We start from the raw sequence: 115,343 nt of genomic DNA on the forward strand, positions 1-115,343 counted from the left end.
CCGGCAACACGGTTACTCAGTTGCCGTCGCCCTGTGAACCCTGGCTTTCGGCTAAATTATGCCGCTGCGCGATGCCATCGGTGTTCATGAGCACGATTCGAGCCGCCAGTGACGCGTTCCCGACGCGGCACTGGCTTTCGCGGCGTCCATGCCGCTCACTCGATGCTCACGCCCACCGCTGCATAATTTTTACGCCGAATAACACCCAAACCCCACTTACATCCCGACATTATTTGTGACTCAGAAATAGCCACCAAGTAGAGATCACCTAATATTGCCGTGCGCGGGAGAGCGCGGCTTTCACGTTATTGGCCGCAGCCTCAATCTCTGGATTATCCGCAACTTGCGCCGTGCCGGTGCGCCACCAGGATTCATAACCATGCGTCATAGTCTTCGGCAGCACCTTGATATCAAGCAGCACTGGCCCTGCATGCTGGCGTGATTCCGTCAGCGCCTGCCTGAGCGAGGCTTCATCATGCACCCGCCACGCTTTGCAGCCGTAACTTTCCGCGTTCTTGGCGAAATCAACCGGAATGAGCGCACCGCGCAACTGCCCCGACTCCACATCACGGTAGCGGTTTTCCGTACAGAAGCTGCCCATTCCCTGACTCATTTGCAGGTTGTTGATACAACCAAAACCCGCGTTGTCGAACAGCAGTACAGTGATTTTGATACCTTCTTGTACCGCCGTTTGCAGTTCGGTGTGAAGCATCAGATAGGAACCGTCACCAAGCATCGCGTAAACAGGCTGCTGCGGTGCCGCAAGACGTGCGCCAATCGCCGCCGCAATCTCGTATCCCATGCAGGAGTAGCCATATTCCAGATGATAGCTGTCCGGCGTTTTCACCTGCCACACGCGCTGTAAATCACCCGGCAGGGAGCCCGCCGCGCCAACCACAATCGCATTATCCTCCAGCTCCTCATTCAGTATGCCAAGCACCCGCGTTTGCGTCAGGTGGGTATTCAGCATCTGACGGTATTCATCCAGCTTGTCTTCCAGACCATCCACCACTTCTGGCACCAGTTCCCCCTTATCCTGTACCGTAAACAGCCGCTGTAGCTCGTCGTTCCATTCCGCACGCGCCTGTTCGATAGCCTGCTGCCAGCCACTACGATACGACGCCATCGCCAGCCGCTCTGCCAGCGCCACCAGCCCGATGTGCGCGTCAGCAATCAAGGGCTGCGCGTCCAGTTTGAGCGCATCAAATTCGGCAACGTTGAGTAATAGAAATTCGACCTCTGGGTTCTGAAACAGTGACTTGGAACCCGTGGTAAAGTCGGTTAAACGTGTTCCGACACCGATAATCAGATCCGCTTCTTGCGCCAGCCGATTTGCCGCCAGTCCGCCCGTAACACCAATGCCACCACAGTTCAGCGGGTGCGATGAAACCACTGCCCCCTTGCCCGCCTGGGTTTCACCAAACGGAATCGCAAACTGTTCAGCAAACTGCGCTAGCGCATTATGGGCACCAGAATAACGAACGCCCCCACCGCAAATCAGCATCGGGCGGCGTTTTCTCGCAATCAGCGCAGCAGCAGCATCCAGACGTGCCGCATCCGGCGGACGCCGTTCGAGGTGGTGGACACGCTTGCGGAAAAACGATGCAGGATAGTCCCAGACTTCTGCCTGTACATCCTGTGGTAAACACAACGTTACCGCGCCGGTGTCTGCCGGATCGGTCAGCACGCGCATGGCGTTAATCAGTGCACTCATCAGTTGTTCAGGGCGATTAATACGATCCCAATAGCGAGAAACCGGTTTAAAGCAGTCATTGGTACTAATAGACAGATCGTGGTACTGCTCGACCTGCTGCAACACAGGGTCCGGCTGGCGGCAGGCGAAGAGATCGCCGGGGAGAAGCAGCACGGGAATGCGGTTGGCGGTGGCGGTCGCCGCAGCGGTCACCATATTCGCCGCTCCTGGCCCTACAGAAGAAGTCACCGCATAGATTTTCCGCCGTTTGTGTTGTTTAGCAAACCCAACGGCAATGTGTGCCATTCCCTGCTCATTGCACCCCTGATGTACGGTAAGGCGGTTCGCTTCCTGCTCTAATGCCTGACCGATGCCTAGCACATTACCGTGACCAAAAATGGTCATGACGCCCTGCACAAAAGGGGATTCTTCACCGTCTACGCTGATGTATTGCTGATTGAGAAACCTGACCAGCGCTTGCGCCATGGTGATGCGACACGTATCCATTGATCTACTCCTTAAATAAGGATCTGATTTCTATAATGAACTATGTATATTCAGCGAGCATTTCGTGCGCGAAAATTTAGCCATTCTTATGCTACGTTGTAGCACGCGCCCGACTCAGGGCGCTCAATCGCCGCAGCCCTGAGAACCCAGGCTTATGGCGATAAATTATGCCGCTACGCGGGTCCTTCGGTATGTGTCACCGTCATCCGAACCGCCAGTGACGCGGTCCCTCCGCGGCACTGGCTTTCGCGACATCCTTGTCGCTCTTTCGGCGGTGCACCTACCTCAGCATAATTTTTGACGCCGGAAGAGCACAACCAGTGCACTCTATTCATCACCCGTTAGCGGTCAAATCCTCACTCCAGCGTGGGCATGACGAAGCTGCTGGTGTGGTGTTCCAGACGGACGCTGGCGGGCCAGCGGCTGGTGACGGTTTTCATGCGGGTGTAGAAGCGCACACCGTCATTGCCGTGGACATTCAGCGGCCCAAAAATGGAGCGCTTCCAGCCGCCGAAGCTGTGGAACGCCATTGGCACCGGAATCGGTACGTTCACGCCAACCATACCCGCCTGCACCTCTTCACAGAACTGTCGCGCCGTTTCGCCATCGCGGGTAAAGATCGCCGTGCCGTTACCGTATTCATGGTTGTTAATCAGCGTCACCGCCGTCTGATAATCCGGCACGCGTACAACGGATAGCACCGGACCAAAAATTTCTTCCTGATAGATTTTCATCTCCGGCGTGACGTTATCGAACAGCGTCGGTCCGATAAAGTAGCCTTGCGGGTGCCCCTGCACGGACAGCGTGCGGCCATCAATACGCAGCGTCGCCCCTTGATCGACACCACTTTGAATATAGTCGGAAATTTTCGCCCGATGTGGCGCACTGATCACCGGCCCCATTTCATTTTCCTGCCCATCCACCAAGCCCGGCCCGACGCGCATCGCTTTGATCTGCGCGCTCAGGCGCTGATGCAGCGCCTCTGCCGTGTCATCCCCCACCGCCACCACTACCGACAGCGCCATGCAGCGTTCCCCCGCCGCACCAAACGCCGCGCCCATAATCGCGCTGGCAGCCATATCCATGTCGGCATCTGGCATCAGAATGCAGTGGTTTTTCGCCCCGCCCAGCGCCTGACAGCGTTTGCCGTGCGCCGATGCAGTCTGATAGATATATTCCGCCACTGGCGTTGATCCCACAAAGCTCACCGCCTGCACGCGCGGATCGGTCAACAACACATCCACCGCTTCTTTGTCGCCCTGAACGACGTTAAACACGCCATCCGGCAGGCCTGCTTCTTTCAACAATTGTGCTAACAGCAGCGAGAGCGACGGATCTTTTTCTGACGGCTTAAGCACAAACGTATTACCCGTCGCCAGCGCAATCGGGAACATCCACATGGGCACCATCGCCGGGAAATTAAACGGCGTAATCCCGACGCACACGCCGAGCGGCTGCATGAGCGAGTGACTATCCACACCGGTGCCAACATTTGCCGAATGTTCCCCTTTTTGCAGATGCGGAATACCGCAGGCAAACTCAACAACTTCCAGCCCGCGTGTCACCTCGCCCACGGCATCGGAATAAACCTTGCCATGCTCTTGTGAAATCAGCCGAGCCAGCGTATCCATGCGCTCTTCCAGCAGCGCCTTGAAGCGAAATAAAACGCGCGCACGGCGTAGCGGAGAGTGTTTTGACCACGCAGGAAATGCCGCCGCCGCGCTGGCAATGGCCTGCTCGACTTCCGCCTTATCAGACATCACAACCTGGCGAATCTGCTCGCCCGTCGCCGGGTTATACACCGCAGCGTAGCGCTGGCTGCTGCTGGAGACAATCGCCCCCTGAATGAAGCTAGATACGGTTTCCATGTTTACACCTTTGTGGGTTTTGAGGAGACAAACGGCTGATATCGAATTACAGTATATGAAATGAATATTCCATTTAATGAAAAAATAAAATAAATGTTGATTATTGTGATCCGCTGCGAATTTTTAGGTAAACTTGAATATGGCTGTCCATAAAGACAGGCGAGCAGCCTCTGAAAATAGCCGGATTCCTAAAAGGTGTGCCGTCAGAAATGTCGTACAGATAAAACAGCCGTATACAGAAATGAATTTTCTGTTCCGTTTCAGGTGCGGCCATGGAAGGTATGACGGAGGCCGAGCAGAATTGTGATATGAGACTTTGGGAGATAACCCGATATGCCCATGGCAACCAGCCTGAGAGAGTTACAGGAACAGATCCGCGAGCGTTATGATTCGCTTAGCAAGCGGCTACAGCAGGTCGCGCATTATGTGCTGGATAATACCAACAGTATCGCGTTCGATACCGTCGCAACGATCGCCGAACGCGCGGATGTTCCTCCCTCAACGTTAATTCGCTTCGCCAACGCCTTTGATTTCAGCGGGTTCAACGAAATGAAACAACTGTTCCGTATGAATCTGGTAGAGGAAACGGCCAGCTATACTGACCGCGCGCGGCTGTTTCGTGCGATGGAAGCCGATGCGGTGCCAGAAACGCCGTTGGATATTCTGCATGAATTTGCCCGCTCAAATGCACAGGCAATGCAACAGCTGGCAGCACGAACTCCGCAAGAGGATCTGCAAAAAGCCGTTGATCTGCTGGCGCAGGCAGGCACGATCTATATCGTGGGACTACGGCGCTCGTTCAGCGTTGCCACTTACCTCACCTATGCGCTCAGCCATCTGGAAAGCAGTGCGATTCTGGTAAACGGCCTGGGAGGTATGTTTCGCGAACAGCTTAGCCGAGTTAACTCACGCGATGTGGTGGTCTCTATCAGCTTCTCACCCTATTCACAGGAAACCGTGATGGTTAGCGAGATGGCAGCAAAAGCTGGCGCGCGGCAAATCGTGATTACCGACAGCCAGATCAGCCCACTGGCAACGCTCAGCGACGTTTGTTTTGTGGTGAAGGAAGCGCAGGTTGATGCGTTCCGCTCACAGTCTGCCACACTGTGTCTGGTGCAATCATTGATGGTATCGCTCGCCTACCGGCAGGGAAACGGCGCGGAACAGAGCGAAAAGCAGCAGCGTGGCTAGACGAGCCATTTAGTTAGCCGGATCAATAAGTAAGGAGACCCATTTTATGCTTCAAGTCATCGCGCAGGATTTTATTAAGCCAGAGAGCATTGAGGCAGTCATGCCGCTGTACCGAGAATTAGTAGAGAAAACGCGACAAGAGCCGCTGTGCATATCCTATGCGCTTTTTATCAATCAGAAAGATCCGGGGCATTTCACCTTTATCGAAACCTGGCCGGATAGAGCCGCACTAGACATTCACTGCCAGACTGAACACTTCCAGCGTCTGGTTCCTATGATAAATAGCCACCAGCGTGCCGAGTGCACGTTTCTATTGATGGACCCGTTTGACGGCACGACCTCCTCGCTTTAATCCATCCGATTTTAGGTCGCTTGGCGGCCTAAATATCGTCGTAATTCCGCGTTATTCTGCTTTCTTTGACGCCAATTTTTAATTCATTTTTTTTGAATTAAAATCTCAATTTTTTCTTATTTCACATTATTCACAACCGGATAACATACAAAAACCTTCTGACAAATGGCGATTTAACGATTAAGTCAGCAGGAAAATGAATATCAAACAAATTAAATAATTTGATAATCATTCTAATGATTCTGCTTATGCCTTCTTATTCTGGCAACAGCCGCAAAGGATAAAGAGTGCATCGGTAGATATCGGCTCTCATTCAGGAGGAATCGATGTTTAAACTAAAACAGGTGGTCGCATTTACGGCGCTGATGGCAACGGCAGCGACCAGCTATGCGGCAGTAGAAGCCGATAAACGCCCAATTAACGAGCTTTATCAAAACGCGTTACGGGAAGGCGGTATTGTGACCGTCTACGCGGGCGGTGACACCCCGGGTCAGCAGGATGGCATCAAACAGGCATTTGAGAAACGCTTTCCGGGCATGAAACTCAACGTCATTGTGGACTACAGTAAATTCCACGATGCCCGTATTGATAACCAGTTAGAAACCAATACGCTCGTGCCAGATGTGGTACAGCTACAAACCTTGCAAGATTACCCGCGCTGGAAGAAAGAAGGCGTGCTGCTGAGTTACAAACCTATTGGCTGGGACAAAGTGTACCCAGCGTTTAAAGATAAAGACGGTGCCTGGACCGGCGTGTTTGTCGATGCGTTCAGCAACGTAGTCAATACCAAGCTGATTGCCGAAAATGCCTGGCCGACAGAAGCGAATGATTACCTGCGTCCCGATCTGAAAGGCAGCATTGTCTTGACCTACCCGAACGATGACGACGCCGTACTGTTCTGGTTCAAGCAGGTCGTGGATAAATACGGCTGGGAGTATGTTGCTAAATTCAAAGAACAGAATCCGGTTTACGTGCGTGGTACGCAGGCTCCCGCAGATGATGTGGAAAGCGGTAAATCTGCGGCGACATTCTCAACCGACGGCGCACTGGCTCCCGATCAGAATGCCAATTCCCGTTTTGTTCTGCCTAAAAGCGATCCGTTCGTCTCTTGGGCACAACGTGCAGCCATTTTCAAACAGGCTAAACACCCGGAAAGCGCCAAGCTGTACCTGAGCTGGCTGCTGGATAAAGAAACGCAGAGCAATGTCTGGTATATGTGGTCGGTTCGTACTGACGTAGCACCGCCCGCTGGCTATAAACCTATCTGGGAATATAAAAATACGAGTCCACAAGCCTTTGCCGATTTCATGAGCGATCGGGCGGCGGTAGAATCGTTCCGTGCTCAGATCGGCCTGTATCTCGGCGAGGTGAAAGGTGAGCCGTCTCCGGGCAACCTGGGACTGCACCCAAAAGAAGCATTGCCGCATTAATACGCGATTGTGGTCTGATTTATCACACTCGCAAGCAGTTCGATTGACGCCACAAAAAACCGTGGAATAAACAAGATAAAGCCCTTATCTCCCTCTCTATGGCATAAGGGCTTTTCTATATCACCGCGGAAAAATAACCACATATCAAGCGACTATCTTATCCACTCAGGCCACTTCGGTTCGGCGGCGACCTTTATTTTTTGCCCGATAGAGCGCCATATCCGCCGCTTTTAACCAGTCAATGTACTGCCCCATATCCGGCGAAATTTCCGCAATGCCAACACTGACAAAAACCGCCAGCTGAGGAGTCTGGTTGAGGAACTTCAACGATAGGCTTTCTCGAATACGATTCACCGCATCCAGCGCGTCCCCTGCACGGGTTTGCGGTAAAATAACGGCAAACTCATCCCCACCGAATCGCCCAATCACATCCGTTTCCCGAAAACCGGACGTTAATTCACGTGCCAGCAGCAATATCGCCTGATCGCCGACGTTATGCCCATAGTTATCGTTAAACGCTTTAAAATGATCGATATCGAACAGAATCAACGTCGCCGTCCGCTTATAACGCTGACAAATGTCATACTCATGTTTCAGCAGGTGTTCCCAATGGTGGCGGTTATAGAGGTTGGTCATACCGTCATGAATGCTGACTTCCATCAGCATACGTTTGTGTTCCGCCAGTTTCAACGCGGTAGTGTAGGTCACATAGCCCAGAGAAATCGGGTAGATCAGCAACATAGGCAGACAGGCATAAAGCTGTATCGGCGTCGTCTCCAGTGAGACAGGTACGGCAAATAGCGCAAGAACCAATACGCTGGTGACACACTGTAATACAATGCCCTGAACAAATAGCTTGATACCACCGCCAGCCGTGCCGTTCATTCCAACCATCGCAACAATCAGCGCGCTGGGCAAAAGGTTTACGCCCATAAACCCTATCCAGATGCCGCCAAATACCACATCAATCAATAGATTGCGTTTCTCGCGCCGCATAGGGTCACGAGACCGTCGGGATAACATGTAAGCCAGATGAGGCCAGGCAAAAACATTGAGAAAGAGTAGTCCCCATAATATCACCGGCGTAGGCTTGGTCATCAGCACCGAGGATATAAAGAGAGAACACAATATCGTACCGGCAATACGTGGAATGTAGACACGCTGGGAAAAGCGTAACCCTGAGCGACGTACATCTACCGTCAAAAACGTCGGCGGCGAGGCTGACATAACGACCCCCATGCGGTTCACTAACAAATAGCGAGAAAGAACATTATGGCTGAAAGCATGTCAGCAACAGTGAGTAGTTTTTACATTCATTTTGTTACATAACGAACGGGTGTCGTAATGGCTAAACAGAGTAACACGAATGTTAATCCACGGTGGTCTTACCCGTGAGATTCAGCCTGTACCATTCATTCCGCAGGTGTCTCTACCACGATAGCCGGCGTGATTAAGATGGGGAGGGATGTAACCGGTTGATATGAATAGTCAGAAACATGATTTCATCGGTAGTCAGTTGGCAGGCGTAATTCTTTTCCACATAGTCATACACTTTCATTGCGCAGGCATAGGCTCGCGGCATCAGCTCAGTAATCCCTTGATAGATAGAGTCGTCGCCGTGGCTTACCGTTTCCCGATTTAATAAACGCAAAGCGAAGAACTTAAGGTGCGTAACCAAACGCTGATAATTAAGGGAGTGTTCATCAAAAGTGATATGCAAATCGTACTTTAGGATGGTCAAAATATCTTTAATGATACCCGCACTTTGCATCGTGCTCTGCATATCGCTGTTATTCGCCGCATTCGCCAGATGCAGCGCAATAAACCCCGCTTCATCCTCCGGTAAATCGATATCCAGTCTGGCGCGAATCAACTCCAGTGCCTCAAGCCCAACGGCAAATTCACCGCGATAGAACTGGCGAATATCCCACAACATCAGATTTTTTATCGTCTGCCCTTTCTTATAGCGCTGAATAGCGAAGTTGATGTGGTCACTTAATGCCAGAAACAGCGTGTCCTGCACATCAAGCCGCAGCGTTTTTTGCGCCAGCGTAATAATCTGCTGCGTTACCGTCAGACAGTCAGGAGGAATGTCCGCCAGCAGTTGTGACAGCACATCAGCCATACCGTCGCTTTTCTTCACAAACTGACTTTCAATGCGATGCGGATCGACAGGGTCACCGACCTTTTTGCCAAAACCGACACCTTTGCCAATGGCCACAATTTCACGTCGATCATCTGCCAGCACCAGCACGGCGTTATTGCTCAGTATTTTTTCAATGATCATCGCACCAGCCGCCCTGTCTGACAGGAAGGCACGTAGGCCTCCCCTGCCGTTTAGCGCCTCGACCATGGTATTGCCGAGGCATATTTTGTTATCATTTACACGTCTGAGCTATCCAGCCCATTGTTTTTAATAATATCAGCATACCAGTATGCGCTTTTTTTACGGATACGCCGCAAATCTTTCAGATCGAACTCTTCGCGGTTAACGTAAATAAAACCATAGCGTTTCGAACATCCCTGATGAGTAGAAATGAGATCCAACGCCGACCACGGTGTATAGCCGAAGACCTCGACACCATCGGTAATCGCAAGCTGAATTTGCTCAATGTGGCGTTGTAGATAATCAATACGATAATCATCATGAATTTCGCCACTCTCATCGAGTTTATCAAACGCACCCAACCCATTTTCCGTGATGATTAGGGGTAAATGATAACGATCGTGTAGTTCACGCAAGGTATTGCGGAAGCCGATGGGATCGATTTCCCAACCAAAGGCATTTTTCTGCAAAAATGGATTGCTTGCGCCACGATGCACGCCTTCTTCACCCGATTTCAGATGCTGGTCACCACCGCGAGCGATCTCATCTGAACCGTCGCCTTTACTGGCTTCAACTGTTTGCGATGTGTAGTAATTAAACGCGATAAAATCAGGTTTGGCCGATGCAAGAATATCCATATCACCGGGCAAAATTTCCGGCGTATACCCTTTTTCTTCCATATAGCGCCAGGCCGCCGTATTGTAACGCCCGTATACCGCCATATCCAGATACAGCCAGTTGCGGATCGCGTTATAGTTGAATGCCGCCATCACATCTTCGGGCTTCGGTGAAGCGGGATAAATCAACGCGATATTGGGTGCCGGGCCAATTTTCGCACCGGGCACTTTTTCATGCAGTGCATTCATCGCTTTTGCCTGTGCCACCAGCATGTTGTGGTTCTGCTGATAGAGATTCTGCTTCGGATTCTCCAGCGTAGGATCTAACGTACCTAATGCAGAACCGTGCAAAATCATCATGTTCTGCTCATTGATGGTCAACCAGTACTTCACCTTGTCGCCATACTCATCAAACAACACGTTAGCAAAACGCTCAAATGCATCCACTGTCTCACGGTTGTACCACCCCCCTTTTTCTTGTAGCGCCTGCGGCAGGTCGAAATGGTACATGGTGACGATCGGCACAATACCGTAATGCAGCAACTCGTCGATAAGGTTGTGATAAAACGCAATGCCCGCTGGATTTAGCTTGCCGTTGCCGTCAGGAATGATGCGGCTCCAGGCGATAGAAAAGCGGTAAGTTTTGAAACCGATCTCGGCAAACAGTGCGACATCTTCCTTGTAACGGTGGTAATGGTCGCTGGCGACGTTAAAATCCGTTGTACCTTCAGGATAAGATGTTCGGGCATCAATCACTGACGGCCCTTTGCCGTCTTCATTCCATGCTCCTTCAACCTGATAAGCCGATGTCGCCGCGCCCCACAAAAAACCTTCTGGGAAACGTTTAAGATGACGGTATTTCACAGTTTTTCTCCTTTTCTCAACGAGATAATGTCAGCAAAACATTACTGATGTTACGGGTGGCACGCGACCGGGCTGGATTTAGGTAAAAAAAAACCTGATACGAACATGTTTACACAACATGTGTCGTATCAGGTTTCGCTCGGGCCTTAGCCCGATCACGTCCTTATTATCGGGTTATATCCGCTAACTGCGGTAGACTCAAACCACGGTCGGGCGATCTGTGATGAACATCACCGATAATCACCTCATCCGACTATGATTTGTCTCCTGCCTCTCTATTCCCTGAAATGTAAACTCACCGCCCATCATCAACGTCCCGCGCACCATTGAGTCTGACGAGCCGCTTCAACAGCCTCAGCAACTTCACGCCATCTGGCGACCCCAGTCCTGTACAGGCATCCCACCCTTCAGAAGCGACAAATGCCCCATTATTTCCCCGCACGATATCCTTGCAGCTATTACGATTGCGATAAAGCAACGGGGGAATAAATAGCGATACCGACTCGGTCAACGCGAGCATACGCGCGAGTAAACCAGCCCACAGCGGCGCAACCGCACTGGTTCCGCCAACCACACCTTCCCGTCCGTTGACTTCAACCAGATAGCCCGTTTCGGGATCGGCATTGCCGCTGACATCGGGGACACCACGGTATTGCAGGGAGTGCTGGCCACCATATTTATCGACCAGAGACAGCCCTAACTGCCAACTGGGCAATGCGAAGTATTGGCTAGTGCCACCGCCCGTGGCACTACCATCTCGGCTGTGCCACGCGATTTCCTCCTGCATTTTTTGCAATCGCGTACCACCACAGGCTAAAACATAGGGGCTGGACGCAGGAAAGTTCACATGCACGCCATGCGGTTCACCATCACTCGCCCCTTGATCGCCAGAAGCTACGCATACCGTAATGCCTAATGCCGCCGCCGTTTGAAAAGCCTGATTAAACACCTGTAATGCTTGCGCCGTCCATTTCGACTCGCTGCCACCCCAGCTAATCGAAATCACCGACGGTGCATTTCTCTCATCATGGATTGCGGCATTGATCGCTTCTAAAAACCCTGCATCAGTATTCGGGGCAAAGTACACCACTATTTTAGCGGCTGGTGCCAGCGTACCCGCAATTTCGATATCCATCTGTACTTCAATATCAATGGGGTTCACTTCTTTGTCGCCATCTGACGATGTAGGGGCATTCGCAGCACCACCGACACAAACATCGACAATCTGCGGTGGGTTAACGCCCATGCGTTTAAAATAGTGATTCAACTGCGGTAAGTGATATCCGCCCCCCAGTTCAATAATGCCGATACACTGCCCTGCCCCGTCATGTTCTGGAAAATGATAATGCTCTGCCAGTTCTAGCGGCGTGTAACCTGACGGACGTTTTGCCACATTAGAGAACGCATCATTCACATGCAGGCAGCAATTCGTTGCCAGACGGTCATCAAGACCGAGTACGGCAATCACGACGCCCTGTAGATATTCCGGCAGATAAATCCCTCCCGCTCTCCCACGAAATGTTCCCTGTTTGTGATCATATCGGGCTAAGCTAACGCGAAACGCTTGCTCCATCTGCCCCACGGTCCCCGTTAAAAAGACGGTACGGCTGGCAGGATGTTCACGTTCGATAGATAACCGATAATGGCGTGCAAACGCGCGGACATGTTCCATATCGGCCTCATCAGCGCTGAATTTTCTGGCATAACTGGCTCTCGACAGCGGCCTGTTGGCGTTGATCCCGCCAAATTGCGGATCGATACTATCGTGCAATTCGGTGTAATATTCATCATCTGGCATAGTAAAACGCAGCACCAGCATGACTCTGACGTTTTCATTAACATTACAGCGTTCGCGGTACGCTGCATCAGCGATATGTCCGCGCTCGCTCCCTTTCAATAATTGATAAGTCATCGTCTTCTCCCCCACTCAGCTACTTGCCGTCTGGTTCAATTTGACTCAATGCCGCATAAATCTGGCGTTTGTCGTTCTGTGACAGATGCTCAACATTAATAGAAGAAAGAAAAGCGTCCTCTTGCTGAGGCGCAAAATGCCCGCCATCCGAGAGGTAACGTTTAATGCTGACCAAGAGTTGGTCGTCAATCGTGAGTAACGCGGGTCTGATCGTGTCGTTCAACGAAAGGGGCGTCCAGCCGTTCTCCGGTGTCGCAAGCCAGTCCGCCATGTAGCGATACTGAATGGCTTTGCTGGCATTCATTAATGAAGTAAAAAACAGCTGTGTACTCTGAGGGAATAAACCAACGGCAACAGATTGCTCTTGCACCTTACTCAGAATACGTTCCTCTTGCTTCAGATCCTCAACGGGTAGATGTTGACGAGCCTTATACCCCGCAACATCTTTCATGAGCACCATTCTCTCCTGAATCAATTGATAAATACCAAGAGAGCTATCCTGCACGGCAGCATGCAGAGGGAGACACCAGGCAGAACTCATTACTAATGAAATAACAGCGGAAATAGGCAAATTCATCGGGTTGCACTCTCCTGTTAGCCTTACCATGAAGATCTATGGCTAGGTTTTTATTTCGCCACTACGGCAGGAGATAATAGATTTCGCGATATGAATCTTCCATGACGTAAATATTTCAACCATTACTCACAGGAAACACTTTTTCCTAAAAATTGCCCAGCCTATCGCGATATCCGCCATTAAATCGCTACATTACAAGCAGCTAATGAATCAACGCTCTGAGGCTCTACCTTCGATTTCTGATGATTAAGATACAAACAATAACCAAATGAAATAGTTCAAATTGGTTATTAAATGGTGATATTGCTCTGTAAAGCAAAGATGCACAAAAAAACCCGCCGTGGCATTCGGCCATGGCGGGCTTGATTAACGCTAAACGAACGGAGAGCGATTAGTTATCGGTATCGGTCACGTTATACAATGGATTACGGCGTTGCAGCATCTGACCACCATCACGCGTCAGCGGTACCCAACCGACAGATCCACGTTTCACCGTTGGTTCAGTAAACAGTAGATCAAACGGTATAGAGACGTAGAAACCTTTAGTAAAGCTCCCTTCACCGTATTCCGCGGCGCTAACGTTGGTTTTGGTGGCAAAGGCACCCGCAACAATCCCGCTGTCAAAGCGGCGAGACAGATCGATCGTCACCCCTTTATCTCCAGCCAGATAACGACCTACGCTAACCTTCGCTACCGCACCTTCCACGAACGGCAGTTCCCAGTACGCGGTCAGATGACCCGTCACCACATCGTAGTCGGCCATTCTCATGATGTCGTTCCAGTCACGCTGTTTGACATAGTTCACATCCATACCCAGCGCCCAGCTCTTACCGAACGGACGATATAGCACTTCAGACCCAACTCCCGCATACATCATTTCCAGATAGCCGCCGTAGACCTGGGTATACCAGTCCTGCGCCGGGTTATCCCTGCGGGTCAATTGCAGATTAGTCAACATAAGATCCGAAGAGGTGACGTATTCACGTACCCAGGTTCTGACACGCGGCAGCGCTGCACCATCTGCAGGAGGGGTTTTATAGTTAAACTTATCGTAGTTATCCACCAAGTTCAGCGTTGCGGTCCCCCCCACGCTCCAGTGATCGCTTAAGCGGTAATCGACGTTACCTTTCAGCGCAATCTGGTACATATAGAAGGATTCTGGGCCACCAAAAGACTGCGTCAGCGTCGGATCTAATGAATACGTCAGACGATCGGGTGCCGCAAGAAGCACCTGCTGACCACGCGCGTCGGATACGGGTTCTTTGCGATGTGTTTCAGGTTCCGGTTGGCCGAGTGGAGTGGCAGCCTGCTTCACCTGATGGAAGGCCTTGGCATCCACCTCCGTACTGGCAATAGGCAAACGCTGGCTGCGCTGCACAAGGTGGTATTCATCAATACTGCCCGGTACATGGTTCGCTAACACCGTAGCGGCACGCTGTGTGGCCTCTTCACTGCTACGATATTTTGTCTGTTCGGCAACAATCGTGACCTGTTTTTGGTCCGCGTAGATATCAGCGTCCTTAAAGCCCGCCTTATCGTTCAGCTCTTTCGAAACGAGCTGCCAGTTGGTGCCTTTACTATCCTGCACGGGTGCGTACACCGGTGGCGCATCATCTAAGTAGTTTGGCTTCAGGCTGTTAAAGTTGGTACGTAGGGTAAAGCCCCACATCAGAGTATTACCACGCTGCCACGAGAGCGTAGTATCCAGGTTATTGCCAACACGGTAAACCGCACCGATGTTGAAGGGAGAATCCTGCTTGATAGTACCAGCAAATTCACGACTGTAGTCATTACCGTCGTACTCAAGTTTTAAGCGCAACGGGTCCCACGGCGTCTGATATTCGATACCGCCAAACAACGCAGCGGGGCCGTGGAAAAAGTTTTCAAACTCAAACTGTCCTCCGCCTGCTTTAAAACCACTACTACGCTGGCAGAAACTGGCTTTAAATGAACAAGCAGGGTTTTTAATATTGCCGCTCTCAGCCATATTGCCCCAGCCCATCCCTAGCGTGAAATCAAATGGCCCAAAACGTTTACTGGCCACCAGATATTCACTATCAAATAGCCCTGTACCTGCAATATCACGCAGTCCCACGGAAACCTGCGGCAACCAGTAACTTTCTTGCCACAATCTCGCTTTTATATCAAACCCTTTATCTTTTTGGGTTTGGTCACCACTAAAAGCGGTACTGCCGCTGTATGGCCGTGTACGCGTATCGGTATAACGCACCGTGGTTTCCAGCCAGTCAAAGAGCTGGAGCGAGATGGAGTAGCGTCGGTATTCTTCGTTATCACGGTAATTAAGGCTAAACTCGCCCGTTTCCGCCATACGTGCCGTAGGCATCTGTAACAGACCTGTGCCACCGAAATCAGACTGCGATACCCCCGCAGGCTGAAAGCGCAGATTCGGGTTCGTCGCAGTGCGGTTGCTTTCACTTTCCGCCGCCATCACCTGCGCACTCAAAATGCCGCCAATCGCCAACGACAGACAGCTTAGTTTAACGTTTCTGTTCTTGGTCATTCGAGTGGGGTCCGGTTAGCAAGGTAGTCAGCAAGCTGATCGTTAAGTGATGACATATCCTGAGGTAAAACAGAGGGATCAAAACCGATAAACAGCATTTCGCCCGCGGCAGGCTCACTATGCTGACGGTTCCACAGCGCTAGCGGTACTTTGCGCCACTGGCCATTGCCCCCAATCAGATAGCCGTAACTATTATCTGCTCCTGCAAGCAACCGTCGCCCAGCGAGATAATCCTCGAGCGACCATCCGGCATGTAGCGCTACTTTCCCTGACGTTTCCAGTTCGCCTACATCGGCGGAGGTATTGACCAGACCGATCAGAGAGAGTCTGTCATCATGGGGCGCGATATACAGCGCATACTCCCCCACCAAAGGACGGTTATTTTCGATATAAACACGCACACGGTCAGGATCTAAATCTGTGTGGATACGGCCCGCTACATTAATCGGGCTAATAGCCTTTCTCAACAGCCAGGCGGAAATGGCCAAATCACCATCACCTGAATTACGCCAGCGCGTTTCCAGTTCAGCCAGTTTTTGCAACAAAGCGTCACCCTGTGCCCGAACGTTCTGCGTCGTAGCGAAATCGGAAATAAACGCCGTTCGCCAGTTGATGTTCTGTGGCCAAGGAACCTGTTCGTAAAATTTTTCAAGACGCGTACCGTCTTCCAGTTTAACAACGGCAATCGTCTGTTGAGGCGATTTCACCGTCAGTTGTGCAGACGTCGCGACGCCAGAAACGAGCAGCAACAAAGTTGTGATGCGATTAAGTGCCAACATTGCAGCCCCTTATTGTGAGTAGGGTTTTAATACGGTGAATGCAACCAATGCCATATCCGGCCCCATATACTGCTGGCTCTGAACGACACTTCCGTTAGTCGGATCAAGCCAGTAACTATTGGTATAAGAAGCATTCAAGGCAGGGACGGTGACCTGTTCATCAAAGCGCAACAATTCGCGCGCGGTATCCAGAATTTTTACCGTCTCTTTGCCACGAACCTGAAAAACGGACGTCATGTCATAACCACCGCGAAAAACCTGAGCCCACTCAACCCGGCTTTTCCACGTCATGGGTGTCGATGCTTTCAATAGGCCTAACGTCAGAGGATCATATTGCAGGTTATCCACATAGGTAATGTCTTCACCAAATCCTTGCGTCTTCACTACACGACCATGTTGGGTCACGACCATATTTTTATCAGCCCCGATCCATTTCAGCTGATTCTGCTCAGCAAAAGCGAGTACAACAAACGCCTGAGGCGCTTTACCCACTTTCAGATAGGCAGATGCATATGGCCTATCTGCAACCTGCCTAGCCGTCACATGGGTATCATCCTGTCCGATAAAAGCCAGTTTAAAAGTTTTCCCCACCTGTTCCATATTTTGCGAACAACCGGTCAAAAGAATTGAGAAAAAAGGGATAACAATCAGCGCTTTCATTTTTGCTATTCGTTTTATTCTTATCATGCGATGAAGTTCTCGTTGAACAGCGTAGCCCAGAAAAAGAAAGGCCACCGAAGTGGCCTTGGGATTAGCGAGACATCAGGTCCCAGTAGTTGTTGTCGCAGTATTGCTATCGTCATTGCTGGCAACAGCAACAGCAACACCCACAGCAACAGCAGCAGCGACACCCACCGCAACCAGTGCGGTGGTGCCAGCCGCAGCGCCAGCCGCAGCTGCGGCACCAGCCGCAGCACCAGCACCAGCACCAGCACCAACAGTACTAGTCGCGCCAGTAGCCGCGCCACCAACAGCAGCATACACGTTTGACGACATGGCCAGGACAGCGACCAGCGTGATTAACGTTTTCTTCATTACGATTTCCTTTTAAACATGAAGTACTTCAGGGTGGGGTACCGTCAAAAAGACCATACCCCGTCCTTCATTCCAGTCAGCACGGTGGCAAATATACTATTGTGCCTTAGCATGACCGTTACCGGGTTCCTCCCAGCAATGAGTTACAGTTCAATGGCGCTGAAACTCTTTACGATACAAGCATCGTTGATAAAGTAACACGCTCGGATAATCAAGGCCAAAGCGCAAAACTACCACTCAATTTTTGCAATACCGTTAAAAATAGCAAGATCCCAATGTAATAAACAGCAATGATCTCGGTAAAAACGCAGATTTCTTTAATGAAATTTACAGTATTTCAGAAAAAAATCATAGATATCTTAACGATATCAATAGACTGCTTCACCAATATAAAAAACGCCAGATATTTCCTAATCTGGCGTTTTATTAACAGACTGCATTACTTAATGCATAAAACGATTATTCCAGCCATTCGGTATGGAATACGCCTTCTTTATCCGTACGCTTATAGGTATGCGCACCGAAATAGTCGCGCTGAGCCTGAATCAGGTTAGCAGGTAGCACGGCAGAACGGTAGCTGTCGTAATAAGCGATCGCCGCGGAGAACGTTGGTGTCGGGATACCTTGCTGAACGGCGTAAGATACCACATCGCGCAGTGCTTGCTGATACTCGTCTGCCACTTTCTTAAAGTAAGGTGCCAACAACAGGTTAGCAATATCTGCTTTCTGATCGTATGCGTCGGTAATTTTTTGCAGGAACTGTGCGCGAATGATGCAACCTGCGCGGAAGATCTTGGCGATTTCACCGTAGTTCAGATCCCAGTGATTCTCATCTGATGCCGCTTTAAGCTGTGAGAAACCCTGAGCATAAGAAACGATTTTACCCAAGTATAACGCGCGGCGCACTTTCTCAACGAACTCGGCTTGATCACCACCGAATGGCTGAGCCGTCGGGCCTGTCAGCACTTTAGATGCCGCAACACGCTGATCTTTCAGGGAGGAAAGGTAACGGGCAAAAACAGATTCAGTAATCAGAGACAGCGGTTCGCCCAGATCCAAAGAACTTTGGCTGGTCCATTTACCGGTACCTTTGTTAGCCGCTTCATCCAGAATCACGTCAACCAGGTACTTACCTTCTTCGTCTTTTTTCTTGAAGATATCGGCTGTGATTTCAATCAGGTAGCTGCTTAGCTCGCCTTTGTTCCACTCAGAGAACGTCGCAGCCAGCTCATCGTTGTCCAGATTCAGTGCCTGCTTAAGCAACGCGTAAGCTTCGGCAATAAGCTGCATGTCACCGTATTCGATGCCGTTATGCACCATCTTGACATAATGACCAGCACCATCTGCGCCAATGTAGGTCACACAGGCTTCGCCGTCTGCACGTGCAGCAATCTGTTCCAGAATCGGCGCAACCAGTTCATAAGCTTCTTTTTGACCGCCCGGCATGATAGAAGGCCCTTTCAGTGCGCCCTCTTCCCCACCGGATACGCCTGTGCCGATGAAGTTAAACCCTTCAGCGGACAGCTCGCGGTTACGGCGAATAGTATCTTTATAGAAGGTATTACCACCATCGATCAGAATATCGCCTTTTTCCAGGTAAGGTTTCAGCGATTCAATCGTTTTATCGGTTGCTTCACCAGCCTTCACCATCAGCAGAATACGGCGGGGTTTTTCCAAGGATTCGACAAACGCTTCAACGGTGTAAGAAGGCACCAGTTTTTTGCCTGGATTTTCCGCGATAACTTCATCGGTTTTATCGGAAGAACGGTTAAAGATGGAAACGCTATAGCCACGGCTCTCAATGTTCAGCGCCAGATTGCGCCCCATTACCGCCATACCAACAACGCCAATTTGCTGTTTGGACATTAAAGCAACTCCTGTCTGAAGGATAACCTGCCTGCAACGGCGACAACGCCTCGCATTGCGACCTCGCAAGCAATTTAAAAACAGGGCAACATGGTAACTCAGCTTTGCGCGAGTGGGTAGTGATTGGTTTGATAGCGAAAGCCCACCTAATCGGAACATATGGCGGGGAAAAGAAAAAACCGCAGAACGATTCAACGATCTGCGGTTTTGCAGCAAGTTACCACCCGATATTACTTTTTCAGCAGCGCCTTAATACTTTCTTTAAATTCGGCGCCAAACTCCGGATTGCGTAATCCATAGGACACAAATGCCTGTGCGTAGCCTAATTTACGGCCACAGTTAAAGTTTTTGCCCGACATCTGTACAGCATCAACTTGTTGAGTCGCAATCATATCGGCAATCACATCCGTTAACTGAATACGTCCCCATGCGCCGGGTTCGGCTTTATCCAATAAAGGCCAAGCATCGGCGGTTAAGACATAGCGCCCTACTGCGGAAAGGTCAGACCCTGTTTCGGACGGTGCCTCAGGCTTTTCAATCATTGACGTAATCGCGGCCGCGTCGCCCGGGTTCACCAGCGGTTTTTCACAATCAACCACAGAATATTCAGGCAACACCTCATAAGGTCGATGTTTCACCAGCACCTGGCTGCGCCCAGTTTCTTCGAAGCGGGAAATCAACAGCGCCAGGTTTTCCTTCGTCTGATCGGCCGTGCTTTCATCTAGCACGACATCGGGCAACACCACCACAAACGGATTATCCCCAATGATTGGGCGAGCACAGGAGACCGCATGCCCTAATCCCAGCGTTTCCCCCTGACGAACGTTCATTATCGTCACGCCTTTCGGACAAATAGACTGCACTTCAGCCAACAACTGGCGCTTGGCACGTTCCTCCAGCAAAGATTCAAGCTCAAAAGAGGTATCGAAATGATTTTCTATCGCATTTTTAGACGCATGCGTCACCAGAACAATTTCTTTAATCCCCGCCCTCACGCACTCGTTGACGATCTTCTCGATCACAGGGCGATCAACCAGCGGCAACATTTCCTTAGGGATGGCCTTGGTCACCGGTAACAAATTCATCCCTAAACCTGCTACAGGGATAATCGCTTTCAATGATGTCATGGATTGACTCTCTTCAATCTGATGGTTTTTATTTAAATGCTATTTTGATCGAACCGATCATTTTCACTTCGTAGCCTAATACCACCCGCCACGCATGACTCTAAGATTACACCCAATCAGCCACAAAGCGATCTCAGGTATCTGACTTTTTCTGATTCTGACGCCGAAAGAAATTTTTGTAGAGTAACGTGATACACTAGAGTCGTGATCTAGAGATAATTTTTATAGCATAAGGGTAGATTGATGAAAGGGATCGTATTAGCGGGAGGAAGCGGTACACGTCTGTATCCTATTACTCGCGGAGTTTCTAAGCAGTTATTGCCTATCTATGATAAACCGATGGTTTACTATCCGATCTCCGTTCTCATGCTCGCAGGCATCCGTGAAATATTGATTATCACCACGCCTGAAGATATGCCAGCATTTCAGCGCCTTCTAGGTGACGGCAGCCGTTTTGGTATTGAACTTAGCTACGCGATTCAACCTAGTCCAGATGGGTTAGCTCAAGCCTTTATCATTGGTGAAGAATTTATCAATGGGGAACGCTGTGCGCTGGTACTTGGCGATAATATCTATTTCGGGCAAAGCTTTGGCAAAAAACTTGAGTCCGTAGCAGCAAAAGAAGAAGGTGCGACGATTTTCGGTTATCAAGTTACCGATGCTGAGCGCTTTGGCGTTGTCGAGTTTGATCAAGATTTCAGAGCACTATCGATAGAAGAAAAACCGGTAAAACCTAAGTCAAACTGGGCCGTCACTGGACTCTACTTCTATGATAAGAATGTTGTGGAGATGGCGAAACAAGTCAAACCCTCCCACCGCGGTGAGTTAGAAATCACTACACTGAACCAAATGTATCTTGAACAAGGCACATTGAATGTTGAGCTGTTGGGAAGAGGTTTCGCCTGGTTAGATACGGGCACGCACGATAGCCTGATTGAGGCGTCACAATTTATTCATACTATAGAGAAACGCCAAGGGTTTAAAGTCGCATGCTTGGAAGAGATTGCATTCCGCAAAGGCTGGCTGTCTAAACAGCAAGTTGCTGACGAAGCAAAAGTAATGAGCAAAACGTCCTATGGGCAATATTTAACCCAACTCATCTCAGAAAAATAATATGCAAATCATTGATACCGCTGTTTACGGCGCAAAAATTATTCAACCGAAAGTATTTGGTGACGCCAGAGGCTTCTTCCTTGAAACATTTGAGAAGAAGCGCTACCAAAAGATGTTGGATATCGATTTAGACTTTGTTCAGGATAACCATTCCCGTTCAAGCAAAGGCGTATTACGCGGCTTACATTTCCAAAAAACGAATCCACAGGGAAAACTGGTTCGCGTTGTACGCGGGGAAGTTTTTGATGTTGCAGTAGATATTCGTCAGGATTCCCCAACATATGGTAAATGGTATGGGATAGTGCTATCTGAAGAGAACAAAACCCAATTCTGGCTCCCACCGGGGCTGGCACATGGTTTTGTCGTTCTCTCAGATACCGCAGATTTCGAGTACAAGTGTACAGATTATTATGATCCCAGCGATGAAGGATGCCTGTTATGGAACGATCCTGAAGTTGGCATTGAATGGCCAATATCCGATCCATTGCTTTCTGAGAAAGATAAGCTAGGCCAATTATTCAAGGATCTGGGAAAATGAAAATATTATTAACAGGTGCGAATGGGCAATTAGGCCGCTGCTTTCAAGATCGTTTGCCAATAGGGTGGGAGATTTTGGCGACGGACTCTGGTGAACTCGATATTACGGATTTAGCCCACATCGAACAGGCAGTAAAGGATTTCCAACCGGATGCTATCGTCAATGCTGCTGCGTACACCGCCGTAGACAAGGCGGAATCAGAACCTGAACTTGCAGAAAAAATCAACACTACAGGCCCAGAGAATTTAGCTGTTGTCGCCAGCAAGCAAGGCATTCGGTTAGTCCATGTTTCTACCGATTATGTCTTTGATGGTAATGCTACTGAGCCTTACAACGAAGACAGTGCAACGAATCCGCTAAGCGTTTACGGTAAAACCAAGTTAGCGGGTGAGCAAGCAGTGACACAAGCTGCTCCTGAAGCAATTATTGTGCGAACCGCTTGGGTATTTAGTGAATACGGCAATAACTTCGTTAAGACAATGTTAAGGCTAGCAAAAGAACGGGATGCATTAAGTATTGTTGCCGACCAGCGCGGTTGTCCAACCTATGCCGGGGATTTAGCGCTGGCGATTATTTCTCTGCTTGAAAAAAATGCTAAAGGAGGGATTTATCACTATTGTGGGGATAAGGAAGTAAGTTGGTATGAATTCACCCAAAGCATTTTTACTATCGCTGCACATAATGAAAAATTGAAGAGAACACCAACGCTAAAACCAATCACTACAGTTCAATACCCAACACCAGCACATCGCCCTTCTTATTCATCTCTAGCATGTCAAAAAATTCAAAGGCTTAATATCGAGTTGTCTAACTGGCAGGCTGTTTTGAATAAGCTAATCAAGTAAAAATATCACTCTCATTTAAATAGAATAATATTTAATCATGGCAAGTTATTTATCATAACTTTGCCATGAGATTTTCTACTGCACAATCTACTAAAATCAACCAATCATGAAATTAATATATAGAGAGTGGTAGTTATATAATTGGAGAAATTTGTTCTATATAATTAGCCTAATCATGACTCCAAGAAGGATATGTTTTGGCATATTCAATTAAGAAAGGCCCTTCTTTAACTTCTAATATTAAGGCCTTGTCGCTAATACATTCCAAACTATGAATATCATATGGATTAAGTTCAACAACTGCAGAATTCATGTTTTCACCTACATTAAATTTTTTAATCACCCCCCCTTCATTATCATAAATACATATTTCCACACACCCCTCTATGACGATGAACATTTCCCATTGGTGTGGAAGAGCATGGTAATGAGGTCTAACATAGCTTCCTTTAGTTAAGGCTATAAATAATCGTTGAACTTTCTCATCATAATTAGCATGCAGGTTGAGATGAGACCTCTTTATTAGAGACTCTTTCGCACTTTCAAATAGCGGAGATAAGTACTCATTATTATATACTTTCATGTTATACCTTTAAGTTATCAATAATAGCATTTCCTACAGACTGAACTGAAAACTCACATTCAAGTAGAGAATATGCATTACGACCAACACTATTTCTTAACTCAGGGTTCTCATAAAGTAATAATGCATTATTAAACAGTTGCTCATCATCACCATTTATTGTAATCAAGCCTGCATTTTTTCCATTTACAATATCAAGTAAATCATTACCAAAATTAACACTACCTAAAATGGGTATTGACTGAACCATATAACCAAGTAGCTTTCCTGGAAAGTTATGAGCTGTATGTTGAGCTGATAAAGAGAAAAGTCCGATATCTATGTCTGCTAGGATATTTTTAAACTCATTTTGGTCGACAGAAGGTAAATAGGTGAAATTCTTAAGATTCCATTCTTTTGCCAATTGATTGACTAATTTAACTTCATCCCCTTGACCAACAAATAAAAAATGAGCCTTATCATAAACACTCATAGATTTTGCTAACCGCATTAGATTAGCCATATCTTGCGCATGACCAATATTACCGCCATAAAAATAAATTACTTTATTTTCTAAATGAAGTTTTTTGCGGATACTGACTGGCTTAGAAGGTGGATTATAAGGATTTAATGCAGCCCAGTTTCTTAAAATATCAGTTAAATAACTATGATTAGTAATTTCATCGAAAAGCAATTTATTTCTTTCAGACATTAAACCAATAACATTTGCTTGGTTATATGAATGTTTCTCAAAAAACCGAAAATATTTCTCAACAAATGATCCTTTCCTAATCATTCCTGCATCTATTACCCATTGGGGAAAAAGATCACGTAACACTAGGTAGGACTTACATTTACAACGTCCCTTAATTTTTGAAACCAATGGCCCCCAAAATATTGATGGTGAATAATAAATAATTCCATCAAAAGTCTCAGGGCCTATTTTTGAGGATATAGCATTCCACGCACGAAATGAAAGTAATGTTTCGTTAATTGCTCGTTTGATCTTATGAACATCTTTGATTGCTCCACTTGAAAAATACCAAATATTCACAGAATCAAGTTGGCACTGAACTAACTTTTTCTTCTGCTTTTCAACAGGAGTAATTACTGTAATCTCATAACCTAATGAAACATAATAGCAAGCAAGGTCATGGAACATTTTTGCTCCAACTCGTGTACTATGAGGTAAGTAATCATCAATAATCAGAGCTAAATGCATTAAATTTTTTTCCACACAACTCTATTTACATAGTCCGTATAGCTTAAGATAGTACGAAGAACTTTATCTGAAACATTTGGTGCTATGTAATCCTGAACCGTATTTATTAATCGTTCTTCTCCTCTAGGCTGTGTTTCCAATATTTCAATAGCCTGAAGAATACGAGTTATGCTCATACCCGTGAACATAACAGCTCCCTCTTCAAAACCCTCGGGTCTTTCTTGAGCTTCACGAATATTAATAGCAGGGAAATTTAAAATTGAAGATTCCTCTGTTATTGTACCACTATCACTCAATACAACTTTAGCCTCTTTTTGCAAGTGAACATAATCACTAAAACTAAGTGGTTTCATAAGTTGTATTTTGTCATCAAACTTAACATTTAGACTATCTATTTTTTTACGTGTTCTTGGATGAGTTGAAACAATTATAGGTAGGCTATATTTATCTGCAATTGTGTTTAATGCTTCCACATATAAATGGATGTTTTTTTCTGAATCAACATTTTCCTCTCGATGCACACTAACTACAAAGTAATTACCAGAACTGAGTCCTAGACGAGACAAAACATCTGATTTCTGAATTTTATCTTTATAAAAATTTAAAACTTCATCCATTGGGCTACCTGTTTTTACAATAAGATCAGGGCTGATTCCCTCTTTTAACAAGTAGCTACGAGCTATATCACTATAAGGCATATTCACATCAGAGATGTGATCGACAATTTTTCTATTAATTTCTTCAGGGACTCGTAAATCGAAACAGCGATTACCTGCCTCCATATGAAATATAGGAATTTTCCTACGCTTCGCAGAAATTGCGGCTAAAGCACTATTCGTATCGCCAAGAATCAATACTGCTTCAGGTATTACATCTTCAAATAACTTATCCGATTTGCTAATGACTTGCGCCATAGTCCCTGCAGGATTAGTGCCAGCACATTCAAGGAAATAATCCGGATAACGAATACCTAAATCATCAAAAAATATTTGATTTAGCTCATAATCATAATTTTGACCAGTATGTACTAATATATGTTCACAATATTGATCTAACTTTGAAATTATACGCGATAAACGAATGATCTCGGGCCGAGTTCCAACAACCGTTACAATTTTTAGCTTTTTCATAACACATATCTCTTTATATAATCTTTATACATATATTCAATTAATTCATGCCATATTGGCGGTAAAAAACCAGTTGATGTTCTAAACTTAATTGAATCTAATGAACGATCAATAATAAAATTATCGTTATTGTTGATTAATATTTTCTTCCCATAAATTTCAGCAACTAAAGAAAGCAGAGTAAATTTATCGATAGGATCTACTGACAAATTATACAAGCCGTTTAACTCTGAATTTATAAAAATTTTCTCCGCAAGAATTTTTGCGATGTAGGCAGTTGGTAGACCAGAGAAAATGGCTTTTGAAAAACCATCAATTTTTCCTTTCTGATTTAGAAACCAATCAATAAGGCTAACTGAAGTAGATAATTCATGGCCAATTATGGATGTTCGTAATGTTATATGCTTCCCGTAGTTAACTTCTCCGAGATATTTTGACTTTCCATACAAATCTGTTGCTGTTGGTAAATCATTCTCTTTATAGTTGCCTTTTTTACCATCAAAGACACAATCTGTTGAAAAATGAATTAACTTTGCATTATTCTGTTCGCAAAGGCTGGCCAATTGGTGTGGGAATAATGCATTAACTTTAATAGCAGATATGTGCTGCTTAGAGATATCATGCTGTTTTATAAGGCCAATACAGTTTAAGACTATGTCCGGTGATATTTTTTTAAGAACACTTTCGATATTGTGCATATCACTAATATTGATATTATCGATTACATTGTTTATATTTTTTTTAAAAAAACTCTCTTTTCCTTCGATAGTACGGACTGTTCCAAAAACATTAAGATGCCTATAATCACTTAAATTAGAAAATAAGCTATAACCAAGCATTCCGGTTGCACCAATAACTAGAACTTTCATCATTATACTCCCTCAGGAATAATAATATTTCCAGATTCTATTTCTTGAATGAAGTCAAGTTTTCGAAGAAGTGTCTTCATTCCATCAACATCTAAACGAATTGTATTATGAGAATTATAGTCTTCTATTGATGAAAGATCTTTTTGACCTTCTTCAAAATATTTTGAATAATTTAAATCTCGATTATCTGCTGGAATTCGATAGTAATTACCTTGATCCTGAGCCACAAACATTTCTTCTCTACTACACAAAGCTTCATATTGTTTTTCACCATGACGGGTGCCAATAATACTCACTGGATGTCCTGGTTTATTCAAAATATCTAATATAGATTTAACTAATATTTCGATAGTAGCAGCAGGGGCTTTTTGAACGAAAATATCACCATTCGAACCATTTTGAAATGCATGTAAGACTAGATCTACAGCATCATCTAGAGTCATCATGAACCGAGTCATATTAGGATCTGTTATTGTAATAGGATTCCCATTCACTACTTGACGAATAAATAGTGGAATTACAGATCCCCGTGAAGCCATCACATTCCCATAGCGAGTACCACAGATCGTGGTATTAGTATTTTCAAGATTACGGCTCTTAGCTACAATTACTTTCTCCATCATTGCTTTTGATATGCCCATTGCATTGATGGGGTAAACAGCTTTATCAGTACTTAGGCAAACAACCCTTTCGACATTATGGTTTATAGCTGATTCAAGCACATTTTCCGTACCTAATACATTCGTTTTTACTGCCTCTAAAGGATAGAACTCGCAGGATGGAACTTGCTTTAGTGCCGCAGCATGATAAACATAATTAACCCCACGCATTGCACTAGAGACACTTTGCAGATCTCTTACATCACCAAGGTAAAATTTAAGCTTGTCCGATTGAAAGTATTTACGCATATCATCTTGTTTTTTTTCATCACGTGAAAAAATTCTTATTTCTTTTATATCGGTATTTAAAAATCTCTTGAGGACCGCATTACCAAAAGAACCTGTTCCACCTGTAATTAATAACACTTTATCTTTAAACATACATCCTCTTAGTTCTTAATTTTAAAAACAGTCTTTATAGAAATAACTAGCTATACTCTATTGATAACATGCATCAAATCATCCCACCCATCAGCATAATTTATTCTTTTGGCAGGTTTTTTTTCATCACAGGACATTTTTTGTTTTATTTTATCAGCCCATATTTTTGCATCCATAGGGTCACAATAAGAGGCTTTATTATACTCAGATAGGACCTCTTTTGAATAAGGTAAGTCACTGGCCAATATATCCAAACCATAGTATGCAGCTTCTAATAACGGTAGTCCAAATGTCTCAAGGCGGCTAGGAAAAGCCATAATTCTCGTTCTAGAGTAAAGTTCGCTAACCTTATTTTTATCAATTCTTCCAAGAAATATAATAGAATCAGATAACCTATGCTTATCGATTAATGAAGAAACAAAATTAGAAAGTTCATTTTTATTTATTGTCAAAACCAGTTTTATATCGTTCTCTTCAAGGAAATCTTTCCCTATGATCCCTAGCGCATTAATTAGCACTTCATGGTTTTTATAAGAAAATGCAGTAGCTGGATAGAAAATGATATTTTTTATATTTCCACTTTTAGGACATTCAGGTATTTCAGGTATTTCAGGTATTTCAGGTAAACTTGGCTTGATCACTAAAACATTATCACTTTCTACGTTTAGTTTTGAAACTAATTCATTTTTTATCCATTTAGTTTGCACGATAAAATAGTCAGCAAATGGCAAATTTGCTTTTATAAAAAATATATAAAACTTCTTATATAGCCATAACAATCTTTCTTTAGAAGAAAGCGGCGAAAAATTTAAATCTGAAAACGGTATAGATTGATGCATATAAACAAATTGCTTTATTTTTTTTATCCTAACAGGGATATTTTGCATATTTATGCAAGTATCAAATATCATACCTTTCTTTTTTAAGAATTTATCCAATCGATAAAAGTCGAAAAGAATTCTACTAATCCAATTTTTGGTATTAATACAGATATAGTTAATATTATTATAATGTGGCAATTTATCAAATGTACTTTCATTAATAAGCACTGTATAGTTATGTTCTGTCTTCGACACAACGTTTAACAATTGACATAAAATAGTAAGAGCTCCCCCATCTGTTGCTGCTGTCGCTATAATTAGTATATTTTTTTTATTCACACACTCATCCTTACCAATTAAATTTTGAAATTCTATTCAGCATGGAATACTAATTATTTATTATTAATCATTACACTTTTAATAATTCCATAAGAATAAATCAGGACAAAACAGAAAAAAAACTCACCTTTAAGAAATAAATTATCAAAGATCATAAAAAAAGATAACACAGAGAAATAAATAAAATAGGCAACTCTTATTTTTGCAGGCATGGTCAAGAAACCAATGACATAGAATAAAAATTGAATGAATATTTGAATACAAACACCTGCTAATCCTAATAATCTTGCTGGTTGTGCAAAACCAGTGCTTGCATTTAAATAATCAACAACAAGATCAACTTTTAGTTCTGAAAACCCTAAATACTTTACAAGCGTGTTCGGTAATAAAAAAGACGAAATATAGTACCCCATGCAATTAGCAGAATCGTTATAACATATGTCTAATCCATGATTATATTGTTCAACATTAAATATTAAATTATAAATTGGGCTAGACATATAGAGCCAAATCCAATACAAAATCTCACCTAATGCCTCTCCATTAGCATTTGCCCCTCCGACATTTAAAATGTAATTAGAGGTATAATCGCCAGCTAATATCTGTCGGAGATTGCCAATAAAACCAAACGTCAAGATTAAGAGAAACGAAGAAAAAACCATTTTCATTACTAGTTTCTTATTAATCCCATTTTTATAAACCGTCGATATAATAACAATTAAAAATGAGACCATAAATAATTGCCTAGATAATGTAAGAACAGAAATCATCACAGCAAAAGAAAAAGAATAAACTAAGGCCTTTCTAGAAGAAAACAATGATGATAATAAGACAGCACAAATAGAAGATGAATAAAAAAAGACATGGAAAAACGGAAGGCCTTGATATTCATCTCTACCAGAGACCATGAGGATAGGAATCCCCTTTAAGTAAAATTCTAGAAAAAAACCTAAAAATGAGATTACTATGAATACTTTATAACCATTATCAAACCCATGATTATTATATAACTTAGGGGATGAAAAATTCTTTTTACATAAAGAATACAAAATTACAAATAAAACCAATGGAAATATAAAAAAAATAAAACTATTGAAAGATAAAGAGTTATATAGATAAGAAAAATTCAATGCGGATAAAATAAGGCAAAAGAATAAAGCCGTAAATATATTGAGTGGGTATAAAAAAAATTTTTCCATGTATTATATCTTCACTCTGAGGTCATCTTACTAAAAAGACAATAAATGTAAAAAAAGTCAACATTTTTTTATCTCTAAATAAACTTAAAAAAATATACCTAAAAGAAAAACATATCGACTTAATACCGTCTAGTTCGACTAAATAAAAAACATCATTATTTTTTATTTTTTTTATTTCAAATAGCATTCTTTTTATTTTAGCTTTCGATTTACTTATTCTACCAAATGAATCTAACGACGAACGAATTCTTTTAATGAGACTTTTCCTTCCCCCGCCCACAACATTATTATCATGTTGGCGATACTTAATCGTAATTTTATCAAAATAAAACAAACCATTTTCTGCTGCGGCATTCAGAGCCAACCAATTATCATGCATGGTTATACCATCAGGGATTGGCAGACATTTATCTAATAATGCACGATTAAAAACTGTTGTACAGCCATAAACACTACATTTCCATAATAAATTAATAGGATCAATATTTTCCCGTGGATTGATTTTACATGATTTGTAGAAGCTCTCGGAGATTGTATTCAAATCCTTATCCACCAATTCAAGATCACTATAGAGCATTACCGGACGACTTCTATTTTTATCTTTTTTCTGAATTTCATCTAACAATAACTCTATTCTATTTTCAGGCCACACATCATCTTGATCAGCTAAAAATACATAATCAGCTTTGGTTGCTTCTAACACTTTATTGAAATTACTCAACACCCCTCCCTGTCTCTCATCATTGATGAGAATAATTCTATCGTCAACCTGGGCCAACTGCTTAATAAGACCAACAGTGTTGTCCAAAGAGGCATCATCACTGATATACAATCTCCAATTCCCTACGGTTTGATTTATAATGGAATTGATTTGTTCAACTATATATTTTTCACCATTATATGTTGCCATAGCGATATCTATTGAAACCATGTTATTTTCTCGACAGAATATAAAGAAGAAGAAAATCAACAGTTACTCTAATTGTCCAAGCAATTGCTGTGCCATACAAAGAAAAATTCACCGTCAATAGATATAACAAAAGTAGATAGGGAAGAAGCTCAACACCATGTAGCGCTGCAGTCCATTTAGCGTGACCTCTTGCCTGAATTTGTGCGAACGGTATTTGGGCAAGTGAATTAAAAAAGAAACCAATCAAAAGAATGCTAAAAATGTTAGCAGGTTCGCCAAAAAATTCGCTCCCCATCCAAATCGTCATTATTTCTTCCGAAAAAAAGACACCTAAAAAAACAATAAAACCACAGGTAACAATAAGTACAAGGTAGCTAATTTTTTCTAATTTTTCATTATCTTCTTTATTATAACAACTGCTAAGTTTGGGAAATAATACTCTTGCTAATGCGAATGGGATATTTAATAACCTGCTGATACCTTCAGAAGGTGCAGTATAAAAAGCTACTTTATTTGCTCCTAATAAATTTGATATCACAAATCGATCAAAGTAAACCATTATAGGACTAATAATGTTACTTATCGTAATCCATCCGCCAAACTTAATAAGGCGACTAAAAGTTTCTTTATAAAAAATGAATTTACTTGCTAATATAAATTTACGACATGCAAAAAAGCCAAGAAACAAAGATATAGCTCTTCCACAGACTAAACCGATAGTCGCAGATTTAAGCGTTGGTTCAATCAACACAGCAAATGCTGGAAGTGCAGATATACAAGAACTACTGATGATACGCTGAATATTTATATTACCAAACTTCTCAAGGCCCTCAAGATATGCTAACCATATTTGGTTTAATAAAAAAACTGGCACTAATAAAGAAAGAAGTTGGAAGGATTCCTTTACATCGTCAAAAAAAACATCTGATACCTTTATAATTTCAGCTATCTGCGGTGAATATAAAAATATCCCGCCCCCCGCAACACCACCTAATATCAATACAGATATGCTAGATGTTGATATTATTTTCCTTTGTTCACTAACATTATCTCTATTTATTGATATTTCTCTAATCACCGTTCTGGTGAGCCCAACATCGAATATACTTGCATAACCGACAATTGCAAAAGCAAGGGTGAAAACACCAAATAATTCCATACCCAAATATCGTGATAACAAACCTAATGCAGGAATAGCGATAATAGAAGGCACAGCAAAACCACATAGGTTATATAATGTATTCTTAATTAAGCTCATAAATCATTCTGAAACTCTAAAACAAAAAGGGGTATTAAGAAACCATAAGTATTTTTATTTATGGTTTCTTAAAGTCATTAAAAAAGAATAAAAACCCATCCACTGTAGATAGTAATAAAAAAGAGGCAATGCTTTTTTCGTATTTTATATGACTATTTTTTATCGTCCTTATAGTCATATGTATAGTAGTTATAATTCCCATAACCGTAATAGCTAGCTGCACGTTTTACAATCGCATTCAGAATAACACCTTTAATTTCCGTACCATTCTGCTCAAATCGGCGCACACTTACCTCTATTTCTTTCAGCGTATTCACCTCAAAACGCGCAACCAAGAGGGACGTTCCCGCGTTCCGGCTGATAATTGCAGCATCAGTCACAGCTAGAATCGGGGGGGTATCCAATAAAACAATATCATAATGTTTAGAAGCCCAGTCAACGAACTGAGAGAAACGGCTATGCATTAACAACTCAGAAGGATTAGGTGGAATCTGTCCACGAGCGATAAAATCCATATTTCCCACAGCGGTTTTACGGACACTTTTTTCTGCCGTTATCTGCCCAGACAATATATCAGAAAGGCCATCAGTTCCATGGGTTCCCATTAATTCATGGGCATACCCCTTGCGCATATCACAGTCAACAATCAGAACTCGCTGTCCCGACTGTGCGATAACAGCGCCAAGGTTTGCGCTAACAAATGTTTTACCAATTGCAGGACTCGCACCAGAAATCATTAGTACATTATTTTTAGCTTCCATCATGGCAAAGTGCAGGCTCGTGCGCAGGCTTCTAATCGCTTCAATAGCGAGATCGGCAGGATTACCCACTGCGAGGAGTTCTGTAGAGCGCGTATTCCCTTTCTTGCTTTTTCCTAATATTGCTCTGTCTTTCTTCTGCTGCCATTCTGATAAAGGAACGCTGGCGTACACGTTAATTCCTAAATCCTCTAACTGCTCAGGGCTTTCAATGCCTTTATGCAGCATTGTTTTTAATATAACAAATATCGTTGATATTACAGCACCTATAATTAGCATTGACAAAATAGCAATGAGCTTTTTAGGTTTTACAGGTTTAAGCTGAAGTGCAGCTGCATCAATAATGCGAACATTACCAACTGTACTCGCTTTGTTAATGCTCAGTTCCTGTTGTTTATTCAACAGCTGCATATAGACTTCTTGTCCAACATTTACGTCACGTGTTAAGCGTAATATTTCTTGTTGGGTTTTTGGCATGCTACCAACACGCTTATTGATTTTTTCGCGTTCCTCTTCAAGAGTTTTTCGCTTTTCCATCAACGCACGATAAGCAGGGTGTTCTTTAGTATATAGCTTGGATATTTCAGCCTCTTTAAACGTAAGTTCATTAAGCTGAGACTCTACAGACACCATCGTATCCAAAACAGCTTTCGCTTCTAACGATAAATCAACGGATTCATTTTTTTGTCGATAACTGTTTAATTTATTATCAGCATCATCAAGCGTGAGACGAACATTGGGTAGTTGTTCCTTAAGAAACTCAAGGCTCTTTCCTGCTTCCTCAGATTTGCGTTCAACATTTTGCTGAAGATAATTTTGGCTAATACTATTAAGTATTTTATTGGTTAACTCAGGATTTTCACCTTCATAACTTAGCGAAAGTACTCCAGTATCCTTTCCTTTATCTGCAACAACTAAATTTTCTAATATGTTATTAATAGCCGTAATAGTATTTAATTTCTTAAGGCGAAAAACTGTACCTTTCTCAGCCTTAATATCACTTACTAATATAGAAAGGCCATTATGTTTTTCTATACTCCCAACTTTTCCATTGAATTTTAAAGCATCCCCTGCTTCTATTACATAATTCTGCTCATCAATAATGGTAAGTCTAATAGCTTCATCTTCCCAAGATTTAGGCACTTCCAATCTTGATACTGCAATCTTCCCCACATCTTCTCCCAGCAGCCTCGCAAAACCTTTACCAAAAACGGGAAAATATTTTTGTTGAGCTACAATATCTAAAGAGAGATCGCTAACCGTCTTACCAACCACCATCCGCGATTTAATCAGCTCAATCTCCGCAGCTGATTCAGGCTTCGCATCCGGTAATACACTAGAGATGTCTTTAAGGAGGGAATTCCCGGCATTTTGCTCCACCTGGATTAACGCATCCGATTTGTAAATTGGTGTAGCAAATGTCGCATAAAGAATACCAGCGATAGTGAAAACTGCAGTAACACCAACAATTAACCAACGATGATCCAACAATGTTCCCAACAAACGCCCTAAATCAATCTCATCCGCATTCGTTTCGGATGCTTTTACTGAAATTTTCTCTGCCATGGATTTCCCTGACTTGTTAACGGCTTAATGCCTGCACCCATTTTTGGGCGGATTGCTCAAGTTGCAAGTAAACGAATTCAAATGCTTCGCGACTCTTTCGGTAAGGATCGGCAATTTCTTGTTGGCTCAGCCAGTGGCCAAAGAGCATAGTTTTACCTCGCACCTCTGGTGCGATACGCCCCACTCCATCAATATGTCCTTTCTCCATAACTAGAATCAGGTCGTACTGGCGGCATAAGGCGGAGGTCAATTGCTGCGCTTCATGCCCTTCGAGAGAAAGGTTATGATGATTTGCTACCTCGGTTGCCATTGCATCGGCGGGCTTCCCTACCAATGCGCCTAATCCAGCAGAAGCGATTCTTTTCGTCGGCAAAGCCTGTTTCAACAACCGCTCCCCCGTAGGGGAACGGCAAATATTACCAACACAAACGACAAGTATTGAATCAAACATAGTTATCTCTACGGCCAAGTACGAACGCGCAGCGAGCCCTCGGTCAACTCATTGAACCCAGAAATAGTAGGTACAAGCTGACTGATGACACGGTTCCAGCGAACGATTGGTGCCGTCGTTACATAGACAATATCATAAGGTTGTAACTGGAATTCCGTCCCCATTACCATGGCCGTAGCATCTTTCGCATTAAGTTGGTAGACGTCAGCTAGTTTAGGCCCTTGTGTTCCTCGTAATGACCGGATCACAAAAATCCCAGTGGCATCAGAAAATGTCTGATCAATGCCTTCTGCATTACCCAAAGCCTCTGTCAGGGTCATGCCACTGCGATCCATTTTGAGCGTACTTTGCTTCTTGACTTCACCCATAACGAAGACTTTCAAATCGTCATTGCGGGGAATATAAAGGATGTCGCCAGGGTATAGTAGAGTGTTTTGAGAAAGATCGCCGTTTTGCATCAGCGCTTGAAGAGAGATACGTTTTTCCTGGCCGTTATGCGTCAGCACAATGTTACGCCAATCAGCATTCTCGCTTAACCCACCCGCTTTATTGATTGCATCCAGGATGGTTAGTGGCACATTGGTAATGGGCTGTTCACCAGAAGTTTTAACTTCACCAGTTACATACGTCTTTTGAGAACGGAAAGCGGCAATACTAACATCGACCTGTGGGGATTCGATATAAGTTGCCAGACGTGATGTGATATCTTCACGAATCTCCATTACCGTTTTACCAGCAACCTTCACCTTGCCAATATACGGATAGAAGATTGTACCGTCGGAGTGTACCCAGTTGCCCGTATCCGCAGCAGTACGGTATGTACCCGCTGGGGTAGTCAATTCAGGATGATCCCATACGGTAACCATGATGACATCGCCAATACCAATACGGTACTCATACTGTTGGAGTTCACGTTCTAGCGCAGGGTTAGTTTGCGCAATCAGCGGCTTCGCCCGCATTTTATCCACTAAATATGGTGTGAGTGGATAAACATTCACTAATTTATCAATATTAAAATCAGCGTCTTGCTGTTCGATAACCGCTTTGCCACTCGTAGAAAGATGGCTACCGGGGATTAAGGTACAGCCGCTCAACAAAGCGAGTGACACCACCATTGGTATCAATTTCAATTTATGCTTTATCATCCTGTTCATGCCATCACTTTTGATTAAAAATCGCGCAAATCCCTACAAAATATCAAATAATTATAGAGGACATTTCGTTAAGCAAACCTACAGTCTAAAGCGCAAACAGCCGTTAATTTATCTGTTAGCGTCGTTGCTCCATCTTATCTGCAACAACAACCGCCCCATGACTGGCACGCCTTATCCAGGTCAGCAGACGCCATACTCGCGTTATTGCCCAAAAATAACCGACAAAAACAACCAAGAACGCACTCAGCATAACAGATTCGGCTATACCACTTAATTCACAAATAATACCAATTGCAGCCAAAACCATTGCTACAACAACAATTGCCAATAAAGACTGCCTAGGTGTCAAACCTGCACGCATCAGGATATGGTGTAGGTGCTCGCGGTCGGGCTTGAACGGGCTATCGCCTCTGCGAATCCGACGCACCATAATCGTCACCATATCCATTAACGGAATAGCGATAAACCACAGCGCCGTCACCGGACGAATAACGGCATCATCACCTTGCGTAGCCAAAATCAACAACCAGATAACGGTAAAACCAATAAGCGTACTACCCGCATCACCCATAAAGACTTTAAATTTCTTACCCCACGGCACACCCAGATTCAACAAAATGTAAGGTAACGTCGCAGCCAGCAAGTACAAACTCCACCGAGCAAGTTCGTGCCGTCCATCAAGATAAAAAACCACAGCCAATGCACCAAATGTTACACAGGAAAGTGCGCCCAGTAAGCCATCGATGCCGTCAACCATATTAAAGGCATTAATCGCCCCCCACACCGCAAATAACGTGACCGTATAACCAAAAATACCTAAGAATAACTCGTACCCGAACATCACCTTGCCTAAGGATACAAGATAGACCCCGGCGTACATCATCAAACCTGCAACGAGCGCTTGTAGACCAACACGGGGAAGAACCGGAAGATCGTAGCGATCGTCCAATATTCCCACTACCAACAATACCGTGGCGCAAATCATATAGAGAGAGAAATCAGGAATCCATGCAAAATCAAAGGCATACATGACCCATAAGGCCATGTAAATAGAAACACCGCCAACCAGTGGAATATGACCACGATGTCTCTTGCGCTCATTCGGTTTATCTACCAGCCCAACTTTTATTGCTACTTTTCTTGCTAAGAACAACGCAATGAAAGCACTCAGGAAGACCACCATAAATTCTTGCATTTTTGCACCATCACCAACCCGTTATGTGAATGTTTTGCATCAGACACGCTACCGCCCTTGGCTCGTAGCTACCAATGCGCTGTCAAACAACGTACGGAACACCATCCAATGGCTACACCCTGGACCCGTAAACCATCTGTTTGCATCTAAATATTTTAATTTATTTGTTAATCAATTGATTTTTATAACAAAAAACGATCAGCCAATATATTTTTTATATGATTTTAGCTAAATAAAAAAAACTAAATCTCGCCCATAATATTGGCGGCGACATCAAGAGCACAAGGGCAAGATGGCTTGAAAGGAGCTTTTCAGAATAAGACTACGCGCATCCCTGTCGCAAAAATCCTGCTAAATCTGCGCATTATTCTATGCGTTGTATGCACGTATTATCAAATAGTAACGTGCGATACCTTACGTATCGTTCTTAAAATTTTACTTATTGTCGATTTTTCACCCAAAATCTACCAATAAGCTACTCACCTTTCTATGTCAAAAAAATGACAACGCTTATCAGCGTCATCTCTCTGATCGGTATTTGTCCATGAGAACGCTTGTTATAAAGAATATCCTCGCAAATTCTGGTTCATCTGCGCACGCCCTGATACGCTATCAAGGTTATCTTCATTTAAAGGTGAAAAAATAGCTATGGAGTGGATCGCTGATCCAACAATATGGGCCGGGTTGGCTACACTGGTTGTCCTGGAATTGGTTCTGGGCATTGATAATCTTATCTTCATCGCCATTCTGGCTGAGAAACTCCCAAAAGAGCAACGTGATAAAGCGAGAGTCGTCGGCCTGTTACTTGCCTTGATTATGCGACTGGGCCTGCTGACGTCCATTTCCTGGCTGGTATCGTTGACTACCCCTCTCTTCACGCTCCTTGAGCACACATTCAGCGCTCGAGATGTCATCATGCTGGTTGGCGGGTTATTTCTACTTTTTAAAGCCACCATGGAGCTTAATGAGCGACTAGAAGGAAAAGATGAGGAGCAACAGGCTCAGCGCAAAGGTGCGCGTTTCTGGCCGGTAGTTGCCCAGATCGTCGTACTGGATGCCATATTCTCGCTGGATTCCGTGATTACCGCTGTTGGCATGACCGACCATCTGCTGGTCATGATGTCCGCCGTGACGATTGCCATCTTCCTGATGTTGCTAGCCAGTAAACCGCTGACCCGTTTTGTCGCTGAACATCCAACCATCGTTATCCTATGTCTTAGCTTCCTATTGATGATTGGTTTCAGTCTGGTGGCAGACGCGTTTGGTTACCACATCCCCAAAGGCTATCTCTACGCTGCGATAGGTTTCTCGGTATTGATTGAGATGTTGAATCAAGTTTCCCTGTTTAACCGCCGACGCTTTCTTTCTTCTTCTGTTCCGCTACGCCAACGCACCGCAGAGGTTGTTTTGCGTATTTTGCGCGGCAATCATGAAGAAGCCGAGCTGGACAATCAGACCTCGTCGATGATTGCAGACAACACTCGGGCAGGCCGGGAGGTGTTCAATATTCAAGAACGCAGAATGATAAAACGGGTATTGGGGCTGGCCCAGCGAACCATTAGCAGTATTATGACGTCGCGGCATGATATCGAGTCAGTTGAGCTGAATATTACGCAGGATGTGCTCGCCAAGCTATTAACAAGCAACCAGCACTCCCGACTCGTGGTAACCGACAGCAACACCTCTGATGAACCACTGGGCATCATAAATGTTGCCGACTTACTCCAGCAGCAGCTAAACCGCGAGCCATTCAACCTACGTATTCTGATCCGCCAGCCGCTGGTTTTTCCTGAGCAACTCTCGCTTTTACAAGCGCTGGAGCAATTTAGAGAAGGAAGAACACATTTTGCGTTTGTCGTTGATGAGTTTGGTTCAATGGAAGGGATTGTCACATTAAGTGATGTGATGGAAACCATCGCGGGCAACTTACCGCGCGAAGGAGAAGATCGCGATGCTCGCCACAGCATTCAACAGAATGATGATGGCAGTTGGACCGTAAATGGCTATATTCCGCTGGAAGACCTGACGATGTATGTTCCGCTGACGCTGGACGAAAAACGTGAGTACTACACGTTGGCAGGCCTGTTGATGGAGCACGCGCAGCGAATTCCACAGGTGGGCGATACGCTATCAATCGATGGTTATCAGTTCACTATTTTGGCGGTAGAAAGCCACCGTATTGTGGAAGTTCGCATTACACCAAACAACGAACCACAAACTGATTTTGAAGTGTGATAACAGCGTTATCACACAACCTACACCTTATCCGTACCCACACCCCCTTCCAGAATGGTAAGGGTTGTGGGTATATAATCAGGCAGGGATCATTATCTCTGTAGCGACCACCACCACGATCAGCCCAACCAGCACGGGAACCGATGTGCGCTTTACTACCTCAAACGGCGATATTTTCGCCATCCCGGCGACCGCAACCACTACCCCGGATACTGGAGAAATAGTACGGCCCAAATTGGAAGCTTGAAGCATCGGAATGGCCAGGTAGGCAGGGTTGATGCCCATTTGCGACGCCAGCTTAGGAATCAACTCAACAAACGCATAAAACGGCGCATTGCCAGACCCTGTCGTCATCGCAGCCAGCATCGTGATTGCCACCAACACTAGCATAATCACCAACCCACCGCTGCCAAATGACTGCGCAAGACCAATCAGTCCGCTGATAAAGCCTATCGTGCCAAGCCCCTGAGCAAATACCCCAGCCGCGACCAGCAGGATGACAACACTAGAGAAGGCATCAGCCATGCCACGATAGGCTACATCCAGCCCATCAAACACTTTTTGCGCATTGAACGAGCGAACAAATTCCAGCATCGCGGCCAGCACCATGCAGATAACCAACACGGTAATAATGTGAAGCTCCGGCCCCCATTTACCATCAAATATCAGTACACCCACGATCGGCGTAAACGGCAGAATGGCGTAAAAACGCGGGGCATTGGTCGTGATTTCACTGACATCCAGAATTTCATGGCTAATGTTCGCTTTGTTGTCCAGATAGCGCTGCCAGAAGAAATGCGCGACAGCCATACACACGATAGCAATGATGGAAATGGGTAGCGTAGCCTTAAAGGCAAAATCCACTAATTTCATCTGCGATGCCTGTGCGGCAAGCACCACGTCGCCCGATGTAGGTGACAGGATCAACGCCACGGGAGAAGCGCAGATTGCCGCCGCAGCGCCGCGGCTAATGCCAACGTTCACCATGACAGGAAACAGCGTTGCCATTAATAACACGCCCAGCCCAGTGGCCGATGACACCGCTAGCGACATAAGACAGGCGACAAAATAGGCCGCAATCATCAGCAAATAAGGCGAGTTGATCATTTTCAGCGGGCGGGAAACCAGCTTAACGACGACATCATTGGCACCGATATGCGTCATATAGGCGGCAAAACCACACAGCACCATGATCATCATGCCGAGATCGCCACCGCGGCTCATCAGCAAAATTTTTACGTATTCAACAATATCCGTTGCGCTCCAGCCCGTCGCTTTCGCACTGGCTGGCAATACGTTTTTCCCCAGCATGGCGCTGATTGCCAAGAGTAACAGCCCCCCCACCAACAACACGCCAGTCGCGGAGTACCCTTTTATAATGTAACGACCAACCAGAATCGTTACAGCAACACCAATCAAAAGTTCGAGCATAGTGAGTTTCGATACCTGAGTAATAAATTATCTGACAAAATTCTCCGGCAGCGGAATATGGCACCGCACCGAAAACAGGGGGCGGAGTTTACTGCTTTAGAAAATAAAAAAAGAGAAAAATATTAATATGCAGCGTTAAAAAAGAGACATCGAACACAAAGTTTGTCTGGGGAAGTATGACAAATGAAAGGAAAGCATTGAGGATAAGCCGCCGGATTTGCTGACGGAAATCAGCAAACCGGCCTAGAACGCAGCATGTCTGGAAATTAAAGACGGTCGAGCAGTTGCTTCAAGTCTTTGCCCTTCTGGTTTTGCTGATTTTGGCTGGCCCAATCATTCAGGCGTTTCTTCAGTTCATCCTGTAGACGTTTACGCAGCAACTGATCTACCTGCAACTGGTAGTTCAATTTATCCCACTCGCCATAGACGCGTAACGGAATTGCCGTATTTTTCAACACGCTGACCAGTTGCTCATCCCCTTGCCACCCTTGCGTGATAGAAACATTCACGTTGACGTCACACGTCTGAGCTGGCAAATCGAATTGGCCGACACCGCTTAGAGACAGCAGCTCTGAGCGACCATTGAGATCGGTAAGACGCAATTTACCTGCATTCAATTGTACTTTTCCGGTCAGTTGTTGCAGTTCAGTATAACGCTCGTAGCGCTCTTGCCCACGCACATTGCCGTTACTGCGCGCCACAGCCATCTGCACCATTTGCTGAATATTCAAGCCCTGTAGGCGAACATTATTGGCTTGCAGCGCCGCCGTTCCTTGCCACTGCTGGAGCAAAGCAGGCAGCGCAGCGCTATTACCGCTGAATTGTCCCGTCATCGACAATTTTCCACTGATCGCCTCGGCAGGCAGCGCAAACGCAGACATCAGTTGAGACAGTTCAATATCCTTGAGATCGGGTCGTAGCGTGATATTGGTTGATGATTTCGTCACAACCTTAGCGGGCAATGAGAAATGCCCACTGCCCAGTTCGCCACTTAAGGTCGAAATATCGAGTAATCCCGGCTGATTCTCTGCCCGTAATGTGAATTGGCGAACATCAAGGCCACGATAAATCAGCGAAGCAGCCTGTAGCGACAGACGTGCAGTGAATCGCTGTAAGCTATCTTCTGGCTTGGTCGCTTCAGCTTCATTTGAAATGACAGGGGCTAATGGCTTAATCGCTACTGTAGACGCGTTATTTTCTTTTACCGCCGCAATCCCCAGCAGAGAATCGAGATCCAGCTTCTCAGACAACAAATCCAGCTCGTAATGGGGGATATCACCTAGCGTCACACTACCCGCCCCCGACAACTGACTATTATTGGTATTGAGTACAAGCTGGCTAAACGTGATTTTTTCAGGCTGTTGCTGATAACTGGCCTGAACACTTCCTGTCCCACTGATACCGTTTGTCGGTATTCCAACGCCCTGAAGCTGGTAATCCAGTTTGGTTATATTGGCATTTACCTGCTGGGGGAAACGCAACAGATCGACATCTGCGGCGAGAGAGAAAGCGATATCGCGCTGATCGCGATTAATACGGCTCGATAATTCGATGTTAACTTGGCGGTCGCTGTTCTGCTCCATTGCAAGATTAATATCGCGAACATTAATCTGTTCGTTATTACTGCGTTGCAAAATTAACAGACTATCGGCGACTTTTATCTTATTAATATCCAGACGCCAGCGTCGTTCTTCAGATGGAGTCTGCGATCCCGCAGGGGCAATTGGCGCATTGTTGGCCTGTCTGGCTTCACTTTCTGGCGTCAGGCGAATAATCGCCCCTTTCAACATCACCTGCTTGACCGCAAGCTTATGCGACAACAGCGGCCACAGCTGCACATCAAGGCGCATATTTTCAGCGCTGACAATTGGCGCACTGGAACCCGGCGCACTTAATGACATACCGCCAGATAAAATACTCAGTTGTGGCCACACGTGCCAGCGCAGATCGCCATCAAGTTGCAGACGATAGCCGCTACGTTCCTCAACCTGCTTCACCATGTAAGCGCGGAAGTCATTGGGATTAACCAGTACGACCAAGGCCGTCATTCCTGCCACCAGCACCACAAGCAGAATTGCTAGCGTCGTCAGAAATCTTCTCATGCCATCCTCATTGCGAAACGCGCGACTGCCTGATTTTTATATTACAGACCTATCGCCAGACGCTCAGTCTTTATCGATCCGGCTCGCTACCGCACCCTGCTGATCTTTATACTTGGCATCCTGACGGCGGTTGTACGGGCGAGCCGCCGGCCCGGAAAGGGGTTCAAAACTCAGAGCGCCAATCATCATGCCGGGACGTAACGCCAGCGGCAACTTACCTGAATTATAGAACTCCAGCACAATTCTTCCTTGCCAACCGGGATCAATACGGTGTGCAGTGACGTGAACCATCAATCCCAGACGGGCTAACGAAGAACGGCCATCCAACCAGCCTACCAAATTATCTGGTAGCGTGACCGACTCAAACGTTACTGCCAGAGCTAATTCTCCTGGATGCAGGAAGAATGCCTCACCTTCTGGCAAATTGATTTCATCACTCATGACGCGATCTAGTGCCGCACTGACTTCATCTTTCGGACCGCTTAAGTCAATGAAAGCCGCGGTGTGTCCGCGGAAGACGCGAAACTGATTTCCCAAACGAACATCAACGGTCGCGCCACTGATCCTCTCAGTTGGCGGACGGGGCGTAATCACCAGTCGGCCATCATCCAGCCAGGCTTCAATGTCACGGTCACACAGTCTCATCTTATTCTCCATTCGACACGGGTATATCGGGATAAACCTCATCCATACCCGTCATAACGTCACGTTGCGGCGCATTAACTGTGCAACGTGAATTAGTTAAGGTATCCACTACTCAAAGAACTGGCTTATCTTGGCTTTCAAGATATCAATCGCAATACGGTTTTTCCCGCCACGCGGTACGATAATATCGGCATACTGCTTGGACGGCTCAATAAATTGCAGGAACATCGGACGCACGGTCTTTTGGTACTGTTCCATCACCGAGTCCATTGAACGGCCACGTTCATTCACGTCGCGGCGCATGCGGCGCAGCAGGCAGATATCCAGCGGCGTATCGACAAAAATAGAGAAATTCATCTCATCGCGCAGACGCGCATCCGTCAGTAGCAAAATTCCTTCCAGGATAATGACCTTTTTCAGCTCAATATGCACCGTTTCCTGTTTACGGGTGTGCTCGACATAGCTGTACTGCGGGACTTCAATTGCCTGACCCGCTTTCAGCATTTGCAGATGCTTAATCAGCAGGCTGTGATCCATCGAACTCGGGTGGTCATAGTTGGTTTTTACCCGCTCTTCCATGGTCAGGTGGCTTTGATCTTTATAATAGCTGTCTTCAGATATCACCCCGATATGCTGATCACCAACCTGATCGCGCAATTCACGATACAAGGTGCTGGAAATAAGACTTTTACCCGAAGCTGATGCTCCAGAGATCCCGATGATGACGCACTGGTGAGACTGATCAGTCATGGTATTAACGACCTGATTAACATAAATAAAAGAGAGGGGAATGCGCCAACGGGCGCTTTGACGTGCAATTATAGGGAGTTAGCGGCCTTCACGCCACCCTTTCCATATATTGCGCCCAAGGGAAACTGGGGACTGGCGCAGGATCAAGCCGGGGCAAAGCCCGGCTTTTATACTCACTAACGGAAGTGCTACAGCGCCCGGAAAGAAATTTCTCCAGGAATAATATCACCCTGCCAGTAAAGCTGGGCGGCAACCTGCCCTGCCAGCTCACGGTACAAAGAAGTAAACTCGCTATCTGGCTGACTGACCACCGTCGGTTCACCGCGATCGAGGTCTTCGCGCAGGGAGATATGTAGTGGAAGCTGGCCTAACAGAGAACAGTGGTATTTTTCCGCCAACTTCTGTGCACCGCCTGTACCGAAGATTGGTTCCAGATGGCCACAGTTGCTACAGATATGAACGCTCATGTTTTCAACGATACCCAGCACCGGCACGCTGACTTTTTCAAACATCGCAATACCTTTCATGGCATCCATCAGCGCAATATCCTGTGGCGTCGTCACTACGACCGCGCCGGTGACAGGAATATTCTGCGCCAGCGTCAGTTGGATATCCCCCGTGCCCGGCGGCATATCTAACACCAGATAGTCCAGATCCGGCCAAAGCGTATCTTGCAGCAGTTGCAATAATGCTTTGCTCGCCATCGGCCCACGCCACACCATCGCATTATCATCCGTCACCAGGTAACCAATCGAGTTGGTTGCCAGGCCGTGAGCGATAATCGGTGCCATGTGTTGACCATCAGGCGAAGTGGGACGTTCACTGGCCGAACCCAGCATGGTAGGGATCGAAGGTCCATAAATATCAGCATCCAGAATGCCCACATTGGCGCCTTCAGCCGCCAATGCCAGCGCCATGTTGACCGCCGTGCTGGATTTACCCACCCCGCCTTTCCCAGAACTGACGGCAATGATGTTTTTTACACCCTTCACGCCAGCCTGATCGTTAACTCGGCGAAGCGTAGCGATATCGTGCGTTAAGCGCCATTCAACCGCTTTTGCACCTGATAAACGTAATAACTCATCGCTAACCGTTTCTTTTAATACTGCCAAACCACTGAGCCAGACAAACGGCATCGTCAGTTCGATATGCAACACATTATCTAGCAACGCACAATGACGTAGTGCATTCAGTGTCGTCAGATTATTTTTCAGTGTCGGGTGCTGAAAAGTAGATAAAACCCCGGTGACCATCGCACGCAATGCTTCAGGACGTTGTTCGGGGACTGTAGCGTTCATTCCGGCTCCTTGAAATTCTCATATTTGACCCTTGAGACCTGTATAGCATACCAGAGCGAGGGAAGCCTGACGCCCTTCGGCATCAAAAACGTGGAAACGCTACGCAAAATAGAATCTGCCATGTGGTTTCCTGTCGTTTTTACTCACGCCAGCGGTTTACGCAGTAAGGCGCTATCGGTTAACATCGATCTCCCTCTATTCACAAAAGAAAGCAAGTTCCTCATGACTCAAGTCGCAAAGAAAATTCTGGTAACGTGCGCGCTGCCTTACGCTAATGGTTCAATCCACCTCGGTCATATGCTTGAACACGTTCAGGCTGATATTTGGGTTCGTTACCAGCGAATGCGCGGCAACCAGGTTCACTTTATCTGTGCGGACGACGCCCACGGCACGCCAATCATGCTGAAAGCACAGCAGATGGGGATTGCGCCGGAACAGATGATTGCGGCAATGAGTCAGGAGCATCAGCAGGACTTTGCCGGTTTCAATATCAGCTATGACAACTACCACTCTACGCACAGCGAAGAGAACCGCGAGCTGTCAGGTCTGATTTATGGTCGGCTGAAAGAGAACGGCTTTATTAAAAATCGCACCATTTCTCAGTTATACGATCCAGAGAAAGGCATGTTCCTGCCGGATCGTTTCGTCAAAGGCACCTGCCCGAAATGTAAGGCAGCCGACCAATACGGCGATAACTGCGAAGTCTGTGGTGCGACCTACAGCCCAACAGAGCTGATCGAACCAAAATCTGTGGTGTCTGGTGCCACGCCAGAAATGCGTGAAACAGAACACTTCTTCTTCGATCTGCCTGCGTTCAGCGACATGCTGCAAGCCTGGACGCGTTCCGGCGCATTGCAAGAGCAGGTTGCCAACAAGATGCAAGAATGGTTCGATTCGGGCCTGCAACAGTGGGACATTACCCGCGATGCGCCGTATTTCGGTTTTGAAATCCCTGATGCACCGGGCAAATATTTTTACGTCTGGCTGGATGCGCCAATCGGCTACATGGGCTCGTTCAAGAACCTGTGCGACAAGCGTGGCGATCTGAGTTTTGATGATTTCTGGAAAAAAGACTCAGACGCGGATTTGTACCACTTTATCGGTAAAGACATCGTTTATTTCCACAGCCTGTTTTGGCCAGCGATGCTGGAAGGCAGCGGTTTCCGTAAGCCGACGAATCTGTTCGTACATGGCTATGTCACAGTAAACGGCGCCAAGATGTCTAAATCACGCGGTACCTTCATTAAAGCGGGCACGTACCTGCAACATTTGGATGCCGATTGCCTGCGCTATTACTACGCAGCAAAATTGTCTTCTCGCATTGATGACATCGACCTCAATCTGGAAGATTTCGTCCAGCGCGTGAACGCGGACATCGTGAACAAAGTCGTGAACCTGGCATCGCGTAATGCGGGTTTCATCAGTAAACGCTTTGACGGCAAACTGGCGGACAAACTGGCCGATCCCGATCTGTACAAAACCTTCACCGACGCGGCAGCCAGTATTGCGGAAGCCTACAGCAGCCGTGAATCTGGGCGTGCTATTCGTGAGATCATGGCACTGGCGGATATCGCCAACCGCTATGTTGACGAGCAAGCACCGTGGGTGGTGGCGAAAGTGGAAGGCCGGGATGCAGACCTACAGGCCATTTGTTCAATGGGCATTAACCTGTTCCGCGTATTGATGACGTATCTGAAGCCGGTCCTGCCTTCTCTCGCAGAACGAACAGAAGCGTTTTTGAACACGGAACTGAGCTGGGATGCGATCGCCACCCCGCTGCTGAGCCATCAGGTCAATCCATTTAAAGCGCTGTTTAATCGCATCGATCTGGATAAAGTCAGCGCAATGGTTGATGCCTCTAAAGAAGACATGGTCACCGCGCAGAAAACCGTGTCCGGTCCGTTGGCAGATAATCCGGTGCAGGACACCATTAACTTCGACGATTTTGCCAAAGTCGATATGCGTATTGCACTCATTAAGCAAGCTGAGCTTGTTGAAGGTTCTGACAAGCTACTGCGTCTTACGTTGGATCTGGGCGGCGAAACGCGTCAGGTCTTCTCTGGCATTCGTGAGGCTTATCCCGATCCGGTTAAGCTGGAAGGCCGCTTGACCGTGATGGTCGCCAATCTGGCTCCGCGTAAAATGCGCTTCGGCATATCGGAAGGTATGGTGATGGCAGCCGGTCCCGGCGGGAAAGATATCTTCCTACTGAGTCCAGACAGCGGCGCTCAGCCTGGTATGCAGGTCAAATAACCACCACATCAAGCCGGATTCTTATCCGGCTTTTTTTTGCAACAATTCCACCACAAATCCCCGTTTATCGCCCTCCAATTGCCTCGTTGCCTTGCATGGTTTGTAACCATGAAATAACAAATTCGTTATGCATTACAATATATAACGAATAAAAAATATACCTCTTTGTAGGTGTAATGGGCATTTAAATACTTAAATTTTGATTTTGCGCAAAGCCCACATTTTGTGTGTTGTTAAATTGCTCGCAACAAAAATGACACATAATTACACAGGGAAACTAATGCAACTCAATAGAAGAGGTTTCTTTAAAGTTTGCGCGGGGGGGATGGCTGGAACCACTCTCGCGGTATTGGGCTTTACACCCACAGAAGCAATGGCATCCGTGCGTCAATACAAATTGTTGCGGGCAAAAGAGACACGTAACAACTGTACATACTGCTCAGTCGGTTGCGGTGTGCTTATGTATAGCCTGGGTGATGGCGCAAAGAATGCAAAACCCTCCGTTTTTCACATTGAAGGTGATGCAGACCACCCGGTCAGCCGTGGCTCCCTTTGCCCGAAAGGTGCGGGTCTGGTCGACTACATCCATAGCGAAAACCGTCTGCTCTACCCTGAATACCGCGCGCCGGGTTCCGACAAATGGCAACGCATTAGCTGGGACGACGCGATTGAACGTATCGCACGTCTGATGAAAGCGGACCGAGACGCTAACTTCCAACGCACCAACGCGAAAGGCGAAACCGTCAACCGTTGGCTGACAACCGGTATGCTGTGCTCTTCTGCCGCCAGCAACGAAACTGGTATTCTCGATCAGAAATTTGCCCGCGCGCTGGGCATGGTTGCCATCGACTGTCAGGCTCGTTTGTGTCACGGACCGACTGTTGCCGCGCTGGCACCGACATTTGGCCGTGGCGCAATGACCAACAACTGGGTTGATATCAAAAATGCCAACGTTATCATCGTTATGGGCGGCAACCCAGCAGAGGCACACCCGGTCGGTTTTAAATGGGCCGTTGAAGCGAAAACGCACAACAATGCGAAACTGATCGTTGTCGATCCGCGTTTTAACCGCTCTGCTGCCGTAGCCGATCTCTACGCCCCCATTCGTGCAGGTTCTGACGCCGCATTTCTATTAGGCATCGTTAACTACCTTATTACGAACAATAAAATTCATCACGAATACGTGGTGTCTTACACCAACGCCAGTTTGATCGTGCGCGATGATTTCAGCTTCGATGAAGGGCTATTCAGCGGTTACGACGAACAAAAACGTCAATACGACAAATCCAGTTGGCAGTATGAGCTTGATGAATCCGGTTTCGCTAAACGTGATAACACGTTGTCACACCCGCGCTGTGTCTGGAATTTGCTGAAAAAGCACGTTTCCCGCTATACGCTGGAAATGGTGACGTCTCTGTGCGGGACATCAGCCAAAGATTATGAAGAGATTTGCCGCACGCTAGCCGAAACCTGCGTACCCAATAAAACCGCAACCTTCATGTACGCACTGGGCTGGACGCACCACACTAACGGCGCACAAATCATCCGCACCGCAGGCATGATTCAGCTTCTGCTGGGGAATATTGGTATGGCGGGTGGTGGTATCAACGCCCTGCGCGGCCACTCTAATATTCAAGGGTACACCGACCTCGGGCTGCTAACGATAAATCTGCCGGGGTATATGCCGCTGCCGTCAGAAAAACAGCCAGACCTGCAAACCTATCTGGGACAAATAACACCAACCGCTGCCCTGCCCGATCAGGTTAACTATTGGAAAAACACGCCAAAATTCTTTATCAGCATGATGAAGAGTTTCTACGGTGATAACGCACAGGCTTCGAATAACTGGGGTTATGACTGGTTGCCGAAGTGGGATCGCAGCTACGACGTTATGGTGCAAACCGAGCTGATGGTGGAAGGCAAAATGAATGGCTACATCGTTCAGGGCTTTAACCCCGTTGCCGCGTTCTCCAACAAGAACAAAGCGACCGAAGCGCTCTCCAAACTCAAGTATATGGTCATCATCGATCCGTTGATCACTGAAACCTCTACTTTCTGGCAGAACTACGGTGAGTTCAACGACGTGGATACGAAGTCCATTCAGACAGAGGTTTTCCGTCTGCCATCGTCCTGCTTTGCCGAAGAAAATGGGTCTATCGCCAACTCGGGTCGCTGGTTGCAATGGCACTGGGCGGCGGCTGAGCCACCAGGAGAAGCCCGTCATGACGGGAAAATTCTCGGTAAACTGCTGATGCGTCTGCGTGAGCTGTATAGAGAAGAAGGCGGCACTTATCCCGATCCAGTGATGAACATCAACTGGAATTATAAAGACCCGGAAGATCCAACGCCGGAAGAGATTGCTCGCGAAGCCAACGGGATGGCGTTAGCCGATGTTTACGACGACAGTGGCAAACTGATCCTGAAAAAAGGTCAGCAGCTCGCCGATTTCTCACAGTTGCGTGATGACGGCACCACATCCAGCTTCTGCTGGATCTACGCTGGTAGCTGGACGGAAGCTGGCAACCAAATGGATAAACGCGACAATGCCGACGCGGGTCTGGGCTGCACGCCAAACTGGTCATGGTGCTGGCCGCAAAACCGCCGCATTCTCTACAACCGCGCCTCCGCCGACCTGCAAGGTAAACCGTGGGACAGTAAACGTAAATTACTGGAATGGACCGGTCAGAAATGGCAAGGCATTGATGTGCCTGACTTTGCTGCGACCGTACCGCCGGGTAAAGACACAGGGCCGTTTATCATGCTGCCGGAAGGCCTGGCGCGTCTGTTCTCCGTAGACAAACTGGTAGACGGGCCATTCCCTGAGCACTACGAACCGATCGAATCGCCCATCGGTACTAACCCGCTACATCCGTCGGTGATTTCCAGCCCGGTCGCGCGCTTGTTTGCCCGCGATGCGAAAACCATGGGTACCGCGAAGGACTTCCCTTACGTGGCAACGACGTATTCGATTACCGAATTGTTCCGCCACTGGACAAAACACGCACGTCTGAACGCCATTGTACAGCCGGAACAATTTGTTGAAATCGGTGAAAATCTGGCGAAAAGCAAAGGCATTAAAGCAGGTGATGAAGTCAAAGTCTCCTGCCAGCGTGGCTACATTAAAGCCAAAGCGGTGGTCACTAAGCGTATCAAAACGCTGGAAATTGCCGGACGCAGCGTGGAAACCGTTGGTATTCCCTGCCACTGGGGCTATGAGGGAACCACACGCAAAGGGTTCCTGGCTAACACACTCACCCCGAGCGTCGGCGACGCTAATTCACAAACGCCTGAATACAAAGCGTTTTTGGTTAATGTAGAGAAGGTGTAAGGGTAGCCAACTATGTCAATGCAATCACAAGATATTATCAAACGTTCGGCCACCAACGGCTTTACACCGCCTCCGCATGTGCGTAATGACAAAAGCGAAGTGGCAAAACTGATCGATGTCACGACCTGTATCGGCTGCAAAGGCTGTCAGGTGGCTTGTTCAGAGTGGAACGACATTCGTGACGAGGTCGGTCATAACCTTGGGGTCTATGATAACCCGGCGGATCTGAGTGCCAAATCCTGGACGCTGATGCGCTTTTCCGAAGTGGAAGAGAATGATCGTCTGGAATGGCTGATCCGCAAAGATGGCTGTATGCACTGTAGCGATCCTGGCTGTCTGAAAGCCTGTCCTTCCGCTGGCGCAGTCATTCAGTACGCCAATGGTATCGTCGATTTTCAATCCGAAAATTGTATCGGTTGTGGCTATTGCATCGCCGGTTGCCCGTTCAATATTCCACGTCTGAATAAAGAAGATAACCGCGTCTACAAATGTACGCTGTGCGTCGACAGGGTCAGCGTTGGTCAAGAGCCAGCCTGTGTGAAAACCTGTCCAACCGGTGCTATTCGTTTCGGTACGAAAGAAGAGATGAAGCATCTAGCGGAAGAGCGCATTGCCGATCTGAAAAGCCGCGGTTACGAGCACGCCGGCCTCTATGATCCACAGGGCGTAGGCGGTACGCATGTAATGTATGTTCTGCACCACGCAGACAGACCATCGCTTTATCACAATCTGCCGGATGACCCGCAGATTTCTACGCCGGTCAATCTGTGGAAAGGCATTCTGAAGCCGCTCTCTGCATTAGGCTTTGTCGCCACGTTCGCCGGGTTAATGTTCCACTACATCGGTGTGGGTCCGAACACAGAGGAAATGGAGCATGAACACGAGGGAGAAGACAAAGAAGGGGGAGACAAACATGAGTAAGCCACAAATGATTTTGCGTACCAAGTTTATCGATCGCATCTGTCACTGGATTGTGGTGATTAGCTTTTTCCTGGTCGCGCTTTCTGGTATTGCCTTGTTCTTCCCGACCCTACAGTGGCTGACGCAGACGTTTGGTACGCCGCAAATGGGGCGTATCCTGCACCCATTTTTTGGCGTGCTGATCGTCATCTGCCTGATCCCGATGTTCTTCCGTTTTGTTAGCCATAACATTCCGAAGAAACGCGATCTGCCGTGGTTCCTCAATATTGTTGAGGTATTAAAAGGCAATGAGCATGAAGTCGCTCAAGTGGGTAAATACAACCCTGGTCAGAAAATGATGTTCTGGAGCATCATGGGGCTAACGCTGGTTCTGCTGATCACCGGGGTTATCATGTGGCGTCCTTATTTTGCCCACCTGTTCCCAATTGATGTCGTGCGCTATGCCATTCTGATTCACGCGGCTGCGGCCATCGTGCTGATCCATGCCATCCTGATCCACATGTACATGGCATTCTGGGTTAAAGGATCGATTAAAGGCATGATTGAAGGCAAAGTCTCTAAACGCTGGGCGAGTAAGCACCACCCGCGCTGGGCACGTGAAATGGAAGAGAAAGAAACGAAAAAATAATTCACTCTTTTCACTCCATTGTTTTCCTCAAATGCCCGCCTCGCGGGCATTTTTCTTTTCATCCGCAGTCAGTACAAATCGTTATAACTTACATCCAAACGTCATAACTTATCCCTCTTTCTCGGCTATCACTCGGTGGCTATGATGCAGTATTATTTTTAAATAGACATCCAGACATAAAGACAGCTATAAAGTAGTGATGCAAACTACATAACAATACTGTCATCGACACGACACACCGTCATCACTACAAGATCAATTTATAAAACGCCATGGAGCTGATAATGAAGAAATTTACGCCTGCCTTGCTTGCACTGAGCTTACTGACCGCATTACCGGCACTGGCTAATCAGAACGCCACCATTGCCCCCGTTCCAGCCGCTATCGCCAATCATAATGGTCCGGTGCGCATCGCCGTTATCCGCAATCTGGGGTCGGATGACAACACCACACAGTTTGTTTCCGGCGTACTCGAAGAAGGCAAAAAACTGGGCTTCAAGGTCAGTACCTTCCTGAGCAACGGCGACGATGCTCGTTTCCAGGATTTCGTGAATCAAGCGATTAGCCAGAAATATGATGGCATCATCCTGTCGCAGGGTCGCGATCCCTACTCTACCGATTTGATTAAGCGCATCGTCGACAGCGGCATTGCTGTTTCCGTGTTTGATACCGCCGTGAACGGCGAGATTCCAGGCGTGACCGTTACGCAGCAGGATGATGCTTCACTCACTAACGAATCGCTCGGCCAACTGGTGAAGGATTTCAACGGCAACGCCAATATCATCAAACTGTGGGTCGCTGGCTTCCCGCCGATGGAACGCCGCCAGCTTGCTTATCAACAGATCCTGAAAGCCAACCCTGGCATCAAGGAACTGGAATCGATTGGTGCCGTGTCTTCTGACGTACAGGGTGACACTGCCAACAAAGTCGGTGCGGTACTGGCGAAATACCCGAAAGGCAAAATCGATGCGATCTGGGGCTCGTGGGATGCCTTCAGCCAAGGCGCTTATAAAGCCTTGAAAGAAAATGGCCGGACTGAGATTAAGCTATATAGCATCGACATCTCCAATCAGGATTTACAGCTGATGCGCGAAGCGAGCAGTCCGTGGAAAGTCAGTGTAGCCGTCGATCCAAAACTGATCGGTAAAGTAAACCTGCGTTTAGTTGCTAATAAGATAGCCGGTGAACCGACACCTGCAACCTACGAGTTCCGTGCCGCTGCGATTCCACAAGCGCTGTTAGCCAGCCAACCGGGTGCGGTCAACGTCGCTGGATTGGCGAAAATCATCCCAGGTTGGGGTCACACGGATGATTTTATCGCACCGTGGTTTGCTACACTGGAAGCCAAACAGGCGAAATAATACGGAGATAATTCATGGCATCGACTCCTCTGCCCACCCCCGATTACAGTCGCAATATGCGGCTGATTGGACACAGCGATCAGGGCGGCAGACCCGATGGCGTGCAGGTGATGGTTCATCGCGGCTACGCTTACATCGGGCATATGGTTTCACAAGGTGTGTCGATTGTGGATGTACGCGATGCCAAGAATCCCAAGCCGGCGGGATTTATTGCTGCCCCGCCCGGCACCTGGAATATTCACCTGCAAACCCACGATGACCTGCTACTCGTCGTCAACGCGCGCGACTTATTTGCCGACGCCAGCTTTGCCGAGGAAAAGGTCTACTACACCCGTTCCGTCGCCGATACAGTCAGTACCAGGCAACAGGGAAAAAGCTGGAGTGCTGGATTACGAATTTTCGATATCTCTACGCCAGATAAACCACGTGAAATCAGCTTCTTGCCGCTAGACGGCATCGGCATTCACCGCATCTGGTACGTGGGCGGACGCTGGGCTTATGTTTCCGCTCTGCTCGATGGCTACAGTGACTACATCTTTCTGACTATCGATCTGGCCGATCCGCAGCGCCCGGAAGTGGCCGGACGTTACTGGTTACCCGGCATGCATACCGCAGGCGGAGAGGCCGCAAGCTGGCCGGATGGTAAACGTTATGCTCTGCACCACGCCATCATCAGTGGCGACACCGCTTACGGAAGCTGGCGCGATGGCGGCTTGACGCTGCTGGACGTAAGCGATCGTACCAACCCGCAGCTCATCAGCCACCGTAACTGGAGTCCACCGTTTGGCGGTGGTACACACACGGCGCTACCGCTGCCGGATCGAGATCTGTTAGTCGTGTTGGATGAAGCCGTGTTGGATAATCAGGAAGATGGCGAGAAATTGATTTGGGTGTTCGATATTCGTGAACCGAGTAATCCAGTGAGCATCTCCACCTTTCCACAGCCGAAAGAGGCAGATTATGTGAAAAAGGGCGCGCACTTTGGCCCGCATAACCTGCATGAAAACCGGCCTGGCAGCTTCATCAGTTCGTCACTGATTTTCGCCACTTATCAAAATGCGGGGGTACGGGCTTACGACATCAGTAATCCGTATCAGCCAAAAGAAACTGGCGCACTGGTTCCTGCTGCGCCAGCCAGTATGGTCGATAAACGCCCCGGCAGACCGCAGATTATTCAGTCTTGCGATGTGTTTGTTGATGCCAATGGCATCATCTACAGCACAGACTACAACGCAGGTTTGTCGATTATCGAATACCGAGGCTAAGCGCCCTCTCATTATCTTCTTCCCCGGCGCGCGGCATCAGTATGCCGCGCCTGTTTTCATACTGCTGTCATTGTCGATTTCTATAGTGACTAACCTTACGGCTTATTCACCATGACCCAAAAAGGAATCGTAATGAGAACGTATCACCGTTTCCCCCTCCGTTGGCCAACACTGGCACTTTTCACACTTCTGGGATTGAATCATTCATTTGCCGCACAAACATCGGCAACGACCGCTTCGACAACTGAACTGGCGGGCCACATAGTTATACCCGCAAAATCTTTTATCCCCGCACCCAATGATGCCCCAACAGACATGAAAGTCAGCGGTAAATACACGACGGGTTCACGCGTCACCGCACTAAACAGCGTGCCAGCAAAATCTGCGGATCGACTAACAGGGCTTGCGCTTCCCATTGAAGGGCAACCGCTGCAAGGCCATTCGGGCATCAAACATATGCCTGATGGCACCTATTGGGTACTGACAGACAACGGTTATGGCACCAAAGCGAATTCTCCCGATTCACTTTTGTACCTGAATCACTACCAAATGGATTTTAAGAACAATACCGCGAGTCGGCTGGAAACGGTATTCCTGCACGATCCCGATAAACGTGTGCCGTTCCATATCGTCAACGAAAGCACCGACAAGCGCTATCTTACCGGTGCCGACTTCGACCCGGAAAGTTTTCAATTTGCAGATGGCAGTTTATGGATTGGTGAGGAGTTCGGTCCTTATCTCATCAAAGCGGATCTGACAGGAAAAGTACAAGCGGTATTCGATACCCATGTTGATGGCAAAGTGGTGAAATCACCAGACAATGCAACACAGCCCTCTCCCGGCACGCCAGACGGCAAACCGAGCTTTCAGGTGTCTCGCTCGAAAGGTTTTGAAGGCATGGCGGTATCAAAAGATGGTTCAAAACTGTACCCACTGCTGGAAGGCGCATTATGGGACAGCTCGCGTCAGGACTATGAAAATATCGCGGGTAAACGTTATCTGCGCGTTCTGGAGTTTGATGTTAAAAAACAAATCTGGACAGGTCGTAGCTGGCAATACGTGCTGGAAGATAACCAGAACGCAATCGGCGATTTCAACATGATTGACGATCGACAGGGGTTAATCATCGAACGTGACAGCAACGAAGGTACAATGGACAAAGCCTGTCAGGCTGGAGCAACGACGACGGACTGTTTCAATGCACCAGCTCGCTTTAAGCGCATCTACAAAGTGGGATTCTCTGATGACAATGTAGGTAAACCTGTCGATAAATCAGCTTACCTTGACCTCATGAACATTCAAGATCCCAAACACCTGGCACGTAAGCCGCTGACAGCAGGTGTATTCACCTTCCCGTTTATGACGATCGAAAATGTCGATGTTGTTGATGATCAACATATCATCGTTGGCAATGACAACAACTTCCCATTCTCATCCAGCCGTCAGCCCAACGAGGCAGATGATAATGAATTTATCTTGCTAGACGTGAAAGATTTTCTCACTCAGTAAGCCATTATGCTCCCCTACCTAGGGGAGCATACCGACTCAATCCAGTGCCAGCACAGACACCCACATTGGCCCTTGGCCGACGGCGTAACGCGCCAACGGTTGCAGATCGCCTGTGTGCTGATCGATGTGATAGACCTCAATATGCTGAGACTTCTGCCCTGCTGAAATCAGGAACTCACCCGTGTTGTCGATATTGAAACCGCGCGGCTGCGTTTCGGTCGGCTGATGCCCGGTCAGCGTTAACGTGCTGCCATCTTCAGACACCTGGAAAACGCTCAGCAGGCTGGCTGTGCGATCGCTGATGTACAGGAAGCGGCCATTCGGCGTGATGTGAATATCCGCTGCCCAGCGTGTATCGCTGAAACCAGCAGGCATCGCATCCAGCGTTTGCACTTTCTGTAAATCGCCGCTGGCCGCATCCAACTGATACACATCGACTGAGCTGTCCAGTTCGTTCACGCAATAGGCAAAACGCTGATTCGGGTGGAAAGCCATATGGCGTGGACCCGCCCCCGTTACCGTTGTCATTTCAGCCTGACGATGTACGCTCAATTCGCCCGTCGCACCTAGATCGTACAGGCGAATACGGTCTTCTTTCAGGCACGGAGCCCATACCACGGAATTGGTTGGATCGATATTGGTAGAGTGACACCCTTCCAATCCATCCAGTTGCTGAATCGGCTCGCCAACAATGCCATCAGCACCAATCGGGCTAACGCTCACGCAGGCACCGCTGTAAGACGCGCTGAACAGGAAACGCCCGTCGTTATCGGTCGACAGGTGCGTCGGGCTACCCGGCAAAGAAGCGACACCCGCTTGCGTCAATTTACCCTGTTCATCAATACGATAGCTCAGAACCCTGAAATCAGGACGAACCCCGACATACAGGTGGCGCTTATTTGGCGCGATCGTCATCGGCTGAACCTGCCCTGGGACTTCAACGGTTTGCAATAATGTCAGACTTCCCTGAACACCGAGCTGCCAAACATGAATCTGCTGGCTTTCCGGGCTGGCGACATAAACAACTTGCTGCATCGTATTCTCCTTATTTTTCACGCGAATGTGGTGGCACAGGAAGGCTCAAAAGAGGTTCATCGAAAGAATAGCGAACTGGCTCAACCTGACGCACGGTATACCATAAATGACCAATCACTCTATTCTACAGAGACATCGCAAGGCTACTATTGATTTAAATAATGACTGATTTAAGTAATGATTAATTTAGCGAATGGACACTGATGGTGCGCTAATAAATGAGTGGTGAAAAGTGACAGTGCAGAACATCGAGAGAAGATAAAAGGATAACAAGGAGATACACAGGGGAAATATTGAAAGTGGCGGAGGAGTAGAGATTCGAACTCTAGAACACTTTCGCGTCGCCGGTTTTCAAGACCGGTGCCTTCAACCACTCGGCCACTCCTCCGCAATGACGCGCACTATAAACAGTACGCCGCGCGTTGTAAAGCGACGTTGTGGTCAATTGCTTAAAAAATAGATGATAACCCGTTGAAAGCATAGAAAATAGACAGAAAGATTGCCAAAACGTCCATTTACCCTTATTTCCCCCCATAGCGCTGACGCTTCCTCACCAAACAACGTGGGACACATTTATCCCATTGTTGTCTGTCTATTTTTCGCCGCGTCCTTTATCGTAAGACTCATTCGATACCCACATTTTTATTTGCGAGACAACGATGACCTACCGAGTAATTGCGCTTGATCTTGATGGTACCCTGCTGAACCAACAGAAAAAAATCCTCCCCGAATCGCTTAGCGCACTCGCGCTGGCCCGTCAGCAAGGCATAAAAGTGATGATCGTCACGGGACGTCACCACTCAGCGATCCACCCTTTTTATCAGGGATTGCAGTTGGATACGCCTGCGATCTGCTGCAACGGCACCTATGTCTATGATTACCAGCAGGGCCGTGCATCACATACCAACCCACTCTCTGTCGAACAGGCAAAAAATGTCATCACCCTGCTAGAGGAATGTGATATTCATGGCCTGATGTATGCTGACGACGATATGTATTATCAATACTCTACGGGGCATGTGGTTCGCACGCTGGCGTGGGCTTCCACGTTGCCGGAACAGCAGCGCCCTCGTTTCGCACAGGTGGAAAATCTGCTGCTCCAGACGGAAGCCTCTCAGGCCATTTGGAAATTTGCGACCACACATACCGATATCCCTACACTGAACCATTTTGCCGCAGAAGTGGAAAAGCAACTCGGGCTGGCATGCGAGTGGTCATGGCAGGATCAGGTTGATATCGCTCAAACTGGCAACAGCAAAGGTAAGCTGCTCCAGCAATGGCTTGGCGAACAGGGCATAAGTATGAAAGATGTCGTGGCGTTCGGCGATAATTTTAATGATATCAGTATGCTGGAAGGCGTTGGATTGGGCGTTGCCATGGGTAACAGCGCCGATGAAATCAAAGCGCGAGCCGATCTGGTCATTGGCAGCAATGAAGAGCCCAGCATCGCAGAGGTTATCCGTACTCGTATTCTGGCATAACCAATAATGGCGCAATCAGGCATCGCCTTTCCTGATTGCGTTCGACGACCAGACTGGCTTATAGCGCGCTGCCCAGTACCTGTCGCAGGTAAGCTCCCGCTCCCATTAACCCCGGCTGCTCATGGGTAATCAGGTACACAGGGATATCTTGCATATAGCGTTTAAATCGCCCTTTGTCTTCAAAAGCCGCGCGAAAACCAGAAGCTTTAAAAAACTCAAGAAAGCGCGGTACGATGCCGCCAGCAATATAAACCCCGCCAAATGTGCCTAAATTTAACGCCAGATTACCACCGAAGCGCCCCATGATGACGCAGAAGAGCGATAGCGCGCGGCGACAATCCACATCCGTATTATTGATCGCCCGTTCGGTAATATCCTTCGGTTCCAGCGCCTCCGGCGTGCGATCGTCAGACTGCACGATGGCACGATAAATATTGACCAGCCCCTGCCCGGACAGTAAACGCTCCGCAGAAACATGCCCTAATGATTGGCGCAGAATAGCGAGAATGTTGTCTTCTTCATCACTATTGGCCGCGAAATCCACATGTCCGCCTTCACCCGGCAAGCTAATCCATTGATTGGCGACATGAACCAGGTGAGCAACACCTAACCCAGTACCTGCACCATACACGGCAACGGGCTTACCCGGCACCGGTTCCCCGCCACCGAACTGGAGCAAACTTTCACGCCCCAGCACCGGAACCGCCATGGAAACCGCGGTAAAATCGTTGATGACCTCAAAGTGGCGTAAACCCAGACTCGTTTTCATTTCAGCGATGGAAAATGCCCAGGTATGGTTCGTCATCGCCACCCAGTCACCAGTAATCGGACAGGCAATCGCGATACAGGCATCCTGCACCGTCGCCTGCCGAGAATCGAGATAATCGCGGATCGCCCCTTCCAGAGAAGGAAAATCCAACCCAGAATACGTTTCGATTTGCGACAGTTCGCCCGTCATGGCGTCACACAGCGCCAAACGCGTATTGGTGCCACCCACATCACCCACTAAAACAACGTGCGTCATTCTTCTTTTCCCCTCAAGCAAAGCAGATACCCGATCATTGCGCGAAAACAGCCCGTTACGCTATGGCTATATAACTTTCTAGTGATAAGGATCTCATTTATGGCTAAAAGCTGCGGTTAAGTTAAAAGTAATCGATTACATTCTTAAAACACAAATTGTAATCGATTACTTTTAAGAGGGATACCGCATGGTTTCTTCATCTGAAAACACAGCTACCAAATCGTTACAGCCGGCCTTCGTCGTTCCTAGACTGTCGCTCATGATGTTCTTAGAGTTCTTCATCTGGGGCTCATGGTCAGTCACGCTAGGCCTGGTTATGACACAGTATAATTTGGCCGCCATGATTGGCGATGCCTTCTCTGCTGGGCCGATCGCCTCGATCCTTTCTCCGTTTGTGCTGGGCATGGTGGTTGACCGCTTCTTTCCATCGCAAAAAGTCATGGCGCTGCTGCACCTCATCGGCGCGGTCATCCTGTGGTTTGTACCGACCGCATTGATCAACGAAGACGGCTCGCAGCTACTGATCCTGCTGTTCGCCTACACGCTGTGCTTCATGCCAACGCTGGCATTAACCAACAACATCGCGTTCCATAACCTGACTAACAGTGAGAAAAGCTTTCCGGTTGTGCGGGTCTTCGGCACCATCGGTTGGATCGTTGCCGGAGTCTGCATCGGGACGGCAGGCATCTCCGCAAGCGTCAATATTTTCTATGTCGCTGCGGCGTGCTCCGCCATTCTGGCGGCCTACAGCCTGACGCTGCCGCATACCCCAGCGCCAGCAAAAGGCTTGCCGCTGGCAGTACGCGATCTGTTCTGTGCTGATGCGTTCGCGCTGCTGAAGAAAGGCCATTTTCTGGTATTTGCCCTCTGCGCCATGCTGATCTCCATCCCGCTGGGCACCTATTATGCTTACACCGCGTCTTTCCTGAGCAATGCGGGTATCAGCGACGTCAGCACCGCGATGTCGTTTGGCCAGATGTCCGAAATCGTCTTCATGCTGATCATTCCGCTGCTGTTTAGAAAGCTGGGCGTGAAATACATGCTGTTCATCGGCATGTTGGCGTGGTTCGTACGCTATGCCCTCTTCGCCATGGGCGTGAATGAAGAAACGCGCTGGTTGCTCTATATCGGCATCCTGCTTCACGGTGTCTGCTATGACTTCTTCTTCGTCATTGGCTTCATCTACACCGACCGCATTGCCGGAGAAAAAATCAAAGGTCAGGCACAAAGTCTGGTGGTTCTGTTCACCTACGGTATTGGCATGCTGTTGGGATCGCAGGTTTCCGGTGCGATTTACAACCGTCTTTTCGACAACGGCACGATAAATGCTCCCGAAATCTGGGCGACGTTCTGGTGGATTCCTGCGGTTGCCGCAGCCATCATCGCCGTCATTTTCCTCTTCTCCTTCAAATACAAAGAAGAACAGGCTTAATCATTTAGACGGTCTATTTAAGGAGAAACGGGGATGAGGTCGCCTTTGGCACCTCATCCTTACACATTCTCCACTACTGCTATCGCAATCGTGCAACGGTATTCATGACTACAAACCGTTGCCAAAGGAGGTAATAATGAAAACGTTAAAAGGACCGGGTATTTTTCTCGCCCAGTATATTGGCGATCAGGCTCCCTTTAACTCGCTGGAAAATCTGGCGCAATGGGCAGCCGAATTAGGCTTTAAAGCGCTGCAAATCCCCTGTAATCACCCGCATATATTCAATCTCGCCACCGCCGCCGACAGCCAAACGTATTGTGATGATGTGAAAGGTCTACTGGCGCAGCATGGGCTAACCATCAGCGAACTGTCGACCCATCTGGAAGGACAGCTCGTTGCCGTCCACCCCGCGTATGACGATGCCTTTGACGATTTCGCACCACCGGCTTATCGCCGCAATCCGCAGGCTCGTCAAGAGTGGGCTATTGCGGCAATCAAGCAGGCAGCACAGGCCTCTTCACGCTTAGGACTAAACGCCCACGCCACATTCTCTGGCGCGCTGGCCTGGCCCTATTTTTACCCCTGGCCACCGCGTAAAGAGGCCATGATTCAGGAAGCCTTTAAAGAACTCGGCCACCTGTGGACGCCGATCCTCGACTGTTTTGACGAGCACGGTGTGGATGTGTGCTACGAGCTGCACCCGGGAGAGGATTTACACGACGGCGTAACCTTTGAACGCTTCCTTGAGGTCGTTAATCATCATCCACGCGCCAATATTCTTTACGATCCGAGTCACATGCATTTGCAGCAGATGGACTACCTCGGTTTTATCGATCGCTACCATGCGCGAATCAAAGCGTTCCATGTGAAAGATGCAGAATTTACCGCTTCCAGCAAAAGCGGTGTCTATGGCGGCTATCAGTCATGGGCAGAACGCGCCGGGCGCTTCCGTTCTCCGGGAGATGGTCAGATCGATTTTGGCGCTATCTTCAGCAAACTTGCCCAATACGATTATGACGGCTGGGCCGTACTTGAGTGGGAATGCTGCCTGAAAGACAGTAACTGTGGAGCGAAAGAAGGCGCTGCGTTCATCAATCGCCATATTATTCCCGTCGCTCAGCGCGCTTTTGACGATTTCGCCGCCACCAGCGACGATCGTCCGTTGGTAAGAAAAATGTTGGGATTAAAAGAGGAGAACGCAGAATGATCCGCGTTGGCATTATTGGTTCCGGTTTTATTGGCCCAGCACATATAGAAGCGATTCGTCGCCTCGGCTTTGTTGACGTGGTGGCGCTGGCAGAAAACTCGCTGGATGTCGCTCAGCAAAAAGCCCGTCAGCTCAGCATTCCTCACGCCTACGGCAGCGTCGCTGATTTGTTAAATCATCCCGGCATTGATGCGATTCATAACTGCACGCCAAACCACCTTCATGCGGCAATCAATAAGCAGATTATTCAGGCGGGAAAACACGTCTTTTCGGAAAAACCGCTGTGTATGAGCAGCGAAGAAGCACGTGAGCTGGTGGCGCTGGCGGAAGAAAAAGGCGTTGTCCACGGCGTCAGCTTCGTCTATCGCCAGTTTGGCATGGTGCAGCAGGCTGCCAGCATGATTAAACGTCAGGAGATCGGACGCCTCTTTGCGGTGCACGGCGGCTATCTGCAAGACTGGATGCTGCACGACACCGACTATAATTGGCGTGTTGAACCGGAATACGGTGGCATTTCCCGTGCGGTAGCTGATATCGGCTCGCACTGGTGCGACACGGTGCAGTTTATTTCCGGCCGGAGAATTGTCGAGGTTCTCGCCGATTTCGCGATCGTCCATCCGATCCGCAAATCCAATCGGAATGGCACCGCCACGTTCTCCTCTTCCGATACACCGCCCGAATACGACGACAAGCCGGTTAAAACCGAGGATTACGCGACCGTTTTGCTGCGTTTTGATGATGGCAGCCGCGGATCGTTTACCGTTTCTCAGGTCAGCGCAGGCCGAAAAAACCGTCTGACGTTCGAAGTGAATGGTAGCGAACAATCGTTGGCCTGGGATCAGGAAACGCCGCAGCAGTTATGGATTGGTCATCGCGATAAACCCAATCAGCTGTTATCGGACGATCCCGCATTGCTGAATCCGGAAGCCGCCGCCGCAGTCCACTTTCCCGGCGGTCATATCGAAGGCTGGCCGGACGCATTCAAGAATATGATGGCGAATTTTTACAGCTATCTGCGCGACGGCAAGCAACCGGTGGTCGATCCGTTTAATTTCGCCACCTTCTACGACGGTGCGAACATCATGTTCATCATTGATGCCATCGTACAAAGCCATCAGCAGCAAAAGTGGGTGAAGGTCGCCAATTAAGGTATCAGGCCGTTTATTCGCTGAGGATACTCATCCCGCAGGGGCGACGCCTGCGGGATGCAGCCAGAGATATTTATGGTAATCTGCTCAGCCAAGCATAAGTAGCGTGAGTGCCTTCTGAATTATGTCGATTCAAAAAATAGCACGGATAGCCGGTGTCTCAGTCGCAACCGTTTCACGGGTATTGAACAACATTGATACCGTGAAGCCGCAAAACCGGGAACGTGTTCTCAATGCGATAAAAAGCAGCAATTATCAGCCGAACTTACTGGCCCGTCAGCTACGTACCGCACGCAGCAACATGTTATTGGTGATGGTTTCCAATATTGCCAACCCTTTCTGCGCCGATGTGGTGAAAGGCATTGAGGCGGAAGCGGAAGAAAATGGCTACCGCATCCTTCTGTGCAATTCAGGTGCCGATATCGTTCGCGCACACTCCAGCCTGCAACTGCTGTCCGGTAAAATGGTCGATGGCGTGATCACCATGGACGCTATTTCGACGCTTTCTGCGCTTCAGGACATGATTGGCAACGCGCCTTGGGTGCAGTGCGCCGAGCATGACGATACGTCTGCCATTTCATCCGTCGGGATTGATAACGCAGAAGCATCCCGTTTTGTGATTAATCACTTTATTGGCAAAGGCCGCCGCCGTATCGCCATGATTAACCACGATATGAATTACCTCTACGCCCAGCAGCGAGAAAAAGGTTATCGCGACGCGCTCGCGGAAAATGCGTTTGATTATAGCAAGGTAGAATACGCCAGTACGCTGAGCTATAAAGGTGGAAAAGCGGCAATGGCGGCGTTGCTTAACACGTCTGAACGACCTGATGCCGTCTTTGTGGTATCCGATACGCTGGCAGCAGGTGCCCTATCCGCAATCTGTGAGGCAGGGCTGAGTGCACCGCAGGACATTGCGGTAATTGGGTTTGACGGTTCGGAGTTGGGTTACATCACCTCACCACAGCTTAGCACCATCCAACAACCCTCGGCACATATCGGCAGAGAAGCCGTGAAGCTGCTCTTACAACAGATCGACCAACCTGCCAGCGCAACAGAAAAACGCTTACTGGAATGGACGTTTGTCGAGCGGGCATCCAGCTAACTTACGTCGCATTCACCTTTCGCGCTTCGACTTCTGACAACCTGCGGCTCGTTGACCGCAGGTTGTCATTTCCGTTTCTTACTTACTTCTCACTTTACTCAGCTTTTCATATAGAGACTGATAGGCGGTGGAAATAATGGTCTGTGGATCTTTCGGCAAATCATGCTCAGCGACATACCAATGGGCACCCGCTTTAGCCGCCGCAGGGAGAATGTCTTCCCATGCCAAAATGCCCTCACCTGGTGGGGCAAAGTTCATTTCATCATCGCGAATACCGATGGAAGTATTGTCTTTCGCATGAATCGAGTAGATACGGCCTTTGTACTGGCGCAGAAGGCGCGCGGGGTCTTGCCCTCCTCGGGATACCCAAGCAACATCCATTTCCAGCATCAGGTTCTCTGGCTCTGCGGCATCTAACATGATTTCCAGCGCCGTTTTACCGCGATACTTCTTCATCTCAAAGTTATGGTTGTGATAAGCCAACTGCATGCCCTGCTTCTTCAGTTCACGCCCAAGATCGTTCATTTCCGCACCAAAACGCTGCCATCCCTCTGCGCTATTCGGTCGGTCTTCAACATTGAGCCACGGCACGATAATCATGCGGTTGCCTATCGCTTTGTTAAAGGCGACAACCTCAGCCATATTGCTTTTCAGTTCGCCAAGCTGGACATGCGCAGCAATGGCTTTCAACTGATATTTTCCTAATAACCCTTTCATTTCTGACGCACTAATGCCGTGCGTCCCCACGAGTTCTACCGCCTTAAATCCGGCGTCTCGCGCCATGGAAAATTGCTCATCAAGCGTATTCAGGCTGCGCAGCGTATACATCTGCAAGGCTATTTTCTGGCTTTCTGTTGGACGCTCGGCAAGCGCCAGACCTGATGAAACCATCAACAATAGCGGTATAGCGAGCGCACGGCGTAGTAACGTCATACAGAGCATGTCCTTCTCCTATTTTTATCCCGTAGCACAGGTGAAAACAAAAAGTAATCGATTACTTTTTATGATTAAAAAAAATAACGCGGGGATAATTTATCTGACTACCTTGCCCATACGGTAGGAAAAACGAATTGAAAATCACTCTCAATATGCATTCTGTTATCTTAGTCACAGAATACTGGCGAAATTAACACGATAAACCGAGCGATATAGAGCACTTCCCTATCGCTCAGCCTGTTTTTACAACCGTATGGGTTTACGCCGTAATCGACACGCTCTTAATCTGCGCATAGAGCGTTTGTCCAGGATGAAGCGCAAGATCGTCTCGAGCCCACGGCGTGATACGGGACCACAACGTCTGCTGGCCAATCGCTAGCTTCACTTCAACCTGTTCGTCGACATCGATACACTCCACCACACTGGCACACAGTACATTACGAATACTGCTTTTTTCCGGAGGCTGTAGCACCAAAGAGACATCGGCGGCATTCACACGAATGCGCAATGCGGCATCCTGCGGGAGCTCGACTTTGCCGACCCACACCTGCTGATCGCCTAATGCCAATGCCGTCATCGCGTAATGCGCATGCTGAGCCAACACGCGCGCACTGAGAATACTGCTTTGCTCGTCTTTTGGTAACCAAGGACGTAGTGCGCTACTTGCCCACACCTCCTCCAGTAAACCTTGTGCTTTCACTTTGCCTTTATCCAGCACCACAACATGATCGGCCAACCGGACTATTTCTTCCAAACTGTGGCTGACATACAAAATCGGAATATTGACCTCTTTCGCCAGCCGTTCCAAATACGGCAAAAGTTCACGCTTTCTCGGCAAATCCAACGACGCCAGGGGTTCATCCATAAGCAGCAGTTCCGGTGCAGTCAGCAATGCCCGACCTATCGCAACACGCTGCTTTTCGCCACCAGACAGCGTCAGCGGATAGCGATTCAGTAAATGTTCGATACCCAGCAAATTGACGATGTCATCAAACTGCGATGCCATTTTTTCAGCCATACCGTAGCGCAAATTGCCGCGCACACGATAATGTGGAAACAGACGGGCATCCTGAAACACATAGCCGATATGCCGTTTTTCTGGCGGAAGAAAAACACGCTGCTGCGTATCCACCAGCACATGGTCATTAAGCACAATCCGACCGCTATCAGGCCGCGTCAGGCCAACAACCGCGTTGATCAGTGACGTTTTTCCTGCCCCAGACACGCCGAAAATGGCAGTAATACCGTTCGCGGGCAGTTCAGACTGAACGTGGAGTTCGAGGCTACCCAGTTGTTGATAAAAATCGAGTTGTAGCATTATCCCCCCAACCGTTTGCGGCTCCAGTTTGTTAGCCATTCTGATGCCAACAACGCTGCCAGCGACAGGACGATGGCAATGATACATAGCCTTGCAGCATCCGCCTCTGCGCCCGGCGTTTCAATCAAGGTATACATCGCCAGTGGTATGGTTCGGGTTTCGCCGGGGATATTAGAAACAAACGTAATCGTTGCGCCAAATTCCCCCAGAGAGCGAGCAAATGCCAATACAGTGCCAACAACGATTCCGGGAAAAGAGAGAGGTAAAGTGATGGTGAAAAACACGCGCCAAGGCGTGGCACCCAGCGTTCTGGCAGCCTGTTCCAGATGCGTATCGACGGCATCAAGCGAGAGACGAATCGCTCTGACCATGAGCGGAAACGCGACCACCGCAGACGCTAACGCCGCACCGCGCCAGCTAAAACTAAAACTGAAGCCGAACCAGTCATAGAGCCAGGAACCGATTACGCCGCGTTTTCCCATCGCCACCAGCAGCAGATAACCAATGACCACTGGCGGCAGCACCAGTGGTAAATGGATAATACTATCCAGCAGCGATTTGCCGGGAAACCGACAGCGCACCAAAACCCACGCTATCAGTATCCCAAACGGCAAGCTGCAAGCCACGGCCACAACGGATACTTTGAGGCTCAGCTCAATAGCCTGCCATTCGTAATCACTCAGCATCGTTAACGCGGCGCAAAGCCATAACGTTTAAACACGGCTGCCGCTTCCGGCGTTTTCAGGTAGTCATAAAAACCAGTAACCGCAGGGTTTTTATGTTCTTTTACTACCGCCATCGGATATTCGACAGGCTTGTGGCTCGCTGCTGGGAACGTACCGACAACCTTAACTTTCTCACTGGCAACCGCGTCAGAACCATAAACAATGCCCAGCGGCGCTTCTTCACGTTCCACCAGCGCCATGGCTGCACGCACGTTGTTAGCTCGCGCCATCAACGGGGAGAGCTCATCCCAGGCTTTCAGATTCTGTAAGGCTTCTTTAGCATAGATTCCGGCAGGTACATGATCCGGGTCACCAACGGCCAGACGTCCGCCTTTCAGCAGGCTTTTCCAGTCGGTTTTATCGTCAATCTTGATATCTTTCTGCGCACTCACCTTCGGTGCAATCACGACCAACTCATTGCCCAGCAGTGTGTGACGTGTGGCGGTATCCATCAGGTTTTTATCCTGCGCGTAGTCCATCCACTGTTGGTCAGCGGAGATGAACAGATCGGCAGGTGCACCTTGCTCAATCTGACGCGCCAATGTTGAAGACGAGGCATAAGACGCCACGACAGCGACGTTTTTCTCTTTCTGATACTGCGCAGCGATCTCCTGCAACGCATTGGTTAGTGATGCTGCGGCAAAGACCGTGACTTTATCTTCTGCCGCCGCGGGCAACACCATTCCTGCACTGAGGGTCAATGCGGCAACCCATTTTAACCATTGCTGCTTCATTCTTGTCTCCTGACAATTATCGTTGTGTAAATAATGATATAACGAATCATGAAGCACTGTCATGCGCTTTAAAGAGGTAGATCACCCGTCATACTTCAAGTTGCATGTGCGTTGGCTGCGTTACTCGGCACACTGGCGTGTACCTCGCCCCGTTGGGGCCGCTGCAAGCCGCGTTCAAACCTGCCTCTGGCAGATTTGTCAGTCACCCGAATCACTTACCTGAGTAAGCTCATCGGGATGAAATGAGAGACATCCTGTCTCTCACCGAAGGCCAGCCGTTGGCTGGTCAAATTCGTTCCCGACGAATTTGTCCTTCCCTTGCCGCGTTATGATGCTCATAACTGAGCATCGCCCTAAAGGGCTAACGCTTCGCGTTGTTCAAAACGTTAACGTTTTGTCCTGAAACTCGAATTATTTAGGGTATATAGGGGGTAGAAAAGAAATGTCCGGCCAAAAGCCGGACATCAAAATAGGAAAGGATCGTGAATCAGTGCTGATTCTTTGCGCGTTGACCGTCAGAATGACCGATGCGGGACAACACGTTAAACACTTCGCCCAGGCAATAAATTGCCCCCATGATAACCACCATCATCACAGGAACCATAGCAACTGCAAACAGCAGGCTCTTCAACAACTCCAACATGCTTACCTCACTTATTGCAACGGTTACCGCTACTTTAGCTCGTCGAATGTGCTATTTCACTGTAAGCCGAGATCGTCGTAATTGCCACGTAGTCTACCGCAGTAAGAGAAAATAGTGCGTCTATTTGTGCGATTTGCCCCTGATGCAGAAAATAGCGACAATACAGTGAATTAAACTTTCTAATGGTGATCCCACTATGCAGGCTGAAATTCTTCTCACCCTGAAACTCCAACAGCGTTTATTCGCCGACCCACGGCGTATTGAATTGCTCAAGCAAATTCGTCATACCGGTTCAATCAGTCAGGGAGCCAAACTGGCGGGAATTAGTTACAAAAGCGCATGGGATGCCATCAATGAAATGAACCAACTGGCCGAGCAAACTATCGTCGAACGTATGACCGGCGGTAAAGGTGGCGGCGGTGCGCAACTCACTCGCTACGGTGAACGCCTTCTCCAACTGTACGATTTGCTCGCACAGATTCAGCAAAAAGCCTTTGATGTATTGCAGGAAGACGGATTGCCGTTGGATAGCCTGCTGGCAGCCATCGCGCGTTTCTCGCTGCAAACCAGCGCACGTAACCAGTTTTTTGGAACCGTGCTCGCACGCAGTGAAGAGCAGGTACAACAACATCTGGATATTTTGCTCGCCGATGGTAAAACAACGATCAGCGCACTGATTACGCAGCAAAGCGCCGAACGTCTGCAATTACAGAAAGGGAAAGAGGTACTGGCATTAATTAAAGCACCGTGGATCGACGTATACGCGACCACCTCTACCGCACCTGCCGCAGATAACGTCCTGGCAGGGCGGATTCAAACCATTCAGCAGGGTGTGGAGAACAGCGAACTTCTGATTACGCTGACCGGGGGGGAAACCCTGTGTGCCATGGTGCCAAATACCTTGCTTGAGCAACAAAAACTACAGCAGGGAACGGATGTGAAAGCCTGTTTTAATGCTGACCGGGTCATCATCGCCACGCTTTGTTAATCTCACTGGGATGCGAGACCTCGAAGCAAACCACTGACGAAGGATAGAAGATGTCATTGTTGAAAATCACGCAGGGGTTATTTCGTCTCAGCGATACCCGCATGCTGCGTCTGGACGAACTGACGATTGAACAAAACCAGTGCTGGGCCTTTGTCGGAGCCAATGGAAGCGGTAAATCGGCACTGGCGCGGGCCTTATCCGGTGAACTGCCGCTCTTGAGTGGTGAACGCACCACGGGATTCCAACGCCCCGTACGCCTGTCGTTTGAACAATTACAAAAACTGGTTTCCGACGAGTGGCAGCGCAATAACACCGACATGCTGAGTGAAGGCGAGGATGACACTGGCCGCACCACGGCAGAGGTAATTCAAGATAGCCTCAACGATCCCGCACGTTGCCAACAGTTGGCACACCAGTTTGGCATTGCGCATTTGCTGGAGCGCCGCTTCAAGTACCTCTCTACAGGGGAAACACGCAAGGCGATGCTGTGTCAGGCGCTGATGCCTCAGCCTGACCTGCTAATCCTTGATGAGCCTTTTGACGGGCTGGATATTGCCTCCCGCCAGCAGCTTGCCGATGAACTGCGGAAACAGGCTGACGGCGGCTATACGCTAGTGCTTATTCTCAACCGCTTTGACGACATCCCTGACTTTATCAACCATGTTGGTGTGTTAGCAGACTGTACGCTGACCCGCATCGGCCAGCGTGAAGCGATCCTCTCTGAGGCGCTGGTGGCTCAGCTCGCTTTTAGCGAAAAGCTATCTGGAAGTTCGCTGCCAGAACCCGAAGATCCACAGCGTTATATCACGCTTCCTCCTGACAAAGCGCGTGTTCTACTGCGCAACGGCGTGGTGCAGTACAACGATCGTCCGATTCTTCACGAACTCACGTGGGAAGTCTTGTCTGGCCAGCATTGGCAGATTGTTGGGCCAAATGGCGCAGGAAAATCAACGCTGCTCAGCCTGATTACCGGCGATCACCCACAAGGCTACAGTAATGACCTCACCCTGTTTGGTCGTAAACGCGGCAGCGGTGAAACCATCTGGGATATCAAACGCTACATCGGCTACGTCAGCAGCAGTTTCCATCTGGATTACCGCGTCAGCACCAGCGTACGTAACGTCATCCTGTCTGGCTTCTTTGACTCTATCGGTATTTATCAGGCCGTTTCCGATCGTCAGCGCCACCTGACCGAACAATGGCTTACCCTGCTTGGACTCAATGGTGCTATCGCCGATACGCCATTTCAGTCGCTCTCCTGGGGCCAACAGCGCCTGACGCTGATTGCTCGCGCGTTAGTCAAACATCCCACGTTGCTCATTCTGGACGAACCCTTACAGGGGCTCGATCCACTCAATCGGCAATTGGTGCGCCGCTGGCTGGATATCTTGATTGGAGAAGGGGAAACACAGCTACTCTTTGTCTCTCACCACGCGGAAGACGCGCCCGAGTGCATCACACACCGGCTTACTTTCGTTCCTCACAACGACATCTATCGCTATCAGATTGATGAGTTATGTAAATAATGCCTAAAAACAGGGATGATAACGCTACCACAAAATAAAATATAGAGTAGAAGATCAGGCTCATTTACACTATAGCCTACGCTTCACTATGTTTATTCGTAAAAAAATCATCGATAACAGAGGCAGATTCTCGCTGTAGATCACCTTTTTCAGTATCTAGCCATGTTATTTTGCAGCATTGCGATAATAGAGGTCATTATGAACGTTCTCATCACTGGTGGTAGCGGTTACATAGGGAGTCATACTTGTGTACAATTGCTGGCGGCCGGACACACTCCCATCATTCTCGATAACTTGTGCAACAGCAAAGCTAGCGTCGTTAAAACCATCACACGTTTAACCGACAAAACGCCCATTTTTTATCAGGGAGATATCCGCGACAGCGCACTGTTGGACGACATTTTCGCTAAACATTCCATTGATTCCGTCATCCATTTTGCTGGCTTAAAGGCCGTGGGTGAATCCGTACGTGAGCCGCTGAGTTACTATGACAATAATGTCAACGGTACGCTCGTACTGGTTGAGGCGATGAAGAAAGCCGGCGTAAAAAACCTGATTTTTAGCTCTTCCGCCACCGTCTATGGCGATCAGCCATGCACACCTTATCAAGAAAGTTTCCCAACGGGACACCCTGCTAGCCCTTATGGCCGCAGCAAGTTGATGGTCGAGCAAATTCTGCAAGACTTACAGCATGCCGAGCCGGAATGGAGTATTACACTGTTACGCTATTTCAACCCGGTTGGCGCACATCCATCGGGTGAGATGGGTGAAGATCCGCAGGGTGTGCCCAATAACCTGATGCCTTACATCGCTCAGGTTGCTGTCGGACGTCGCGACTCGCTGGCGATTTTCGGTAATGACTACCCTACCGCTGACGGCACTGGTGTACGGGATTACATCCACGTTGTCGATCTGGCCGACGGTCATATCGCCGCCATGAATACCCTACAAAATCGTGCCGGTGTGCACATTTACAACCTCGGTGCTGGCGTAGGCTACAGTGTATTGCAGGTCGTCGAGGCTTTTAGCCAAGCCTGTGGTAAACCGCTCGCTCACCATTTTGCTCCGCGCCGTCAGGGCGATCTGCCCGCTTATTGGGCGGATGCCGAACGTGCAGCGAAAGATCTTAACTGGCGAGTCACACGCTCATTGCAAGAAATGGCGCAGGATACCTGGCGCTGGCAATCCAAGCACCCCAATGGGTACGACGAAGAATGACGGCGTTTTTTCACGCTGAGTGACAGATAAGGGAAGATAAGCAGAACTGATTCATACCGTTGACAACCCATTTACGGAACAAGAACGGTGATAATGGGATAGAAGAGTAAAGCGTCCGCGCCAGGGACAAAAACGTCAGGAACGTTTTTGAGCGTCGCTTGCGACGACCCTAAAAGGGTGAATCTCAGGGATGAGATTCATATCTGCGCGGCTCGAGCTTACAGGGCGTACTTGCAGCGTCTTTACGATCTACCCATTAACACCGCTCGACGTACTTTGTCAGCACACTCCTTTCTGCTTAATTTCCCAACATTACAACCATCGGCCAACCTTCTCTATCTTCTCAGGCCTCTACAGGAGCAAGTCATGTTGAATGAAAGTCTTAGCACGCTGGCACCCGATGGTCAGCCGTTTCAATTAACGACCTTGCAGAATCAAGCAGGCATGCGCGTGCGCCTGATGGACTGGGGTGCAACCTGGCTTTCCTGTGAGCTGCCGCTACCAGAGGGTGAGGTGCGAGAAGTCTTATTGGGCTGTGCATCGCCCGAGCAGTATCCGCGACAAAGCGCTTATCTCGGTGCATCGATTGGCCGCTATGCCAACCGCATAGCCAAAGCAACATTCAGCCGAGAGGCCGAAACCTTCAATTTGGTTCCAAATCAGAACGAGCATCAACTGCACGGTGGCCCGGAAGGCTTTCATGCCCGCCGCTGGCGAATTACCAGTCAGGATGCAGCGCAGGTGACTTACCAGTTGCACTCACCGGATGGCGATCAGGGGTATCCAGGGCACCTCAATGTTCAGGTCACCTACACGCTGACCGAACATAACTCGTTAGAAATCTCGTATCAGGCTACCGTGGAGAAAGCTTGTCCTGTCTGCCTGACCAACCACGCCTATTTCAACCTGGATGGCGATCTGACTGATGTACGTAAGCACCAGTTGCAGCTATTTGCCGACTACTATTTACCCGTCAATAGTGCGGGCATTCCCAACGCCGACCTGACGTCGGTAAACGCTACTGGCATGGATTTTCGCCAGCCCAAAACGCTAGAGGAAGATTTCCTGCGCGATAGCGATCAAATGGCTGTTGGCGGCTACGATCATGCCTATTTATTGCATCGCACCTGTGGCTCCAGCGAAAGCCCAGCAGCCAATTTATGGTCATCCGATGGCCGCGTGCTGATGAGCGTTTTCACCAGCGCTCCCGCCTTACAGCTCTATAGCGGCAACTTTCTGACCGGAACACCCTCACGAGACGGCGGCCAGTATGAAAACTATGCCGGTGTCGCACTGGAAAGTGAATTCCTGCCAGACAGCCCGAATCACCCCGACTGGCCGCAGCCCGACTGCTGGCTGAAACCGGGGAAAGTCTATCGCTCGGATACCACGTACCAGTTCCTCCTCCAGTAACCGTACGATTAAATATAATTAACTCATTGATAACATTGGCAGATGACTATCTGCCAATTTACAAACCGGCTTTACAAAACTATGCCATTCCCCGCTTGCCCCCTTCCTGCCCAGACGCTTACACTGCCACGACATCCAAAAAGGAAATGTCATGTCCGCATCATCACGGTCTCCATTACTCATTCATCATCTGCGCCACAAAGGCAGGTGGGGATGGCTATTGGCACTGTGCTGGCTTTTCCTGAATGCACAACTGGCTATCGCAGGTCATCAATGCGATATGACGCTCAGCCAGACACCTCCTGCGATCCAGCATCAAGCACATCTGCAACAGACTGACGTTCAGCCGCAATCCTCTCACGCTCACCATGCAGCGAAAGCCTCTTACGCTGCAGACCAGCAAACACCGCTGTGTGAAAAGCACTGCGTGCCGGATAGTGTGAAGCAGGATAATGGATCGCTGGCATTGTTAGCGCTGCCAGTCAGTAACGAACTGGTTTTAGCGGATAACCCAATCACGCTTAATCAGGCATGTGATGCCTGGCTCTCTCCTCCTGCGGCTGGCCCTCCGGCTGAGATCCGCTTCTGCCGATTCAGAGAATAACCCAAGCGATTGATAACGCCTGCGCCATCGAGCGCAACACCTTGTTTATCAATGACTTTTATTGGGATTATTTTATGCGTATCACTTACACTGCCGTTATCAGCAGCCTGATTCTTTCTGTTTCTTCCTTCGCCTTCCCAGTGTGGGCAAACGACCACCAGCATCACGCGATGATGCATGCCAACTCGCCTGCGATCGCGGCCGTTTATCAGACAACCGGGATTGTTAAACAGTGGAACACCGATAGCGTCACGCTCTCTCACGCCCCGGTTGCCGACCTGAAATGGCCCGCGATGACAATGGCATTCATGCTGCCATCTAGTAGCGAGATAGCGCCGCTCGCGGTCAATACGCCAGTCACGTTCAGCTTTATCCAGAACGACAGCGGCTACACTCTAACCGCGATTACGCCACAGCAGCCTTAACCGGAGCACATCATGAACATATCCAAACACGACGCTGCGCGCGCGTGTCTGGCGATGTTGCTGTGGCTGCCTGCCGCAATCTTTGCGGCAGATCTGAGTCTCGATCAGGCTTTACAGGCAGCGGAGCGTTACTCCGCCGATCTGTCAGCCAATCAACACCAGATTAACGCGCTACAAAACATGGCCGACTCCGCTACACAACTTCCCGATCCCAAACTGAAATTTGGCGTTGAGAACCTGCCATTGGGCGGCAACAACGGTAGCCGACTCACGCGGGAAGGCATGACGATGCAGCGTATCGGCGTCATGCAAACCTATGTCAGCAGCCGTAAGCGTGATAGCAAGGCGCAGGCCATTCGGGTAGAAGCCGATGCGCTGCAAAGTAATAGCGAAAGCATCCGTGCTCGCCTGCAACGAGAAACCGCGCAGGCATGGCTGGATCTGGCGCTTTCACGCAAAGCGTTGAGCGAGGTCACGATGCTGGTCAACGAAAGCCAGCGCCAGATCGCCTCGCAAAAAGCGAGTGTGGCGGCAGGCAGCGAAGCCAGTAGCGTTCTGGATGCCCGTCTGACGCTGGCAGCCATGCAGGACAGGCTGGCCGATGCCGAGCGAGATACCCGTATCGCACACGCCCGGCTGGTACAGCTTACCGGTATCGCGGATATCAACGTACACGGCGAGCTTCCTCGTTTTGAACGGCTGCCAGCCTCACCAGCGCTACTCAGCAGCGCCATTCATCAACACCCGGAAATGCAGCAGGCACAGCGCGAAGCAGAGCTAGCTCAGGCTCGCTCTGCACAGTCAGCCGTCGCGGCCATCCCCAATGTTGATGTTGAGGTCTATTACGCGAAGCGTGGGGACGATTACGACGATATGGCAGGCATGATGGTGACGGTCGATTTGCCGCTGTTCAAATCCAAACGTCAGGATAAAGACTACGCCGCTGACGTATCACGCAGCATGGAAGCACGTGACAGAGTACTACTCACCGAACGAGAACATCAGGCGCAACTTGATACGCTAATTGCTCAATATCAAGCCGCACAGTCACGCTGGCTGCGTCAAAACAACGACACGCTCCCTCTCCAACAGCAGCGCATCAAACTGATTCAGGCTCAATATCAATCCGGCAGCAGCAATCTCTCCGCCGTACTGGATGCCCGCCGAGCGCTGCTCGAAAGCCGGATTGCCGTTCAGGATACCGCACGAGAGATGGCGCAATATTGGGCCGCCATCCGCTACCTGACGCCACAAGGAAACCCTACGCGATGAGCAAAATAGTCATAAGAAAATCACTGATGTTTAGCCTGATAGTGCTGGCTATTCTCAGCGCGGGTGGCGCGGGTTATCTGGTAGGTAACCAGCAAACGCCGCACTCACCTTCTACCGCCGCGCCAGAACGGTCGGTTCTCTATTGGTACGACCCAATGGTGCCGGATAAGCGTTTCGATAAGCCGGGAAAATCGCCCTTTATGGATATGGAACTGGTTCCCCGCTACGCCGATGACATACAGGAAGACGGCGGAGTCGCCGTCAGCGCCCGCCAGCAGCAAAATCTTGGCGTTCGCACAGCCCGCGCAGAAATGCGCGAGCTTGCCGACCACAGCACAAGTTATGGCACCGTTACGCTCAACGAACGCGGATTGCACACGCTGGTCGCCCCCAGCGGTGGCATTGTCGAGAAACTTTCGGTCAACGCGCTGCAACAGCAGGTGAAGAAAGGCGAAACGCTAGCCACATTGTGGAACCCGACCTGGGCGGCGGCACAGCGCGAATATCTGGCGGTACGGCAGTTAGGCGACGACGTACTAACCCAAGCGGCACGCCAGCGACTAGCACTGCTATTCATGCCGGAAGCCATTATTCGACAGGTCGAGCGTAGCGGAAAACCGCAGGATAGGATGACGATTACCGCGCTGGAAGATGGCTATGTTAATAAGTTGGAAGTGCGGCAAGGTATGCAGTTAACTCCGGCTCAGCCGTTATTCGAGCTTGCCAGCTTGAACCCAATTTGGGTAGATGTCGATTATCCCGAGGCGCAGGCCGCGCAGCTCACGATCGGCAGCGATATCAGCGCCGCTAGTAGTGCCTGGCCGGGTAAAACCTTCCACGGCAAAATCAGCGAACTACTCCCTGTGCTGGATAGCACGACGCGTACGTTAAAAGCACGCGTCGTACTCGACAACCCGCAACAGCAGCTTAAACCCGGCATGTACCTGACAGTACAACTTTCTCACACACAGGCCTTGCCACGTCTGGCGATCCCACAGGAAGCGTTGTTAGTTAGCGGCAGCCAAAATCGGGTTTTACTGAGCGACGGCAGCGGTCATTTCACCCCGCGTAACGTGACCACGGGCGCACCGTTAGGCGATTGGGTGGAAATCATGGATGGACTGAAAGAAGGCGACAGTGTAGTGACCTCCGGCCAGTTCCTGATTGACTCCGAAGCCAGCCTACGCAGCGCCCTGCCCCAATTTGCTGCCGATGCATCTACACAACCAACAACATCGGCAACGCCCGACGCTCCCGTTGGCTATCAAACTCAGGGAGTGATCAAAGCGATAAATGGCAATCAGGTCACCATTGAGCATGAAGCCGTTCCAGCACTCAACTGGTCGCCGATGACAATGGATTTCACGCTACCCTTGTCAGGGCTGCCACAGGGTGTGGGGATCGGTAGCACCGTCAGTTTCCAGTTCAATATGGACGACAGCGGGATTCACGTTCTGCATTTTTTACCCGCTAACGATTCACATGCTGGGCACGGAGGTCACTCATGATTGCCTTCGTGATCCGGTGGTCACTCAAAAACCGCCTGCTGGTTTTACTGGCAGCGCTGTTCATGGCGGCGTGGGGTTTGCTTTCTCTGCAAAAAACACCGCTGGATGCCCTGCCCGACCTGTCTGACGTTCAGGTTATCATTCGCGTTAGCTATCCGGGCAAAGCGCCACAGGTGGTGGAAAATCAGGTGACCTATCCACTGACGACCACCATGCTCTCCGTTCCGGGAGCCAAAACGGTACGGGGCTTCTCCATGTTCGGCGATGCCTACGTCTATGTACTGTTTGAAGATGGCACCGATCCCTACTGGGCACGATCTCGCGTGCTGGAATACCTTAGTCAGGTACAATCCAGCCTACCTACCGATGCGAAAACCTCGCTTGGCCCGGATGCCACCGGCGTCGGCTGGATCTACGAATACGCACTGGTCGATCGCAGCGGCAAATACAGTCTGGCCGATCTACGCGGCTTTCAGGACTGGCTGTTGAAGTATGAGCTGAAAACCGTTCCCGATGTAGCGGAAGTCGCCAGCGTGGGCGGTATGGTCAAACAATATCAGATCGTCGTTGACCCGGAACGTATGCGGACGCAGAACATTACCCACCAGCAGATCGTGACTGCCGTTCAGGCAGCCAATCAGGAAAATGGTGGCTCCGTGCTGGAGTTAGGTGAAGCCGAGTACATGGTTCGCACCACCGGTTACCTGAAAACCGCGCACGACTTTAACCATGTGGTGATTACCATCCGCAACGGCATTCCCGTGCTATTGCAAGATGTGGCAACGCTCCGTGAAGGCCCGGAGATGCGGCGCGGTATCGCCGAATTGAATGGTGAAGGCGAAGTGGCGGGCGGCATCATCGTTATGCGCTATGGAAAAAACGCACTGAATACGCTGCATGCCGTCAAAGCGCGGTTACAGGAGATACAAAAAAGCCTGCCCGCAGGCGTGGAGATCGTCCCAACCTACGATCGCTCGCAGTTGATTGAACACGCCATCGACACGCTCAGCTTCAAACTGCTGGAAGAGTTTGCCGTCGTTGCGGCCATTTGCGCCCTGTTCCTGTTTCACTTTCGCTCAGCGTTAGTGGCGATCATCAGCCTACCGCTCGGGATTCTGGGAGCGTTTATCATCATGCGCTATCAGGGTGTGAACGCCAACATCATGTCGCTGGGCGGTATCGCAATTGCCATCGGCGCGATGGTAGATGCCGCGATTGTGATGATAGAAAACATGCATAAAGTCATTGAACAGTGGCGGCATGAAAACCCCGGAAAACAGCCGCAGAATAATGAGTGGTGGCAGTTAGCAGAAAGGGCAGCCGTGGAAGTTGGCCCCGCGCTGTTTTGCAGCCTGCTGATCATTACGCTGTCGTTTGTACCGGTGTTTTCACTCGAGGCACAGGAAGGTCGCATGTTTTCACCGCTGGCCTTTACCAAAACCTATGCCATGGCCGTCGCCGCCGGGTTGGGGATTACGCTGGTACCGGTATTAATGGGGTATTTCGTACGCGGAAAGATACCGGACGAGCAGGCGAATCCGATAAACCGCTGGTTGATCGCGCTCTATCACCCGATACTGCAAAAGGTACTGAACTACCCGAAGACCACGCTGCTGGTTTCCGCTCTGCTATTACTACTGACGCTATTTCCTCTCAGCCGTTTAGGAAGCGAATTTATGCCGCCGCTGGATGAGGGCGATCTGCTGTATATGCCTTCCACCCTGCCCGGCATTTCCGCGCGTGAAGCCGGTCGTCTACTACAACAAACGGACAGGCTGATTAAAACCGTGCCCGAAGTCGAGTCGGTCTTCGGCAAAGCAGGCCGTGCCGATACGGCGACTGACCCTGCGCCGCTGACCATGCTGGAAAGCACGATTAGACTGAAACCGCGCGACCAGTGGCGTGAGGGCATGACCATGGACAAACTGGTTGCCGAATTGGATCGTACCGTCAATCTGCCGGGTATCGCCAACGTGTGGGTTCCGCCGATTCGCAACCGGCTAGACATGCTGGCTACTGGCATCAAAAGTCCGGTAGGTATTAAAGTTAACGGAAACAATTTGGAGGATATCGAACGTACCGCCGCGCAAATCGAGCAGGTGGTAAAACAGGTTCCGGGCGTGACGTCTGCGCTGGCGGAACGGCTGGCGGGTGGACGCTATATCGATATTGATATCGATCGCCGGCGTGCCGCACGTTACGGCGTGTCCGTCGAGGAACTTCAGTCTGTGGTCGCGACGCTTATCGGCGGGCAAAACATCGGCGAAACCATTGAAGGTCGTCAGCGTTATCCCATCAACATCCGCTACCCGCGTGAATTACGCGATTCGCTACAAAAATTGCGCGACCTTCCCATTGTGACGGCCAATGGCAACAGGGTCACGCTGGCTGAACTGGCCAATGTTCACGTCAGCGAAGGACCACCCATGCTGAAAAGTGAAAACAGCCGACTGTCGGATTGGATTTATGTCGATCTACGCGGCCGCGATCTGAAATCTGCCGTTGAAGACATGCAACGGGCTGTCGCCCAGCAGGTCACGCTGCCTGAAGGCGTGTCGTTAAGCTGGTCTGGTCAGTTTGAGTATCTGGAACGCGCCACGGAGAAAATGAAAATCGTCGTGCCCTTCACGCTGTTGATCATTTTTGTGCTGCTGTATATCACCTTCAACCGCATCAAAGATGCACTGCTGATTATGGCAACCTTACCCTTCGCGCTCATTGGCGGCGTCTGGCTGATCTATCTCCTCGGCTATAATCTTTCTGTCGCGGGTGCGGTAGGCTTTATTGCGCTGGCGGGGGTATCGGCGGAATTTGGCGTCATCATGCTGCTGTATCTCAACCATGCAGTAGAAAAACATCGAGGGGCGGGTCAGGCGCTGTCACGCCAACAGCTGATGGATGCCATCCACGAAGGGGCCGTTCTGCGCGTACGCCCGAAAATGATGACCGTGGCAACGATTATGGCAGGGCTGCTGCCCATCATGTGGGGCGGCGGTAGCGGTTCCGAAATCATGCAGCGCATCGCCGCGCCGATGATTGGTGGCATGGTCAGCGCTCCTCTGCTGTCAATGCTGGTGATTCCGGCAGTTTATCTGCTATTACACAAGGGAGATTCCGGTTTGCTGAAACGGTAAAGCCTGAGCGTGATTTTACGCAAATAACCTGCGGATAAATCACGCTTGCCATCGACTATCGATTGCCGATAACCGCTCTCCCCCCCTATAATGAAATCAGTTATCACAGAAATCTTAGGATAGGAAGGAGTTTAGCTATGGCTGTAACTAAGCTAGTACTGGTAAGACACGGTGAGAGCCAGTGGAACAACGAAAACCGCTTCACAGGCTGGTACGATGTTGATCTGTCCGACAAGGGCCGTTCAGAAGCCAAAGCCGCAGGTCAACTGCTGAAAGACGAAGGTTTTGCCTTTGATTTCGCGTATACCTCCGTGCTGAAACGTGCCATTCACACACTGTGGAACGTACTGGACGAGCTGGATCAAGCCTGGTTGCCAGTTGAGAAATCCTGGAAACTGAATGAGCGCCACTACGGGGCGTTACAAGGTCTGAACAAAGCCGAAACCGCTGAAAAATACGGTGACGAGCAGGTTAAACAATGGCGTCGTGGTTTCGCCATTACGCCTCCAGAGTTGACGCGTGATGACGAACGTTTCCCAGGCCATGATCCACGTTATGCAGCGCTGAGCGACAAAGAGCTGCCGCTGACTGAAAGCCTGGCGCTGACCATCGAACGCGTTGTGCCTTACTGGACCGAAACCATCCTGCCACGCATTAAGAGCGGTGAGCGTGTGATCGTTGCGGCTCACGGTAACTCACTGCGCGCACTGGTGAAATACCTGGACAACATGGGTGAAGATGAAATTCTTGAACTGAATATCCCAACTGGCGTGCCGTTGGTATATGAGTTCGACGAGAACTTCAAACCAATCAAGCGTTACTACCTGGGCAACGCGGACGAAATCGCCGCAAAAGCTGCCGCAGTAGCGAACCAAGGTAAAGCGAAGTAATTTACCGTTGAAATGAAGAAACCCGGCCTGTGCCGGGTTTTTTTATTTCATAATCTTCAGCACGGACATTCACAATCAATGCCTCATTGATAAAAAGACGAGGGTTACTTTGTATGATAAATGGAGTATCGCTTGATCAATTAAGAACATTCATCGTTGCTGTTGATGAAGGAAGTTTTTCCGCAGCAGCACGCAAACTCTATCGCGCGCAGTCGGTCATCAGTGATTTGGTGAGTAACCTCGAAGCCCAAATGGGCGTTCAATTATTCGATCGCTCTGGACGATATCCCAAACTCACTCCGGCAGGGCAAGCCTTGCTGGCCGATGCACGCGGCATCGTAACCTCCGTCGATTTCATGAAAGCACGGGCAAAGGGGTTATCAGAAGGGCTGGAAGCAGAACTTTCCGTTGTCGTCGATGTGCTGTTTCCTATTGCCACTGTCGCTGCTATTGCAAACGAGTTCAAACAGCGCTTTCCCGGCACGCCTCTTCGGGTGTTCGCTGAGGCGCTAGGAGCAACCTATCATCGCGTGCTCGACGGGACAGCGGCAATCGGGGCTGTCGCAGCGTTGCCAAATGCTCTTGCCTCACTAAGCACTGAGCACCTTGCTGGCATCACGCTGGTTATGGTCGCTTCACGCCATCATCCGTTGGCTGCATTCAGGGGATTCATCCCTAAATCGGAACTGGTAAAGCACGTGCAGCTTGTCCTTACCGACCGAACAAACCTATCCGAGGGGATTGAATATGCCGTTATATCCTCATCTACCTGGCGGCTCACGGACTTATTTACCAAGCATGCTTTTCTTCTTAGCGGGCTAGGCTGGGGCGGTATGCCATTGCATGTGGTACAGCGCGACCTTGCAGAAGGAGAGTTAGTTGAACTGATGCTTGAAGATATCCCGCCTGAGGGAATCTTTGTTCCGATGTCCACCATCTACCGAACAGCTGCGCCTCCCGGCCCTGCCGGGCGTTGGTTCCTTGACCGCCTGAAAAGTCTTCATGGGGAAGCAACCACGGGCCAATAAGCGCTCAGGCTAACACCTACCTATCGCAGAAACCGATGGATTCCTTCGGAAAATATCGGGTTTTCGGGTGTCTTTGGCGCAAATATACTGACATGGAAACGATCGGTGCCTGATCGTTGTGCTTATTCGTTATGCTACGAAACAAGTCAGGAAGCCACCTTATGAAAATTCTTCATATCGATTCCAGCATACTCGGCGACTATTCCGTCAGCCGACAACTTTCTGCCGATATTGTCGCAAGGCTGCGTGAGTTACACCCAGGTTCCGAGATCGTCTATCGCGATCTTGTCGAAGATGCTGTGGGTCATCTTTCCGGAGCGTATATGGCCGTGGTTCGCGGTGGTGGAAATCCCGATCCGCAGTTGGGTGACGAAATTGCCCATGGCGATGCTTATATCAACGATCTCTTTAATGCCGAGATCATTGTCATTGGTGCCCCCATGTATAACTTTACCGTCCCTTCCCAACTCAAAGCCTGGATTGATCGCGTCGTTATCGGCGGACGCACATTCACCTACGGGCCCAACGGACCACAAGGACTAATACAGAAAGGGAAGAGGCTGTTCATCATCTCAACTCGCGGCGGAACTTACAGTGGCGATAGTACTACCACAATGCTTGAGCATCATGAAACGTATCTGAAGGCCGTGCTTGGTTTTATCGGTCTGACCGATGTAACGATCATCCGCGCCGAAGGCTTGGGCCAGGGAAATGAAGAGACGAAATCTGCCATCATCAGCCAGGCAAAGCTCAGTATTGCTAGTTTAGAAGCCTAACAACGCCGACCTACCAAGAAAGGGAATCGCCATGGAAAAGAACGCTTCAATCATTTCAGCAATTGGTCGTGCTCTCATTGCAATTGTTTTTGTGATCAGCGGCCTTAGCAAGATCGGGGCATCAGAGGCCACCCAAGGCTACATCGCCTCGGTTGGTTTACCTTTTCCTCTTCTCGGTTATTTGATCGCCTTAGTGGTCGAAATCGGTGGAGGAATGCTTCTACTTATTGGTTACCGCACGCGTGTGGTTGCGCTCGTTTTGTCCGCCTTTACTGTTGCTACTGCCCTGTTTTTTCATCATAACTTTGCCGATCAAAACGCGATGATTAACTTTCTTAAGAACATCATCATTGTCGGGGGATTACTACAGATTGTGGCTTTTGGACCGAGTAAATATAGCATCGATGCAAAACGGAACTAATTGAGAAGTAAAGCATTATCGCTAGAGATAAAAAACGAACCGAAAGGGAATAAAGGTGGGTATGCATCATTAACGGTAGTGTTAGCCTGGTTTTCATTTTCGCGAGCTGAAAAACTCAAGGCTTTCACTGCCGTTTTTTTATTGGCGTGCCGGATAGCACGCCATTCGATGTTACTTATTGCGGCGCTCGCGTACGGCAGAGGCTAACTGGCGCAGTAGAGACTCCGTATCTTCCCAGCCAATACAAGCATCGGTCACGCTACGGCCATAAACTAGCGGCTCACTACTTTCCAGATTCTGGTTACCCTCAACCAGATGGCTCTCCACCATCACGCCCATGATCGCTTTTTCACCCTGTGCAATCTGTCCACAAACATCAGTACAGACTTCCATCTGTTTTTTGAACTGTTTGCTGCTGTTCGCGTGGCTGAAATCGATCATGACCTGCGGAGTCAAACCGGCTTTTTCCAGACCTACTTTCACATCCTTCACATGCTCTGCGCTGTAGTTCGGCGTTTTACCGCCACGCAGGATGATGTGGCAATCGTTGTTACCGCTGGTATTCACGATAGCCGAATGTCCCCATTTGGTGACAGAGAGGAAGCAGTGTGGCGCACTGGCGGCGTTGATTGCATCAATCGCTACTTTGATGGTGCCGTCGGTGCCGTTTTTAAAACCGACAGGACATGACAGACCAGATGCCAGTTCTCGGTGTACCTGAGATTCGGTTGTACGTGCGCCAATAGCGCCCCAGCTCATCAGATCCGCCATGTATTGCGGGGTAATCATATCGAGGAATTCACCGGCAGCGGGTAAACCAATATCATTAATTTCCAGCAGTAACTGGCGCGCAATACGCAGGCCATCATTGATCTGGAAACTATTATCCATGTGCGGATCGTTGATTAGCCCTTTCCAGCCGATCGTCGTACGCGGTTTTTCAAAATAAACGCGCATAACCACTTCCAGATCGTCACTCAACTCGTTACGCAGCGTCAGCAGACGCGCGGCATACTCTTTCGCCGCTTTCGTATCATGGATCGAGCAAGGACCAATCACCACCAGCAGGCGATCGTCATTGCCGTTAAGAATTTTATGGATAGCTGTACGCGCGAACGATACCGTTTCCGCGGCCTTATCCGTGGCTGGAAACTTTTCTAGCAAAGCAACCGGCGGCAAAAGTTCATTGATCTCTTTAATTCTTAAATCGTCATTTTGGTAATTCATAAATAAATCCATCGGTTCCGAAACGGTATGTTAGCCCCATCCAATACGCGCCATCCCGCCTGTGCGGGCAGACTGAGAAACGGGATGTTTCATATTGAAGATTGATTATTATATGTCAAGCTGGTGTTATCAGGACGCTGAAATCAGCGGGATTTACGCGATCAAATGCTCTCAGATGCCGCATCCATCCTATTTTCACTAGAAAATAGCCCAACCGCCAGGTCGGTGAACACAGGATAGGCTTTCTCTGTGGGTTTCAATAAAATGGGATAAAACCGCAACTCAGGGTGATTTATGGCACATAACCACAGCCACACGGAATCGGGCAACAGTAAACGTCTGCTGGCCGCGTTTATCATTACCGCCACGTTTATGGTTGCTGAGGTCATTGGCGGTCTGTTGTCCGGTTCCCTCGCGCTGCTTGCGGACGCGGGTCATATGCTGACGGATGCAGCGGCGCTGTTCGTCGCGCTTATCGCCGTGCGTTTCGCACAGCGTAAACCCAATGCTCGCCATACCTTCGGCTATTTGCGGCTCACCACCCTCGCCGCCTTTGTGAACGCGCTGACGTTGATACTGATTACTGCCTTCATCTTCTGGGAGGCGATTCAACGCTTCTATGACCCCCAGCCCGTTGCTGGCGTCACTATGCTGCTTGTCGCTATTGCCGGGTTGCTGGCGAACATCGTGGCCTTTTGGCTGTTACACCACGGTAGCGAAGAGAAAAACATTAACGTCCGCGCGGCAGCCCTACATGTGCTGGGCGACCTGCTAGGCTCCGTCGGTGCGATTGCTGCTGCCGTCATCATCCTTTATACCAACTGGACACCTATCGACCCGATTCTCTCTATTTTGGTGTCATGTCTGGTACTACGCAGTGCATGGTCGTTATTGAAAGAAAGTATTCACGAACTGCTGGAAGGCACACCGAGCCAACTCAGCGTTGAGGTTCTACAGAAAGATCTGACGCTGAATATCCCTGAGGTCAGGAATATCCACCATGTGCATTTATGGCAGGTTGGCGAAAAACCAATGATGACGCTGCATGCGCAGGTGGTTCCACCTCACGACCACGATGCGTTATTAAGACGTATTCAGGAATATTTGCTGAAGCAGTATCAGATTACACACGCGACAATTCAGATGGAATATCAACGCTGTGATGATGACCATTGCTCTTTTCATCAGGAAAACCATCATTCAGCTATTCATGATGGTGAAAAGCATGATGCAGAAGGTCATCACCACAAGCATTAAGTTTGGATTACACGCCGTTTGAAACCGCGCTGACGCGGTTTTCCTGCGCACTCTTAATCCACAGCCAAGAGCCGTTCAGGGCAATCAGCGTCAGGATCGCGTATTCTACTGCCATCGCGTACACGCCCTGATAAGCAAAAATCACCACGCTTATCACATCAATCACCACCCACAGCAGCCAATTCTCGACGTATTTGCGCGTCATCAGGATCATCGCCACGATCGACAACACCATCATGGTGGAATCCCAGAATGGGAATGCATCCGGCTGGAGATTAGGCATCTGCACCGCTAACCCGAGTCCCTGCATACCAGAAACAGCGATACGCGTCAGCACAGCAAATACCGCATCAATGTAGAACGTCATCAAGCCAATTGCGATAATACAGGCCACCGACCAGCCAATCAGCTTCTGCACCGGTAGCCAACGGATGCGCAACTCTACTTCCTGCGCATCTGTTTTACGCGTCCAGGCGTACCAACCATAAATATTGGCGGCAAAGAAGAAAATTTGCAGTAACAGGCTGGCATACAGCTGGATCTGGAAAAAGATCACCGCAAACAGCGTGACGTTAATCAGCCCAAACAGATAGTTGATGGTTTTTTCCTGACTCGCGAACCAGATACACAGCAGGCCAAACAACGTGCCGATCGCTTCAATCCAGGAAAGGTCGTATCCCCCTTCCCCCAACGGAATATGAATTAAAATATTACTGGTACTAAAAAAATCCATCTCACCACCCTGTCTCAATTATTGTAAGAAATGTCTATCAAGATGCCCAAGATCGCCGTCAGGCATTCCCTTTCACACGCAATTTTAGCGAAGCCGCAAAATCCAGCATGCGATTCAACGGGATTAAAGCGCCTTCTCGCAGGGCTGCATCTACATGAATCTCATGTGCATGGCCACCTTGATCCAGACCGTTAGCAATCGCCTCCAGCCCATTCATCGCCATCCACGGACAGTGGGCGCAGCTGCGGCAGGTTGCCCCTTCTCCTGCGGTCGGCGCTTCCAGCAACGTTTTCTCCGGGCAGGCCTGCTGCATCTTGTAGAAAATGCCGCGATCGGTCGCCACAATCAGTTCGCGCTGTGGCAGCGTCTTCGCCGCCTGAATCAGCTGGCTGGTTGACCCAACGGCGTCAGCCATCTCTACCACGCTCTGTGGCGATTCTGGATGAACCAAAATTGCCGCATCGGGGTACAGGATCTTCATGCGCTTCAGCGCCTGCGTTTTAAATTCGTCATGCACAATGCACGCGCCTTGCCAGCACAGGACATCCGCCTGCGTCTGTTTTTGTACATAGCTTCCCAGATGGCGATCCGGTGCCCAGATAATCTTTTCTCCCAGGCTATCCAGATGTTCGATCAACTCCACTGCAATGCTGGATGTCACCACCCAATCTGCACGCGCTTTTACCGCAGCAGAAGTATTGGCATACACCACCACGGTTCGGTCCGGGTGCGCGTCACAAAAACGGCTGAATTCATCGACGGGGCAACCAAGATCGAGTGAACACTCTGCTTCCAATGTAGGCATCAGAATCGTCTTTTCTGGGTTGAGAATCTTGGCCGTCTCTCCCATAAAGCGAACCCCTGCCACCAACAGCGTCGATGCCGAATGGGTGCTACCAAACCGCGCCATTTCCAGCGAATCCGCCACACAGCCGCCCGTTTCTTCCGCCAGCGCCTGAATTTCAGGATCGGTATAGTAATGCGCAACCATGACCGCGTTTCTTTCCCGCAGCAGTGCCTTTATCCTGTTACGATAGTGCTGTTTTGCATCAGCCGATAATGGCTTGGGTTTTGGCGGAAAGGGATAAATAGTCTCATTGCTATCAAAAAGCATACTCATTATGGATTTCCACGATGACAACTCGGGTTGCAACACCTGATACTGATTTAGCATCAGCATCGGAGTTTTTTATCCTAAACAAAATACCGAAAACACGTCGTAAAGTCGCGGTATTTTTTCGAGGTTACGCACCATTTTGTTTATTATGCTTAAAATAATGAGATGAAATGCGTGAAAGACATTATCTGTAGAAGAGAGACAAGGAGATAAATGGCATGGCCAGCCTCTATATCAGAATATATCGCGATACGCTGATGGTCAGAAACGTGGACACGAAAAAAGAGGTCACCGAGCAATCAGAAATACCTTTTACAACCGCGCGTCTACTGCTCGGGCAAATGATTCCCGCGATGACACTATTGGCTCGGCTCGCACCCAAGGTTGCGGCCAAACGATGGGTTGGGCTATTCACTTCGCACAAGGTCATCATCCATGCCATGGAGATGAATGAAGGCGGACATAGCCAGGTCGAATTTGCCAGTTACATGGAGCTCGCCAGGAGCATCAGCCCGCAAGGAAAGCATATTTATGTGTGTAGCAAAAATGTGCCGCTTACCGATCAAGAAGTGATACAAATATTTAGCGGCAACATCCCCTCGATCGTCAGCCGCTAACCAGCCGTTGCGCATCAGGCGAATAACCGATGCCAATAGAGAGAGAGCGGAATAATCAAAACCAAAGCGGGGAGAAAGTTAACTACCGCAAAGGATTTGATCTGCGCAATCCGTAGTCCAACGGCAATCATGATAATCCCACCACAGGCAGAAAAGTCCCCCATCGTGATGTCTGTCATAAAGGGCATGATCAATTTGGCGGAGAAGAACAGCAGCGTCTGGACAATCATCTGCGGTATCGCAATCGACATCACGGCAAGACCAAGCGTGATGGAAAAGATCAGTGCAGTGAAAATATCCAAAGCAGATTTGATAATCAGCAGTTGATAATCACCGGTTAACCCTTCCGTCAACGCCCCAACCACACCGGTGCCGCTGGCACAAAACAGGACGATTAACGCGGTAAAATTCTGAGTGTAGACATCCTGCGGCAAGCGGTGCTCCTGTGCAGGCAGAACGCGGTTTAATCCTTTTTGAATCATCGTACCTGCCCGCTGCACGGCGGACTCCATCCGTAGCAGTTCTCCTAACGCCACACCAATCACAATCGCCAGCGCCACCGCCGGCAGTTGCTGGACTTTAACAACCAGCGTAATACCCATTGCAATCGATACCATCGCAAACGCCGGGGGCAGGCCATCCTGCAAGCGTTGGGGAATAAAACGACGCAAAGCAATACCCAGACCACTACCAATCAAGATAGCGGCACCATTAATCAACGGACCAATCATATATCTTCCTAAACAGGGCTATACGCGCTTCCCTGTGGCAATGACTCCATCCCTGCTCAATAGGATTAGAAAACAGTTCCTGACGGGTTATACAGTCCATAGAGAGGGGCAAAGACCTAATATACTCCAAAGCCTTAACGAGCAGGGAATGATAATGGTTTTATCTTATCGATACGGTGTACACGATCGTTGCCTTGATATGGATTTCTACGAGGAAGGAATGCCACTGCTGAAATGGCGAGTCGTGCAGGACACTCGCCCCTTCGGGGTCAACGCTAGCGCGTTGCTGTTACGCTTCGTTCGGCTAGAACCTGCGACCAATTGATTGAAAGTCACTGTGTTTATTATGCAGGTAATTAGAAAATCGAAGGCTGTTTAGTTTGGAATTATATTGCTAGAAGATGGTGGGTCGTGCAGGATGACTCGGCCTTCGGCCTCGCCCCTTCGGGGTCAACGCTAGCGCGTTGCTGTCTCGCTTCGCTCGGCTCGAACCTGAGCGCAGGTTCTCACCTACACGACACGTGCGATATATGACTTAAAATGAATTTATTCGAGAAAGGAATGCTACTGCTGAAATGGTGGGTCGTGCAGGATTCGAACCTGCGACCAATTGATTAAAAGTCAACTGCTCTACCGACTGAGCTAACGACCCGCAATGCGGAACTACTTAATGTTTACCGATACTGCTTGAAATTGGTGGGTCGTGCAGGATTCGAACCTGCGACCAATTGATTAAAAGTCAACTGCTCTACCGACTGAGCTAACGACCCAATTTCATGCTGCTTTAGCGTTTCGCTGTTTGCCTTGGCAACGGCGGCACATATTACTGATTTAAATTTTCAGCGCAACCTATTTTCTTAAAAAACTGTTTGATTGCTTACTCTTAAGACGTTTAGGCACAAAAACCGCGCATGATGCGCAATTTTTGTGCCAATTAATACGGTATTACGATCCCGCTAAACGCTTTTGCGCTTGCTTTGCACTTTCCGTATTGGGGTACATTTTTACAACTTGCTGGTAAACGGCTTTGGCTTTATCAGCCTGACCTTTTTCCTGCATGATCACCCCAACCTTCAGCAAGGCTTCGGAACTTTTTGGTGACTTGGGATAATTTTTAACAACATTGGCGAAATAGTACGCAGCATCGTCCTTTTTCCCCTTGTTGTAATTCAACTGACCAAGCCAATAGTTGGCATTTGGTTGATAGGTTGAGTCTGGATACTTTTTGACAAATGCCTGAAACGCGCTGATAGCCTGATCGTACTGTTTTTTCTCCAGCACGAGCGCAGCTGCGGCATTATAGTCGCTATTCGCATCACCCGTACTGGCTGGTGCAGCCGTGTTGGCCGCACCGGTGTCAGTACCCGCAGCAGCGGCAGGTGTGCCGCCTGTCGTCGGTGTAGAAGATGATTGCGAACTTAATCCATCAATCTGCTGATAAATCTGTTTTTGCCGTTCAACAATCTGATTCAACTGATACTGACTTTCCTGGATCTGCCCACGGAGGCTGTCCATGTCTCGCTGATTATCAGAGATCTGCTGTTGAAGTTGAGTTAAAAGCTGACTGTGAGCGTTAGAAATACGCTCCAATTGAGTGACACGGTCTTCGACCGAGCCTGAGCCGACATTACTGATTGGCGCTTGGGCAGTAGCGGCCCAAGGGACCGCTACGCCAACCAGTAACGACAGACCCAACAGGTGACGTCTGAAGTTACTGCTCATGCGATTCTCTTAATATACCAGAACGGCACGACGGTTTTTGGCATAGGCCGCTTCGTCATGACCGAGAACAGCTGGTTTTTCTTTACCGTAAGAAACGATAGAGATCTGATCGGAAGAAACGCCTTTACCCTGCAGGTACATTTGTACCGCGTTGGCACGACGCTCACCCAGAGCGATGTTGTATTCTGGCGTACCGCGTTCGTCCGCGTGACCTTCGATAGTCACTTTGTAAGACGGGTTGCTACGCAGGAATGCAGCGTGGGCGTCCAGCATCTGAGCAAATTCAGAGCTCACATCGTATTTGTCCAGACCGAAGTAAACGATGTTGTTGCGCTGTAATTCTTGCATCTGCAAACGAGCTTGCTCAGAAGAAGACATGTTACCGCCGTCCATCATGCCGTTGTTACCCGCACCCATGGAAGATTGGTCATTGTCCGCGTTCTTGTTGGAGCTACAAGCGGCCACTGCCAGTACCGGCAGAGCCAACATCAGGCCTTTCAGCACTTTATTGAATTGCATTTCTTATGTCCTTTGACGAGTTTATTGTACATATCTGTACTTATAGATACGGCGACCAGGCAGGGAATTTAACCTGTCCATCAGTAGCCGGAAGACGCGCTTTGAAACGGCCATCGGTCGAAACCAGCTGTAGCACTGAACCCAGCCCTTGTTTGGAACTGTAGATCACCATCGTGCCATTCGGTGCGATACTTGGCGTTTCGTCCAGGAACGTGTCCGTTAATACTTGTACGGCACCCGTTACCAGATCCAGTTTGGAAATATGCTGAGCCCCACCATTCGAGCTCACCGTTACCAAAAATTTCCCGTCGGCGCTCACATCGGAATCCTGATTCTGAGAACCTTCCCAGGTCAGGCGTTGTGGTGCACCGCCGTTAGCATTAACTTTGTAAACCTGAGGACGACCAGCCTGGTCTGAAGTATAGGCCAAGGTTTGGCTATCTGGGAACCAGGTTGGTTCCGTGTTATTGCTGCGGCCATCAGTCACCTGACTGATTTGACCCGAGCCCAGATTCATCACATACAGATTCAGGCTACCACTCTTAGACAGAGCAAACGCCAGTTTACTGCCATCAGGAGAGAAAGAAGGCGCACCGTTGTGACGAGGGAAAGACGCAACCTGACGGATTGCACCATTTGCCAACGTTTGGATAACCAGCGCAGAGCGACCGCTTTCAAACGTTACATAAGCGAGTTTGCTGCCGTCAGCGGACCAGGCCGGAGACATCAGCGGCTGTGGTGAACGATGAACAACGAATTGGTTGTAGCCATCATAGTCGGCAACGCGCAGCTCATAAGGGAACTGACCACCGTTAGTCTGAACAACGTAAGCAATACGGGTACGGAACGCACCTTTGATACCACTCAGTTTTTCAAACACTTCATCACTGGCCGTGTGCGCAGCATAGCGCAGCCACTGTTTGGTCACCTTGAACTGGTTCTGAGCCAGTACGTTCCCCGGGTTACCAGAAGTATCGACAAGCTGGTAAGAAACCAGATAGCTGCCATCGGCACTCGGCTGAACCTGACCAACAACCACCGCATCAATACCCAACGCCGTCCATGCAGCAGGCGTCACTTCAGATGCCGTTGCAGGCTGCTGTGGCATACGGTTTGCGTCGATAGGGTTGAATTTACCGCTATTACGCAAATCAGCACCTACGATGCCGCCTACGTCTTCAGGCGCAGCGCCTGGCCCAGCCCATTTAAATGGAACCACACCAATAGGACGCGCAGAGTCTACCCCTTGGGTAATCTCTATACGTACTTCCGCGTGCAGCACCGCTGCCCACAGCATTAAAAAGCTTACTGCAACTTTCAGTACTTGCTTCATCTCATCTCCCTTATCCAGACGCGAAGTCTACGATAAATTAGCAGAATTTTAACAAAAACAAACCAATGTCAACAAAACAACATAACCTGGTTTATTTACCATCGTAATAATCTTAAATCTATTGGGTAAACAGCCCGGTTACTGCGGTTTAAAGTCTATTGGCGCATTTTTGAAAGCCTCATAAACATCCGTACTCGGTGGCTTCGGTATTTTGGCCTGTTTGGCAGCTGCAATAGCCGCCTGGCATAGCGCCGGATCGCCACCTTCAGCCGTGACATCAATCAGCAGACCATCTGGCGCCAGCTTAATTCGTAATGTACAGGTACGTCCTTTGTAGAGCTGCCAGTCATAAAATTTGCTCTGAATGGCTGAACGAACCTGGCTACCATAACTATCGAGCGCCGCACCTGATGCACCGCTCTTCTTATTGTTACCCGTGCCCGCTGGTGCACCACCGCCCGATTTCGGCGCGTTTTTCGATGAAGCCAACCCACCCAGCAAATCATCAACGGCGCTTTCCTGCTTAGCAGCCTCTGCTGCCGCTTTCTTTTTATCATCAGCGGCTTTTTTAGCCGCCGCAGCTGCTTCTGCTTTTTTCGCTGCATCAGCGTCAGCTTTTTGTTTCGCTGCCTCAGCTGCTGCTTTTTGTTTAGCTTGTTCAGCCTCTTTTGCCGCCTCTGCGGCAGCCTTGGCTGCTTCTGCTTTCGCGGTTTCTGCTGCCTTTTGCTTGGCAGCCTCAGCGGCTTTTTCTTTAGCCTCCTCTTCCGCCTGCTTCTTAGCAGCAGCGGCCGCAGCAGCTTGTTTCTTCGCTTCGTCTTCCGCTTTCTTTTTAGCGTCCGCTGCCGCTTTCGCCTGCTGTTCAGCTTCAGCTTTCGCTTTTGCCGCCGCGGCTTCTGCCTGCTTCTGCTGTTCTTTTGCCTGCTGAGCCGCCGCTTCAGATTGCTTACGCTGTTCAGCCTGCTCCTGAGCCTGCTTTTTCGCTTCTTCCTGCGCTTGCAGACGCTCTTTTTCTAGCTCTTTCAGCCGCTGCTGTTCAGCGGCTTGCTTCTGCTGAAGCTCTTCGGCCTGCCGTTCAGCCTGCTTTTGACGCTGCTGTTCAGAACGTTTTGCATCGGTCTGCTGCTGCTGTTGGCGGTTATACTGCTCTACCACCGCGCTCGGATCGACCATCACTGCATCAATTGACGAGCCTCCACCGCCCCCGCTGGCATCCATCGTTTGCGTCGACGAACTCCAGAGCAGCAAAGCAATCAGTATGATGTGCAGAACAGCCGAGATAATAACGGCGCGTTTCAGCTTATCGTTTTGTTCGTTTGCCTTTAGCACAAGCGATTCCCAAAAACAGTGTTGCCAGAAATAGGCTTAACGATCATAACCGTGATGCGCTCATTTAAATCGGTTGCGTCATCAAACCAACGGACTTTACGCCAGCCTGATGCAACAAATTCAACGCTTTAATGATCTCATCATAAGGAACATCTTTCGCACCACCAATCAAAAAGACCGTCTTGGGGTTAGTAGCCAGTCGTGATTGCGCTTCAGCAACCACCTGCTCTGCCGGAAGCTGCTCCATACGGTTTTGCTCAACAACCAGACTATATTGCCCTATGCCTGAAACCTCTACGATCACGGGCGGATTGTCATTGCTGGAGACCGTTTTTGAATCGGTTGCATCCGGCAGATCTACCTCAACGCTCTGCGTAATAATCGGGGCTGTCGCCATAAAAATCAGCAACAGCACCAACAGCACGTCCAATAGCGGAACAATATTGATCTCGGATTTCAGCTCACGACGACCTCTGCGTACTCGTGCCATGATCCCCCCTGATTACTTGCTGTTGTCGCTGGAGAATGCCTGACGGTGCAGGATCGCGATGAACTCTTCCGTAAAGTTGTCGTAGTTCTGCTCCAGTTTACCCACCCGCAGGCTAAGGCGGTTATACGCCATGACCGCAGGAATCGCAGCAAACAGGCCGATTGCCGTAGCAATCAAGGCTTCGGCAATACCAGGTGCAACCATTTGTAAGGTTGCCTGCTTCACGGCGCCCAGCGCGATAAAAGCGTGCATAATCCCCCAAACAGTACCGAACAGGCCGATATACGGGCTGATAGAACCCACGGTGCCCAAGAAGGGAATGTGCGTTTCCAGCGTTTCCAATTCACGATTCATTGAAATACGCATCGCCCGGGATGCACCTTCTACCACCGCTTCCGGCGCATGGCTGTTAACACGATGCAACCGCGCAAATTCTTTGAAACCTGAATGGAAGATTTGTTCAGTACCCGTCAGACTATCGCGGCGACTTTGGCTTTCCTGATAGAGACGCGACAGTTCGATACCCGACCAGAATTTGTCCTCGAACGCCTCAGCCTCACGTGTCGCCGCATTCAAAATTCGGGTACGTTGAATAATGATCGCCCAGGAAGCGATAGAAAAACAGATTAAAATCAGCATGATTAGTTTGACCAGAAGGCTTGCCTTCAGGAACAAATCAAAAACGTTCATGTCAGTCACTGCTTGAACTCCGCGACAATAGACTTAGGAAGCGCAATTGGCTTCATTTGATGTGGATCGATGCATGCGATCAAAACTTCAGCATGGCTTAGCAGGGTGCCCTGAGCATTGAGAATACGCTGTGCGAAAGTCAGAGAAGCACCACGCAGCGAGATAATCTCGCTCTGCACTTCCAGCATGTCGTCGAGGCGTGCAGGAGCAAGATACTCCACCGTCATCCGACGAACAGCAAACGCGACATGCTCACTTAGCAAGGCTTGCTGGTGAAAGTTACGTTCCCGCAACGCTTCGGTTCTTGCCCTTTCATAAAAGGCAACATAGCGCGCATGGTAGACAACGCCACCTGCATCAGTGTCTTCAAAGTAGACTCGAACTGGCCAGCGAAACAACGAATTACTCACTCTACATCCCGGTAATGCATTAAACCTCGCTACTATACGCAAGAGAAATGAGGTTTGGAATGGATTGTGACAGCGGAAAGAAAATAATTATGGGTCGCAAGCAACCCATAACTAAATGGAATAGGAGGCTATTTTAACCGAAGAAATAGTACAATCCTGCGCACAGGATCACAAAGGCGGGAAGTGGTGCGAAAAACGCGCGCCAAAGCAGGCGATGTGGACGGAAACCCACGCCATGAACAACGCCTGCACAAACGGCCCAAATCAACAGCAGTCCCTGCCAAACCGCGAGTTCGCTGGTCCGCGCAGCAAAACGCGTCGGGTCCCAGAAAACACAGCCAGCGAGTAGCAACGCCATGATAAGGGAAAGAGCCCTTAACGGGCTCTTATCCATCAGGCGATAGAGTTTATCGACCAGATCATTCATTGCTTATCGTCTTCAGCCGCTTTACTTGCCTCACTCTGCTCAATAGCCAGGGCTGTGATGATCCCCAGTGAGCAAGCAAGAAGCGTTCCGAGTATCCAGGCAAAATACCACATAAATTAAGCTCCTTACTTAGTACATAGAGTGAGTGTTTTGCTCAATCTGCTCTTTAGTAATACGACCGAACATCTTGTAATAGCACCACGCAGTGTAAGAAAGCACGATGGGAACGAAAATAATCGCAACCACAGTCATCACTTTCAACGTCAGCAGACTCGATGTCGCATCCCATACCGTCAAGCTGACGTTAGGCACGGTGACTGACGGCATAATGAACGGGAACATGGCGATCCCAGCGGTCAGAATCACACAGGCGATAGTCAGAGAAGAGAACAAGAATGCCCACGCTCCTTTCTCTGCACGCGCCATAAGGGTAGTCAACACTGGCAACACCACGCCCAGTACGGGAATCGCCCACAGCACAGGATGGTTATTAAAGTTGACCAGCCAGGCACCTGCCTGCTGAACGACTTCTTTACGCAGTGGGTTAGACTCAGCAGCAGTGTTAATCGCCGACGTCACCACATAACCATCAATGCCGTAAATCACCCATACACCAGCCAGAGCAAACGTCACCATCATCACCAGCGCGGAGATTTGCGCGGCAGATTTGGAACGCACGTGTAAATCGCCCGTGGTCCTCATCATCAGGTAGGTTGCACCCTGAGTAAGAATCATCGTCAGACTCACCACACCAGCCAGCAAACCAAACGGATTCAGCAGTTGGAAGAAGTTTCCGGTGTAGTACAGGCGCAGATATTCATCGACGTGGAACGGAACACCTTGCAACAGGTTGCCAAACGCCACACCAATGACAACCGGTGGCACAAAGCTGCCAATAAAGATGCCCCAGTCCCACATTCCCCGCCAGCGCGGATCTTCGATTTTTGAACGGTAATCGAAGCCGACAGGACGGAAGAACAGTGAGGCCAGCACCAGAATCATGGCAATGTAGAAACCAGAGAACGCGGCGGCGTAAACCATCGGCCAGGCAGCAAACAGCGCACCACCTGCGGTGATCAACCAGACCTGGTTACCGTCCCAGTGCGGAGCAATACTGTTAATCATGACGCGACGCTCGGTATCCCCACGCCCCATCAGACGGACCAGAATGCCCACACCCATGTCAAAACCATCAGTGATAGCAAAGCCAATCAGCAAAATACCGATCAACAGCCACCAGATAAAACGTAAGACTTCATATTCAAACATAGTGGACTCCTGTTTACCGTGCTTCCTGCGCAGCCGCTATAGGTTGTTCAAAATGGTAACGCCCAGTTTTCAAGCTGCTCGGCCCCAGACGTGCGTATTTGAACATCAGATACATTTCTGCAACCAGGAAGAGCGTATACAGACCACAGATCAGCCCCATTGAGAACAGAATATCCCCTGCTGTCAGCGATGAGGTCGCGACAGCTGTTGGCAGGATTTCACCGATAGCCCAAGGTTGACGGCCGTATTCGGCAACAAACCAACCTGCTTCGATAGCAATCCACGGCAGCGGAATACCATACAGGGCGATGCGGTGCAGCCAGCGTTTCTGACCAATTTTGCCACGCAGAACGGTCCAGAAAGAGAGGCCAATGATCAACAGCATCAGAATGCCGCAACCTACCATGATACGGAAAGAAAAATACAGCGGTGCTACACGAGGGATAGAATCTTTAACCGCTTGTTTAATCTGAGTTTCTGATGCATCAGAGACTTTCGGCGTATAGCGTTTCAGCAACAGACCATAGCCCAAGTCTTTCTTAGACTGATCGAACGCTTCTTTTACTGCCGGGTCGGTGTTGCCCGCGCGTAATTCTTCCAGCAAGTGGTACGCCTTCATACCATTGCGAATACGCACTTCATGCATCGCCATCAGCTCTTTCAGACCCGTCACTTCTTTGTCAGTCGAACGGGTGGCAATTATCCCCAAAGCGTAAGGGATCTTGATGGCATAGTTGTTTTCCATCGTATCCTGATTAGGGATGCCAATCAGCGTAAAGGATGCCGGAGCCGGCTGTGTTTCCCATTCGGCTTCAATCGCTGCCAGTTTGGTTTTCTGCACGTCACCCATTTCATAACCGGATTCATCACCCAGTACGATAACAGACAAGACAGAAGCCAGACCGAAGCTTGCTGCGATAGCAAATGAACGCTTGGCAAACGCAATGTCGCGGCCTTTCAACAGATAGTAGGAACTGATACCCAGAATGAACATCGCGCCGGTACAGTAACCTGCTGCCACCGTGTGAACGAATTTCACCTGAGCAACTGGATTCAGTACCAAGTCAGCGAAGCTCACCATTTCCATTCGCATGGTTTCAAAATTGAAATCTGATGCGATGGGGTTTTGCATCCAGCCATTAGCGACCAGAATCCACAGTGCAGAGAAGTTAGAACCCAGTGCGACCAGCCAGGTAACGGCCATATGCTGCACTTTTCCTAAACGGTCCCAACCAAAGAAGAACAAGCCAACAAAGGTCGATTCCAGGAAGAATGCCATCAAGCCTTCAATAGCCAGCGGCGCGCCGAAAATATCTCCGACGTAGTGAGAGAAATATGACCAGTTGGTCCCGAATTGAAACTCCATGGTCAATCCGGTAGCGACCCCAAGAGCAAAGTTAATTGCGAATAACTTGCCCCAGAATTTGGTCATATCTTTATAGATTTGTTTGCCGGACAGCACATATACCGTTTCCATAATCGCCAGCAAAAACGCCATCCCCAGCGTTAATGGTACGAATAGAAAATGGTACATTGCAGTTAAGGCAAACTGTAAACGTGACAGTTCGACTACATCAAACATTTTGACTCCTTGCTCCTCGCAGGAAGGGATTAGCTTGCAAACGCTGACAAGCCGCCAAACATTCGGCCATTACACCCAAAAAGAACACAACAAGAATTGCTTTAACATCGGCTGTAACAAACACTAAAAATACCGTTCACCAGAGCAGTCACATCGCGACGCCCCGACAGCAAGCTCAAGATAAATCACAAGTATTACAAATAGCGTACCCCATAAGGAGGTAGCCGTATATTACGCCTGTAATCCCCTACAATAAATAGGTTTTTACGTGACCTAGACTAGGTTTTTGGCTTCAAATCAACTTTCCCGCCAAAAGGTGCAAAAGGCGATAATTGACCTCGCGCAATTTAAGCCTATTTCATAAATTATATCCAGAGGCGTTTTTTGATCTAAAACAATTTAACGCCTTTCTCGTGATTGATGCGTTGCATTAATTTCTTTATTGCGCTTATTGTTAATGCAATGTAATTTTTAGGTTTAAGTTAAATTAATTCAGCAATATAATCGCTACTTTCCGTTATCGATTATTTACATACAATAAGGCACATTTTTTATTCTTTTTTTCGTATGCTTTTTCTTATTTTATTACTGATTCTTCCGTTTTTTTATTGTTTTATAATTGTTGCATAAATTAACAATACTCTCTCATATTTGATCTTATTGAATTCCATTCTCTTTTGCACAAAAAAGCCACCCGGAGGTGGCTAGTATGTTTAATCGAACAATCGATTAACGTGCTAATATTGCTTTTACGGCATCACCGATATCCGCCAGACTGCGAACGGTTTTGACACCGGCCGCTTCTAACGCTGCGAATTTATCGTCGGCAGTACCTTTACCACCGGCAATGATGGCGCCAGCATGGCCCATACGCTTGCCTTTCGGCGCAGTTACGCCCGCGATGTAACCAACAACGGGTTTAGTCACGTGCTCTTTAATATACGCTGCCGCTTCTTCTTCCGCCGTACCACCGATTTCACCAATCATGACGATGGCTTCTGTCTGTGGGTCCTGTTCAAACAGCTTCAGAATATCAATGAAGTTAGAACCTGGGATCGGGTCGCCGCCGATACCCACACAGCTGGACTGACCCAGCCCGGTATCAGTTGTTTGCTTCACGGCTTCATACGTCAGCGTACCTGAACGAGAAACGATACCGACTTTACCCGGCAGGTGAATATGGCCCGGCATAATACCGATCTTACATTCACCCGGTGTGATCACCCCTGGGCAGTTCGGACCAATCATCCGCACGCCGCTCTGATCAAGCTTCACTTTCACCGTCAGCATATCCAGCGTCGGGATACCTTCGGTGATACAGATGATCAACTCGATACCTGCGTCAATCGCTTCCAGAATGGAGTCTTTACAGAACGGAGCGGGAACGTAGATAACGGATGCCGTTGCGCCCGTCGCTTCTACCGCTTCACGTACCGTATTAAATACGGGCAGACCCAGATGTTCCGTGCCGCCTTTACCCGGCGTCACACCGCCAACCATTTGCGTACCGTAAGCAAGCGCTTGCTCAGAGTGGAATGTCCCCTGACTACCGGTAAAACCCTGACAGATAACTTTGGTATTTTTATTAATCAGAATGGACATTATTTACCCTCCACAGCTGCAACAACCTGCTGAGCAGCACCCGTCAGGCTGGTCGCGGCAATAATATTCAGGCCGCTATCCGCCAGTTTCTTGGCACCCAGCTCCGCATTGTTTCCTTCAAGACGTACCACAACCGGTACGTTAACACCCACTTCGGCTACGGCGCCGATGATGCCGTCAGCGATCAAATCGCAACGTACGATGCCACCAAAGATGTTAACAAAGACAGCTTTTACCTTGTCGTCAGACAGGATGATTTTGAACGCTTCAGTAACACGTTCTTTCGTCGCGCCGCCGCCAACATCGAGGAAGTTCGCAGGAGCACCACCGTGCAGTTTCACGATGTCCATCGTGCCCATCGCCAGACCAGCACCGTTGACCATGCAGCCAATGTTGCCGTCCAGCGCCACATAGTTCAATTCCCACTGTGCCGCATGCGCTTCACGGGAATCTTCCTGACTTGGGTCGCGCATTTCACGCAGCTCAGGCTGACGGAACAGGGCATTGCCGTCCGCACCCAGTTTGCCATCCAGACAGATCAGATCGCCCTGCTTGGTGATAACCAGCGGGTTAATTTCTACCAGCGCCAGATCGCGTTCCAGGAACAGCGTCGCCAGACCCATGAAGATTTTGGTGAACTGAGCAACTTGCTTACCGCTTAAGCCCAGTTTGAAAGCCAATTCACGGCCTTGATAAGGCTGTGGGCCTACCAGTGGATCGATGGCAGCTTTGTGGATCAGTTCCGGCGTCTCTTCCGCCACTTTTTCAATTTCTACGCCACCTTCGGTGGACGCCATGAACACCACGCGACGCGTGCCACGGTCAACAACTGCGCCCAGATAAAGCTCTTTGTCGATATCTGTCGCGGCTTCAACCAGAATCTGATGAACCGGCTGACCCTGCGCGTCAGTTTGATAAGTAACGAGTTTTTTACCCAGCCAGTTTTCAGCAAAGGCGCGGATATCTTCTTTATTGCTGACAACTTTAACGCCGCCCGCTTTACCGCGACCGCCTGCGTGAACCTGACATTTTACGACCCACGGACCCGCACCAATTTTAGACGCGGCTTCTTCCGCTTCACGCGGAGTGGTGCAGGCATAGCCGGTCGGTGCCGGTAAACCATATCGAGCAAAGAGTTGTTTTGCCTGATACTCGTGTAAATTCATGATGTTCTATCCATTTAGGTTTGGAGATAAGTCGGCAGACGGTTTTTCATCACCGAATCTTTCGGTAGAGAAAAGCGCCATTAACTCTCTGATATATTTGGATAACGCCGTTAAGAAAAAACGGCCTGCATAGCACATAATCTTGTCTATACCCTAAATAATTCGAGTTGCAGGAAGGCGGCGACACAGTGAATCCCCAGGAGCTTACACCAGTAAGTGACTGGGGTGAGCGAGGAAGGCCAACGCACATGCAGCTTGAAGTATAACGGGTATATCTTTTCGGGCGGAAACCGTCAGGGTTACCCGCCCGAAAGCCTATCTGTCGGACTAAACGTCTAACAGCAGACGCGCTGGATCTTCCAGCATCTCTTTCACAGTCACGAGGAAGCCAACGGATTCACGTCCATCGACCAAGCGGTGATCGTAAGACAGTGCCAGATACATCATCGGCAGAATAACTACCTGACCATCAACCGCCATCGGACGATCTTTAATGGCGTGCATACCCAGAATCGCACTCTGCGGTGGGTTGATGATTGGGGTAGACATCAGAGAGCCAAAGACGCCACCGTTGGTAATGGTGAAATTACCGCCCAGCAGTTCTTCAACCGTCAGTTTGCCGTCACGGCCTTTCACGGCCAGCTCTTTGATTCGCTTCTCGATATCGGCCATGCCCAGCGCATCGACATCACGCAGCACTGGCGTAACCAAGCCACGCGGGGTAGAAACCGCAATGCTGACATCGAAGTAGTTGTGGTAAACCACATCTTCGCCATCAATAGACGCATTCACTTCTGGATAACGCTTCAGCGCTTCGACCACGGCTTTGATGTAGAAGGACATGAAGCCCAGACGCACACCATGACGCTTCTCAAATGCATCGCCGTACTGCTTGCGCAGATCCATGATTGGCTGCATATTGATTTCGTTGAACGTCGTCAACATTGCCGTGCTGTTTTTCGCTTCCAGCAGACGCTCAGCAACACGCTTACGCAGACGCGTCATCGGCACGCGTTTTTCGCTGCGCGCGCCCAGAGCCGGTGCCGGAGAAGCGGCAGGCGCTTCAGACTTAGGCGCTTTACCAGACTCTTTCTTCTGGGCCGCCAAATGTTTATCCACGTCTTCACGGGTAATTCGACCGCCTACACCGCTGCCTTTGATAGCAGAAGCATCGAGATCGTGCTCTGCAATCAGACGGCGGATAGCCGGGCTGAGCGCGTCGCTGTTCTCTTCTTCCAGCCCAGCCGTATGACGCTGTGCCGGTGTTGATTCTTTGCTTTGTGATTTCTCGCTGGTTTCTTTACCAGAGCTGTCGCCACGACGAATGCGCCCCAGCAGTTGGCGAGACGTTACTGTTGCACCTTCCTCTTCCAACACGGCATCCAGAATACCGGCTTCAGAGGCAGGAACTTCCAGTACAACTTTGTCAGTTTCAATTTCAACCAGTACTTCATCGCGCTGGACGCTATCGCCTGGCTTTTTATGCCAGGTAGCCACCGTGGCGTCAGCGACGGATTCAGGCAGGTCGGGTACATGAATATCTACGCTACTCATTATCTATCCTTTTATTTAATCAACGTTCAGCGCGTCATCGACCAGATCTTGCTGTTGTTTCTGGTGTACGGACATATAGCCAACGGCGGGTGATGCAGACGCCGGGCGTCCTGCGTAACGTAAAGAAGCCCCAAACGGAATCACTTCACGGAAATGGTGCTGACTGCAATACCAAGCTCCCTGATTCAGCGGCTCTTCCTGACACCACACGAAATCGTGAACATGGGCAAACGATTCCAGCGCAGCTTGAACGGCCTGATGCGGGAACGGATAAAGCTGTTCGATACGAACGATAGCGACATCTTTTTGCTCGTTCTTGCGGCGCTGTTCCACCAAATCATAGTAGACCTTACCGGAACAAAGCACGACACGCTTCACGGCTGCTGGATCTAATTCTTCAACTTCACCAATCGCTGGCTGGAAGGAACCCTTTGCGAGTTCATCCAGTGAAGAGATCGCCAGCGGATGGCGCAACAGAGATTTTGGCGACATCACCACCAGAGGACGGCGCATACCGCGCAGCGCCTGACGGCGAAGCATGTGATAAACCTGCGCAGGTGTTGACGGAATACAGACCTGCATATTTTGCTCGGCGCAGAGTTGCAGATAACGCTCCAGTCTAGCAGACGAGTGCTCAGGGCCTTGGCCTTCGTAACCGTGCGGCAGCAGCATGACCAGACCACACATCCGACCCCACTTCTGCTCACCGGAACTGATGAACTGATCGATAACAACCTGCGCACCGTTAGCGAAGTCACCAAACTGCGCTTCCCAAATGGTCAGGGTGCGCGGTTCTGCCGTCGCATAGCCGTATTCAAACGCCAGAATCGCCTCTTCAGACAATACGGAGTCCCAAACATTGAACTCGCCCTGTCCGTTATGCACGTGGTTCAACGGCGTGTAGCTGGAACCGTTCTTCTGGTTATGCACGACAGCGTGGCGATGGAAGAACGTACCGCGACCGCTATCCTCACCAGACAGACGAATCGGAATCCCTTCATCAACCAAGGTAGCGTAGGCCAGCGTTTCTGCTCCACCCCAGTCAAAAGGTTTGTTTCCAGCGGCCATCTCAGCCCGGTCAGCATAGACTTTGGCAACGCGAGGATGAACGTCAATCCCTTCCGGCACTTCGCTGATACGCTTCGCCAGTTCCTGCAAACGTTTCATTTCTGTTGCGTGCGGATAAGGTTCATCCCACTCATGGTTCAGATACGGCGTCCAGGTAAAGGACTGCATATCCATCTGACGCCATTCTTCCACCACACATTCACCGGCATCCAGCGCATCGCGGTACAGGTTGACCATTTCGGTAGCATCTTCCAGCGTAATGGATTTTTCCTGCTCCAGACGATCGGCGTATACCTTACGCGGCGTCGGGTGTTTCTTGATCTTCTGGTACATCATCGGCTGCGTTGCACTTGGCTCGTCAGCTTCGTTATGACCATGACGGCGATAACAAATCAGATCGATGAACACATCGCGCTTAAACTCATTACGGAAATCCAGCGCCAGACGCGTAACAAACGCCACCGCTTCCGGGTCGTCTGCGTTAACGTGGAAAATCGGTGCCTGCACCATCTTGCCGATATCGGTACAGTATTCGGTGGAACGAATATCCAACGGGTTAGAGGTCGTGAAGCCGATACGGTTGTTGATAACAATACGTAGCGTACCGCCAACTTCATATCCACGCACTGTCGACATATTCAACAGTTCCTGCACCACCCCCTGACCACTCACTGCCGCATCGCCATGAATGGTGATTGGCAGAACACGCGGACCACTCTGGCTATTAAGACGATCAAGACGCGCACGAACCGATCCTGTCACCACCGGGCTGACGATTTCCAGGTGCGATGGGTTGAACGCCAACGCCAAGTGCACCAGACCACCCGCAGTCTCGAATTCAGACGAGAAGCCCTGATGATATTTCACGTCACCGGTACCCAAGTGTTCTTTATGCTTACCGGCAAACTCGTCGAACAGATCCTGAGATTTTTTGCCCAACACGTTGATCAGGACGTTGAGACGACCACGGTGCGCCATCCCCAATACCACTTCGCGAGTGTCGTTTGCACCCGCATGGCGAATCAGCTCTTTCAGCATCGGAACCAGTGCATCACCGCCCTCCAGCGAGAAACGCTTGGCACCGGGATATTTAGCCCCCAGGTAACGCTCCAGTCCTTCCGCTGCGGTTAACTCTTTCAGGAAACGGCGTTTCTCTTCTACCGTAAATGACGGTTGCCCCATTACCGATTCGATGCGTTGCTGTATCCAGCGTTTCTCTTCCGTGCTGGTCATATGCATATATTCCGCGCCGATAGAACCGCAATAAGTGCGTTTCAACGCGTCATACAGATCTTCCAGCTTCATGGTGTCTTTGCCAATAGCAAAAGAACCCACGTTGAAGGATTCCTGCAAATCATCCTGCGTCAGGTTATGGTAATCCAGATCCAGTTCTGCAACGGGTTCCTGAGGACGCAGGAAGATCGGGTCCAGGTTAGCTTGCTGATGTCCACGGAAGCGGAACGCATTGATCAGCTGCAATACCTTGACCTGCTTAGCATCAATATCGGGATCGGTGACTGACGAGGTAAAGCGCGAAGCGTCTTTCGCCAGACGGCGGAAATATTCACGCGTTTTGGAATGGAGTTGATCCGGTTTGACCCCACTCGTAGGCAATTGCTGGAAGATCGAGCGCCAGCTATGTTCGATCGAGTCAGGATCGGTTAAAAAATCTTCATAGAGTTGCTCTATGTAGGACTGATTCGCACCCGCCAAATAGGAGGAATCCAGCCAGGCCTTCATCGCGCCGTTCTGCATTATGATCCCTTAAGCTAATAAGCTTCAGTTTTCGCCGTGGTTAACATGTAATTAGTGTCCGTATATCGTGTGCCGTACAAACGGTTCACTTGTCGTACATCGGTACGTGCTTAGAGTATCCATCCCCCTAAGGAACCTTTAAAAACCGGTTCTGGCGCGTAAGCCGGTTTTTAAAGGTTTCCTGCGCTCCCTCTGAAGAATAGCAACTTCAGAGGGAGATACATGTTTTACTACTTAATCTTTATGCAATAACGCCTTACGTAATGGCTATCCGCTACGCGCTACGATGCAACAGCATAGATTTAATATGGCCAATAGCCTTGGTCGGGTTCAACCCTTTCGGACAAACATTGACGCAGTTCATGATGCCGTGGCAACGGAAGACGCTGAACGCATCGTCCAGATCGTCCAACCGTGGCTTAGTTTCCGTATCACGGCTGTCAATCAGGAAACGGTACGCTGCCAGCAATCCCGCAGGCCCAACGAACTTATCCGGGTTCCACCAGAACGACGGGCAAGACGTTGAGCAGCAAGCACACATAATGCACTCATACAACCCATCCAGCTTGGCACGTTGCTCAGGCGATTGCAGATGCTCACGCGCTGGCGGATTTTTCCCATTATTCAACAGGTAAGGCTTTATTTTCTCATATTGGGCATAGAACTGTCCCATGTCTACTACCAAATCACGGACAACCGGTAATCCGGGTAGAGGACGGATAACAATTTTGCTTTTTCCGCGCCGTAACGCGGAAACAGGCGTAATACAGGCCAGCCCATTCTTACCGTTCATGTTAACGCCGTCAGAACCACAGACGCCTTCACGGCAGGAGCGACGGAATGAGAGCGTTGGATCTTGCTCTTTCAGCAGCATCAGCGCATCCAGCAGCATCATGTCGCGGCCTTCTTCCGCCTCCAACTGGTAATCCTGCATCCGCGGAGCATCATCAACATCCGGGTTATAACGATAAATGGAAAATTCGAGTTTCATCGTTTGATCTCCGCAATTAATAAGTACGTACTTTCGGCGGGAACGCCGGACGCAGTTTAGGCTGCATGTTCACCTCACGGCGCGTCATGCTGTCGGTTTGCGGCAGATACAACGAATGGCACAGCCAGTTTTCATCGTCGCGCTCTGGGTAGTCAAAGCGGCTATGCGCACCACGGCTTTCGGTACGGAAGTTAGCGGAAACTGCCGTTGCATACGCGGTTTCCATCAGGTTATCCAATTCCAGACACTCGATGCGCTGGGTATTGAATTCACTTGAGGTGTCATCCAGACGCGCATTTTTCAGGCGCTCACGGATCACTTTCAGCTCTTCCAGCCCTTTAGCCATTGCATCGCCTTCGCGGAAGACCGAGAAGTTATTCTGCATACAGGATTGCAGCGCTTTGCGAATTTCAACCGGATCTTCCCCTGAACGGGTATTGTTCCAGCGGTTCAGACGGTCGAGAGAGGCTTCAATATCGGACTCGCTGGCATCACGGCTTTCGCCCTGCTCGTTCAACGACTCTTGCAGGTGAATACCCGCCGAACGGCCGAATACCACCAGATCGAGCAGCGAGTTACCGCCCAGACGGTTAGCACCATGAACCGAAACGCAGGCAATTTCACCCACGGCAAACAGCCCTGGAATCACCACATCTTCGCCTTTCTCATTCACCGTCAATGCCTGACCGCTCACTTTGGTAGGAATACCGCCCATCATGTAGTGGCAGGTTGGGATAACCGGAATCGGCTCTTTCACCGGGTCAACGTGAGCAAATGTGCGAGACAGTTCCAGAATACCCGGCAAACGGGATTCCAAAACATCTTTACCCAGATGGTCCAGTTTCAGCTTAGCATGTGGTCCCCACGGGCCTTCACAGCCGCGGCCTTCACGAATTTCGATCATGATGGAACGGGCAACAACGTCACGGCCAGCCAGATCTTTCGCGTTTGGCGCATAACGTTCCATGAAACGTTCACCATGCTTGTTCAGCAGGTAACCGCCTTCGCCACGGCAACCTTCAGTCACCAGCACACCCGCACCCGCGATACCCGTTGGGTGGAACTGCCACATTTCCATGTCTTGCAACGGAACGCCCGCACGCAGTGCCATGCCCACGCCATCGCCAGTATTAATGTGTGCATTGGTGGTGGACTGATAGATACGGCCCGCACCACCGGTTGCCAGCACCGTTGCTTTCGCTTTGAAATAGACAACTTCACCGGTTTCGATACAGATCGCCGTACAACCGACAACCGCACCATCCTGATTTTTCACCAGATCGAGGGCATACCACTCGGAGAAGATAGTGGTGTGATTTTTCAGGTTCTGCTGATATAGCGTGTGCAGCAGCGCATGGCCTGTACGGTCAGCGGCTGCGGCGGTACGTGCAGCCTGCTCGCCGCCAAAATTCTTGGATTGACCACCGAACGGACGCTGATAAATGCTGCCATCATCCAGACGGGAGAACGGTAACCCCATGTGTTCCAGTTCCAGAATCGCTTCCGGGCCGGTTTTACACATATATTCAATTGCGTCCTGATCGCCAATGTAATCTGACCCTTTTACGGTGTCATACATGTGCCATTCCCAGTTATCCTCATGAGTATTACCCAACGCAACGGTAATACCACCCTGCGCGGACACGGTATGAGAACGGGTTGGGAACACTTTAGATAACAGGGCACAGGACAGGCCCATTTGGGAGATTTGCAGCGCGGCGCGCATACCTGCGCCACCTGCGCCAACAACGACTGCATCAAATTCTCTGACTGGCAAATTCATCACGCACCCCACACCACAACAGTTCCATAAATGACGTACACCAACAGCGCTACCACAATTGCCAACTGTAAAGTCAGGCGTAAGGCCAGCGGTTTAATGTAGTCGGTCAGCACTTGCCACATCCCTATCCAGGCATGAACCAGAATGGAAAATAACGTTAGCAGTGTGAATACTTTGGTGAGGGCCATCGCGAAGAAACCACGCCAGATTTCATAAGTGATGTCGCCAGCCGTAGCAATAAAACCAATAAGATAAATTACATACAGAACAATGACGATGGCGGAAGCGCGAATCAGTAACCAATCGTGTACGCCATTGCGTCCTAACGCAGAAGCATTGCTTACCATACGAGGACTCCAGCCAGAATTGAAAGCACGACAGTAATAATAAAGGAGATATTTGCAGAACGCTTACCTGCGGCAAGGTCTTCTTCTATATAGCCAAAATCCATCAACAGGTGACGTATCCCACCAACAATGTGATAAGCCAGCGCGACGAGGATGCCCCAAACGATAAATTTGACGATGAAGCTATCCATAATTTCCGCAGCACGCAGGAACCCTTCCTCTGAAGAAAGAGAAGTGCCTAACAGCCACAGTAAAATACCGACAGCGACAAAGGTGATAACGCCGGAGACGCGGTGAAGAATAGATGCTATCGCAGTAACGGGAAACTGGATCGTCTGCAATTCCAGATTGACAGGTCTTTGTTTTTTCACAGATTTGCCCACACAGCTTTTATTATTGTTTCTTCCTCCGGGCCTGATGTGAGGTCAGACAGCATGAAAGTTACAGCCCTGAGAGTGGGTTTATGATACGCGCTCAAACATCGACATTCCGGTGTCTAAACAGCGCATGATCCTTTCATACTGGGTGCTCCTACTGCAGGGTGATTCCGGAGACCTGGCGGGAGTATAGGTCCTTCACATTCCTATTACAATTCCCATACAAACTGTTTGGTGACATTTGCCCCGAACAGTGATTTAGATCACGAACTTCACAATTTATATAAAATTAATTATCTGATTTGACAAAACTTCAACATTTCAATTACAACTAGGGGATTGAATTTCTTATGATGTGTTAAAGCACGGCGGGACACTTCCACACTGGCGTAACTTATGTAACAGTGAAGAGAGTCCACGTAAAAGTCATAGGTAATGGCTACAATCTATTCAGAACGTGATTAATTATCTGATAATTGTTAATCGCCTGGAGAACGAATTTTTCATCCTGAATGCGGCTACCCGCCTTACTCTGTATCCTATTTGACGACTGTGTCACGACAGAGTTTCACCGGCCATTACTCGTCCGGTGCACAGGCATGACGGTATTTCTTCAGTGAGAATTTTTAAAATTAAAGCGCTAAGGAGACTGTAAATGGCTGATAAAAAAGCAACACTTACCCTAGAAGGTAAAGAACCGATTGAGCTAAATGTCCTATCTGGTACGCTAGGATATGATGAGATTGATATTCGTCCCCTCGGTTCCAAAGGTTACTTCACATTTGACCCAGGCTTTACCTCTACCGCATCTTGCGAATCAAAAATTACCTATATCGACGGCGACGAAGGCATCCTGCTCCACCGTGGCTTCCCGATTGCCCAACTAGCTGAAAAATCTAATTATCTTGAAGTTTGTTATATCCTGTTGTTCGGTGAAGTCCCAACGGTCGAACAATATGAGACTTTCAAGACAACGGTAACGCGTCACACCATGATCCATGAGCAGATTACCCGTCTGTTCCACGGTTTCCGTCGTGATTCACATCCAATGGCCGTTTTATGCGGTGTCACCGGCGCACTGGCGGCGTTTTACCACGATTCTCTCGACATTAATATCGAGCGTCACCGCGAAATCGCGGCCTATCGCCTGCTGTCGAAAATGCCGACCGTCGCTGCGATGTGCTATAAATATTCTCTGGGTCAGCCGTTTGTTTATCCGAAAAACAACCTGTCCTACGCGGGTAATTTCCTGCACATGATGTTCTCCACCCCTTGTGAAGAATATGTTGTGAACCCGGTGCTGGAACGCGCCATGGATCGCATTCTTATCCTGCATGCCGATCACGAACAAAACGCTTCAACCTCGACCGTGCGTACGGCGGGTTCGTCCGGTGCAAACCCATTTGCCTGTATCGCCGCGGGGATCGCCTCGCTGTGGGGACCTGCACACGGCGGCGCGAACGAAGCCTGTCTGCGTATGCTGGAGGAAATCAGCAGTGTGGAACACATCCCGGCGTTTATCGAACGTGCAAAAGATAAGAACGACTCCTTCCGCCTGATGGGCTTCGGTCACCGTGTGTACAAAAACCACGATCCGCGCGCCACCGTCATGCGTGAAACCTGCCATGAAGTGCTGAAAGAATTGGGCAGAAAAGACGATCTGCTGGAAGTGGCGATGGAACTGGAAAACATCGCGCTGAACGACCCGTACTTCATTGAGAAGAAACTGTACCCGAACGTGGACTTCTACTCCGGTATCATCTTGAAAGCGATGGGTATTCCGTCTTCCATGTTTACCGTTATCTTCGCGATGGCGCGTACTGTAGGCTGGATTGCGCACTGGAACGAAATGCACGACGACGGCATCAAAATTGCCCGTCCACGTCAGCTGTACACCGGCTACGACAAACGTGACTTCTCGTCCAACCTGAAACACGATTAATCCATTCAGCATGTGCAATAAGGCCGGGCTATCCGGCCTTTGTTGTTTCAGAACCGAATTTCTCTTACTTCTACTACCTCTGGCAGTGCGGGCACCAATAAAACGGGCGCGATGACAGCATCGTTCTTTCAATGGTTCCACCGCAGCGCTCACAGCTTTCCCCTTCACGATGGAAAACCTTGAACGAGAAAATTGCACCATGATGGTGGTTTTCATCAACGGTGCCGCGCGTGTTGTAGGACAGCCGGGGAATATCTAGCAGCGCTCGACTCAGTGTCTGCAACTGTTCTTCATTCAGCTGCGACGCCGTATGTTGAGGTGCCAGTCGGGCCTGCCAGAGAATCTCAACGCGCAGATAATTTCCCAACCCCGCGAGAAAAGCCTGATCCAACAACAGCCCACTGAACTGGCGACGACGAAAACGCGGTAGCAACAAACGCTCACAGACCTGTTCCGGCGTCAGCGACAGATCCAACACATCCGGGCCAATACGTTGCAGAAAAGGATGTGTCGAGAGCGTCTCCGGCGTCAGCATTTCAATATCGGATGCACTGTAAAGCAGAATAGCGCGATCCTGCGTTTCCAGCCGGATGCGCAAATCTCGTTTTGTTTCCGGCGACTCACCCGCATTCACCACTCGCCACACGCCATAAAGCTGATTGTGGCTATACAGCACCCGATCGTTGCTAAAATAGGTCAGCAGCGCCTTCCCCCGTGTTTCGATCTGCCTGACCTGCTGCCCAACCAATTGTGTTTCGTACGGCTTCAGTTCTGGAAACGCAAACCAGACACGCGTCAGCGTTTTCCCCACCACTGCCTCAACTAGCTTATCGGCCGCCCGGCGAATTTCCGGTCCTTCCGGCATACTTTACTCCCTGAAAATCAAACGCTCTGCGACAGAGCAATTCACCAGACTAATGTAATGAACCACCAGTTAGTGCCACATCACCCTGCTGCATCAGCGACTGCTTGATCATCACTTCCAGCGCCGTTGTGACTAGCGACGTAGGCATACTCGGCTCACCGGGATGATGAGCAGCCTGTTCCGGCGAATAGGGAATATGCACAAAACCACCCCGTACCACATCTCCCTGCTGATGGAGGTGGTGTAAGAGCCCGTACATCACGTGATTGCAGACAAACGTCCCCGCAGTTTGCGATATTGCCGCGGGAATACCCGCCACGCGTAATGCCTGTACCAGCGCTTTCACCGGCAGCGTCGAGAAATACGCCGCTGGCCCGTTTTTTACCACGGGCGTATCAATCGGCTGGTTGCCTCGGTTATCAGGAATTCGAGCATCATTAATGTTAATCGCCACACGTTCGACGGTAATATCGGCACGGCCGCCTGCCTGTCCCACCGCGATCACCACTTCCGGCTGCCATTCAGTCATCGCACGGTAAAGTTGTTCCAGTGACAGGTCGAAGACGCAAGATAAACGGCAAGCCACCACGCGTGCACCGCCGACCTCGCGCTGATGAAGGACTTTTACCGCTTCCCAGGAAGGGTTAATCGCTTCCCCCCCAAAAGGTTCAAACGCCGTAATTAAAACGGTTTTCATCTGTTATCCCTGTCATACAAAAATAATGATTACGCGGCAGAAACCGCTATCTGATGCTGGCTAAAACAGTGTCGCAATTTGCGAGCAAACAACAGCGCATGCTGCCCATCGCCGTGAATACATACGGTATCAGCTTGTACATTCACCCAGGAACCGTCGATCGCCCTCACCCGCTGGCGTTGAATCATTTCCAACGTCTGCGCCAGCGCCAGTTCATCGCTGTTAATCAATGCCCCAGCCTGAGTACGTGGCACCAGCGCCCCGTCTGGCAGATAGCAGCGATCGGCGAACACTTCCTGACGCGTTTCTAGCCCCAGTCGTTTTCCAGCGCGGATTAGCTCACTTCCCGCCAGCCCAACCAAACGCAATGCCGGATTGACGACCTTCACCGCCT

Annotated in this window: 100 protein-coding genes, 3 tRNA genes and 1 other RNA gene (1 of these 104 running past the window's edge); 36 read left to right on the plus strand and 68 right to left on the minus strand. The window is 49.0% G+C overall.

All coding sequences use genetic code 11. The features are described 5' to 3' along the window. Nucleotides 1–268: 268 nt before the first annotated feature. Both iolD and A6301_RS09800 read right to left on the minus strand, forming a co-directional pair. Nucleotides 269–2,200, minus strand: a complete 1,932-nt coding sequence (gene iolD, locus A6301_RS09795) for a 3D-(3,5/4)-trihydroxycyclohexane-1,2-dione acylhydrolase (decyclizing) (RefSeq protein WP_234257683.1) — start codon at nt 2,198–2,200, stop codon at nt 269–271. A 356-nt stretch (nt 2,201–2,556) separates the two neighbouring features. Continuing rightward, nucleotides 2,557–4,068 carry a CoA-acylating methylmalonate-semialdehyde dehydrogenase gene (locus tag A6301_RS09800; RefSeq protein ID WP_234257684.1) on the minus strand — a complete coding sequence of 504 codons (1,512 nt, stop codon included), beginning with the start codon at nt 4,066–4,068 and terminating at the stop codon, nt 2,557–2,559. A gap of 333 nt (nt 4,069–4,401) precedes the next feature. Between A6301_RS09800 and A6301_RS09805 the strand changes: the two genes are divergently transcribed. From A6301_RS09805 to A6301_RS09815, 3 genes are all read left to right on the plus strand, one after another. Continuing rightward, complete coding sequence (locus A6301_RS09805) at nt 4,402–5,259, plus strand: MurR/RpiR family transcriptional regulator (protein ID WP_107169898.1); 858 nt, start codon at nt 4,402–4,404, stop codon at nt 5,257–5,259. A gap of 46 nt (nt 5,260–5,305) precedes the next feature. Then, nucleotides 5,306–5,611 carry a putative quinol monooxygenase gene (locus tag A6301_RS09810; protein ID WP_107169897.1) on the plus strand — a complete coding sequence of 102 codons (306 nt, stop codon included), beginning with the start codon at nt 5,306–5,308 and terminating at the stop codon, nt 5,609–5,611. Between the two features lie 326 nt (nt 5,612–5,937). Next, nucleotides 5,938–7,041, plus strand: coding sequence for an ABC transporter substrate-binding protein (locus A6301_RS09815; protein ID WP_107169896.1), 1,104 nt, complete (start codon nt 5,938–5,940; stop codon nt 7,039–7,041). A gap of 165 nt (nt 7,042–7,206) precedes the next feature. On the opposite strand, the gene adrA is transcribed toward A6301_RS09815, so the two are convergent. The 11 genes from adrA to A6301_RS09870 all read right to left on the minus strand — a co-directional run bounded on the left by adrA (nt 7,207) and on the right by A6301_RS09870 (nt 20,665). After that, nucleotides 7,207–8,268 (minus strand): diguanylate cyclase AdrA, encoded by a 1,062-nt coding sequence (gene adrA, locus A6301_RS09820; protein ID WP_107169895.1) that lies wholly within the window; start codon nt 8,266–8,268, stop codon nt 7,207–7,209. Nucleotides 8,269–8,491: 223 nt separating this feature from the next. Next, nucleotides 8,492–9,328, minus strand: coding sequence for a BglG family transcription antiterminator LicT (gene licT / locus A6301_RS09825; RefSeq protein WP_205541770.1), 837 nt, complete (start codon nt 9,326–9,328; stop codon nt 8,492–8,494). 95 nt (nt 9,329–9,423) lie between these two features. After that, nucleotides 9,424–10,848: a glycoside hydrolase family 1 protein gene (locus A6301_RS09830; protein WP_234257685.1), complete on the minus strand. Its 1,425-nt coding sequence runs from the start codon at nt 10,846–10,848 to the stop codon at nt 9,424–9,426. A 295-nt stretch (nt 10,849–11,143) separates the two neighbouring features. Next, the gene (locus A6301_RS09835; protein ID WP_234257686.1) at nt 11,144–12,760 is read right to left on the minus strand and encodes a protease pro-enzyme activation domain-containing protein; all 1,617 of its coding nucleotides are present in this window, start codon (nt 12,758–12,760) and stop codon (nt 11,144–11,146) included. Nucleotides 12,761–12,779: 19 nt separating this feature from the next. Then, on the minus strand, nt 12,780–13,337 hold the full coding sequence (locus tag A6301_RS09840) for a chorismate mutase (protein ID WP_234257687.1): 558 nt from the start codon (nt 13,335–13,337) through the stop codon (nt 12,780–12,782). Between the two features lie 391 nt (nt 13,338–13,728). Continuing rightward, nucleotides 13,729–15,858: a YjbH domain-containing protein gene (locus A6301_RS09845; protein WP_234257688.1), complete on the minus strand. Its 2,130-nt coding sequence runs from the start codon at nt 15,856–15,858 to the stop codon at nt 13,729–13,731. After that, nucleotides 15,855–16,637, minus strand: coding sequence for a capsule biosynthesis GfcC D2 domain-containing protein (locus tag A6301_RS09850; RefSeq protein WP_205541762.1), 783 nt, complete (start codon nt 16,635–16,637; stop codon nt 15,855–15,857). Before A6301_RS09850 ends, A6301_RS09845 begins: the two co-directional genes overlap by 4 nt. A gap of 9 nt (nt 16,638–16,646) precedes the next feature. Continuing rightward, entirely contained in the window at nt 16,647–17,324 is a 678-nt protein-coding gene (locus A6301_RS09855) for a YjbF family lipoprotein (protein ID WP_215483800.1), read from the minus strand. 75 nt (nt 17,325–17,399) lie between these two features. Then, nucleotides 17,400–17,672 carry a hypothetical protein gene (locus tag A6301_RS09860; RefSeq protein WP_215483801.1) on the minus strand — a complete coding sequence of 91 codons (273 nt, stop codon included), beginning with the start codon at nt 17,670–17,672 and terminating at the stop codon, nt 17,400–17,402. A gap of 459 nt (nt 17,673–18,131) precedes the next feature. Continuing rightward, nucleotides 18,132–19,538 carry an NADP-dependent phosphogluconate dehydrogenase gene (gene gndA / locus A6301_RS09865; protein WP_205541756.1) on the minus strand — a complete coding sequence of 469 codons (1,407 nt, stop codon included), beginning with the start codon at nt 19,536–19,538 and terminating at the stop codon, nt 18,132–18,134. Between the two features lie 230 nt (nt 19,539–19,768). Beyond that, nucleotides 19,769–20,665 (minus strand): sugar phosphate nucleotidyltransferase, encoded by an 897-nt coding sequence (locus tag A6301_RS09870; RefSeq protein WP_234257689.1) that lies wholly within the window; start codon nt 20,663–20,665, stop codon nt 19,769–19,771. 243 nt (nt 20,666–20,908) lie between these two features. Between A6301_RS09870 and rfbA the strand changes: the two genes are divergently transcribed. Genes rfbA through rfbD form a run of 3 tightly spaced genes read left to right on the plus strand, consistent with a single transcriptional unit; the run spans nt 20,909 to nt 23,161 of the window. Further along, the gene (rfbA, locus tag A6301_RS09875; RefSeq protein WP_107169884.1) at nt 20,909–21,778 is read left to right on the plus strand and encodes a glucose-1-phosphate thymidylyltransferase RfbA; all 870 of its coding nucleotides are present in this window, start codon (nt 20,909–20,911) and stop codon (nt 21,776–21,778) included. A 1-nt stretch (nt 21,779) separates the two neighbouring features. Beyond that, nucleotides 21,780–22,316, plus strand: a complete 537-nt coding sequence (gene rfbC / locus A6301_RS09880; protein WP_107169883.1) for a dTDP-4-dehydrorhamnose 3,5-epimerase — start codon at nt 21,780–21,782, stop codon at nt 22,314–22,316. Continuing rightward, nucleotides 22,313–23,161, plus strand: coding sequence for a dTDP-4-dehydrorhamnose reductase (rfbD, locus tag A6301_RS09885; protein WP_234257690.1), 849 nt, complete (start codon nt 22,313–22,315; stop codon nt 23,159–23,161). The genes rfbC and rfbD overlap by 4 nt, the downstream gene beginning before the upstream one ends. A 169-nt stretch (nt 23,162–23,330) precedes the next feature. Here the strand turns inward: rfbD and A6301_RS09890 are convergent, their stop codons facing one another. From A6301_RS09890 to wecA, 13 genes are all read right to left on the minus strand, one after another. Beyond that, on the minus strand, nt 23,331–23,744 hold the full coding sequence (locus A6301_RS09890) for a WbuC family cupin fold metalloprotein (protein WP_234257691.1): 414 nt from the start codon (nt 23,742–23,744) through the stop codon (nt 23,331–23,333). Between the two features lies 1 nt (nt 23,745). Next, on the minus strand, nt 23,746–24,945 hold the full coding sequence (locus A6301_RS09895; protein WP_215483822.1) for a glycosyltransferase family 4 protein: 1,200 nt from the start codon (nt 24,943–24,945) through the stop codon (nt 23,746–23,748). Beyond that, the gene (wecB, locus tag A6301_RS09900; protein WP_234257692.1) at nt 24,945–26,075 is read right to left on the minus strand and encodes a non-hydrolyzing UDP-N-acetylglucosamine 2-epimerase; all 1,131 of its coding nucleotides are present in this window, start codon (nt 26,073–26,075) and stop codon (nt 24,945–24,947) included. Before wecB ends, A6301_RS09895 begins: the two co-directional genes overlap by 1 nt. Further along, entirely contained in the window at nt 26,072–26,947 is an 876-nt protein-coding gene (locus A6301_RS09905; protein ID WP_234257693.1) for an SDR family oxidoreductase, read from the minus strand. The genes wecB and A6301_RS09905 overlap by 4 nt, the downstream gene beginning before the upstream one ends. Beyond that, entirely contained in the window at nt 26,947–27,984 is a 1,038-nt protein-coding gene (locus A6301_RS09910; RefSeq protein ID WP_107169877.1) for a polysaccharide biosynthesis protein, read from the minus strand. Before A6301_RS09910 ends, A6301_RS09905 begins: the two co-directional genes overlap by 1 nt. Nucleotides 27,985–28,034: 50 nt before the next feature. Further along, nucleotides 28,035–29,144, minus strand: coding sequence for a glycosyltransferase (locus tag A6301_RS09915; RefSeq protein ID WP_234257694.1), 1,110 nt, complete (start codon nt 29,142–29,144; stop codon nt 28,035–28,037). A gap of 53 nt (nt 29,145–29,197) precedes the next feature. Then, a complete protein-coding gene (locus A6301_RS09920) occupies nt 29,198–30,343 on the minus strand; it encodes an O-antigen polymerase (RefSeq protein ID WP_133169870.1) in 1,146 nt (381 codons plus the stop codon). A gap of 22 nt (nt 30,344–30,365) precedes the next feature. After that, complete coding sequence (locus tag A6301_RS09925; protein ID WP_234257696.1) at nt 30,366–31,274, minus strand: glycosyltransferase family 2 protein; 909 nt, start codon at nt 31,272–31,274, stop codon at nt 30,366–30,368. 1 nt (nt 31,275) lies between these two features. Continuing rightward, entirely contained in the window at nt 31,276–32,511 is a 1,236-nt protein-coding gene (locus A6301_RS09930) for a flippase (RefSeq protein WP_234257698.1), read from the minus strand. Nucleotides 32,512–32,663: 152 nt separating this feature from the next. Then, the gene (wzc, locus tag A6301_RS09935; RefSeq protein WP_234257700.1) at nt 32,664–34,835 is read right to left on the minus strand and encodes a tyrosine-protein kinase Wzc; all 2,172 of its coding nucleotides are present in this window, start codon (nt 34,833–34,835) and stop codon (nt 32,664–32,666) included. Between the two features lie 16 nt (nt 34,836–34,851). After that, a complete protein-coding gene (locus A6301_RS09940; protein ID WP_107169871.1) occupies nt 34,852–35,286 on the minus strand; it encodes a protein tyrosine phosphatase in 435 nt (144 codons plus the stop codon). Between the two features lie 8 nt (nt 35,287–35,294). Then, nucleotides 35,295–36,431, minus strand: a complete 1,137-nt coding sequence (locus tag A6301_RS09945; RefSeq protein ID WP_205543289.1) for a polysaccharide export protein — start codon at nt 36,429–36,431, stop codon at nt 35,295–35,297. A gap of 124 nt (nt 36,432–36,555) precedes the next feature. Next, nucleotides 36,556–37,635 carry a UDP-N-acetylglucosamine--undecaprenyl-phosphate N-acetylglucosaminephosphotransferase gene (gene wecA / locus A6301_RS09950; protein ID WP_234257701.1) on the minus strand — a complete coding sequence of 360 codons (1,080 nt, stop codon included), beginning with the start codon at nt 37,633–37,635 and terminating at the stop codon, nt 36,556–36,558. 648 nt (nt 37,636–38,283) lie between these two features. On the opposite strand from wecA, the gene A6301_RS09955 reads away from it, so the two are divergent. Continuing rightward, a complete protein-coding gene (locus A6301_RS09955; protein WP_205541721.1) occupies nt 38,284–39,870 on the plus strand; it encodes a TerC family protein in 1,587 nt (528 codons plus the stop codon). 78 nt (nt 39,871–39,948) lie between these two features. Here the strand turns inward: A6301_RS09955 and dcuC are convergent, their stop codons facing one another. The 5 genes from dcuC to apbC all read right to left on the minus strand — a co-directional run bounded on the left by dcuC (nt 39,949) and on the right by apbC (nt 46,096). Further along, nucleotides 39,949–41,301 (minus strand): anaerobic C4-dicarboxylate transporter DcuC, encoded by a 1,353-nt coding sequence (gene dcuC / locus A6301_RS09960; protein WP_205541719.1) that lies wholly within the window; start codon nt 41,299–41,301, stop codon nt 39,949–39,951. A gap of 266 nt (nt 41,302–41,567) precedes the next feature. Then, entirely contained in the window at nt 41,568–43,403 is a 1,836-nt protein-coding gene (gene asmA, locus A6301_RS09965; protein ID WP_215483813.1) for an outer membrane assembly protein AsmA, read from the minus strand. Between the two features lie 63 nt (nt 43,404–43,466). Beyond that, entirely contained in the window at nt 43,467–44,048 is a 582-nt protein-coding gene (dcd, locus tag A6301_RS09970) for a dCTP deaminase (RefSeq protein ID WP_005974037.1), read from the minus strand. Between the two features lie 108 nt (nt 44,049–44,156). Next, nucleotides 44,157–44,798, minus strand: coding sequence for a uridine kinase (udk, locus tag A6301_RS09975; RefSeq protein ID WP_005974035.1), 642 nt, complete (start codon nt 44,796–44,798; stop codon nt 44,157–44,159). A gap of 188 nt (nt 44,799–44,986) precedes the next feature. After that, nucleotides 44,987–46,096 (minus strand): iron-sulfur cluster carrier protein ApbC, encoded by a 1,110-nt coding sequence (gene apbC, locus A6301_RS09980; protein ID WP_107169865.1) that lies wholly within the window; start codon nt 46,094–46,096, stop codon nt 44,987–44,989. 222 nt (nt 46,097–46,318) lie between these two features. On the opposite strand from apbC, the gene metG reads away from it, so the two are divergent. The 7 genes from metG (at nt 46,319) to A6301_RS10015 (ending at nt 57,361) form a co-directional block, all read left to right on the plus strand. Then, nucleotides 46,319–48,349 (plus strand): methionine--tRNA ligase, encoded by a 2,031-nt coding sequence (gene metG, locus A6301_RS09985; RefSeq protein ID WP_107169946.1) that lies wholly within the window; start codon nt 46,319–46,321, stop codon nt 48,347–48,349. A 280-nt stretch (nt 48,350–48,629) separates the two neighbouring features. After that, the gene (gene fdnG / locus A6301_RS09990) at nt 48,630–51,677 is read left to right on the plus strand and encodes a formate dehydrogenase-N subunit alpha (RefSeq protein WP_107169864.1); all 3,048 of its coding nucleotides are present in this window, start codon (nt 48,630–48,632) and stop codon (nt 51,675–51,677) included. A gap of 12 nt (nt 51,678–51,689) precedes the next feature. Further along, the gene (gene fdxH, locus A6301_RS09995; RefSeq protein ID WP_014700652.1) at nt 51,690–52,598 is read left to right on the plus strand and encodes a formate dehydrogenase subunit beta; all 909 of its coding nucleotides are present in this window, start codon (nt 51,690–51,692) and stop codon (nt 52,596–52,598) included. Next, the gene (fdnI, locus tag A6301_RS10000; RefSeq protein WP_107169863.1) at nt 52,591–53,226 is read left to right on the plus strand and encodes a formate dehydrogenase-N subunit gamma; all 636 of its coding nucleotides are present in this window, start codon (nt 52,591–52,593) and stop codon (nt 53,224–53,226) included. The genes fdxH and fdnI overlap by 8 nt, the downstream gene beginning before the upstream one ends. A gap of 284 nt (nt 53,227–53,510) precedes the next feature. Further along, a complete protein-coding gene (locus tag A6301_RS10005) occupies nt 53,511–54,587 on the plus strand; it encodes a sugar ABC transporter substrate-binding protein (RefSeq protein ID WP_107169862.1) in 1,077 nt (358 codons plus the stop codon). A 14-nt stretch (nt 54,588–54,601) separates the two neighbouring features. Then, complete coding sequence (locus A6301_RS10010) at nt 54,602–55,852, plus strand: LVIVD repeat-containing protein (protein WP_234257702.1); 1,251 nt, start codon at nt 54,602–54,604, stop codon at nt 55,850–55,852. Between the two features lie 132 nt (nt 55,853–55,984). After that, nucleotides 55,985–57,361 carry an esterase-like activity of phytase family protein gene (locus tag A6301_RS10015; protein WP_234257703.1) on the plus strand — a complete coding sequence of 459 codons (1,377 nt, stop codon included), beginning with the start codon at nt 55,985–55,987 and terminating at the stop codon, nt 57,359–57,361. Between the two features lie 36 nt (nt 57,362–57,397). Here the strand turns inward: A6301_RS10015 and pgl are convergent, their stop codons facing one another. Beyond that, a complete protein-coding gene (pgl, locus tag A6301_RS10020; RefSeq protein WP_234257704.1) occupies nt 57,398–58,396 on the minus strand; it encodes a 6-phosphogluconolactonase in 999 nt (332 codons plus the stop codon). Nucleotides 58,397–58,696: 300 nt separating this feature from the next. Further along, nucleotides 58,697–58,784: transfer RNA gene (locus A6301_RS10025), tRNA-Ser, on the minus strand. A 271-nt stretch (nt 58,785–59,055) separates the two neighbouring features. Between A6301_RS10025 and A6301_RS10030 the strand changes: the two genes are divergently transcribed. Continuing rightward, complete coding sequence (locus A6301_RS10030; RefSeq protein ID WP_234257705.1) at nt 59,056–59,877, plus strand: pyridoxal phosphatase; 822 nt, start codon at nt 59,056–59,058, stop codon at nt 59,875–59,877. A 58-nt stretch (nt 59,878–59,935) separates the two neighbouring features. Here A6301_RS10030 and glk read toward each other — a convergent pair whose 3' ends face one another. Beyond that, nucleotides 59,936–60,901, minus strand: a complete 966-nt coding sequence (gene glk, locus A6301_RS10035; RefSeq protein WP_205541709.1) for a glucokinase — start codon at nt 60,899–60,901, stop codon at nt 59,936–59,938. A gap of 187 nt (nt 60,902–61,088) precedes the next feature. Here glk and A6301_RS10040 point away from each other — a divergent pair, with 187 nt between their 5' ends. The 4 genes from A6301_RS10040 (at nt 61,089) to A6301_RS10055 (ending at nt 65,793) form a co-directional block, all read left to right on the plus strand. Further along, on the plus strand, nt 61,089–62,333 hold the full coding sequence (locus A6301_RS10040) for an MFS transporter (RefSeq protein WP_234257706.1): 1,245 nt from the start codon (nt 61,089–61,091) through the stop codon (nt 62,331–62,333). Between the two features lie 136 nt (nt 62,334–62,469). Further along, nucleotides 62,470–63,540: a sugar phosphate isomerase/epimerase gene (locus A6301_RS10045; RefSeq protein WP_234257707.1), complete on the plus strand. Its 1,071-nt coding sequence runs from the start codon at nt 62,470–62,472 to the stop codon at nt 63,538–63,540. After that, the gene (locus A6301_RS10050; protein ID WP_234257708.1) at nt 63,537–64,688 is read left to right on the plus strand and encodes a Gfo/Idh/MocA family protein; all 1,152 of its coding nucleotides are present in this window, start codon (nt 63,537–63,539) and stop codon (nt 64,686–64,688) included. Before A6301_RS10045 ends, A6301_RS10050 begins: the two co-directional genes overlap by 4 nt. Nucleotides 64,689–64,812: 124 nt before the next feature. After that, complete coding sequence (locus tag A6301_RS10055; protein ID WP_107169854.1) at nt 64,813–65,793, plus strand: LacI family DNA-binding transcriptional regulator; 981 nt, start codon at nt 64,813–64,815, stop codon at nt 65,791–65,793. Nucleotides 65,794–65,871: 78 nt separating this feature from the next. Here the strand turns inward: A6301_RS10055 and A6301_RS10060 are convergent, their stop codons facing one another. From A6301_RS10060 to A6301_RS10080, 5 genes are all read right to left on the minus strand, one after another. Further along, nucleotides 65,872–66,735, minus strand: a complete 864-nt coding sequence (locus A6301_RS10060) for a sugar phosphate isomerase/epimerase (protein ID WP_234257709.1) — start codon at nt 66,733–66,735, stop codon at nt 65,872–65,874. Nucleotides 66,736–66,988: 253 nt separating this feature from the next. Then, the gene (modC, locus tag A6301_RS10065) at nt 66,989–68,047 is read right to left on the minus strand and encodes a molybdenum ABC transporter ATP-binding protein ModC (RefSeq protein ID WP_107169853.1); all 1,059 of its coding nucleotides are present in this window, start codon (nt 68,045–68,047) and stop codon (nt 66,989–66,991) included. Continuing rightward, nucleotides 68,047–68,733, minus strand: coding sequence for a molybdate ABC transporter permease subunit (gene modB / locus A6301_RS10070; RefSeq protein ID WP_234257710.1), 687 nt, complete (start codon nt 68,731–68,733; stop codon nt 68,047–68,049). The genes modC and modB overlap by 1 nt, the downstream gene beginning before the upstream one ends. Before the next feature lie 2 nt (nt 68,734–68,735). Continuing rightward, nucleotides 68,736–69,506 carry a molybdate ABC transporter substrate-binding protein gene (gene modA, locus A6301_RS10075; RefSeq protein WP_234257711.1) on the minus strand — a complete coding sequence of 257 codons (771 nt, stop codon included), beginning with the start codon at nt 69,504–69,506 and terminating at the stop codon, nt 68,736–68,738. Nucleotides 69,507–69,993: 487 nt separating this feature from the next. Next, the gene (locus A6301_RS10080; protein ID WP_010285329.1) at nt 69,994–70,149 is read right to left on the minus strand and encodes an AcrZ family multidrug efflux pump-associated protein; all 156 of its coding nucleotides are present in this window, start codon (nt 70,147–70,149) and stop codon (nt 69,994–69,996) included. 196 nt (nt 70,150–70,345) lie between these two features. Here A6301_RS10080 and modE point away from each other — a divergent pair, with 196 nt between their 5' ends. From modE to A6301_RS10145, 13 genes are all read left to right on the plus strand, one after another. Further along, complete coding sequence (gene modE / locus A6301_RS10085) at nt 70,346–71,137, plus strand: molybdenum-dependent transcriptional regulator (protein WP_234257712.1); 792 nt, start codon at nt 70,346–70,348, stop codon at nt 71,135–71,137. A 50-nt stretch (nt 71,138–71,187) separates the two neighbouring features. Further along, the gene (gene modF, locus A6301_RS10090; protein ID WP_234257713.1) at nt 71,188–72,663 is read left to right on the plus strand and encodes a molybdate ABC transporter ATP-binding protein ModF; all 1,476 of its coding nucleotides are present in this window, start codon (nt 71,188–71,190) and stop codon (nt 72,661–72,663) included. Nucleotides 72,664–72,861: 198 nt separating this feature from the next. Beyond that, a complete protein-coding gene (gene galE, locus A6301_RS10095) occupies nt 72,862–73,881 on the plus strand; it encodes a UDP-glucose 4-epimerase GalE (RefSeq protein WP_205541698.1) in 1,020 nt (339 codons plus the stop codon). Between the two features lie 366 nt (nt 73,882–74,247). Beyond that, a complete protein-coding gene (gene galM, locus A6301_RS10100; RefSeq protein ID WP_234257714.1) occupies nt 74,248–75,294 on the plus strand; it encodes a galactose-1-epimerase in 1,047 nt (348 codons plus the stop codon). Nucleotides 75,295–75,445: 151 nt separating this feature from the next. Beyond that, complete coding sequence (locus tag A6301_RS10105; RefSeq protein WP_234257715.1) at nt 75,446–75,898, plus strand: hypothetical protein; 453 nt, start codon at nt 75,446–75,448, stop codon at nt 75,896–75,898. A 74-nt stretch (nt 75,899–75,972) separates the two neighbouring features. After that, a complete protein-coding gene (locus A6301_RS10110) occupies nt 75,973–76,323 on the plus strand; it encodes a copper-binding protein (protein ID WP_107169844.1) in 351 nt (116 codons plus the stop codon). Between the two features lie 12 nt (nt 76,324–76,335). After that, nucleotides 76,336–77,595, plus strand: coding sequence for a TolC family protein (locus tag A6301_RS10115; protein ID WP_205541692.1), 1,260 nt, complete (start codon nt 76,336–76,338; stop codon nt 77,593–77,595). Beyond that, nucleotides 77,592–79,103: an efflux RND transporter periplasmic adaptor subunit gene (locus tag A6301_RS10120; RefSeq protein WP_234257716.1), complete on the plus strand. Its 1,512-nt coding sequence runs from the start codon at nt 77,592–77,594 to the stop codon at nt 79,101–79,103. The genes A6301_RS10115 and A6301_RS10120 overlap by 4 nt, the downstream gene beginning before the upstream one ends. Beyond that, entirely contained in the window at nt 79,100–82,237 is a 3,138-nt protein-coding gene (locus tag A6301_RS10125) for an efflux RND transporter permease subunit (RefSeq protein ID WP_234257717.1), read from the plus strand. The genes A6301_RS10120 and A6301_RS10125 overlap by 4 nt, the downstream gene beginning before the upstream one ends. A gap of 137 nt (nt 82,238–82,374) precedes the next feature. Continuing rightward, nucleotides 82,375–83,127, plus strand: coding sequence for a 2,3-diphosphoglycerate-dependent phosphoglycerate mutase (gpmA, locus tag A6301_RS10130; RefSeq protein WP_005973959.1), 753 nt, complete (start codon nt 82,375–82,377; stop codon nt 83,125–83,127). Nucleotides 83,128–83,240: 113 nt separating this feature from the next. Further along, the gene (locus A6301_RS10135; protein ID WP_234257718.1) at nt 83,241–84,155 is read left to right on the plus strand and encodes a LysR family transcriptional regulator; all 915 of its coding nucleotides are present in this window, start codon (nt 83,241–83,243) and stop codon (nt 84,153–84,155) included. 161 nt (nt 84,156–84,316) lie between these two features. Beyond that, nucleotides 84,317–84,931: an FMN-dependent NADH-azoreductase gene (locus A6301_RS10140; RefSeq protein WP_234257719.1), complete on the plus strand. Its 615-nt coding sequence runs from the start codon at nt 84,317–84,319 to the stop codon at nt 84,929–84,931. A 31-nt stretch (nt 84,932–84,962) separates the two neighbouring features. Beyond that, nucleotides 84,963–85,352, plus strand: coding sequence for a DoxX family protein (locus A6301_RS10145; protein ID WP_234257720.1), 390 nt, complete (start codon nt 84,963–84,965; stop codon nt 85,350–85,352). 171 nt (nt 85,353–85,523) lie between these two features. On the opposite strand, the gene aroG is transcribed toward A6301_RS10145, so the two are convergent. Continuing rightward, a complete protein-coding gene (aroG, locus tag A6301_RS10150; RefSeq protein WP_107169837.1) occupies nt 85,524–86,579 on the minus strand; it encodes a 3-deoxy-7-phosphoheptulonate synthase AroG in 1,056 nt (351 codons plus the stop codon). A 294-nt stretch (nt 86,580–86,873) separates the two neighbouring features. On the opposite strand from aroG, the gene zitB reads away from it, so the two are divergent. Continuing rightward, complete coding sequence (gene zitB, locus A6301_RS10155; protein ID WP_107169836.1) at nt 86,874–87,836, plus strand: CDF family zinc transporter ZitB; 963 nt, start codon at nt 86,874–86,876, stop codon at nt 87,834–87,836. A 7-nt stretch (nt 87,837–87,843) separates the two neighbouring features. On the opposite strand, the gene pnuC is transcribed toward zitB, so the two are convergent. Both pnuC and nadA read right to left on the minus strand, forming a co-directional pair. Beyond that, nucleotides 87,844–88,569, minus strand: a complete 726-nt coding sequence (pnuC, locus tag A6301_RS10160) for a nicotinamide riboside transporter PnuC (protein WP_107169835.1) — start codon at nt 88,567–88,569, stop codon at nt 87,844–87,846. A gap of 58 nt (nt 88,570–88,627) precedes the next feature. Next, on the minus strand, nt 88,628–89,689 hold the full coding sequence (nadA, locus tag A6301_RS10165; protein ID WP_234257721.1) for a quinolinate synthase NadA: 1,062 nt from the start codon (nt 89,687–89,689) through the stop codon (nt 88,628–88,630). Nucleotides 89,690–89,904: 215 nt separating this feature from the next. Between nadA and A6301_RS10170 the strand changes: the two genes are divergently transcribed. Beyond that, complete coding sequence (locus A6301_RS10170; RefSeq protein ID WP_107169833.1) at nt 89,905–90,303, plus strand: YjaA family stress response protein; 399 nt, start codon at nt 89,905–89,907, stop codon at nt 90,301–90,303. Between the two features lie 14 nt (nt 90,304–90,317). Here the strand turns inward: A6301_RS10170 and A6301_RS10175 are convergent, their stop codons facing one another. Continuing rightward, nucleotides 90,318–91,034 (minus strand): DUF554 domain-containing protein, encoded by a 717-nt coding sequence (locus A6301_RS10175; RefSeq protein ID WP_215484429.1) that lies wholly within the window; start codon nt 91,032–91,034, stop codon nt 90,318–90,320. A gap of 154 nt (nt 91,035–91,188) precedes the next feature. On the opposite strand from A6301_RS10175, the gene A6301_RS10180 reads away from it, so the two are divergent. Then, a complete protein-coding gene (locus A6301_RS10180; protein ID WP_234257722.1) occupies nt 91,189–91,359 on the plus strand; it encodes a hypothetical protein in 171 nt (56 codons plus the stop codon). A 77-nt stretch (nt 91,360–91,436) separates the two neighbouring features. Here A6301_RS10180 and A6301_RS10185 read toward each other — a convergent pair. The 22 genes from A6301_RS10185 to sdhC all read right to left on the minus strand — a co-directional run bounded on the left by A6301_RS10185 (nt 91,437) and on the right by sdhC (nt 111,451). Then, nucleotides 91,437–91,564: non-coding RNA, RtT sRNA (locus A6301_RS10185), on the minus strand. 46 nt (nt 91,565–91,610) lie between these two features. Further along, nucleotides 91,611–91,686: transfer RNA gene (locus tag A6301_RS10190), tRNA-Lys, on the minus strand. Nucleotides 91,687–91,728: 42 nt separating this feature from the next. Then, nucleotides 91,729–91,804, minus strand: a tRNA-Lys gene (locus tag A6301_RS10195). A 175-nt stretch (nt 91,805–91,979) separates the two neighbouring features. Further along, entirely contained in the window at nt 91,980–92,756 is a 777-nt protein-coding gene (gene cpoB, locus A6301_RS10200) for a cell division protein CpoB (RefSeq protein WP_107169831.1), read from the minus strand. A 9-nt stretch (nt 92,757–92,765) separates the two neighbouring features. Further along, entirely contained in the window at nt 92,766–93,275 is a 510-nt protein-coding gene (gene pal / locus A6301_RS10205; protein WP_010299226.1) for a peptidoglycan-associated lipoprotein Pal, read from the minus strand. 40 nt (nt 93,276–93,315) lie between these two features. Beyond that, entirely contained in the window at nt 93,316–94,608 is a 1,293-nt protein-coding gene (gene tolB, locus A6301_RS10210; protein WP_107169830.1) for a Tol-Pal system beta propeller repeat protein TolB, read from the minus strand. 138 nt (nt 94,609–94,746) lie between these two features. Continuing rightward, nucleotides 94,747–95,934 carry a cell envelope integrity protein TolA gene (gene tolA, locus A6301_RS10215; protein ID WP_107169829.1) on the minus strand — a complete coding sequence of 396 codons (1,188 nt, stop codon included), beginning with the start codon at nt 95,932–95,934 and terminating at the stop codon, nt 94,747–94,749. Nucleotides 95,935–95,998: 64 nt separating this feature from the next. After that, nucleotides 95,999–96,424, minus strand: a complete 426-nt coding sequence (gene tolR, locus A6301_RS10220; RefSeq protein WP_005973933.1) for a colicin uptake protein TolR — start codon at nt 96,422–96,424, stop codon at nt 95,999–96,001. A gap of 12 nt (nt 96,425–96,436) precedes the next feature. Continuing rightward, the gene (gene tolQ, locus A6301_RS10225) at nt 96,437–97,123 is read right to left on the minus strand and encodes a Tol-Pal system protein TolQ (RefSeq protein WP_107169828.1); all 687 of its coding nucleotides are present in this window, start codon (nt 97,121–97,123) and stop codon (nt 96,437–96,439) included. Next, on the minus strand, nt 97,120–97,524 hold the full coding sequence (ybgC, locus tag A6301_RS10230; RefSeq protein WP_107169827.1) for a tol-pal system-associated acyl-CoA thioesterase: 405 nt from the start codon (nt 97,522–97,524) through the stop codon (nt 97,120–97,122). The genes tolQ and ybgC overlap by 4 nt, the downstream gene beginning before the upstream one ends. Nucleotides 97,525–97,657: 133 nt before the next feature. Beyond that, on the minus strand, nt 97,658–97,951 hold the full coding sequence (ybgE, locus tag A6301_RS10235; protein WP_107169826.1) for a cyd operon protein YbgE: 294 nt from the start codon (nt 97,949–97,951) through the stop codon (nt 97,658–97,660). After that, the gene (cydX, locus tag A6301_RS10240; protein ID WP_069956042.1) at nt 97,948–98,064 is read right to left on the minus strand and encodes a cytochrome bd-I oxidase subunit CydX; all 117 of its coding nucleotides are present in this window, start codon (nt 98,062–98,064) and stop codon (nt 97,948–97,950) included. The genes ybgE and cydX overlap by 4 nt, the downstream gene beginning before the upstream one ends. A 16-nt stretch (nt 98,065–98,080) precedes the next feature. Then, nucleotides 98,081–99,220, minus strand: coding sequence for a cytochrome d ubiquinol oxidase subunit II (gene cydB / locus A6301_RS10245; RefSeq protein WP_107169825.1), 1,140 nt, complete (start codon nt 99,218–99,220; stop codon nt 98,081–98,083). 13 nt (nt 99,221–99,233) lie between these two features. After that, nucleotides 99,234–100,802 carry a cytochrome ubiquinol oxidase subunit I gene (gene cydA / locus A6301_RS10250; RefSeq protein WP_234257723.1) on the minus strand — a complete coding sequence of 523 codons (1,569 nt, stop codon included), beginning with the start codon at nt 100,800–100,802 and terminating at the stop codon, nt 99,234–99,236. A 729-nt stretch (nt 100,803–101,531) separates the two neighbouring features. After that, nucleotides 101,532–102,404, minus strand: coding sequence for a succinate--CoA ligase subunit alpha (gene sucD, locus A6301_RS10255; protein WP_107169823.1), 873 nt, complete (start codon nt 102,402–102,404; stop codon nt 101,532–101,534). Next, nucleotides 102,404–103,570 carry an ADP-forming succinate--CoA ligase subunit beta gene (gene sucC, locus A6301_RS10260; protein ID WP_010285004.1) on the minus strand — a complete coding sequence of 389 codons (1,167 nt, stop codon included), beginning with the start codon at nt 103,568–103,570 and terminating at the stop codon, nt 102,404–102,406. The genes sucD and sucC overlap by 1 nt, the downstream gene beginning before the upstream one ends. A 327-nt stretch (nt 103,571–103,897) precedes the next feature. Then, nucleotides 103,898–105,124: a 2-oxoglutarate dehydrogenase complex dihydrolipoyllysine-residue succinyltransferase gene (odhB, locus tag A6301_RS10265; protein ID WP_205541682.1), complete on the minus strand. Its 1,227-nt coding sequence runs from the start codon at nt 105,122–105,124 to the stop codon at nt 103,898–103,900. A 15-nt stretch (nt 105,125–105,139) separates the two neighbouring features. Further along, entirely contained in the window at nt 105,140–107,947 is a 2,808-nt protein-coding gene (gene sucA, locus A6301_RS10270) for a 2-oxoglutarate dehydrogenase E1 component (protein ID WP_107169821.1), read from the minus strand. A gap of 274 nt (nt 107,948–108,221) precedes the next feature. Next, a complete protein-coding gene (locus A6301_RS10275; RefSeq protein WP_107168269.1) occupies nt 108,222–108,938 on the minus strand; it encodes a succinate dehydrogenase iron-sulfur subunit in 717 nt (238 codons plus the stop codon). Nucleotides 108,939–108,954: 16 nt separating this feature from the next. After that, a complete protein-coding gene (sdhA, locus tag A6301_RS10280) occupies nt 108,955–110,721 on the minus strand; it encodes a succinate dehydrogenase flavoprotein subunit (protein WP_039535911.1) in 1,767 nt (588 codons plus the stop codon). Beyond that, nucleotides 110,721–111,068, minus strand: a complete 348-nt coding sequence (gene sdhD, locus A6301_RS10285; protein WP_107168270.1) for a succinate dehydrogenase membrane anchor subunit — start codon at nt 111,066–111,068, stop codon at nt 110,721–110,723. The genes sdhA and sdhD overlap by 1 nt, the downstream gene beginning before the upstream one ends. Next, nucleotides 111,062–111,451, minus strand: coding sequence for a succinate dehydrogenase cytochrome b556 subunit (sdhC, locus tag A6301_RS10290; RefSeq protein WP_039275597.1), 390 nt, complete (start codon nt 111,449–111,451; stop codon nt 111,062–111,064). Before sdhC ends, sdhD begins: the two co-directional genes overlap by 7 nt. Nucleotides 111,452–112,100: 649 nt before the next feature. Between sdhC and A6301_RS10295 the strand changes: the two genes are divergently transcribed. Beyond that, entirely contained in the window at nt 112,101–113,387 is a 1,287-nt protein-coding gene (locus A6301_RS10295; protein WP_205541680.1) for a citrate synthase, read from the plus strand. A 73-nt stretch (nt 113,388–113,460) separates the two neighbouring features. Here A6301_RS10295 and nei read toward each other — a convergent pair whose 3' ends face one another. The 3 genes in view from nei to pxpA are tightly spaced (at most 49 nt apart) and all read right to left on the minus strand, a layout consistent with a single transcriptional unit that may run on beyond the window. After that, entirely contained in the window at nt 113,461–114,252 is a 792-nt protein-coding gene (nei, locus tag A6301_RS10300; RefSeq protein ID WP_234257724.1) for an endonuclease VIII, read from the minus strand. A gap of 49 nt (nt 114,253–114,301) precedes the next feature. Beyond that, on the minus strand, nt 114,302–114,949 hold the full coding sequence (gene pcp / locus A6301_RS10305; protein WP_234257725.1) for a pyroglutamyl-peptidase I: 648 nt from the start codon (nt 114,947–114,949) through the stop codon (nt 114,302–114,304). Nucleotides 114,950–114,978: 29 nt separating this feature from the next. After that, nucleotides 114,979–115,343, minus strand: partial view of a 5-oxoprolinase subunit PxpA gene (gene pxpA / locus A6301_RS10310; protein WP_107168274.1) — the 3' end only. Its footprint extends 373 nt past the window's final position; 365 of the gene's 738 nt are visible here — the last part of the coding sequence; the start codon falls outside the window, past its right edge; its stop codon occupies nt 114,979–114,981.

This window comes from Pectobacterium sp. IFB5596 (genome assembly GCF_021432585.1).
In the GTDB taxonomy this organism is placed as follows: Bacteria; Pseudomonadota; Gammaproteobacteria; order Enterobacterales; family Enterobacteriaceae; genus Pectobacterium; species Pectobacterium punjabense.

Bases quoted from the DNA above. Each gene is read 5' to 3' on its own strand.
- iolD (WP_234257683.1), bottom strand. From the start codon at position 2,200: ATGGATACGTGTCGCATCACCATGGCGCAAGCGCTGGTCAGGTTTCTC.
- A6301_RS09800 (WP_234257684.1), bottom strand. From the start codon at position 4,068: ATGGAAACCGTATCTAGCTTCATTCAGGGGGCGATTGTCTCCAGCAGC.
- A6301_RS09805 (WP_107169898.1), top strand. From the start codon at position 4,402: ATGCCCATGGCAACCAGCCTGAGAGAGTTACAGGAACAGATCCGCGAG.
- A6301_RS09810 (WP_107169897.1), top strand. From the start codon at position 5,306: ATGCTTCAAGTCATCGCGCAGGATTTTATTAAGCCAGAGAGCATTGAG.
- A6301_RS09815 (WP_107169896.1), top strand. From the start codon at position 5,938: ATGTTTAAACTAAAACAGGTGGTCGCATTTACGGCGCTGATGGCAACG.
- adrA (WP_107169895.1), bottom strand. From the start codon at position 8,268: ATGTCAGCCTCGCCGCCGACGTTTTTGACGGTAGATGTACGTCGCTCA.
- licT (WP_205541770.1), bottom strand. From the start codon at position 9,328: ATGATCATTGAAAAAATACTGAGCAATAACGCCGTGCTGGTGCTGGCA.
- A6301_RS09835 (WP_234257686.1), bottom strand. From the start codon at position 12,760: ATGACTTATCAATTATTGAAAGGGAGCGAGCGCGGACATATCGCTGAT.
- A6301_RS09840 (WP_234257687.1), bottom strand. From the start codon at position 13,337: ATGAATTTGCCTATTTCCGCTGTTATTTCATTAGTAATGAGTTCTGCC.
- A6301_RS09845 (WP_234257688.1), bottom strand. From the start codon at position 15,858: ATGACCAAGAACAGAAACGTTAAACTAAGCTGTCTGTCGTTGGCGATT.
- A6301_RS09850 (WP_205541762.1), bottom strand. From the start codon at position 16,637: ATGTTGGCACTTAATCGCATCACAACTTTGTTGCTGCTCGTTTCTGGC.
- A6301_RS09855 (WP_215483800.1), bottom strand. From the start codon at position 17,324: ATGATAAGAATAAAACGAATAGCAAAAATGAAAGCGCTGATTGTTATC.
- A6301_RS09860 (WP_215483801.1), bottom strand. From the start codon at position 17,672: ATGAAGAAAACGTTAATCACGCTGGTCGCTGTCCTGGCCATGTCGTCA.
- gndA (WP_205541756.1), bottom strand. From the start codon at position 19,538: ATGTCCAAACAGCAAATTGGCGTTGTTGGTATGGCGGTAATGGGGCGC.
- A6301_RS09870 (WP_234257689.1), bottom strand. From the start codon at position 20,665: ATGACATCATTGAAAGCGATTATCCCTGTAGCAGGTTTAGGGATGAAT.
- rfbA (WP_107169884.1), top strand. From the start codon at position 20,909: ATGAAAGGGATCGTATTAGCGGGAGGAAGCGGTACACGTCTGTATCCT.
- rfbC (WP_107169883.1), top strand. From the start codon at position 21,780: ATGCAAATCATTGATACCGCTGTTTACGGCGCAAAAATTATTCAACCG.
- rfbD (WP_234257690.1), top strand. From the start codon at position 22,313: ATGAAAATATTATTAACAGGTGCGAATGGGCAATTAGGCCGCTGCTTT.
- A6301_RS09890 (WP_234257691.1), bottom strand. From the start codon at position 23,744: ATGAAAGTATATAATAATGAGTACTTATCTCCGCTATTTGAAAGTGCG.
- A6301_RS09895 (WP_215483822.1), bottom strand. From the start codon at position 24,945: ATGCATTTAGCTCTGATTATTGATGATTACTTACCTCATAGTACACGA.
- wecB (WP_234257692.1), bottom strand. From the start codon at position 26,075: ATGAAAAAGCTAAAAATTGTAACGGTTGTTGGAACTCGGCCCGAGATC.
- A6301_RS09905 (WP_234257693.1), bottom strand. From the start codon at position 26,947: ATGATGAAAGTTCTAGTTATTGGTGCAACCGGAATGCTTGGTTATAGC.
- A6301_RS09910 (WP_107169877.1), bottom strand. From the start codon at position 27,984: ATGTTTAAAGATAAAGTGTTATTAATTACAGGTGGAACAGGTTCTTTT.
- A6301_RS09920 (WP_133169870.1), bottom strand. From the start codon at position 30,343: ATGGAAAAATTTTTTTTATACCCACTCAATATATTTACGGCTTTATTC.
- A6301_RS09925 (WP_234257696.1), bottom strand. From the start codon at position 31,274: ATGGTTTCAATAGATATCGCTATGGCAACATATAATGGTGAAAAATAT.
- A6301_RS09930 (WP_234257698.1), bottom strand. From the start codon at position 32,511: ATGAGCTTAATTAAGAATACATTATATAACCTATGTGGTTTTGCTGTG.
- wzc (WP_234257700.1), bottom strand. From the start codon at position 34,835: ATGGCAGAGAAAATTTCAGTAAAAGCATCCGAAACGAATGCGGATGAG.
- A6301_RS09940 (WP_107169871.1), bottom strand. From the start codon at position 35,286: ATGTTTGATTCAATACTTGTCGTTTGTGTTGGTAATATTTGCCGTTCC.
- A6301_RS09945 (WP_205543289.1), bottom strand. From the start codon at position 36,431: ATGATAAAGCATAAATTGAAATTGATACCAATGGTGGTGTCACTCGCT.
- wecA (WP_234257701.1), bottom strand. From the start codon at position 37,635: ATGCAAGAATTTATGGTGGTCTTCCTGAGTGCTTTCATTGCGTTGTTC.
- A6301_RS09955 (WP_205541721.1), top strand. From the start codon at position 38,284: ATGGAGTGGATCGCTGATCCAACAATATGGGCCGGGTTGGCTACACTG.
- dcuC (WP_205541719.1), bottom strand. From the start codon at position 41,301: ATGCTCGAACTTTTGATTGGTGTTGCTGTAACGATTCTGGTTGGTCGT.
- asmA (WP_215483813.1), bottom strand. From the start codon at position 43,403: ATGAGAAGATTTCTGACGACGCTAGCAATTCTGCTTGTGGTGCTGGTG.
- dcd (WP_005974037.1), bottom strand. From the start codon at position 44,048: ATGAGACTGTGTGACCGTGACATTGAAGCCTGGCTGGATGATGGCCGA.
- udk (WP_005974035.1), bottom strand. From the start codon at position 44,798: ATGACTGATCAGTCTCACCAGTGCGTCATCATCGGGATCTCTGGAGCA.
- apbC (WP_107169865.1), bottom strand. From the start codon at position 46,096: ATGAACGCTACAGTCCCCGAACAACGTCCTGAAGCATTGCGTGCGATG.
- metG (WP_107169946.1), top strand. From the start codon at position 46,319: ATGACTCAAGTCGCAAAGAAAATTCTGGTAACGTGCGCGCTGCCTTAC.
- fdnG (WP_107169864.1), top strand. From the start codon at position 48,630: ATGCAACTCAATAGAAGAGGTTTCTTTAAAGTTTGCGCGGGGGGGATG.
- fdxH (WP_014700652.1), top strand. From the start codon at position 51,690: ATGTCAATGCAATCACAAGATATTATCAAACGTTCGGCCACCAACGGC.
- fdnI (WP_107169863.1), top strand. From the start codon at position 52,591: ATGAGTAAGCCACAAATGATTTTGCGTACCAAGTTTATCGATCGCATC.
- A6301_RS10005 (WP_107169862.1), top strand. From the start codon at position 53,511: ATGAAGAAATTTACGCCTGCCTTGCTTGCACTGAGCTTACTGACCGCA.
- A6301_RS10010 (WP_234257702.1), top strand. From the start codon at position 54,602: ATGGCATCGACTCCTCTGCCCACCCCCGATTACAGTCGCAATATGCGG.
- A6301_RS10015 (WP_234257703.1), top strand. From the start codon at position 55,985: ATGAGAACGTATCACCGTTTCCCCCTCCGTTGGCCAACACTGGCACTT.
- pgl (WP_234257704.1), bottom strand. From the start codon at position 58,396: ATGCAGCAAGTTGTTTATGTCGCCAGCCCGGAAAGCCAGCAGATTCAT.
- A6301_RS10030 (WP_234257705.1), top strand. From the start codon at position 59,056: ATGACCTACCGAGTAATTGCGCTTGATCTTGATGGTACCCTGCTGAAC.
- glk (WP_205541709.1), bottom strand. From the start codon at position 60,901: ATGACGCACGTTGTTTTAGTGGGTGATGTGGGTGGCACCAATACGCGT.
- A6301_RS10040 (WP_234257706.1), top strand. From the start codon at position 61,089: ATGGTTTCTTCATCTGAAAACACAGCTACCAAATCGTTACAGCCGGCC.
- A6301_RS10045 (WP_234257707.1), top strand. From the start codon at position 62,470: ATGAAAACGTTAAAAGGACCGGGTATTTTTCTCGCCCAGTATATTGGC.
- A6301_RS10050 (WP_234257708.1), top strand. From the start codon at position 63,537: ATGATCCGCGTTGGCATTATTGGTTCCGGTTTTATTGGCCCAGCACAT.
- A6301_RS10055 (WP_107169854.1), top strand. From the start codon at position 64,813: ATGTCGATTCAAAAAATAGCACGGATAGCCGGTGTCTCAGTCGCAACC.
- A6301_RS10060 (WP_234257709.1), bottom strand. From the start codon at position 66,735: ATGCTCTGTATGACGTTACTACGCCGTGCGCTCGCTATACCGCTATTG.
- modC (WP_107169853.1), bottom strand. From the start codon at position 68,047: ATGCTACAACTCGATTTTTATCAACAACTGGGTAGCCTCGAACTCCAC.
- modB (WP_234257710.1), bottom strand. From the start codon at position 68,733: ATGCTGAGTGATTACGAATGGCAGGCTATTGAGCTGAGCCTCAAAGTA.
- modA (WP_234257711.1), bottom strand. From the start codon at position 69,506: ATGAAGCAGCAATGGTTAAAATGGGTTGCCGCATTGACCCTCAGTGCA.
- A6301_RS10080 (WP_010285329.1), bottom strand. From the start codon at position 70,149: ATGTTGGAGTTGTTGAAGAGCCTGCTGTTTGCAGTTGCTATGGTTCCT.
- modE (WP_234257712.1), top strand. From the start codon at position 70,346: ATGCAGGCTGAAATTCTTCTCACCCTGAAACTCCAACAGCGTTTATTC.
- modF (WP_234257713.1), top strand. From the start codon at position 71,188: ATGTCATTGTTGAAAATCACGCAGGGGTTATTTCGTCTCAGCGATACC.
- galE (WP_205541698.1), top strand. From the start codon at position 72,862: ATGAACGTTCTCATCACTGGTGGTAGCGGTTACATAGGGAGTCATACT.
- galM (WP_234257714.1), top strand. From the start codon at position 74,248: ATGTTGAATGAAAGTCTTAGCACGCTGGCACCCGATGGTCAGCCGTTT.
- A6301_RS10105 (WP_234257715.1), top strand. From the start codon at position 75,446: ATGTCCGCATCATCACGGTCTCCATTACTCATTCATCATCTGCGCCAC.
- A6301_RS10110 (WP_107169844.1), top strand. From the start codon at position 75,973: ATGCGTATCACTTACACTGCCGTTATCAGCAGCCTGATTCTTTCTGTT.
- A6301_RS10115 (WP_205541692.1), top strand. From the start codon at position 76,336: ATGAACATATCCAAACACGACGCTGCGCGCGCGTGTCTGGCGATGTTG.
- A6301_RS10120 (WP_234257716.1), top strand. From the start codon at position 77,592: ATGAGCAAAATAGTCATAAGAAAATCACTGATGTTTAGCCTGATAGTG.
- A6301_RS10125 (WP_234257717.1), top strand. From the start codon at position 79,100: ATGATTGCCTTCGTGATCCGGTGGTCACTCAAAAACCGCCTGCTGGTT.
- gpmA (WP_005973959.1), top strand. From the start codon at position 82,375: ATGGCTGTAACTAAGCTAGTACTGGTAAGACACGGTGAGAGCCAGTGG.
- A6301_RS10135 (WP_234257718.1), top strand. From the start codon at position 83,241: ATGATAAATGGAGTATCGCTTGATCAATTAAGAACATTCATCGTTGCT.
- A6301_RS10140 (WP_234257719.1), top strand. From the start codon at position 84,317: ATGAAAATTCTTCATATCGATTCCAGCATACTCGGCGACTATTCCGTC.
- A6301_RS10145 (WP_234257720.1), top strand. From the start codon at position 84,963: ATGGAAAAGAACGCTTCAATCATTTCAGCAATTGGTCGTGCTCTCATT.
- aroG (WP_107169837.1), bottom strand. From the start codon at position 86,579: ATGAATTACCAAAATGACGATTTAAGAATTAAAGAGATCAATGAACTT.
- zitB (WP_107169836.1), top strand. From the start codon at position 86,874: ATGGCACATAACCACAGCCACACGGAATCGGGCAACAGTAAACGTCTG.
- pnuC (WP_107169835.1), bottom strand. From the start codon at position 88,569: ATGGATTTTTTTAGTACCAGTAATATTTTAATTCATATTCCGTTGGGG.
- nadA (WP_234257721.1), bottom strand. From the start codon at position 89,689: ATGAGTATGCTTTTTGATAGCAATGAGACTATTTATCCCTTTCCGCCA.
- A6301_RS10170 (WP_107169833.1), top strand. From the start codon at position 89,905: ATGGCCAGCCTCTATATCAGAATATATCGCGATACGCTGATGGTCAGA.
- A6301_RS10175 (WP_215484429.1), bottom strand. From the start codon at position 91,034: ATGATTGGTCCGTTGATTAATGGTGCCGCTATCTTGATTGGTAGTGGT.
- A6301_RS10180 (WP_234257722.1), top strand. From the start codon at position 91,189: ATGGTTTTATCTTATCGATACGGTGTACACGATCGTTGCCTTGATATG.
- cpoB (WP_107169831.1), bottom strand. From the start codon at position 92,756: ATGAGCAGTAACTTCAGACGTCACCTGTTGGGTCTGTCGTTACTGGTT.
- pal (WP_010299226.1), bottom strand. From the start codon at position 93,275: ATGCAATTCAATAAAGTGCTGAAAGGCCTGATGTTGGCTCTGCCGGTA.
- tolB (WP_107169830.1), bottom strand. From the start codon at position 94,608: ATGAAGCAAGTACTGAAAGTTGCAGTAAGCTTTTTAATGCTGTGGGCA.
- tolR (WP_005973933.1), bottom strand. From the start codon at position 96,424: ATGGCACGAGTACGCAGAGGTCGTCGTGAGCTGAAATCCGAGATCAAT.
- ybgE (WP_107169826.1), bottom strand. From the start codon at position 97,951: ATGAATGATCTGGTCGATAAACTCTATCGCCTGATGGATAAGAGCCCG.
- cydX (WP_069956042.1), bottom strand. From the start codon at position 98,064: ATGTGGTATTTTGCCTGGATACTCGGAACGCTTCTTGCTTGCTCACTG.
- cydB (WP_107169825.1), bottom strand. From the start codon at position 99,220: ATGTTTGAATATGAAGTCTTACGTTTTATCTGGTGGCTGTTGATCGGT.
- cydA (WP_234257723.1), bottom strand. From the start codon at position 100,802: ATGTTTGATGTAGTCGAACTGTCACGTTTACAGTTTGCCTTAACTGCA.
- sucD (WP_107169823.1), bottom strand. From the start codon at position 102,404: ATGTCCATTCTGATTAATAAAAATACCAAAGTTATCTGTCAGGGTTTT.
- sucC (WP_010285004.1), bottom strand. From the start codon at position 103,570: ATGAATTTACACGAGTATCAGGCAAAACAACTCTTTGCTCGATATGGT.
- odhB (WP_205541682.1), bottom strand. From the start codon at position 105,124: ATGAGTAGCGTAGATATTCATGTACCCGACCTGCCTGAATCCGTCGCT.
- sucA (WP_107169821.1), bottom strand. From the start codon at position 107,947: ATGCAGAACGGCGCGATGAAGGCCTGGCTGGATTCCTCCTATTTGGCG.
- A6301_RS10275 (WP_107168269.1), bottom strand. From the start codon at position 108,938: ATGAAACTCGAATTTTCCATTTATCGTTATAACCCGGATGTTGATGAT.
- sdhA (WP_039535911.1), bottom strand. From the start codon at position 110,721: ATGAATTTGCCAGTCAGAGAATTTGATGCAGTCGTTGTTGGCGCAGGT.
- sdhD (WP_107168270.1), bottom strand. From the start codon at position 111,068: ATGGTAAGCAATGCTTCTGCGTTAGGACGCAATGGCGTACACGATTGG.
- A6301_RS10295 (WP_205541680.1), top strand. From the start codon at position 112,101: ATGGCTGATAAAAAAGCAACACTTACCCTAGAAGGTAAAGAACCGATT.
- nei (WP_234257724.1), bottom strand. From the start codon at position 114,252: ATGCCGGAAGGACCGGAAATTCGCCGGGCGGCCGATAAGCTAGTTGAG.
- pcp (WP_234257725.1), bottom strand. From the start codon at position 114,949: ATGAAAACCGTTTTAATTACGGCGTTTGAACCTTTTGGGGGGGAAGCG.